General features: G+C 38.4%; 73 protein-coding genes and 1 tRNA gene (1 of these 74 running past the window's edge). 63 read left to right on the top strand and 11 right to left on the bottom strand.

Features of this window, described 5'->3' with window-relative positions:
* Nucleotides 1-326 precede the first annotated feature (326 nt).
* From E7303_RS02640 to E7303_RS02595, 10 genes are all read left to right on the top strand, one after another.
* The gene (locus tag E7303_RS02640) at nt 327-1,232 is read left to right on the top strand and encodes a chemotaxis protein (RefSeq protein ID WP_292143709.1); all 906 of its coding nucleotides are present in this window, start codon (nt 327-329) and stop codon (nt 1,230-1,232) included.
* A gap of 108 nt (nt 1,233-1,340) precedes the next feature.
* Nucleotides 1,341-2,159: a hypothetical protein gene (locus E7303_RS02635; RefSeq protein WP_292143708.1), complete on the top strand. Its 819-nt coding sequence runs from the start codon at nt 1,341-1,343 to the stop codon at nt 2,157-2,159.
* Nucleotides 2,156-4,549, top strand: coding sequence for a hypothetical protein (locus tag E7303_RS02630; protein ID WP_292143707.1), 2,394 nt, complete (start codon nt 2,156-2,158; stop codon nt 4,547-4,549). The genes E7303_RS02635 and E7303_RS02630 overlap by 4 nt, the downstream gene beginning before the upstream one ends.
* Before the next feature lie 44 nt (nt 4,550-4,593).
* Nucleotides 4,594-5,211: an imidazole glycerol phosphate synthase subunit HisH gene (gene hisH, locus E7303_RS02625; RefSeq protein WP_292143706.1), complete on the top strand. Its 618-nt coding sequence runs from the start codon at nt 4,594-4,596 to the stop codon at nt 5,209-5,211.
* 12 nt (nt 5,212-5,223) lie between these two features.
* Nucleotides 5,224-5,985 carry an imidazole glycerol phosphate synthase subunit HisF gene (hisF, locus tag E7303_RS02620; RefSeq protein ID WP_292143705.1) on the top strand — a complete coding sequence of 254 codons (762 nt, stop codon included), beginning with the start codon at nt 5,224-5,226 and terminating at the stop codon, nt 5,983-5,985.
* 17 nt (nt 5,986-6,002) lie between these two features.
* Nucleotides 6,003-6,680, top strand: a complete 678-nt coding sequence (locus tag E7303_RS02615; protein ID WP_292143704.1) for a uracil-DNA glycosylase — start codon at nt 6,003-6,005, stop codon at nt 6,678-6,680.
* 77 nt (nt 6,681-6,757) lie between these two features.
* The gene (locus E7303_RS02610; RefSeq protein ID WP_026663795.1) at nt 6,758-8,047 is read left to right on the top strand and encodes a diaminopimelate decarboxylase; all 1,290 of its coding nucleotides are present in this window, start codon (nt 6,758-6,760) and stop codon (nt 8,045-8,047) included.
* The gene (locus tag E7303_RS02605; RefSeq protein ID WP_292143703.1) at nt 8,048-9,766 is read left to right on the top strand and encodes a DUF6020 family protein; all 1,719 of its coding nucleotides are present in this window, start codon (nt 8,048-8,050) and stop codon (nt 9,764-9,766) included.
* 81 nt (nt 9,767-9,847) lie between these two features.
* Nucleotides 9,848-10,741, top strand: coding sequence for a tyrosine-type recombinase/integrase (locus tag E7303_RS02600; protein WP_292143702.1), 894 nt, complete (start codon nt 9,848-9,850; stop codon nt 10,739-10,741).
* Between the two features lie 18 nt (nt 10,742-10,759).
* Nucleotides 10,760-12,070 (top strand): aminotransferase, encoded by a 1,311-nt coding sequence (locus E7303_RS02595; protein ID WP_292143701.1) that lies wholly within the window; start codon nt 10,760-10,762, stop codon nt 12,068-12,070.
* Nucleotides 12,071-12,148: 78 nt separating this feature from the next.
* On the opposite strand, the gene E7303_RS02590 is transcribed toward E7303_RS02595, so the two are convergent.
* Nucleotides 12,149-13,177, bottom strand: coding sequence for a 3-deoxy-7-phosphoheptulonate synthase (locus tag E7303_RS02590; RefSeq protein WP_292143700.1), 1,029 nt, complete (start codon nt 13,175-13,177; stop codon nt 12,149-12,151).
* A gap of 55 nt (nt 13,178-13,232) precedes the next feature.
* Nucleotides 13,233-15,116, bottom strand: a complete 1,884-nt coding sequence (locus E7303_RS02585; RefSeq protein WP_292143699.1) for a TaqI-like C-terminal specificity domain-containing protein — start codon at nt 15,114-15,116, stop codon at nt 13,233-13,235.
* Between the two features lie 129 nt (nt 15,117-15,245).
* On the opposite strand from E7303_RS02585, the gene E7303_RS02580 reads away from it, so the two are divergent.
* Complete coding sequence (locus tag E7303_RS02580) at nt 15,246-16,352, top strand: cation diffusion facilitator family transporter (RefSeq protein WP_292143698.1); 1,107 nt, start codon at nt 15,246-15,248, stop codon at nt 16,350-16,352.
* A 40-nt stretch (nt 16,353-16,392) separates the two neighbouring features.
* On the opposite strand, the gene E7303_RS02575 is transcribed toward E7303_RS02580, so the two are convergent.
* Nucleotides 16,393-17,688 (bottom strand): putative bifunctional diguanylate cyclase/phosphodiesterase, encoded by a 1,296-nt coding sequence (locus tag E7303_RS02575; RefSeq protein WP_292143697.1) that lies wholly within the window; start codon nt 17,686-17,688, stop codon nt 16,393-16,395.
* 247 nt (nt 17,689-17,935) lie between these two features.
* Between E7303_RS02575 and E7303_RS02570 the strand changes: the two genes are divergently transcribed.
* The 8 genes from E7303_RS02570 (at nt 17,936) to E7303_RS02535 (ending at nt 28,705) form a co-directional block, all read left to right on the top strand.
* Nucleotides 17,936-18,568: a C39 family peptidase gene (locus tag E7303_RS02570; RefSeq protein ID WP_292143696.1), complete on the top strand. Its 633-nt coding sequence runs from the start codon at nt 17,936-17,938 to the stop codon at nt 18,566-18,568.
* A gap of 13 nt (nt 18,569-18,581) precedes the next feature.
* On the top strand, nt 18,582-20,384 hold the full coding sequence (locus E7303_RS02565; protein ID WP_292143695.1) for a C1 family peptidase: 1,803 nt from the start codon (nt 18,582-18,584) through the stop codon (nt 20,382-20,384).
* A 306-nt stretch (nt 20,385-20,690) separates the two neighbouring features.
* Complete coding sequence (locus tag E7303_RS02560; protein WP_292143694.1) at nt 20,691-21,002, top strand: hypothetical protein; 312 nt, start codon at nt 20,691-20,693, stop codon at nt 21,000-21,002.
* A 352-nt stretch (nt 21,003-21,354) separates the two neighbouring features.
* Nucleotides 21,355-22,449 carry a tryptophan--tRNA ligase gene (gene trpS / locus E7303_RS02555; protein WP_074890066.1) on the top strand — a complete coding sequence of 365 codons (1,095 nt, stop codon included), beginning with the start codon at nt 21,355-21,357 and terminating at the stop codon, nt 22,447-22,449.
* A complete protein-coding gene (glgA, locus tag E7303_RS02550) occupies nt 22,449-23,894 on the top strand; it encodes a glycogen synthase GlgA (protein ID WP_292143693.1) in 1,446 nt (481 codons plus the stop codon). Before trpS ends, glgA begins: the two co-directional genes overlap by 1 nt.
* Nucleotides 23,895-23,902: 8 nt before the next feature.
* On the top strand, nt 23,903-25,564 hold the full coding sequence (locus E7303_RS02545) for a putative polysaccharide biosynthesis protein (protein WP_292143692.1): 1,662 nt from the start codon (nt 23,903-23,905) through the stop codon (nt 25,562-25,564).
* Between the two features lie 55 nt (nt 25,565-25,619).
* The gene (locus tag E7303_RS02540; protein ID WP_292143691.1) at nt 25,620-26,666 is read left to right on the top strand and encodes a M42 family metallopeptidase; all 1,047 of its coding nucleotides are present in this window, start codon (nt 25,620-25,622) and stop codon (nt 26,664-26,666) included.
* A 350-nt stretch (nt 26,667-27,016) separates the two neighbouring features.
* Nucleotides 27,017-28,705, top strand: coding sequence for a hypothetical protein (locus E7303_RS02535; RefSeq protein WP_292143690.1), 1,689 nt, complete (start codon nt 27,017-27,019; stop codon nt 28,703-28,705).
* Nucleotides 28,706-28,794: 89 nt separating this feature from the next.
* Here E7303_RS02535 and E7303_RS02530 read toward each other — a convergent pair whose 3' ends face one another.
* Complete coding sequence (locus E7303_RS02530; RefSeq protein WP_292143689.1) at nt 28,795-30,579, bottom strand: Rqc2 family fibronectin-binding protein; 1,785 nt, start codon at nt 30,577-30,579, stop codon at nt 28,795-28,797.
* Between the two features lie 124 nt (nt 30,580-30,703).
* Nucleotides 30,704-31,507 (bottom strand): alpha/beta fold hydrolase, encoded by an 804-nt coding sequence (locus E7303_RS02525; protein ID WP_292143688.1) that lies wholly within the window; start codon nt 31,505-31,507, stop codon nt 30,704-30,706.
* A gap of 191 nt (nt 31,508-31,698) precedes the next feature.
* Here E7303_RS02525 and E7303_RS02520 point away from each other — a divergent pair, with 191 nt between their 5' ends.
* On the top strand, nt 31,699-33,198 hold the full coding sequence (locus E7303_RS02520) for a tagaturonate reductase (protein WP_292143687.1): 1,500 nt from the start codon (nt 31,699-31,701) through the stop codon (nt 33,196-33,198).
* A 49-nt stretch (nt 33,199-33,247) separates the two neighbouring features.
* Here E7303_RS02520 and E7303_RS02515 read toward each other — a convergent pair whose 3' ends face one another.
* Complete coding sequence (locus E7303_RS02515; protein WP_292143686.1) at nt 33,248-34,807, bottom strand: ABC-F family ATP-binding cassette domain-containing protein; 1,560 nt, start codon at nt 34,805-34,807, stop codon at nt 33,248-33,250.
* A 195-nt stretch (nt 34,808-35,002) separates the two neighbouring features.
* On the opposite strand from E7303_RS02515, the gene E7303_RS02510 reads away from it, so the two are divergent.
* The 23 genes from E7303_RS02510 to E7303_RS02400 all read left to right on the top strand — a co-directional run bounded on the left by E7303_RS02510 (nt 35,003) and on the right by E7303_RS02400 (nt 64,293).
* Nucleotides 35,003-36,427, top strand: a complete 1,425-nt coding sequence (locus tag E7303_RS02510; RefSeq protein ID WP_292143685.1) for an APC family permease — start codon at nt 35,003-35,005, stop codon at nt 36,425-36,427.
* Between the two features lie 121 nt (nt 36,428-36,548).
* The gene (locus E7303_RS02505) at nt 36,549-36,785 is read left to right on the top strand and encodes a hypothetical protein (RefSeq protein WP_292143684.1); all 237 of its coding nucleotides are present in this window, start codon (nt 36,549-36,551) and stop codon (nt 36,783-36,785) included.
* Nucleotides 36,786-37,028 carry a GIY-YIG nuclease family protein gene (locus tag E7303_RS02500; protein WP_292143683.1) on the top strand — a complete coding sequence of 81 codons (243 nt, stop codon included), beginning with the start codon at nt 36,786-36,788 and terminating at the stop codon, nt 37,026-37,028.
* Nucleotides 37,029-37,135: 107 nt separating this feature from the next.
* Complete coding sequence (locus E7303_RS02495) at nt 37,136-37,528, top strand: GntR family transcriptional regulator (protein WP_292143682.1); 393 nt, start codon at nt 37,136-37,138, stop codon at nt 37,526-37,528.
* Nucleotides 37,525-38,430, top strand: a complete 906-nt coding sequence (locus tag E7303_RS02490) for an ABC transporter ATP-binding protein (protein ID WP_292143681.1) — start codon at nt 37,525-37,527, stop codon at nt 38,428-38,430. The genes E7303_RS02495 and E7303_RS02490 overlap by 4 nt, the downstream gene beginning before the upstream one ends.
* The gene (locus tag E7303_RS02485; RefSeq protein WP_292143680.1) at nt 38,402-40,570 is read left to right on the top strand and encodes a DUF6449 domain-containing protein; all 2,169 of its coding nucleotides are present in this window, start codon (nt 38,402-38,404) and stop codon (nt 40,568-40,570) included. The genes E7303_RS02490 and E7303_RS02485 overlap by 29 nt, the downstream gene beginning before the upstream one ends.
* A gap of 127 nt (nt 40,571-40,697) precedes the next feature.
* A complete protein-coding gene (locus E7303_RS02480) occupies nt 40,698-41,498 on the top strand; it encodes a carbohydrate ABC transporter permease (RefSeq protein WP_292143679.1) in 801 nt (266 codons plus the stop codon).
* A gap of 6 nt (nt 41,499-41,504) precedes the next feature.
* Nucleotides 41,505-42,419, top strand: a complete 915-nt coding sequence (locus E7303_RS02475) for a carbohydrate ABC transporter permease (protein ID WP_292143678.1) — start codon at nt 41,505-41,507, stop codon at nt 42,417-42,419.
* Between the two features lie 26 nt (nt 42,420-42,445).
* Nucleotides 42,446-44,287: an HlyD family efflux transporter periplasmic adaptor subunit gene (locus E7303_RS02470; protein WP_292143677.1), complete on the top strand. Its 1,842-nt coding sequence runs from the start codon at nt 42,446-42,448 to the stop codon at nt 44,285-44,287.
* The gene (locus tag E7303_RS02465; RefSeq protein WP_292143676.1) at nt 44,287-45,525 is read left to right on the top strand and encodes an ABC transporter permease; all 1,239 of its coding nucleotides are present in this window, start codon (nt 44,287-44,289) and stop codon (nt 45,523-45,525) included. The genes E7303_RS02470 and E7303_RS02465 overlap by 1 nt, the downstream gene beginning before the upstream one ends.
* A gap of 13 nt (nt 45,526-45,538) precedes the next feature.
* Nucleotides 45,539-48,046 (top strand): ABC transporter substrate-binding protein, encoded by a 2,508-nt coding sequence (locus E7303_RS02460; protein WP_292143675.1) that lies wholly within the window; start codon nt 45,539-45,541, stop codon nt 48,044-48,046.
* 129 nt (nt 48,047-48,175) lie between these two features.
* A complete protein-coding gene (locus E7303_RS02455; protein WP_292143674.1) occupies nt 48,176-50,575 on the top strand; it encodes an ABC transporter permease in 2,400 nt (799 codons plus the stop codon).
* Between the two features lie 162 nt (nt 50,576-50,737).
* On the top strand, nt 50,738-50,947 hold the full coding sequence (locus E7303_RS02450) for a hypothetical protein (RefSeq protein WP_022766930.1): 210 nt from the start codon (nt 50,738-50,740) through the stop codon (nt 50,945-50,947).
* Nucleotides 50,948-50,964: 17 nt separating this feature from the next.
* The gene (locus E7303_RS02445) at nt 50,965-51,204 is read left to right on the top strand and encodes a hypothetical protein (protein WP_292143673.1); all 240 of its coding nucleotides are present in this window, start codon (nt 50,965-50,967) and stop codon (nt 51,202-51,204) included.
* 100 nt (nt 51,205-51,304) lie between these two features.
* Nucleotides 51,305-52,828 carry a radical SAM/SPASM domain-containing protein gene (locus tag E7303_RS02440; RefSeq protein ID WP_292143672.1) on the top strand — a complete coding sequence of 508 codons (1,524 nt, stop codon included), beginning with the start codon at nt 51,305-51,307 and terminating at the stop codon, nt 52,826-52,828.
* A 21-nt stretch (nt 52,829-52,849) separates the two neighbouring features.
* A complete protein-coding gene (locus E7303_RS02435) occupies nt 52,850-54,283 on the top strand; it encodes a radical SAM protein (RefSeq protein WP_292143671.1) in 1,434 nt (477 codons plus the stop codon).
* A 5-nt stretch (nt 54,284-54,288) separates the two neighbouring features.
* Complete coding sequence (locus tag E7303_RS02430; RefSeq protein WP_292143670.1) at nt 54,289-55,407, top strand: radical SAM/SPASM domain-containing protein; 1,119 nt, start codon at nt 54,289-54,291, stop codon at nt 55,405-55,407.
* 12 nt (nt 55,408-55,419) lie between these two features.
* Nucleotides 55,420-56,058 (top strand): diphthine--ammonia ligase, encoded by a 639-nt coding sequence (locus tag E7303_RS02425; RefSeq protein WP_292143669.1) that lies wholly within the window; start codon nt 55,420-55,422, stop codon nt 56,056-56,058.
* Nucleotides 56,058-57,596, top strand: coding sequence for a YcaO-like family protein (locus E7303_RS02420; protein ID WP_292143668.1), 1,539 nt, complete (start codon nt 56,058-56,060; stop codon nt 57,594-57,596). Before E7303_RS02425 ends, E7303_RS02420 begins: the two co-directional genes overlap by 1 nt.
* The gene (locus E7303_RS02415) at nt 57,593-59,356 is read left to right on the top strand and encodes a B12-binding domain-containing radical SAM protein (protein WP_292143667.1); all 1,764 of its coding nucleotides are present in this window, start codon (nt 57,593-57,595) and stop codon (nt 59,354-59,356) included. The genes E7303_RS02420 and E7303_RS02415 overlap by 4 nt, the downstream gene beginning before the upstream one ends.
* A gap of 10 nt (nt 59,357-59,366) precedes the next feature.
* Entirely contained in the window at nt 59,367-59,873 is a 507-nt protein-coding gene (locus E7303_RS02410; protein ID WP_292143666.1) for a hypothetical protein, read from the top strand.
* 2 nt (nt 59,874-59,875) lie between these two features.
* Nucleotides 59,876-62,056 (top strand): cysteine peptidase family C39 domain-containing protein, encoded by a 2,181-nt coding sequence (locus E7303_RS02405; protein WP_292143665.1) that lies wholly within the window; start codon nt 59,876-59,878, stop codon nt 62,054-62,056.
* Between the two features lie 26 nt (nt 62,057-62,082).
* Nucleotides 62,083-64,293: an ATP-binding cassette domain-containing protein gene (locus E7303_RS02400; RefSeq protein WP_292143664.1), complete on the top strand. Its 2,211-nt coding sequence runs from the start codon at nt 62,083-62,085 to the stop codon at nt 64,291-64,293.
* Nucleotides 64,294-64,323: 30 nt separating this feature from the next.
* Here the strand turns inward: E7303_RS02400 and E7303_RS02395 are convergent.
* Nucleotides 64,324-64,394, bottom strand: a tRNA-Gly gene (locus E7303_RS02395).
* Nucleotides 64,395-64,523: 129 nt separating this feature from the next.
* Here E7303_RS02395 and mscL point away from each other — a divergent pair.
* From mscL to E7303_RS02380, 3 genes are all read left to right on the top strand, one after another.
* The gene (gene mscL, locus E7303_RS02390) at nt 64,524-65,006 is read left to right on the top strand and encodes a large conductance mechanosensitive channel protein MscL (RefSeq protein WP_292143663.1); all 483 of its coding nucleotides are present in this window, start codon (nt 64,524-64,526) and stop codon (nt 65,004-65,006) included.
* Between the two features lie 122 nt (nt 65,007-65,128).
* Nucleotides 65,129-66,217: a tRNA 2-thiouridine(34) synthase MnmA gene (mnmA, locus tag E7303_RS02385; RefSeq protein ID WP_292143662.1), complete on the top strand. Its 1,089-nt coding sequence runs from the start codon at nt 65,129-65,131 to the stop codon at nt 66,215-66,217.
* A gap of 176 nt (nt 66,218-66,393) precedes the next feature.
* Nucleotides 66,394-66,888 carry a DUF2798 domain-containing protein gene (locus tag E7303_RS02380; protein WP_292143661.1) on the top strand — a complete coding sequence of 165 codons (495 nt, stop codon included), beginning with the start codon at nt 66,394-66,396 and terminating at the stop codon, nt 66,886-66,888.
* Nucleotides 66,889-66,944: 56 nt separating this feature from the next.
* On the opposite strand, the gene E7303_RS02375 is transcribed toward E7303_RS02380, so the two are convergent.
* The gene (locus tag E7303_RS02375; RefSeq protein ID WP_292143660.1) at nt 66,945-67,967 is read right to left on the bottom strand and encodes a LacI family DNA-binding transcriptional regulator; all 1,023 of its coding nucleotides are present in this window, start codon (nt 67,965-67,967) and stop codon (nt 66,945-66,947) included.
* A gap of 3 nt (nt 67,968-67,970) precedes the next feature.
* A complete protein-coding gene (gene uxaC / locus E7303_RS02370; protein WP_292143659.1) occupies nt 67,971-69,389 on the bottom strand; it encodes a glucuronate isomerase in 1,419 nt (472 codons plus the stop codon).
* A 243-nt stretch (nt 69,390-69,632) separates the two neighbouring features.
* Here uxaC and E7303_RS02365 point away from each other — a divergent pair, with 243 nt between their 5' ends.
* The 10 genes from E7303_RS02365 to E7303_RS02320 all read left to right on the top strand — a co-directional run bounded on the left by E7303_RS02365 (nt 69,633) and on the right by E7303_RS02320 (nt 81,792).
* Nucleotides 69,633-71,135: a UxaA family hydrolase gene (locus E7303_RS02365; RefSeq protein WP_292143658.1), complete on the top strand. Its 1,503-nt coding sequence runs from the start codon at nt 69,633-69,635 to the stop codon at nt 71,133-71,135.
* A 339-nt stretch (nt 71,136-71,474) separates the two neighbouring features.
* Nucleotides 71,475-73,160, top strand: a complete 1,686-nt coding sequence (locus E7303_RS02360; protein ID WP_292143657.1) for an ABC transporter substrate-binding protein — start codon at nt 71,475-71,477, stop codon at nt 73,158-73,160.
* 161 nt (nt 73,161-73,321) lie between these two features.
* Nucleotides 73,322-74,278, top strand: a complete 957-nt coding sequence (locus E7303_RS02355) for an ABC transporter permease (RefSeq protein ID WP_022773530.1) — start codon at nt 73,322-73,324, stop codon at nt 74,276-74,278.
* A 12-nt stretch (nt 74,279-74,290) separates the two neighbouring features.
* The gene (locus tag E7303_RS02350; protein ID WP_022773531.1) at nt 74,291-75,166 is read left to right on the top strand and encodes a carbohydrate ABC transporter permease; all 876 of its coding nucleotides are present in this window, start codon (nt 74,291-74,293) and stop codon (nt 75,164-75,166) included.
* A 124-nt stretch (nt 75,167-75,290) separates the two neighbouring features.
* The gene (locus tag E7303_RS02345; RefSeq protein WP_292143656.1) at nt 75,291-76,013 is read left to right on the top strand and encodes a rhamnogalacturonan acetylesterase; all 723 of its coding nucleotides are present in this window, start codon (nt 75,291-75,293) and stop codon (nt 76,011-76,013) included.
* Between the two features lie 21 nt (nt 76,014-76,034).
* Nucleotides 76,035-77,714, top strand: a complete 1,680-nt coding sequence (locus tag E7303_RS02340; protein WP_292143655.1) for a glycoside hydrolase family 43 protein — start codon at nt 76,035-76,037, stop codon at nt 77,712-77,714.
* A 78-nt stretch (nt 77,715-77,792) separates the two neighbouring features.
* Nucleotides 77,793-79,790 (top strand): family 43 glycosylhydrolase, encoded by a 1,998-nt coding sequence (locus E7303_RS02335; RefSeq protein ID WP_292143654.1) that lies wholly within the window; start codon nt 77,793-77,795, stop codon nt 79,788-79,790.
* Between the two features lie 71 nt (nt 79,791-79,861).
* Entirely contained in the window at nt 79,862-80,710 is an 849-nt protein-coding gene (locus tag E7303_RS02330) for a sugar phosphate isomerase/epimerase family protein (protein ID WP_330601604.1), read from the top strand.
* Between the two features lie 178 nt (nt 80,711-80,888).
* Complete coding sequence (locus E7303_RS02325) at nt 80,889-81,317, top strand: chemotaxis protein CheW (RefSeq protein WP_292143653.1); 429 nt, start codon at nt 80,889-80,891, stop codon at nt 81,315-81,317.
* Between the two features lie 10 nt (nt 81,318-81,327).
* On the top strand, nt 81,328-81,792 hold the full coding sequence (locus E7303_RS02320; protein WP_292143652.1) for a chemotaxis protein CheW: 465 nt from the start codon (nt 81,328-81,330) through the stop codon (nt 81,790-81,792).
* 42 nt (nt 81,793-81,834) lie between these two features.
* Here E7303_RS02320 and E7303_RS02315 read toward each other — a convergent pair whose 3' ends face one another.
* A complete protein-coding gene (locus E7303_RS02315; RefSeq protein ID WP_292143651.1) occupies nt 81,835-83,949 on the bottom strand; it encodes a hypothetical protein in 2,115 nt (704 codons plus the stop codon).
* An 86-nt stretch (nt 83,950-84,035) separates the two neighbouring features.
* Nucleotides 84,036-85,268: a nucleotidyltransferase gene (locus E7303_RS02310; RefSeq protein WP_292143650.1), complete on the bottom strand. Its 1,233-nt coding sequence runs from the start codon at nt 85,266-85,268 to the stop codon at nt 84,036-84,038.
* 194 nt (nt 85,269-85,462) lie between these two features.
* On the opposite strand from E7303_RS02310, the gene E7303_RS02305 reads away from it, so the two are divergent.
* From E7303_RS02305 to smc, 7 genes are all read left to right on the top strand, one after another.
* Complete coding sequence (locus E7303_RS02305; protein WP_292143649.1) at nt 85,463-86,656, top strand: acetate/propionate family kinase; 1,194 nt, start codon at nt 85,463-85,465, stop codon at nt 86,654-86,656.
* A 203-nt stretch (nt 86,657-86,859) separates the two neighbouring features.
* On the top strand, nt 86,860-87,720 hold the full coding sequence (locus tag E7303_RS02300) for an AraC family transcriptional regulator (RefSeq protein WP_292143648.1): 861 nt from the start codon (nt 86,860-86,862) through the stop codon (nt 87,718-87,720).
* 122 nt (nt 87,721-87,842) lie between these two features.
* Nucleotides 87,843-88,025: a 50S ribosomal protein L32 gene (gene rpmF / locus E7303_RS02295; RefSeq protein WP_022773549.1), complete on the top strand. Its 183-nt coding sequence runs from the start codon at nt 87,843-87,845 to the stop codon at nt 88,023-88,025.
* A gap of 156 nt (nt 88,026-88,181) precedes the next feature.
* Nucleotides 88,182-89,192, top strand: coding sequence for a phosphate acyltransferase PlsX (gene plsX / locus E7303_RS02290; protein ID WP_022773551.1), 1,011 nt, complete (start codon nt 88,182-88,184; stop codon nt 89,190-89,192).
* Nucleotides 89,193-89,244: 52 nt separating this feature from the next.
* Nucleotides 89,245-89,481: an acyl carrier protein gene (acpP, locus tag E7303_RS02285; RefSeq protein ID WP_022773552.1), complete on the top strand. Its 237-nt coding sequence runs from the start codon at nt 89,245-89,247 to the stop codon at nt 89,479-89,481.
* A gap of 76 nt (nt 89,482-89,557) precedes the next feature.
* Entirely contained in the window at nt 89,558-90,253 is a 696-nt protein-coding gene (gene rnc, locus E7303_RS02280; protein WP_022773553.1) for a ribonuclease III, read from the top strand.
* A protein-coding gene (smc, locus tag E7303_RS02275) for a chromosome segregation protein SMC (RefSeq protein WP_292143647.1) crosses the window boundary here: on the top strand, nt 90,253-91,420 show its 5' end (the start). It continues 2,390 nt past the right edge of the window; the window shows 1,168 of its 3,558 coding nt (coding positions 1-1,168); it begins with the start codon at nt 90,253-90,255; its stop codon lies off the right edge, out of view. The genes rnc and smc overlap by 1 nt, the downstream gene beginning before the upstream one ends.

Raw genomic sequence — 91,420 nt, 5'->3', positions numbered from 1 at the left:
AGGTGTAAGCATGGTAACGTGTTCAGCTGATGTGTACTAATAGGTCGAGGGCTTATCCATAAAGGTAAGTATAGAGATGGATTTAGATAAATCAGTGTTCGGTTTTGAAGGTACAAATTTTAAAGAAAAACTAAAATTATAAAATACTTATAAATGAATTCTAAAAAGACGGTCAAATAGCCGTCTTTTTTTGTTTTTTTATATTTACTTTCAAAAAACTATGCTATACTAAATGAGGATATTCAATTAATTAACAAACGGTTTAATGTTATTTTTTCTTTTTTTAACTTCACTTTTTTTACTATTTTATTACGAGAGGTGAGAGAATGGAATCAAAGATCCTGCTTGAAAGTGGTAACAATGAACTAGAAGTTCTTGAGTTTAAGATTGATGATCAAAGCTATGGCATCAACGTTGCAAAGATCAAAGAAATCATTGTGTATCAGGAAGTAACTCCTGTACCAAATGCTCATCCTAGTATCGAAGGTATTTTTATGCCTCGTGATACAATGATCACAGCCATTGACCTAAGGAACTGCTTACAACGCGGTGCTTCTAAAGCAGGTGGATTGTTCATCATCACAAACTTTAATAAATTGGATATTGCCTTCCATGTAGATTCTGTTATAGGTATTCACAGAGTATCATGGGCTGATATCATCAAACCAAATGCTACAATTTCAAAGGCAGAAGAGAGTATTTCAACCGGTATTATCAAGTTTGATAATCAGTTGATCATCATTCTGGACTTTGAGAAGATTGTATCTGATATTAACCCTAATACAGGTCTTAATATGGATGCTCTTGCAGAGATCGGACCTCGTCCTAGAAATGAAGTTCCGATTGTTCTTGCTGAAGATTCACAGCTTCTTAACAAGCTTATTGTAGATTCACTTAATAAAGCGGGCTATAATAATGTGAGACATTTTGAAAATGGTAAGCTTGCATATGACTACATCAAAGCTTGTAAGGAGAGAAATGAGCTTAATAATATCAAGTGCATTATCACTGATATTGAAATGCCGATCATGGACGGACATAGATTGACTAAGCTTGTAAAGAGTGATGATGCTACTAAGGATATACCACTTATTATTTTCTCATCACTTGTTAATGAAGAAATGAGGAGAAAAGGTGAATCTCTTGGAGCTGATAGGCAGCTGTCAAAACCTGAGATTGGTAATCTTGTAAGTGTAATAGATGAACTAGTTAACGCTTCCAGTGCAGGCTAATACTAACTGACTATAACTCCCTTTGCCTCTCAGTTATGAAACACGTTTTCAATGACTGTTCTGCAAAGGGAGTATTTTAATATTACAAACAATAGGCGGTATTACATCATGGAACAAAATTTAGCTGGTTTAGTAGAAAACTTTGATAATGTTGTTATAGGAATTGGCAACGAATGGAATTGGGTAGGCAGTGGACTTTCTAAGGATGAAAGGTATAGCAAATTATTAGAGTATTGTAAGAAGGAAGATAATAACTGGCTCTTGCCTATTGTAGAATACGAATATGCTTATTATCAGACAGATACAAAGATTGAAAAGGCATATAAAGCACTGAAGAACATTATTGGCGATAAGAAATACTTTTTAGTTGCTGATATTTTTTTACAGGATGCGCTCATGTATGGATTTGATCCTCAGAAGAGTGTTTATCCTTGTGGAACATATATGTACCTTCAGACATCTGATATAGATGATCCATTATTCTTATCAGATAAATCACCTGAATTTAATGAAATCGTAGAAAAGATCCATAAGATCATTATTGAAAATGATGGCGATTTTGATGAGGGTACAAATTTTGTAAAACCATTTGCTGATGGAAAAGTATTGTATCTAAATCAGAAGAGAAAAGAGTATAGGACCATTAAGTATAATGAGAGTGCCTATCAGGAACGTTGGGCCGATTATATGAAGTTTTTGACTAATACTCTTAATTCCAAGCTTCTTATTTTAGAACTGGGAGTTGGTCTTGATTATCCAACAGTAATCAGATGGCCATTTGAAAAGGTTGCCTTTATAAACAAACAGGCACATCTCATCAGAGTTCACGAGAAATTATATCAACATACCCCAGAAATACAGGATAAAACAGAATCAGTTCAAATGAATTCTGTTAACTATATTTTGCAGGAGAATAATGGGCGATGAATGCCAACAACGAAGAGTATCTCGATAGCTTGCTGAATTCAGCCAAGTCAAGTGATAACCCTCAATCTGCTCTTAGCAGAATGGCAACAAAGGGAGGCAAAAATTCCTCTACATCACAAAGAAACAGTGGTGCAGGGGATATTGGCGCGCTTGTAGATAACTCTAACGGTGAAAACGAGGCATTAAATGATATTGGTAGTCTTTTAGACAGACTTGACAGAGATGAAATAATTGATGACAGATTGTCATCTATGTTAGATGATATACAGAGACCTACAGATTCAGGAATTCCTACTTTTACTGTTGGTGCGACTCCAACAGTTGATGATGTCAGAGATCCTGAAGAAATTGCTTTGGATGAGGCAATAGCTGACGCTGAAAGGATGGATCAGGAGGCCCAGAGTGGTAAATTTTCTGATAGTTCGGATGATGAACAGGGACAACCTCAGGAAAGTAGTGAGGAGCCTGTAGCCAATGAGAAGCCGCCAATCATTGATGAGTCCGCGGAGGATGATTCTCTTTTGGAAATGGCTCCGGAGGTAATGCTTCCGGAGGATGCTGATATTTCGTTGGAAAATGATGTAGCAACTGATGCATCCGAAACTCCTGAAGAAATCTTAACAGATCTTTTGGATGAAGCTCCTAGCAGTAGTTTGACGGAACCTGATCAGGATTTAGAGGGAAGCCTTGTAGATGCTCTTGATAATATGCAGGACTCTGAAGGGAAAACTAGTGATGATGTGAACGTTGATGAACTTTCGCTAGACGACCTGGAAGCTGCCATGGATGAGGCTTTAAGTGAGGAGCCATCAGATGGCAAGTCTGTTAGTGATGATATTAGTGCGACTTTAAATAATATTGATGGTGCTTCTGAAGGTGAAACAGAGGCTCCTATAGAAGATTCTCAACCAGCAGATGTTGCTGATCTTCAAGCCAACGTAGCAGAAGAGCCTGCGCAGGAGATAGATGAATCAGCTGCTTTACCTCAAGAGGATAATGCAGTATCTGAGGATGTACCTTCAGATGAAACAAAGGGCGAATCAGATGATGTAGATCTTGCTGAGATGGAAGCTATGCTTGATATGTCAGGCCTTATGGACGAGGAGCCTTCAGAGGAAAATAAAGAAGAAAATTCTGAAGGTGCTCCAGATGAAGCCCCGGAAGAAATTGCTGGTGAGGTAGCTCAGGAGGCAGCTGAGGAAGAACTAAATTTAGATGACCTTGAAGCAAGCCTTGATGATCTTTTAAGTTCTGAAGAAGGGTCAGGCTCTGCTGATGGTGAGGTTGCAGAAGTTGAGAGTGCTGCAGGTGCTACTGATGGAGAAACGGCATCAGAAGAAGGTGATGTAGCTGTTCCTGATCTTGATGCTCTTATGAACAGCCTTGCTAATGATGAAGTTGAAGATATTGAGAACACGTCCCATCTTGATGAAGAGGCAGGAAGGTCTGAAGATTCTGAGATACCTAAGGAAGATATCTTAGATGCTTTAACTGAAGAAGGATTTAACGATGGTGGAGAGCCATCACTGGATGAACTTGCATCAATACCTGAAAGAGGTGGTGACGGCGAGGATTCTGATGACGCTTCCGACAAAAAAGGTAAGAAGAAAAAGAAAGAAGGTTTTTTTGCAAGATTATTAAAGGCCCTAACCAAAGAAGATGATGATTCAGCTGAAGGGCTTGCTAGTTTAACTGATGAGAATCAGCAGGTTCTTAATGAACTTGGAGAAGAAGGCAAGGGCAAGAAAGAAAAGAAGAAAAAGGAAAAGAAGCCTAAGAAAGAAAAGCCTAAAAAGGAAAAACCGCCAAAGAAGGAAAAACCACCAAAGCCAAAGAAGGAGAAAAAGCCAAAGCCTCCTAAGGATCCCGGTGTTCCAGAAAAGGCCATCGCGCCAAAAAAAGTTGCTATTTGTGCTATCTTTGCGGCGTCCCTTGGAATTCTTTTCGTAATCCCGTCAATGGTTATCCCTGACAGTGTCACATCTACAAGGGCAAGCAATGCATATAAACAGAGGGAATATACTACAGCTTATAAACTTCTATATGGAAAAGAAAGAACTGAAGAGCAGGATAATATCTACGAGCAGTCAAGAGTTTTGGCATGGGCAGAGCGATATCTGAACGGATATGAAAACTACATTGCCATGAACATGGAAGAGGAAGCCTTGGATATGCTTTTAATGGCTATGAGAAACCATGACGATCTGCTTGAAGAAGCTGCCAAATATGGCGTTGAGGTTCAGGTACAGAGCGTGTATGACAGTATCGAATCATTATTGTCAGCTAACTATGGTCTCGGCGCAGATGATATAGCAGAAATTAATTCCATAAAGAAGGAAAGGGATTACACTATCCGAATAATGGAGATTGTCGGAACTTTAGAATCATGATACACTTGAAAGCATCGGATATCTCGGAAGGAGTTTGATGCTTGATGGTAGCTATTATTGATTATGATGCTGGTAACATTAAAAGTGTAGAAAAAGCGTTTGATTATCTTGGTGCGAAGACATTAGTTACCAGAAATCCAAAAGAGATCTACAGGGCAGATCATGTTGTTTTACCCGGTGTAGGTGCTTTTGGCGATGCAATGAACAAAATAAATGAGTATGGTCTAAAAGAGACAATTTCAGAAGTTGTTTCTAAAGAGATACCATTCTTAGGAATATGCCTGGGTCTGCAACTTCTTTTTGAATCCAGTATGGAATCAGAAAATGTTAGCGGCCTGGGCATTTTGCGTGGAAAAATAAATAGAATTCCAGGTACAGATAAAGACGGAAATAAGTATAAAATTCCGCAGATTGGCTGGAATAGCCTTTCTTTTCCAAAAGAGGGAAGACTTTTTAAGGGGCTTGATGATAACCCTTATGTATATTTTGTGCATTCATATTATTTAAGGGCTGAGAACAGGGACGAAGTAACTGCAACAACGAATTACAGCGTGTCTATAGATGCATCTGTTGAGAGCGGGAATGTTTTTGCATGCCAGTTCCACCCTGAAAAGAGCGCTGATGTAGGAATGCAGATATTGAAGAATTTCCTTGAAGTTTAAGAGAGGTGACTTATGCTTACAAAAAGAATTATTCCATGCCTTGATGTAAATAATGGGCGTGTTGTAAAGGGAATCAATTTCGTTAATCTTAAGGATGCAGGTGATCCAGTATCAGTAGGAGAGGCCTATTCAAAAGCTGGTGCAGATGAGCTTGTTTTTTTGGATATTACAGCTTCTAATGAGAGAAGAGCAACTGTTGCTGATATGGTAAGAGAAGTAGCCAAAAAAGTATTTATTCCCTTCACAGTAGGTGGAGGAATCAGGACAGTAGATGATGTAAAGGCCATTCTTAGGGAGGGAGCAGACAAAGTTTCCATGAATTCTGCAGCAATTGACAAGCCTGAGCTTATTGCAGAATCCGCGGATAAATTTGGCAGTCAGTGCGTTGTGGTCGCCATAGATGCCAAAAAAAGAGCAGATGGCAGCGGATGGAATATATATAAACATGGCGGAAGGATTGATACTGGCCTTGATGCAGTGGAATGGGCAAAAAAGGTGGTTTCACTTGGCGCAGGAGAGATTCTTTTGACAAGTATGGACTGCGATGGAACAAAAGCTGGATATGACATTGAACTCACAAGACAGATTTCCCAGTCTGTTAATGTTCCTGTCATTGCGTCAGGCGGAGCAGGAACCTTAGAGCATTTTTACGATGCGCTCACTGAAGGCGGAGCTGATGCAGCTTTGGCGGCATCTCTTTTCCATTATAAAGAGCTTGAGATAAAGCAGGTAAAAGAGTACCTGAATAGAAGAGGAATTCCTGTAAGATTATAAATTTGGAGATTGTTTTTATGTCAATGATATCAAACGACTGGCTCCCGGCCTTATCAGGGGAGTTTTCAAAGGATTATTATAAAGAGCTGTTTTCTTTTGTAAAAAAAGAGTATGCGACCCATGTGGTATATCCACCTGCGGATGATATTTTTAACGCACTTCACCTTACTCCATTAAAGAATGTGAAGGTGCTTATACTTGGTCAGGACCCATATCATGAGCCCGGACAGGCCCATGGTTTGTCATTTTCAGTTTTACCAGGAAAGGCAGACACACCTCCTTCACTTGTAAACATCTACAAAGAACTGAATGATGATCTTGGCTGCAAGATTCCCAACAATGGATATTTGAAAAAATGGGCTGATCAGGGTGTGCTTCTTTTAAATACAGTTCTCACAGTCAGGGCCCACCAGGCTAACTCACATCAGGGAAAAGGATGGGAGAAATTTACAGATGCCATAATTAAGGCTGTTAATGAGAAGGATGACCCTGTAGTTTTCATGCTTTGGGGGAGACCAGCACAGACCAAAAAGGCAATGCTTAATAACCCAAAACATCTGATACTCGAGGCACCTCATCCAAGTCCACTTTCAGCCTACAGAGGATTCTTTGGATGCAAGCATTTTAGCAAGTGTAACGAATTCCTGGTTCAGAACGGACTTGAGCCCATTGATTGGCAAATAGAAGATATTTGAGCTAAATAATAATTCTTGCGTTTTTATACATTACCATGTTAAAGTGATGGAGAATTATTTTATAGCGGAGGATTACTATTATGAAAAAACCATTCGTAACTAAGGCCCAGGTAGAAGATATTGTAAAGAAATATCCTACCCCTTTTCATATCTATGATGAAAAAGGAATTATTGAAAATGCTAAAGCAGTATATGATGCTTTTTCCTGGAATAAAGGTTTTAAAGAATACTTTGCTGTAAAAGCTACACCTAATCCGGTATTGATGCAGATTCTTAAAGCACAGGGCTGCGGCTTTGACTGTTCTTCTCTTACTGAGCTTATGTTAAGCGAAGCTGTCGATGCCAAGGGAAGCGACATTATGTTTTCTTCTAATGATACTCCAGCTGAAGAGTTTGTTTATGCTGATAAGCTTGGTGCAATTATAAACCTTGATGATTTTACACATATTGATTTTTTGGAAAAGACTCTCGGTAAGATCCCAGAGACAATTTCCTGCAGATATAATCCCGGTGGAGTTTTCCAGATGAGTAACGGAATCATGGATAATCCTGGTGATTCCAAATATGGTATGACAAAAGACCAGATCATCGAAGCTTACAAGCTTTTAAAAGCTAAGGGAGCAAAGAGATTTGGTATTCATGCCTTCCTTGCAAGTAACACAGTTACAAATGAGTATTATCCGCTTCTTGCAGGCCAGCTCTTTGAACTTGCCGTTGAGATCAAGGAAAAGACAGGTGTTGCTCTTTCATTCATCAATCTCTCTGGCGGCGTAGGAATTCCCTACAAGCCTGACCAGGAAGGCAATGATATATACGCAATTGGTAAGGGCGTAAAAGAGCAGTTTGAAAAGATACTTGTTCCTGCCGGAATGGGAGATACTTCAATTTTCACAGAGATGGGCCGCTTCATGATGGCGCCTTACGGAGCTCTTGTTACCAAGGCAATTCATGAAAAGCATATCTATAAAGAGTACATTGGTGTTGACGCCTGTGCAGTTAACCTTATGAGACCTGCTATGTACGGCGCATATCATCATATTACAGTTCTGGGAAAAGAAAATGCGCCTTTAGATCATGTATATGATGTAACGGGATCTCTTTGTGAGAATAACGATAAGTTTGCTATTGAAAGAGCTCTTCCTGAGATTGAAAAAGGTGATTATCTTTTTATTCATGATACAGGTGCTCACGGCTATTCAATGGGTTATAATTATAATGGTAAGTTAAAGAGCGCAGAACTTCTTTTGAAAGAGGACGGAAGCGTACAGCTTATAAGAAGAGCTGAGACTCCAAGAGACTATTTTTCAACTCTTGACTGTCTTGGAGTTATGGAAAAGCTATATAAGATCATGGATGGGGGAAAATAATTGCTTTTAGCATTTTTTGCATGTTGGTCACTTCAGTTGATATTAGGAATTACCGTTAGAAATCCTCTAACGGTAGTTCTTTTTGTGTGTCTTTTATTTGCTGATAATAAGGCTAAAGAGTATAGGATAAAAAAGATACCCGGATTATGTATATCGGTGGGACTATCCGCTTTTATTTCATATCTTCTTAGAGCAAAGGTCACAGAAGGGTTTGACAGCTTACTTTTTAAGCTTTTATCGCTTCTTATTTTAACAGGTGGCCTTATCTGTTTATGCTATATCATTTATGAGGGTTTATATGCTTTTATAAAGAGAGACAAAAAAGCAGAAATTCCTGCAAAATATCAGACTGTTACAAGATTTCTTGATAAATACTATGATCTGATCAATACGCCCAAAAAGGTCTTTGTTATTTGCTTTTGTTTATGCCTTCTTTGCTGGCTTCCATATTTTCTATATGAATTCCCGGGAATAATGACTGCTGACTCACTGGTTCAGTATGAGCAGATCATGGGATTAAGGCCATATTCCAATCACCATCCCATGGTACACACGCTTTTGATAAAGCTTTTCTATAACATTGGATTCTTTTTTACAAAAGATGTTGTAAGTGCTATCAGTTTCTATACTGTCTTTCAGATGCTTTTGTTTGCAGCAGCCTTATCAAGGCTTGTTATGGAAATAAGAGTGATCTCCGAAAAGAGGAATCTACTGGTGGAACTAATCAGTATTGCCTTTTTTGCGCTGGTTCCGTTTAATGCTGTGTTTGCAGTGACTATTTGGAAGGATATTCCATTTGCTGCGATTACAGTTCTTTTCGTATGCCATATTATTGAGATGAAAAATAAAAGAGCTTCATATCCGGGCTTCATCGTGCTTGGAATTTTGTTTTCATTATTTAGATCCAACGCCTGGTACGCATTTATAGTATGGTCTTTAGTTTTTGTATATTCCTTCAGAAAAGAAATAAAAAAAGCGCTTCCATCAGTTATTGTTGTCCTTTTGTTTGTTGCAGTCATAAAGGGACCGGTTTTTGACAGCTTTGGGGTAGAAAAGCCTGATTTTGTTGAGTCTTTATCTGTCCCGATTTCACAGATAGCAAGAGTTTTAGTTAATGACAGAGAGCTTACAGCTTCAGAAGAAGAGCTGATCAATGCGGTGATAGATACAACTTATATTCATGAATTATATGCTCCGGATTATGCGGATAATATAAAAGAACTGGTAAGAGCCGGAAATGTTTCATACCTTGAAAGTCATAAAGCAGAATACTTTAAACTTTGGGCAGGTCTTTTACCAAGATATTTTGGCGACTATGTTTTGGCATGGTTTGATCTTCTTGGAGGGTATATTTATCCCGATTTTGCATATGCAGTAGGAGATATAGACGGCATAATGGGCAATGATTATGGCCTGATTTGGATGCCTAAGATAGGCGGTAAGTTTGTAGTTAAGACAAAAGAAATTCTTATTAAGCTGGGAGGTTTTGTTCCAATATATGGCATGCTATGGAGCATTGGAACATACTCATGGCTTTTGATAGCAGCTCTTTTCATAGGTATAAAGAGAAAAGTAAAGACACCTGAGATGTGGCTTTTATTTTTGATGCTTGGAACGCTTTTAATAGCAGCACCTAATCTTGAATTTAGATATGCATATTCTTTGGCTTTGGTCTGGCCACTTTTTATCAGTAGGGTAAATTCTTCAAAACAGGCTTGATTCATCGTATTTTGTGTAGTATCATAACTTAAGTGCATATTTGTATACAATTATCCAATTAAACACATTGAGATCAAAAATATGAATCAACAGATTAATGAGTTTGTAGAACATCTTCATAATGTTAAGAAAACCAGCGAGAATACCTGCCTTTCATATAAGCGTGATCTTGAGCGCATGGCGGCATTCATGCATGAGCGTGGAATAGATGAAGTCAGCGGTGTTACAGAGGATAAAATAACTGACTATGCCAACAGTTTGAGAAATGAGAATTTTGCTCCTGCGTCTATAACAAGGCATTATACATCTATGAAAGCGTTCTTCAGATACATGGTGGAGAATGGGAATATCACAGATAGTCCTGCAGAAATCTTGAAAAGTCCCCATGTAAAAAAGAATCCGCCCAGAGTTTTATCTGCGGTTGAGATTGAAGGTCTTTTATCACAAAAATTTTCAAATGATGCTAAGGGAAAAAGAGACAAGGCTATTTTGGAGCTTTTGTACGCTACAGGATTAAAAGCATCGGAGCTGGTGAATCTAAAGCTTTCCAATGTAGATCTGGGGCTTGGTTGCATTCGCCTTCCAAGGAGCAGTGGTGATACCAGAGAGAGACTTATTCCTTATGGAAAAAAAGCAAAAACAGCAATGCATGATTACCTGCTTAATGCCAGAAGAGAAATGATCGGAAACTGCGATGATGAAGAATTTGTTTTTGTAAATTGTAACGGCACTTCACTTAGCAGGCAGGGATTATGGAAACTTATAAAGACTTATGTCAGAAAAGCAGGAGTCGATTCTGACATTACTATCTTTACTTTAAGGCATTCTTTTGCAGCACATTTAGTTGAGAATGGAGCTGATGTCAGTTCTGTTCAGGAACTTATGGGATATGCAGACAGCAATACTATTTCACAGTATATTTCCAAAGATGAACAAGTTAGTGACCCATATGGATGGGCTAGAATAAGAAATTGATTTTTTAAGGAGATTAAAATGGCGAAGAGCGAAATCCAAACAAAGAAGTATTCTGAAATGACTAAGCAGGAGCTTATGCAGGAAAAAGAAGCGCTGAAGGCTCAGTATAAAAAGTATCAGGGTATGGGACTTAATCTTAATATGGCGAGAGGAAAGCCATGCAGAGAGCAGCTTGATCTTTCTATGGGTATGATGGATACGCTTAATTCTGATGCAGACCTTTCTTGTGAGGATGGAACAGATTGTCGTAACTACGGTGTACTTGATGGTATCCATGAGGCAAAGGTCCTGATCGGAGCCATGATGGAGAACAAGCCTGAGAACATCATTATCTATGGTAATTCTTCTCTTAACGTTATGTATGACACAGTATCAAGAGCATATACTCATGGTATTATGGGCAACACTCCTTGGTGCAAGCTTGATAAAGTTAAATTCCTTTGCCCTGTTCCGGGATATGACAGACATTTTGCAATAACAGAGTATTTTGGAATTGAGATGATCCCTGTACAGATGACTCCTACAGGTCCTGATATGGATGAAGTAGAAAGACTTGTAAAGGATGATGAGTCAATCAAGGGAATCTGGTGTGTTCCTAAGTATTCTAACCCTCAGGGATATTCATATTCAGATGAGACAGTAAGACGTTTTGCCCGTCTTCGTCCAGCAGCCAGAGACTTCCGTATCTTCTGGGATAATGCTTATGGTGTTCATCATCTCTATGATGGAAGCCAGGATTACCTTATTGAGATCCTTGAAGAGTGTAAAAAGGCAGGAAGTCCTGACCTTGTATATAAATTCTCATCAACTTCCAAGATTACTTTCCCTGGAAGCGGAATAGCAGCTATAGCAACATCTTTGAATAATCTTGAAGAGATCAAGGCTCAGCTTAACTACCAGACAATCGGTCATGATAAGGTTAACCAGCTTCGTCATGTACGTTTCTTTGGTGATCTGGCTGGAATCAAGGCACATATGAAAAAACATGCCGCTATAATAAGACCTAAGTTTGAGGCGGTTTTGGAAACACTTGAAAGAGATCTTGAGCCTGTAGGAATTGGATCATGGACAAATCCTAAGGGTGGCTACTTTATCAGTTTTGATGCCCCTGATGGATGCGCTAAGGCTATAGTAGATAAAGCCAAGAAAGCAGGAGTAACAATGACTAAAGCCGGAGCAACCTATCCATATGGAAAGGATCCTCACGACAGTAATATCCGTATTGCTCCTACATTCCCATCGCTTAATGATCTTAAGCTTGCAATGGATATCTTCACAGTATGTGTAAGACTTGTTGCAATTGATAAGCTTCTTGAGAAATGCGAGTAAGCTGAATAAATAAGCCTCTTCTATATAAGAATAGAAGAGGCTTTAATATTTTATGTTTTATTCGGAAAAAGGAGTAGCTTATGCAAGTTCTGCAATCTCGAGGATGAGGCGCTCTGTATCATTCCAGCCAAGACATGGATCTGTGATGGACTTTCCATAGATGCCGTCTCCAATCTTCTGATTTCCTTCTTCTATGTAACTCTCAATCATTACACCCTTAACAAGTCCCTTGATATCAGAGTTAAGGTTCCTTGAATGAAGGACTTCTTTTACAATTCTGATCTGTTCCTTGTACTGCTTGTTAGAGTTGTTATGATTAGCATCAATTATCGCAGCCGGATTTACAATTTCGCGCTGCTCATAGAGCTTTAATAGAAGGCTTAAATCTTCATAATGGTAGTTTGGAAGTGACTGACCATGCTTGTTGCTTGAACCGCGAAGTACGCAGTGAGCAAGAGGATTACCATTAGTTGTAACTTCATAGCCTCTGTAAACGAAAGAATGTGACTGCTGTGCAGCATATACTGAGTTGAGCATTACGCTGAATGTGCCACTAGTTGGATTCTTCATACCTGCAGGAACGTCAAATCCACTGGCTGTCATGCGGTGTTCCTGATCCTCAACGGAACGGGCGCCTATAGCCACGTAGGAGAGGATGTCAGCAACATATCCCCAATTTTCAGGGTAGAGCATCTCATCGGCAGCAGTAAGACCGGATTCTTCAATCGCCTTGATCTGCATATGTCTCATGGCGATAAGTCCTGCATGGAAATCTGTTTTTCCCTCTGGGTCAGGCTGAGATGTTATACCTTTGTAGCCTTCACCGGTTGTACGAGGCTTATTTGTATAAATTCTTGGGATAAGAATGAGCTTATCTTTAACTTTCTCATTAACTTTTCCAAGTCTTGAGACGTAATCGCAAACTGCGTCTTCGTTATCTGCTGAACAAGGACCAACAATTACGAGAAATTTGTTGCTTTTCCCTGTGAACACATCAGCGATTTCCTGATCTCTTTCTTTTTTTAATTTTGCAAGTTCTTTTGTAAGTGGAAATTCTTCTCTGATCTCATCAGGAGTGGGAAGCTTTTGTATATATTCAAAAGACATTTATTATTCCTCCAATGTAGCTTTATTTTAATCACGTAAGTCATACTATAGCACTTTAAACTGTAAAAGTAAACTTGTTTTTATCTAAAGAATATAAGTTGTCAATTAAGGCATTAAGCCTACTTATTTTTTCTGATGATGTTTTCTTCTCATCAGCAATGTCAAGTGCGAGAGTGCTTATAGTATTCATAGTATAATTATCGCACTTTGCAATAGGCAGCGATTCAATTGCTGAGCGCAGTACCTTCATATTCTTAAAGGTATGCCGGTAATAAAATGACATGAGGTCTGAATTGAGCACAGCCATAATGTAAAGAGCAGAGTACCCGGGAACTCTTGGAATCAGTATATTAGCACTGTTAAGAGAAATGGTACCCTTGCTATCATAGGCAAATACGGGCTCATTTGCAATAAATTTGTAAAAAAGTTTTTCTTTTGACCGGTACATGTGCTCAGGAGCAACCTGCTGGAAATTCTGAGGGACAAAATTTGTATAACTTTTTGGCTCATCGTAGAAAAACTTATGAATGTCGGATCCTTTTATAATTCCTTCCCATCCATCTAAAGGAGTTTTTGATAGAACTGATTTATTGGAGCCTGTAACAATTCCCAGGGCAAAATCAGCCTGTCCCTCTAAAGTGAAATGAGGAACAGAGAGGATTTTTTCAATGAGCTTGTACTGGTCGTTATCAGCAAGTATATGGAAACTTTTTTCGCTTATTCTGTGGGAGTTTACAACATATTCCTTTTCACAGTTTATTAGCTCTTTTTTTCCTTTTTTATAGTGACGAACGGTTATCCTGTCTGTCCTTTTGTTATCAAGTTTTAAAATGACGCAAGGGCACTGGACTTTATCAAAAATATCGCCAAGATAACTTATCTCTGAAACAAAAGCATTTTTTTCGATGAAGCTCCTTATGGATTCATGATAATCGGCGCCCAAAATGGTCTCGGGAAGAAGAAAGAGCATAGTACCATTTAAAGTAAGGCTCTTGACAGCTCTTTCTACAAAAAGATCAAAGGATTCAGGCTTTCCCTTACTTAAAATACTCTCAAAGTTCTTTTTTAGTTCAGAAACCTGCTCTTTTGAAAAAGAACTTCCCCAGGGCGGATTTCCAATCATGATGTCTACTTTTTGGAAATCTTCGTTACTTCCCAAAAAGTCTATGCATCGGATATTGCACTGGATAATATCAAGCTGTTTGTTAGTACTGATCCTATATTTTATGGCAAGATTGATCCTTGCAATCTTAATTGCAATCTCATCAATATCGTAGCCATGAATCATTTCAAGGGGATATTGATCAGGAAGACGCAAAAGGAAGTTGCCGGTCCCACATGCAGGATCGCAAATGTTCCTGGCGGTATCAGGTAAGTCATCTATCATAAGATCTACAGCATAAAAAGGAGTGTAGTAGGAACCTGTAGCTTTTTTATCCTGCAGGCGCCTTAAGGATATATAAATAAGTCCCAGGGTATCTTCAAAAGGCACGTAGACAAGTTTATATGAAGAAAAAAACTCTTTTACATTTGTATCTGAGAAATTGTCAGGCAACAGGCTTTGCCTTATTTCTTTTGGGATACCTCGAGTCGTCATTAGCATATCAGCGCAGAAGCTGATGACTTCAGTTATGTCCAGGGATTCTTCCTGAAATGTTCCTATCATGGAAAGTATAGTTTTATAGTTTGGAGATTTTTTGGAAATATATGACCTGGGAATATAGTTTGAGCCAAGTCGCGATTTATTCCTTCTGGATGTGAGCATTTTGGATGAACTGATTGACTCTGAAAGTTTTTGGACTTCACCCTTAAAAATGACAGTTTTTTTGTCTTGTTTTGTGGCAACAACCTTCCCAAGCTTTATCCAGTTCCTGACTGTAGCTTCGGAGATACCAAGGTATTCACTTAATTCCGTGATGGTCAAATATTCTTCGCTCATGAGGATATTATCAAAGAAATGAAAGTGATTTGCAAGATGTATTAGTGAGGAACCTGTTTGAATCGAGATATTTTTGGCTTATAATATGAATAGTGTGAGAAATATAAAGTGTTGTCTGAAGGAGGCCCTATGAACAGAACTAGAAAAATAGTACAGACAAGTATAATTGGAATAATTGCAAATGTTTTTTTGGCAGCATTTAAGGCATTTATAGGAATTATTTCCAATTCGGTTGCCATAACAATGGATGCAGTAAATAACTTAAGTGATGCTATGTCCTCCTTTATTACGATAGTAGGTGCAAGGCTTTCGGCAAAAGAGCCGGATAAAGAGCATCCATACGGCTATGGCAGGATAGAGTACCTTACTACTATGGTTATTGGCGTTATCATTTTGTACGCAGGAATCACATCTCTTATTGAGTCAGTTCAAAAGATCATAAATCCTGCAACTCCGGATTACAGTGCCGCGGCTCTTATTATTGTGACAGCGGCTATTATCGTAAAAATCCTTTTGGGACTATATACGAAGAAATCAGGAGAAAAACTTTCATCAGATTCTCTTGTTGCATCAGGGAAGGATGCGCTAAACGATTCTATCATTTCTGCGTCAACACTTCTTGCTGCGATCATCTTTATCACCACTGGTCTTAGTATAGAAGCTTTTGTAGGAATACTTATTGCCGTAATGATCATAAAGACAGGTTTTGAGACATTAAAAGAGACAATCGGTGAGATACTTGGAGCAAGAATCTCTACAGAGATATCAAGATCAGTCAAAAACTCCATCAATTCATTTCCCGAAGTTAATGGAGTATACGATCTTCTTATACATGATTATGGCAATCAGAAGCTTGTTGGATCAGCCCATATTGAGATTCCTGATGATATAACGGTTCCACAGATTGATAAGCTTGAAAGAAAAATTGCTACTAAAGTTTTAAAGGATACAGGAATAGTTATTTCGGGAATTTCCATTTATTCTATGAATACAAGTAATCAAAAGGCAACTGACTTACGAGTAAAAGTCAATGAGATAATAAAGGATTATCCAAATGCTCTTCAGATGCATGGATTATACATAGATGAGGAGGAAAAGAAGATTACTTTTGACCTTGTTATTTCTTTTAAAGAAAAGGATAAGAAGGGGGTTATTGATAAGGTAAAAGAGAGAGTTGAAAAGATTTATGAAGGCTATGATGTTCAGATAGCACTTGATTATGATTATTCAGATTGATATGAAAAGGCCGTCAAAGAAAACTTTGACGGCTTTTATATTATAATGCTTTTTGCTGAAGAAGTGATTCAAAAGCGCCTGAATCCAAAGGCTTTGAGAAATAGTAGCCCTGTATCTCATCACAGCCTGCATTTTTAAGAAGCAGATATTGTTTGGCACTTTCTACGCCCTCTGCTATAACTGTGAGGTTTAGGAGCTTGGCGATTTTTAAAATACAGCCAAGAAGGTTCATTTCTTTATTGTTCTCGGCGATGTCCTTTACAAAACCTATGTCGAGCTTTAATGCATCAAGTGGGAGAGTAGTGAGCATGTTAAAGGAAGAATATCCTTTTCCAAAATCATCCATCTCAACCATGAATCCCGCTTTCTGAAGTTCTTTTACAACAGCCACGATCTGATCAACATTGTCTGTGTAGGCTGTTTCTGTGATCTCAAGATGAAGGTCTTTGGGCTCAATTCCATTTTCCTTAACAATCTGTTTAAGATATGATAAAAAGTCCAGATCAAATATATCAACTCTTGATACGTTAACAGATACAGGAATAGTGTAGCCAAATTCATCTCTCCAGATACGGATCTGTTTAGCAGCTTCTTTCCAAACGTAGCGGTCCAGCTGTCTTATAAGCCCGTTTTCTTCAAAAAGAGGAATGAAAAAGTCAGGTCTTACATCTCCAAAATCAGGATGCTGCCATCTTATAAGAACTTCTGCACTGGAAAGCTTTGGCTTTTCTCCGTGAATGTCGTATTTAGGCTGGAACACAAGCTTAAACTGGTTCTCATTAAGAGCATCACCTATGCTGTCAATGAGCATAGCTTCGTAGAGCTCTCTTTTATGCATCTTTTCATCGTATATTTCATAAGTAGAGCTGCGGCCATTTTTGCTGACTGAATTACAGGCCTGAATAGCTCTGTCAAAGCGCTGCTGCAGTGAAGCTGCCATTGAGGCATCAGGATAGATACCAATCCTTATCCTTGTGTCAGGAGTATTCATAATAGAAGCAAGTTCAGACGAAACCTGAGAAATAAGGAAATCATAGTTATCCTGATGATTGATATACATATAAAAAATGTCTGCGTCATATCTACAGGCAATGCCGTTATGTTCTTTTGCTGTCTTATTTACGCAATCCCCTATTGCGCATAAAACCTTGTCCCCGTATCCTCGACCATACAATTCATTGATCAAGTGAAATTTATTATAATTGAGTACAATAGCATCAACCCCCTGTTGAGGATGCAACTTGTCGTATTCAGTAGCTCTTGAAAAAAATTGCTCTTTTGAATAGAGCCCTGTCAAAGGATCTAGGGCGGTGGGTCTTTTTACTCTTCCGATCATAAAAACACGTGTCCACTCCTTTGCGTATGCTTTTTTCTAAATTATACATACAAAAAAAACAAAAATCATAAAGTTCGCAAAAAAATCACAATTTGATGGTATGATTTAGGAATTTGACTAAAATTTTAACCCAAAGATTGTGATATTTTCTAAGAAAAATCAATAAATAGTACAGTATTATCTGATAATTAGAACACTTGGTTTTGGCATAAAAATAGGCTATATTGTAATTATCGAGGGTGAGTGTATGAAGAAGATACCATATGGCGGAATTACTAATATTTCTAAATATCTTTATGAAAAATACGGAGAAAAAGGTGTTTTTGTTAAGCGGGGCAGGGCTATTGTGATGAATAGCAGGTCAATGGCGCAGATAAGTGGCAGAGTTACCAGAAACTGTTCCGTGGTTGCAGTTACCAGAGTCCTTGATTACTATGGAAAAAAAGGCCTTATTCCGGGAATTTCCGATGATATTTCACAAACCTATAAAATTGTTGAAGAAATTGCAGAGAGTTATGGTTATACTGATAAAAGAGGCACCATTCCATTTTTTATTTCAGGAATAGCCAAGGAAGCTTTTGCAACCTACGGTGTCAAGGCAAAATGCAAGGGTGTGTATGTTTTTAGCTTTGAAAAGCAGGTAAAAGAGGAAATATCGAATGGCAGACCTGTTATCATGAATATAGCCAGAGGCTTTTACAAGGACCATACTATAGTTGTTGTGGGATACAGTATTTGGCGTGTTAAGGGGAAGGAATATCCCATGCTTAGGGTTATTGATGGTTGGAAAAGCGGATACCATTACATAGATTATGAGGCCTTTTCAAGAGATTTTTCACAGTCTGTGTTTGGATCATTTAATACGATAAAGGTTATATGATAGGGGATAAAAATTGAAAAAGAAAGTATTGATCATATCGGCAGCCGTTATAGTTTTAGTTGTTGTCCTTATGCTTATAAACCAGAGTATTCATAAAGAGTTCAATTCATCCAGAAGGGACGAATATGTGCCGAATGTGGATGAAGATCTGAGCGCTGTCGATGGAAGCATAACAATTTATGATGAGAGTGCTTCAAAAGAAAAATCCGATTCTGCAAGTCATGAAGCTGTTGTAGGAGAAAGTATTAACAGCCCTACATCATTAGACGTAGAAAATGTGCGGGAAATTGTAATCCCTGAGGCAGTGGTAATTGCTGATGGGAATTCGGGTGAGTTCTACAGCAATGAAGACTTTACAGATGTGATCCCGACAGATATTTCAACATTCTCAGAAAATGAGCTTCCTGCTAAGTATGATTCGAGAAATGTAGATGGAAAGCGTTTTGTTACTGCTCCGGAAGATCAGGGATATTCGTATCTTTGTTGGACCTATGCAGCACTTGGAGCAATTGAAAGCGATATATTAAAACATAATGAAGGTCTAAACTATACCGACATTGATCTGTCTGAAAAGCACCTGGCTTACTACAATGTTCATAAGGCAGATAAAGAGGACACAGGATATATTGATAATGATTACAGAGAACTTGTTAACGCTGACAACGAAGATGGAGCATGGATATTTGATTATGATTCCGGTTATGTTGCGGTTGGTGGTGTTACAGACTATTGCATAAGTCTGCTGACAGCATGGAAAGGTCCGGTTCCAGAAGAAGGTAACGACAAATTTAACAGTATGTATGGTCAGGATTTTCTATTTAAAGAAAATGGAGAAAAGCCGTCAGATACTTATGAGAGCAGCTACCATGTTCAGGATGTGAGTCAGATATGCGCATCTGTTCAGAACAGAGAATATGTAAAGCAGATGATATATGAGCATGGGGCTATAACAGCCGGAGTCAATGCGGATACTATTTTTTGGAAGAATCATAACAAAGATCTTTATTCATATTTTGATGGAAAAAAGGCTCCAACAGCTAATCATGAGATCCTTATTGTCGGGTGGGATGATGATTATCCTGCATCTGAGTTTGGAGGAAAGCCAGCAGGCGACGGAGCCTGGATATGTAAGAACAGTTGGGGCAGTAATAGTGGCGAAGGCGGATTTTTCTACCTTTCATACTATGATGAGACTACCTGTTCAAGTAATGTAGCTGCTTATAGCGTCGCGTTACCTGAATCTGAAGACTGGTATGACAATAATTACCAGGCAGCAGGCTTTATTACTAATCTGGTAGATACGCTTGATGATGATAATAACTATGTATATGCACTTACAGGCTCAAACAATCCATATGGAATAATGTATACGGCTTTGGGAGATGAAAAGCTTGAAGCTATTGGGCTTATGGCAATTGACAGTTACCAGCAGTATGAAGTTGAGATATATATAAATCCTGAATTTGATGAAACAGGTATTGATATTTCGAGTTTAAAAGAACCTTCATGTACTCAGAAAATCTCAGCGATCAGTGGTGGGTATCATACTTTTGAACTTGATAACAGCATTAACCTGGAAGCCGGAGATAATTTCTTTGTGTTCATAAGGCCTTATTCAAACGGCAGGCTTGTCTTTGAAAAAGCAGCTGATTATGTTAGTGAAGCCAATTATGATGAATGGAATAATCTCACAGGAAACATTCATAATCACTATGAAGCAAGCGGAGCATCATATTACATCTCTGATGATGGGAGACTGATGGAAAAACAAGGCGATAAGGATTTCTTTGTGAAAGCCTATACCATAAACAGATAATATGTCATAACAACAAAAGAGAGACGATGGGGAGTCGTCTCTTTTTGCTTCACAAGATTTTTTTTGGGAGGAGGGCTGTTAATTGGGGAGATTAACAGCCCAGGTATGAAAAAAGTTTTGTTGGGGGAGTGAGAATTTTTATTCTCAATAGATATATCGGTGGGTTAATAAAATACTTAACAGTTTTTTAGTATAAAATATCAACGAAAAAAAGCACATTATTTTGTGCAAAAGTGTTAGAACAAACGTTTGAAATAAAAGCAGAAATGTGTTATATTGTGTTTAGTAAAAAGTGAGGTACAAGATATGGCAAAGAATGAAAAAGAACTTGAAGAGATAAGTACAACAGACAAACTTAAGGCTTTTAAAACTCTAAAAGATTCGGGATTGCGTGTAGAATTTAATGGCAGTGGCGTTCCAACTGTTATTTGCGCCGGTGCTGATGAAATAGATAAAACATTAAAAAATGTCAGAAAGTTGCTGAAGGAGATCAGATATACAGGAAGCTTTGGTGTCAGAGCTCCCAGAAAGACCGATATGATAGGAACTGAGGAGACTTCAGAAGTAGCAGAAGAGCTTACAGAAAAGAACGAAGAGATCGAGACTCTTACAGCATAAAACCCAAAAGAAAAACCACCTTTACAGGTGGTCTGTTTTTGGGAGGAGGGGTCGACCAGTGGGGAGCCGATCGACCCGGTATGAAAAAAGTTTTGTTGGGGGAGTCAGAAGTTTTTCTTCTGATAGATTATATAATAAGTTCTAAATTTGGACAAAATATGTACGATTTATAAATTAAAAATAAAGTAAATCGAAATAATAAATAATATAGTAACGAAATATAGTTTATTTCTTTCTGGGGGATTATTATTAAAGAGACAATACAGATTGTATCTGAACATAAAATAATGTATTATAGAATTCATATTTGCTTTTAAATACAGATAAGTTTTGTGAGGAGATATTTTTTGAAATGAGTAAGATTATTTTAACGGGAGATCGTCCTACAGGTAAGCTTCATGTTGGACATTATGTAGGATCACTTCGCAGAAGGGTAGAGCTTCAGAACTCGGGGGAGTTTGACAAGATATTTATTATGATCGCTGATGCTCAGGCACTTACAGATAATGCTGATAATCCTGAGAAAGTTCGTCAGAATATTATAGAGGTTGCACTTGATTATCTTTCAGTGGGCCTTGATCCGGCTAAGTCAACACTGTTTATTCAGTCTCAGATTCCTGAGCTTACTGAATTGACATTTTATTATATGAATCTTGTTACAGTTTCCAGACTTCAGAGAAATCCTACAGTTAAGTCTGAGCTTCAGATGAGAAACTTTGGAACAAGTATTCCTGTCGGATTCTTTACATATCCTATAAGCCAGGCAGCTGATATTACAGCATTTAAGGCTACAACTGTTCCTGTTGGTGAGGATCAGGAGCCTATGCTTGAGCAGTGCAAGGAAATTGTTAGAAAGTTTAATTCAGTATATGGCGAGGCTTTAGTTGAGCCTGAAATTCTTTTACCTGATAATGCAGCATGTCTGCGTCTTCCTGGTATAGACGGTAAGGCCAAGATGAGTAAGTCTCTTGGCAACTGCATCTACCTTTCAGAAGAGCCTGATTCTATCAAGAAAAAGGTTATGAGCATGTTCACAGATCCTAATCATTTAAGAGTTGAGGATCCTGGTCAGGTAGAGGGTAACCCTGTATTTATCTATCTTGATGCTTTTGCAAAGGATGAACACTTTGCTGAGTTTGCTCCTGAGTACTCATGTCTTCAGGAGATGAAGGACCACTATCAGAGAGGCGGTCTTGGAGACGTTAAGGTTAAGAAATTCCTTAATAACGTTATCCAGGCTGAGCTTGAACCAATCAGGAACAGAAGAAAAGAGTTCCAAAAAGATATTCCATATGTGTATGATGTGCTTAAAAAGGGAAGCGAAGTAGCTAAAGAAGTTGCGGCTCAGACTCTTTCAGATGTCAAGGACGCAATGAGAATCAACTACTTTGACGATAAAGAACTAATAGCTATGCAATCTGCAAAATATGAGGAGACGGTTGACTAATGAAGAACATATTATTTGTAGCTTCTGAAGGTGTACCATTTATCAAGACTGGCGGTTTGGCTGATGTAGTAGGCTCACTGCCAAAAAACATTGATAAGAGATATTTTGATGTTCGTGTAGTATTACCATTATACAAATGTATAAACCAGCAGATGAAAGAGAAGATGGAGTATATCTCCAACTTCTATATGGACTTTCACTGGAAAAATGAGTACGTTGGTATCTTTAAGGCTGAGGTTGACGGAATAAAGTATTATTTCATCGACAACGAATTCTACTTTAATGGAATGAAACCTTATGGAGATGACGTAGTATTTGAAATCGAGAAGTTTGCTTTCTTTTCTAAAGCAGCTCTTTCTATTCTGCCTGTTATTGATTTCAGACCTGATATTATTCACTGTCATGACTGGCAGACAGGACTTGTTCCTGTTTATTTAAAAGAGAGATTCCAGGGTAGCGAGTTCTACAGAGGAATCAAGGCAATAATGACTATCCACAACCTGAAATTCCAGGGTAAATGGGATATTAAGACAGTTCAGGATATTACCGGATTACCTGATTATTTCTTTGCACCTGATAAACTTGGACTTTTCAAAGATGCTGACCTTCTAAAGGGTGGTATTGTTTACTCAGATGCGATCACAACTGTTAGTAAGGCATATGCAGAAGAGATCAAGACTCAGTTTTATGGTGAAGAGCTTGATGGACTTCTTCGTGCAAGAGCCGGAGATCTCAGAGGTATTGTAAACGGAATCGACTATGATGAGTTTAATCCATCAACAGATAAGTACATTCCTTACAAATACAATGCCATCAATTTCCGCAAGGAAAAGGTTAAGAATAAGCGCGCTTTGCAGAAAGAGCTTGGCCTTAAGGAAGATGATAAGTGCATGATGATCGGTATTGTTTCAAGACTTACTGATCAGAAGGGCTTTGATCTTATCAACTATGTTCTTGATGAATTGTGTCAGGATGCAATTCAGCTTGTTGTTCTTGGTACAGGTCAGGAACAGTACGAGAACTCTTTCAGACACTTTGACTGGAAATACAACGACAAAGTTTCTGCAAATATTTATTATTCAGAGCCTATGTCTCACAAGATATATGCGGCTTCAGATGTGTTCCTGATGCCATCTCTGTTTGAGCCCTGTGGACTTTCTCAGCTTATGGCGTTAAGATATGGTACAATACCGATTGTAAGACAGACAGGTGGCCTTATTGATACTGTTGAACCTTACAACAAGTATGAGAGTACAGGTACAGGATTTGGATTCCTGAACTACAATGCTCATGAGATGCTTGGTACCATCAGAGAAGCAGAGCATGTATTCTACGACCAGAAGCGTGAATGGAACAAGATGATAGATCGTGCGATGGCAGTTGACTTCTCTTGGAAAGTTTCCGCAGAAAAATATCAGGAGATGTACGATTGGCTACGCCCTTGACCTAATTTATGAAAAGTAGTATTAACGATAATAATTCAAAAAAGAATCTTTTAAAACAGGCTGGTATTCTTGCGATCGCAGGCATTATCTCAAGAATTATCGGCCTGTTATATGGTAGTCCGCTGGCAGCGATCATTGGCGATGAAGGAAATGGCTATTATGGAGCTGCTTATGCGGTGTATACCATAGTCCTTCTTGTATCTTCATATAGCATTCCATCTGCTATGTCCAAGATTATTTCAGGTAAACTTGCTGTAAAAGAATATAAAAATGCACATAAGATCTTTAAGTGCGCCATAATCTATGTTTTGATCGTTGGCGGCGTTGGAAGTCTTGTGCTGTTTTTTGCTGCAGATATTTTGGTTGCAGGAAGATCTGCTACAGTCCTTAGATTTTTTGCTCCTACAATATTCCTCTTCGGATTTTTGGGAGTTTTACGAGGCTATTTTCAGGCTCACAGAACTATGGTACCAACCTCTGTTTCCCAGCTTCTTGAGCAGATCTTTAATGCCATCGTCAGTGTTGGAGGGGCTATTATCCTTACAAACATTGCAGGAGCAGAGGACCCATCCAAAAGAGCTGTATATGGCGCTATAGGAAGTGCGCTTGGAACAGGAGCAGGAGTACTCATAGCTCTTTTGTTCATGCTATTTGTTTATAACGTTAATAGACCTGATATAAAGAAAAGAGTTCAAAAAGATACTCATGATGAAATGGGCAATTCAGAGATATACAAAATGATATTTCTGATCGTGACTCCTTTTATCTTAAGCACTTGCATTTACAACCTTTCAACATTCTTAAATTCAACGTTATTTAGCAGAATTCTTATGCATGTGAAAAATATGGATGAGAGTGCAGTTGCGTATATGTATGGCATATTCAACAGAAAAGCTATGGTTATCACAAACCTTCCAATTGCTCTTGCAAGTGCGGCAGCTTCAGCTATGATTCCTGAAGTATCAACAACATTTGCAAAAGGTGATACTGAAGGAGCGGGTAGTACTGTATCAAGGGTGACAAGAGTTATTCTGATGATTTCCATTCCTTGCGCAGTTGGGCTTTTTGCCCTGGCAAGACCTGTTATGATGATTCTTTTCCCTCAGAGGGCTTCGCTTGATGAAGCATCAATGCTTCTTAGATTTCTTGCTATAACTGTAGTATTTTATTCGCTCTCTACAGTTACAAATGCGGTTCTTCAGGGGATTGGACGTGTGAATGTTCCTGTGCTAAATGCCTTATTTGCGCTTATTTTGCAGACAGTGGTTCTTAGCATTCTTCTTATCTATACTGATCTGGGCGATATTGCTCTTTGTATTGTGACAATACTTTACTCATTTATGATGTGTGTATTAAACAATATATTTATGCATAAATATCTGCCTGTGTATTATGACCTTAAAAAGACTTACCTGTATCCATCTGTTTCGGCACTGGTAATGGGAGTAGCAGCTTTTGGCGTTTATGAGCTGTTCGAATTATTATTTGGCTTTATTATTTCAAGTAAGTATTTTGCCAATCTTTTTGCTACATTTGTGGCGGTATTTGTTGCAGCTTTTGTTTATTTCGCGGTTCTTATAAAGTCCGGCGGAGCAACAGAAGATGATATTAAGAGATTCCCTAAGGGGGCATCTATAGCCGGTATTTTGAAAAAGATAAAACTCTTGTAATGCGATATATATCATTTTGCATGCAAGTTTTAATGACATTATGGAGGTAGACGTAATGAAAAAAGCAAATTTAAAAAAGTATACGGATTTTATTGTAAAAGAGACATCAGATCTTTTGAACATTGATTCTCCAACAGGATATACAAAGGATGCTGCAGCCTGGGTAAAAAAAGAGTTTGAAAAGCTCGGTTTTAAGGCTGAACTTACTAATAAGGGCGGCGTAATAGTGGATCTTACAGGAAAGGATAAAAAGAATGGCCTTCTTTTAGAAGCTCATACTGATACACTTGGCGGAATGGTCGCTACTATTAAGTCAAATGGAAGACTTCAGCTTACAAATCTTGGCGGAATGAATCCTAATAATGCTGAAACTGAGAATGTTCGTATTGTCACTAAGTTTGACGGCATTTACGAAGGTACTTTCCAGCTAAATAACGCATCTATCCATGTAAATGGTGATTATGATGACACAAAGAGATCATGGGAGAGCTGCGAAGTTGTTCTTGATGAAGATGTAAAGTCAAAGGAAGATACAGAAAAGCTTGGTATTTCAGTTGGTGATTTTGTATGTTTTGATCCAAATGTCAGAGTTACTAAGACCGGATATATTAAATCAAGGTTCCTTGATGATAAGCTGAGTGTTGGAATTCTTTTTGGTCTTGCCAAGTATATAAAAGACAATAAGATAACTCCAAAGAGAGCTCTTTATGCTCATATTACAGTTTTTGAGGAAGTAGGACACGGCGGAAGCAGCAGCGTTCCTGAGGGCTGTACTGAGGCAATTTCAGTAGATATGGGATGCGTAGGCGATGGACTTACATGTACTGAGAAGCAGGTATCTATCTGTGCAAAGGACAGCGGCGGCCCTTATAGCTATGATATTGTTCAGGGACTTATCAAGGCTGCTATGGACAGCGGAGCAGATTATGCTGTAGACATTTACCCTCACTATGGTAGTGATGTAGAAGCAACCCTTCGTTCAGGTAATGATTTAAAGCACGGTCTTATTGGCGCCGGAGTGTATGCATCTCATGGATACGAAAGAAGCCATAGGGATGGAGCAGAGAATACATTAAGACTTCTTATTCAGTATTCTCTTTGATCGATTACTATAATTAGTTTCCAAAACTTCTTGTATTGGTTATTGAAAGAAAGATATCCATTGCAAGAAGTTTTTTTGTTAAATATTTATTTAACAAAATGCACAATCGAAAATTGCCTTATTTTTGCGGATTTTACGTAAACCTTTCGAAAAAATGACAATAGTTCACAAATTGAACAAAAAATATAGATTAATAATTAACAAAGATATCACAAAAAAGACACATAATTTGTAATTTAATTTACTAATTTGGGAAAATACGAGAAAAAATTTTGCCGATTTAGACATGGTGCGGCTTTGCGGGGTTTTATATAATTTCTCTTGTAATTTTTTTAATTGGAGGAGAAAAAATGTATAAAAAAGCATTAATCAATCTAACAGCCGTTACTATGGCAATGTCTGTAGTATTTGGCGCATCACTTACTGCATTCGCAGCGGATGGGGATCCGGCATCTGTTCCAGAGAGATTTGATGAAACCTGGAAGCAGACAACAGGTGAGGAAGAAGTAAAAGCTGATTACGAAGGGGATGTGGTAACTAACAGCGGTGAAGAAGCATGGTCTACCGTTTATGCTGACGGTAAGAACGTTGAAGTTAATGTAACCGGAAACGTAGAGAACCAGTCTGCTAAATGGAGAACTGTTGGTGCACTCAATGGTGGAGAAGCAACTGTAAATGGTGATGTATCATCTCCTAATTTAACAAATGACAATCGTGGCGCTGCTGAGGCTTATGCAAATTCTTCTGTCACAATTAATGGTAATGTAACATCCAATAGTAATGGAATTAAAGCAAATGGAGTAAATGCTACTATTACTGTTGGCGATCCTTCTGATGATAACAGCAAGGGAAATGTTACCGCAGAAAAAACTGCAATTATAGCAAGAGATCAATCTACTACTAAAGTTTACGGTGATGCCACTGGTGCTACCGGAATTGATATGAATAACTATTCAAAGGTTATTGTTGAGGGAGATGTTTCATATACTGATAATGGTATTGTTATTGATGAAAAATCACCCATTAGTGGTGAAAAGGTAGAAATCCTCGGTACCCTTAAAGATACTTCTGATTCCAATGAGAGTGCTGCTATCGTAGTCAAGCCTGGAAAAGATGATAATTCTCTTGAGATCATAAACAAACTTCCTCAGATCGTTGTATATGAAATCACAGATGATACTAATCTTGTAAGTGTAGTGACTGATGATGAAAATATCAGCAAGGATGTAGAGGAATATATCAGAAATAATATCCAGTATATCATCAAGCATGAGGAAGAAGATAACAGCATTATCAAGTCAATTTCAACTGACAGGTATACATCATATATGAGCTCTTCATTATCAGATAAGGAAGTGGTAGATAATGATTCAAGTATTCTTACTATGACTGTAAATTCAGCTATTAAAGTTGCAGTTCAGGAAGGTTATTCTGTTACTGCAGGTGATAACGTAACAGTTACTGATTTAGGAAATGGTGTATATGAAATTCGCCTTAACAACAACAAGGGTGGTGTATCAATCAAGGCACATCTTATTGGCGGAAGAGTAGTTGCTGAGAATACAGAAACTGTAAGTGACGATGAACCACGTACAGAGTCTGAAACTCCTTCAGTACCATTTATTTTTGCTAAATTTACAGTATCTCCAACTGGTGCAAATGCACTTCCTACAGTACTCGGCGCATACATCGGTGAAGAGGCTTCAAACGTTCCTGTACAGGCTACAAAGGTAGTAAAGGTTCCTGCTGGCAACCTTACAGCTATCGAGTACAAGAATGCTTTCATTAAGACAGTTACAGAGGCTCCAAAGGATGCTACAGTAATTCTTGAGACAGCTATGTGCTCATGCCTTGATAAGGCAATGGTAGATGCTCTTGCTACAAGACCTGACGTATCAGTTCAGATCGTATTCCCTAAGGATAAGACAGGCGCAGAGAACTATTCTGTAACAATTCCAGCTGGATACGATGTAAACAGCCTTGTAGATGCAAACGGATACTGTGGTTTCATGTATCTTAATTCTCTCTTTGGCTGCTGATAATTTAAGTATTCATATAAAGAATGAATTATAAAAAATTCCCATGCAAGTGGCATTTGCCTATTGCATGGGATTTTTTATTTTGACTATCATTCACTGATAAGCTTGAGATTTGAGATGTCAGGGGCAATTGCCATTGAATAGTTGGTATAATATACAACAAATCCGGGCTTTGCTCCGCCGGGTTTTTTGACATCCTTTCGCTTTAAATAATCTATTTCTACTTTTTCCTGGTTCTTTCCCTTTGAATAGAATGCAGCAAGAGCAGCTGCTTCTTCAAAGGCTCTGTCAGGAACTTCTTTTCCACCGGTGATAAGAACAACGTGTGAACCTGCAATTTTTTTGGCATGGAACCACCAGTCGCCGCCATTTGCAGTCTTAAAGGTAAGTTCATCATTCTGATAGTTGTTTTTTCCAACAAAAATATCAAATCCATCGCTGCTTACATAGTGGAAGGGCTTACTTGTTATCTTTTCCTTTCGGCCATTTTTGGATGTGGTGTGAGATTTTATATAACCACTGTCCACAAGCTCTTTTCTTATCTGGGCAAGGTCTGCTTCGTTTTGAGCTATTTCCAGAGCACTTTCTATTGATTCAAGCTGTTCAACCGCTTCTGAAACTTCTTTTATCTGCTCGTCCATGGCTTCAGCTGTGCGCTTTAACTTGGTATATTTATCAAAATATTTTTTTGCATTCTGACTTGGTGTAAGAGTAGGATCAAGGGTAATAGTTACGTCTTCTCCGGTGTTATAGTCGTTTACTGTGATGCTTTTAGCACCTGGCTCTGCGTTATAACCATAGACGGTCAAAAGCTCGCCGTAGATCCTGTATTTGTCCTTTTTCTCACTGTCTTTTAACTGCTTTGTCTGAAGGTCAAGTTTTTTTACATTTCTTTCAAGAGCAGTCTGTACTATTTTCCTGAGATCGACAGATTTTTGCCTGATCCTGGTGTAGACATTTTTCTCAGCATAATACTGTTCGATAAGTGCAGATATATCAGAAATAGGAGCAGTCCTAAATGAAGAATCTTCAGCTTCATATATGGTCAGTGGGATAGAAGCGTATTCCTTTGGTATATCGCCATTATAGATTATAGAAGGAGTAAATCTACCAGTTCTTACAAGCTCCATCACATCATCAAAAGCTCTGTAAACCTTGGCTCCTTCACCTGCATCAAGGACTATTGCAGATTTGTCGGCATCGATTCCTGCTCTGTAGCAGATTTCCTGAGAAACTATCGGTGAAAGACCTGTGTAGCTTGAGTAGATAGCCTTAAAAATAGGCATCCCTTTGCTTAAGACAGCACTGGAAAATTCATCAGCCGTAGTAGTAAGAGGATTTATTTTTTCCTGTGAAGGGACAAAATATTCTCTTCCCGGAAGAACTTCTCGTACTGAGCTTACAGATGCAGGAATGTGCTTGATTGAATCAATTATCACGTTGTTTTCATCGGTAAAAATAATATTTGAATATTTTCCCATGATCTCGATCAAAAGAACTTTATGCCTAAGATCCCCCATTTCATCCAGATGCTCGACTTCAAAGCGGATGACTCTCTCGAGGCCTCCAGGCTGAGTTACTGATACAATGCGGCCGTTCTGGATGTGCTTTCTAAGAAGCATGCAGAAATTCGGAGCTGTCATTGGAGAATTCTTATTGTCATCTGTCATGTAAGCAAGTGGAAGAGAAGCGTCGGATGACAATACCAGCCTTTTTTGCTTTATGCCATACTTGTCCGCATTTTCATAGGAAAGTTTTACAGTAATAAAAAGCTCGTCGCTTTCTGTCTGGGCAATCTTATATATACGACCACCAACCAGGTAATCGCTAAAATCTTTAGTTAAGTTTGCAATAGTTATTCCGTCAAATGCCATTTTGGTAAAACCTCGCTAATATATTTTGCTAAAAAATATCCAAGACTTTCTTTCTACAGATAAGCCTTGGATAAGATTTTACACTAATTTTTTTTGCCATACAAACAATATACAGATTTTTGTTTTAATTCATAAGGAATTTATACATTCTGTCTCTGTAATCAGGAGCTGTGTCATAGGCAGCATGTCCATAACCGATGTACATATAAAGTCTGAAATCCTGTCTGTAGTCCAGATTCTCGGCGATTTCCATTGTCGCATCGGAATCAAGTACCGCATCTTCATAAGAGCCGATTGCTAAAGTGGGGCACTGTATCTTTTTTAAATCATCAGAAATATCAAAGCCCAGGATTGATTTTGCAAGTATTATAAATCTATTTAGCTCTGCTGTAGTTACTGCATTACTCATGTCAGAAAAAAGGTCTTTATATTCATCGTAAATTCTTTCAGGATATATTTCTTTTGCGAAACTCTGATATAGAGCGTGAACATCGCCTTTTTCGGCCAGAGATATCCATTTTTCAATTACTTTGGCCTGTTCTGGCTTAACATGAGAAGAAGTCGAGCCTAGGACAAGCTTCTTTATAAGATCGGGACATTCAATGGCCATGACCATCGCGATCATTCCACCTTGAGAAGCACCGAACAGAGAAATGTCTTTTAACCCCAGCTCTTTGATTGCTTTTATCGTGTCATAGGCCATCTCGTGGATAGAATAGTTTTCAGGAATGGCTTCTCGTCTGTCGAATACATAAATAGTGAAGTTGTCTTTTATTCTTGAAGAATATTCGGCTTCAACTGCATTTGCTGCTCCCATTACGCTTTGAATACTAAGGCCCGGAATTATAACCAATGTGTTTTTTCCGGTGCCGAATTTGAAATAGTTCATTGAAAAATCAGATGTTATAACCTTGCTAATTTCTGCCATTTTTGTTCCCCTCATGTGATTATTATACCTTTTAATGATATCACAATTTATGTACTATCTATATTTCAAAAATAATTATAAAAAGAAAAAAAGGGTATTGTAAACGCTTACATTCCTGTGGTATAACAATAGGTGTAAAAATTCATTTTGAGAACAAATGTAAGAGCTTACATTTTAGGAGGATATGGGTAATGGAATTATTAAACTATGATGTACTTGAAAAATCGGGCTACACAGGTTACGTTCTTAAGGATGCGCCTGTAAAGGTGCTCCAGTTCGGTGAAGGAAACTTCCTCAGAGCATTCGTTGATTATTTCTTTGACATCAGCAATGAAAAGGCTGGCTTTAACGGCAAGGTAGCTCTTGTACAGCCAATTGCACAGGGACTTACAGAGCTTGTCAACAAGCAGGAAGGTCTTTATACACTTTACCTTCGTGGAAGCGAGAACGGACAGAAGGTAGACGCAAAGAGAGTTATCTCAGCTGTAGATTCATGCCTTAACCCATATGAAAAGGCTGATTTTGACAGAATGATGGAAATCGCAGCAAGTGATGACCTTGACATCATTGCATCTAACACAACAGAAGCAGGTATTGCATATGATCCTTCATGCAAATTTGAGGATGTTCCTGCAAACAGCTTCCCTGGAAAGCTTACACAGGTTCTTTACACAAGATTTAAGGCTGGTAAGAAGGGCGTAGTTGTTCTTTCATGCGAGCTTATCGACAACAATGGCAAAGAGCTCTTAAAGTGCGTTAACCAGTACATTGACCAGTGGAACCTTGGAGAAGAGTTCAAGACTTGGGTAAACAATGACAATATTTTCTGCTCAACACTTGTAGACAGAATCGTTCCAGGAAGAATCCGTGATCCTAAGGAAGTAGAAAAGCTTGAGGAAGAGAACGGATATCATGATGAGCTTATTGATGTAGGTGAGATCTTCGGTGTTTGGATCATTGAAGGACCAGAGGGACTTGAGGACAGACTTCCATTTAAGAAGGCTGGAGTAAATGTTCACGTTGTACCTGATGTTATGCCATACAAGCACAGAAAGGTTCGTATCCTGAACGGTGCTCACACGGGATTTGTTCTTGGTGCTTACCTTGCAGGATTTGATATCGTTCGTGACTGTATGCACAATGACAATATTGCAGGTTTCATGAACAAGATGTTAAGTGAAGAGGTTATCCCAACACTTGTCGACCATCTTGATGAGAATGATCTTAATCAGTTTGCAGCTGCAGTTAAGGATAGATTCAACAATCCATTCGTTAACCATGAGCTTATGTCTATTTCACTTAACTCAACAAGTAAGTGGAAGGCTAGAAATATGCCATCATTCCTTCAGTACATTGAGAAGAATGGCAAGCTTCCTGTTTGCCTTACAATGTCACTTGCAGCATACATCGCATTCTATTCAAACGATATACAGGAACTTACAGATGCAGGACTTGTATGTAAGAGACCAGCAGGCAATACATACACAGTAAGTGATGACAGATGGGCTCTTGAGTTCTTCTATGATCACAGAAATGATTCAGAAGAAGACCTTGTAAAGGCTGTTCTTTCTAATGAGAAAATGTGGGATCAGGACCTTAACAAGATTGATGGTCTTACAGATGCTGTTATTGCAGACCTTCACAAAATTCACACAGAAGGTGCAGAAAAAGCCTACGCTAGCTGCCTTTAATACATAATAAAAAACGCCTCGTTATGAGGCGTTTTTTTATGTAATAATATCAGACTCTTGTAGTCCATTTGGAGCAGTCAATTACTTCGGTAGCAAGGTCTGAATAGAAGTCAGGCTCGTGGCAGACCATAAGAACTGTGCCTTTATATTCTTTTAGTGCTCTGTGGAGCTCATCCTTTGCATCTACGTCAAGATGGTTAGTGGGCTCGTCCAGAACTAGAAGATTAGATTCTCTGTTCATAAGCTTGCAGAGGCGAACCTTGGCCTGCTCACCACCGGAAAGGACTTTGCACTTACTTTCGATATGCTTGGTGGTAAGACCGCATTTTGCAAGAGCGGAGCGGACTTCATACTGTGAAAAGCCGGGGAATTCGTTCCATATTTCTTCCATACAGGTTGTTTCGATGTTGGGAGACATTTCCTGTTCGAAATATCCTATAGCAACATTTTCGCCTCTTGTAACCTTTCCTGAAATTGGAGGAATGATGCCAAGGATGCTCTTTAGGAGAGTACTTTTTCCGATTCCGTTTGCGCCTGTAAGTACTACAAATGTATTTCTCTCAATAGCAAGAGTTAAAGGCTTTGAAAGAGGTGTATCGTAGCCGATTACAAGATCATTTAGTTCAAACAGGAACTTGCTTGGCGTCTTTGCGGTTTTAAAGAAGAACTCTGGCTTTGGTTTTTCCTGAATTTTCTCTATGATGTCCATGTTATCAAGTTTCTTTTGACGGGCCATGGCCATATTTCTTGTGGCTACGCGGGCTTTGTTTCTGGCAACAAAATCCTTGAGCTCTGCGATTTCCTGCTGCTGACGGTTGTAGGCTGCCTCTCTTTGAGCTTTTTTAGCTTCATAGACTTCCATGAACTTGTCGTAATCACCTACATATCTGTCGAGACTGTGTGTCTGACCATCCATGTGATAGATGATGTTGACAACGTTGTTGAGGAATGGAACATCATGAGATATGAGAATAAAGGCATTCTCGTATTCCTGAAGGTATCTTGTGAGCCATACGATATGCTCGGCATCAAGGTAGTTAGTGGGCTCGTCTAAAAGCAGAATATCAGGCTTTTCCAAAAGAAGTTTTCCCAAAAGGATCTTTGTACGCTGACCACCTGAAAGCTCTGTAACATCTCTGTCCAGACCAAGCTCAAGAAATCCGAGAGCTCTTGAAACCTCTTCAATCTTAGAATCGATGAGATAGAAGTCGTGATTGGTCAAAAGATCCTGGATTGTGCCAAGCTCTTCCATATATTCTTCAAGCTTTTTCTCATCTGCGTCCCCCATGGCGTCACAGATCTCGTTCATTCTTTTTTCCATGTCGTATAAAGGCTCGTAGGCAGAAGCAAGGACATCCCTTATGGTCATGCCTTCCTTAAGGACAGCGTGCTGATCGAGATAGCCGACTTTAACATTTTTTGCCCATTCAATTGTGCCTGCATCCGGCATGAGCTTACCAATTATTATGTTCATGAAAGTTGACTTTCCCTCGCCGTTGGCGCCAACAAGACCGATGTGTTCTCCTTTGAGAAGTCTGAAAGAAACATCATCAAAGATCGCTCTGTCGCCAAAGCCGTGGGTAAGATGTTCAACATTTAAAATACTCATAAAATATCCTCTCTATAATAAACTTTTACCTATTGTTATCTAAGCGCAATCTTTTACATTATAATTGAAAAACATGTTGTTGTCTTTTGCTTTTTTCTATTTATTAAATTTTCGTAAAAATTTATTAGTGACTTTTGGAATTTAATGTAGTAAAATATAAACCTTGCTGTAAAGATATTATGGAGGTTTTTCAAAATGGATTCAAAACGTATGAAATGGACCACGTTAGCGTTCATGGCATTTTCAACCGTATGGGGGTTTGGAAATGTATTAAATGGTTTTCTTTATTTTAACGGCACACAGGTAATGTTCAGTTGGTTGCTTATGTTTGCACTTTACTTTGTGCCATATGCACTTATGGTAGGTGAGCTTGGTTCTGCCTTCAAAACATCAGGCGGTGGCGTAAGCTCATGGGTACTTAGCACAACAGGCCCTAAGGTTGCTTACTATGCAGGCTGGACTTATTGGGCTTGCCATATTACTTATATTGCTTCTAAGTCTTCAGGTGGACTTAAGGCGCTTAGCTGGGCTGTTTACAGAAATGGTGAAAAATATGATTCATTCCCAACATTTGCTGTTCAGCTTGTTACATTGGCTATTCTCTTGATTTTCTGCTATGTTGCTTCAAGAGGACTTAACCCTCTTAAAAAGCTTGCAACTCTTGCAGGAACAAGTATGTTTGTAATGTCTATTCTTTACATCATAATGATGTTTGCTGCACCTGCAATCAATCCACAGGGCGGTTTTGTATCACTTGACCTTAGCATTAAGAGTCTTATTCCTCAGTTTAATGTCAAGTATTTTACATCACTTTCAATACTTGTATTTGCTGTAGGTGGTTGTGAGAAGATCTCTCCTTATGTTAATAAGATTGATAACCCAAGTAAGGGCTTCCCAAGAGCAATGATAACTCTTGCAGGAATGGTTGTTGTTTGTGCAATGCTTGGAACTGTAGCAATGGGTATGATGTTTGATCCTGCAGAGATCAACGCAAGCGCAGACAGCTTTAACGCATATAATTCAAACGGAAGCTACTGGGCATTCCAGAAACTTGGTAATTACTACCACATTGGTGATACACTTCTTATCATTTATGCTATTTGTAATGCAATAGGTCAGCTTTCAACTCTTGTTATCAGTATTGATGCACCTCTTCGTATGCTTCTTGACAATGAGGACGCAAGAGAGTTTATTCCTTCTAAACTTCTTAAGAAGAATGATGCCGGTGCTTATGTAAATGGTATTAAGCTTGTAGCTTTATTATCAGGAGCAATTATCCTTATTCAGTCATTTGTTCCTGGTGCAGCTGTAGTTCTTAAGCAGCTCACAAAGCTTAACTCAGTGTGCATGCCACTTCGTTACCTTTGGGTATTCTGGGCATATATCGCTCTTAGAAAGGCTGGAGATAAATTCAAGCCTGAATATAGATTCGTCAAGAATCAGGGTGTGGCTCTTTTCTTTGGAATATGGTGCTTTGGAGTAACAGCAGCAAGCTGTATTCTTGGAATGTATGATGCAGATCCGTTTACATTTGCACTTAACGTAATTACACCACTTGTTCTTACTGCTCTTGGCGTTATCCTTCCTATGATTGCTAAAAGAGAAAAGGATAATGCATAAAATATTTGTTCTATTAAAAATACTGCCGTTTTGGGCAGTATTTTTTTTGCCATTTTATTTTTTCGCTCGTATAAATAAGTGTATAATAAATTAGAACAATACATGTGAGGAGGAACCTATAATGGCTGATAAAAAGAATATGATAAATGATGAAAACCTTACAGAAGTGAATGGCGGTGCAGGTAAGAGCTCGGCAGAGTTCAGAGCCAGAAGAAAAGAATTTGATGATGCCTGGACAATGTTAAAGATGGATTCCAAGGGGTTCTCCGGCATGAAGATGGCTGAACTTTATGATGAATGGGAGCTTGCAGGATATTCACCGGACGCGTCAACATTTCTTGCAACAATGAAAGCATAAATGGAATATTACTCATATATGGTCAGGTGTGCAGATGGATCTTTTTACTGCGGATACACCAATGATCTGGAAAAAAGAATAAAGACTCACAATTCAGGTAAGGGGGCAAAATATACAAGGGCTCGCTTACCTGTTGTCTTGGTTTATTATGAAACCTTCAAGACTAAAGAAGAGGCCATGAGCAGAGAGTGGCATTTAAAGCGCCTTACGCACTCTCAAAAAGAAAAAATGGCAAATAAATAAGTGTTGCAATTACATATATATAGTTATAGAATACAAGTGTACTAGTAAACATAGTACACTTATTTTTTTGTAACTAAAACTATATTGTTAAACAATGGGTGAAGAAAATGAAGCTTATTGATTATCAAGATAGCAGACCAATCTATGAGCAGATAGTTGAGAATTTCAAGATGCAGATCTTTAAAGGGATATTGCAACCGGATGATCAGATGCCATCTGTCAGAAGTCTGTCTATGGAGCTTTCTACAAACCCTAACACTGTACAAAAGGCCTACGCCGAACTTGAGAGACAGGGATTTATCTATACTGTCAAGGGAAGAGGCAATTTTGTAAAAGACAGTACAGGGCTACTCAAAGACAATAAAAAAGAAGAGCTTATAAAAGCGGTTGTTGATCTGTTTGTAGAAGCTAAAGAAATCGGAATACCACTAGAGGAACTTGTAAAGGAAATAAAGCTAAGGCTTGGGGAGAATATGCAAAGCGGAGGAGAATTAACATGATTGAGTTACTAGACCTGGATAAATCCTATGACGACATCAAAGCTGTCAATCGTGTTTCACTGAGCATAATGGATGGCGAAGTGTTCGGGCTTGTAGGAACTAATGGGGCAGGTAAAAGTACGATACTTAGAATAATCGCAGGAGTCATACAGCCTGATCTTGGCATAGTATGTGTAGATAACAGACCTGTATATGACAACCCGGATGTAAAGAAAGATATTTTTTACATATCTGATGATCAGTATTTTTTGCCTAACAGTAGCCCTGAGGATATGGCGGAATACTATGAGGGAATTTATGAGAAGTTTGATAAACTAAGGTTTTATAAGATGTGTAATGGCTTTGGCCTGGATACGAAGCGCAAAATAAGCACTTTTTCAAAGGGAATGAAAAAGCAGATCTCAATACTGCTTGGAATATGCGCCGGAACCAAGTATCTTCTCTGTGATGAGACCTTTGATGGACTTGACCCGGTTGTAAGGCAGGGAGTTAAGAGTCTGTTCGCAGCAGAGATGGAAGACAGGGGACTTACACCGGTGATTGCATCTCATAACTTAAGGGAGCTTGAGGATATTTGTGATCACGTAGGACTTCTTCACAAGGGAGGAGTGATACTATCCGAGGATATCAGCGATATGAAGCTTAATATGCAGAAAGTTCAGTGTGTATTTGCTTCTGATGAGGATGAGAAAAATGCTCTTGAAGGAATAGATATACTTCTTCATGAAAAGAGAGGAAGACTTCACACCATAACCATGAGAGGTGAAAGAGAAGAGATTGAAGCGGCATTCAAACGCGGCAATCCGGTATTCTTTGAGGTGCTCGCTCTATCATTAGAGGAGATATTTATCAGTGAGACGGAGGTAGTTGGGTATGACATCAGGAAATTTATCCTTCAGTGAAAAGCTTAAGAATCAGAAAAAATATATTACAAGAACTCTTTGGACAGCTCTTGTTGCGCTTCCTTTTGTAGCTGGCTATTTTATTTTCGGAGTGATACTGCTTGTTTCAAGGTGCATAAACTATGCAGCTATGTACGGACAGTCAGATGTAGTCCTTAAGGTTGAAAAATGCAAGGCAGTTTCTTTGGTAATGGGAATAAACAGCGTGACCTTTGGGCTTGTGACACTAGTCGCGATCGCATTTGCATTTCAGGGTTTTTCCTATGTGTTTAACCAAAGCCAGATGGATTTCTATCTTAGCCAGCCAACTACGAGATTTCAGAGAATAAAAAAGAACTACGTCAATGCATTTGTTACCTTCCTTATAATCTTTGGCTCAGTTGAGCTCATAGCATTTTTGATCGCAGTAGGTATGGGAGCAGTAAATAATGCAGTCTTGTTCTCAGTACTCATTGAGTTTTTGAGGTCTGTTGTACTGTTTTTGACAGTATACAATGTGACTGTACTTGCTATCATGCTCAGTGGAACAATGCTTTCGGCATTTCTTTTGACAGGCTTTTTTGCAATAGTTTCTGTGGCGATTTCTGCTGAAATAAGAGGTTTGAAAGAGATATTCTTTAAAACATTCTCTTATTCTGAAAAATTTAGTGCCATTCTGTCTCCTTTATATGACAGATTTTATGCTTTGTATAACACGAATTTGAATTATGACGACGAATTTAATGCAAAAATGGTTTTTGAACTCGCAAAAGATAATTTGAGACTGGATATAGATACTTTTATTGTTGGAATTATTGCATTTATCTTTGTTATCATTTTCAGCAAGAAAAGAAAAGCTGAAATGGCGGGCAAAAGCTTTGTATTTAGACCTTTTAGATGGTGCATTAAAGTAATCGTAAGCATTATGGCGGGAGTAGCGGCAGGAATACTGGTCTACATGATGAATGACTATGTATGGAATGATAAGCTCTTCATAATGATGTGTGTTATCATGCTGCTTGCCACAGCTTTAACCGGATGTTTCATCGAGGTTATCCTTGATGCCAATATTAGGAGATTTACTAAGGGCAAGGCTTCAACAATCATTTCAGTTTGTATGGTTCTTTTGGTGTTTGTTGTGTTAAGAGGAGATCTTATCGGCTTTGATTCCTATGTTCCGGCACCTGAAAAGGTTGAGAGCTGTGCAATTCTTGAAGATGACTATAACTTCAATGTGTGGATCGGTCGAGGCATGTTTGGAGATGGGTACTGTGAAAAGCACATGTACATAACTGATGTTGACTCTTTTATCAAACTGGCATCTATCGGAATGGATGGAAGAAAAAACTATGATACGGACTCTTATTATTCAAAGGGCTATGAGTTATCAATCCTTTATAGGATGAAGGATGGAAGAAAGATATACAGATGCATTTTTGTTCCTTATGATACTGATGAGACTTTGATGGATAGCATTATTTCAAGTGAAGAGTATAAAAAGGGCCATTACATTTGCTTTGATGATGATGCAATTAGAGAAATGACAGGTTCCAACGTGGGTAATAATAGTGTTTCATATGTTTCTGCCGGTGGAAGGAAGTCTGACGATACCATTACATATGTTGAAATAAGTGATGCTTACAGAAAAGATATTTTAGAGGGGGCGAATTATTCATACCTGAAAAAAAATCAGCCAATTGGTAGTTTGGAATTTTCCAGCAATGGGACTCATTATGTAAACGTTTCTGTTCCTGTTTATGAGACCAGTACAAATCTGCTGAAACTTATCAAAGACCATAATATCTATGTTGAGCCCAAGCTTTCACCTGAGATGATAAGCAGCATAAGAGTTGATAATTATTATCCGGGTTATAACCTTGATGATTTTGATTCAGGCAAGTACCTGCGCGATGAAGAAGTGATGACTACCAGTGCTACTTATGATCCAGTAAAAAATAGCAAAGAAGTGTCAGAAATACTTCAAGATATCGTTACTTCAGATTATAATGGAAATTGGTATGATTATAGTCAGAAAGACAACAAGTACAGTGTTGTAATAACGAAAAAATCTGATGGCAGCGATTATTATGGGAGCGATGGATCATATTATTCATTCTTAAAGGGGAAAGTTCCAGAATTTGTAGTGAAGGATACTGAGTAAGGTTGTGTTTAAGTTTTGTGCTAGGGTGAGGAGAAAAATACATAGACTATTCAAAGGGGAGCTTTCTTCAAATGAGCGAAAGAGCCTAATATCATGGCTCTTTCTTGCTCCGTCTTTATTGGGAGTTATGCTATTTTTTGTAGCTCCCTTTGGAGTTGTTATCTATTATTCTTTGATCAATAATCCCATTCAAAAGAATTTTGTAGGTTTTGCTAATTATATAAATGTCTGGAACAATGGTGCGTTTAAAATGGCGGGGATAAATACCTTTAAGTTTTCGTTGGTTGCTGTTCCTCTTGCGGTTTTGCTGTCACTTTTTCTGGCTGCCGTAATGGAATCCAGAATTCCATTTAAGAGTTATTTCAGGTCATTTTTTTTAAGCCCATTGATGGTTCCAACAGCATCGGTTGTTCTTATTTGGCAGGTAATGTTTCATTACAACGGCATTATAAATAATTTCACGGCAGCTTTTGGAGCAGATAAGATTGACTGGCTTAAGTCTGACAAGGCACAGGTGGTTATAATAGCTCTTTTTCTCTGGAAAAACCTGGGGTACAACATGATTCTGTTTATGTCAGCTCTTGCAAGCATTCCCAAAGAACTACTTGAGGTGGCTGAACTTGAAAATGCATCAAAATACCAGATTTTTTGGTATATAAAGGTCAGATACATGTCATCGTCAATACTCTTTGTTACGATAATGTCTCTAATCAATTCATTTAAGGTATTTAGAGAAGTTTACCTGATGACGGGAGATTATCCTGTAGATTCGCTTTATATGCTGCAGCATTTTATGAACAATACATTTGCTTCTCTTGATTATCAAAAGCTTTCTGCTGCAGCAATAATTATGTTTATAGTAGTAACCGGTCTCGTCTACATCATGTATGCTGTTGAGAACTACTACGGAAAGGATGTAGAAGGGTAAAACAGCATGAATATGCTACAAAAAATGTACAAAAAGAAAAGGCGGATAGATAACATAAAAACCGGGATTGTAACAATTGCAGCTTTGGTTTTTGCAGTTGTTTTCCTGATGCCAATCATATTGACAATAACAAATTCGTTCATGTCAAGTTCTGAGATAAATGCCAATTATGGTTCGATATTTGCTACCACTGAAAAGGGAGGAAAAATTTTTATCTCAAAAACTGTGAATCTGAAATTCATCCCCGATATGGTGACGTTTGCTCAGTATTTTACAGTTCTTTTCAAAAGTCCGCAGTATCTGCTTAAGTTTTGGAATTCAATAATTTATGTGGCTCCGATTGTGGTGGTTCAACTGGGAATTGCAACCCTTGCGGCGTACGGCTTTTCAAGATATGACGGTAAATTAAAAAGAGCAATCTTTTTTGCCTATATTATTATGATGCTCATGCCTTATCAGGTTACGCTGGTGCCCAATTTCCTGGTTTCAAAGGCTTTGGGAATATATGGGACAAGGTGGTCCATATGGCTTCCCGGATTTTTTTCTCCTTTTGCAGTATATCTTTTGACTAAATTTATGAGAAGGATTCCGACGGAAGTACTGGAGGCAGCTTCAATAGACGGAGCAGATGAGTGGTACATTTTTTCAAGGATCAACATGCCATTATGTAAAGGAGGAATTGCTTCAATTGCTATACTTGTATTTTTTGATTATTGGAATATGGTTGAACAGCCTCTTATTCTTTTGGGTGATCCGGATCTTCATCCGCTTTCTGTCTTTCTTTCTAAGATAAATTCGGGAGAAATAAGTCTTGCTTTTGCTGTGGCTGTAATATATCTGGTTCCACCGCTTCTTATATTTTTATATGGTGAAGATTATCTGGTAGAAGGCATTTCCTACCAGGGAGGAATTAAGGGATAAAATTTTTATTTTAGGGGAGTTTTGTTATGTCAGAAAATTTTGACGAAAGAAAAGATTCAAACCTTGGAGAGATTATTGATTCTGAGGGAAAGGTAATTGGGAAAATCAGGGATTCAGGAAGTATATCTAATGTAAAAAACAGGAAAGACGTTGTAAAGAACGTGGCTATCGCCTTTCTTTCAGTAATGCTGGTTCTTACTTTTTTTTCTAATACTATTATGAACTACACGCTTCCACAGGTTGCAACGGTTCAGATAGAGAGCGGATCTATCAGCCCGCAGATAAGAGGAACCGGAACAGTTACTGCAGAGGATCCATACAATATTACGGTAAAAGAAACAAGAAAGATTTCAGGGGTAGCAGTTAAAGAGGGTGCGCATGTAGAAATCGGTGATGTTATCTATTATCTGGAGGATAAGGAATCAGAGGAGCTTACAGAAGCAAAAGATAAATTGGATGATCTGGAGCTTGCTTATGAACAGGCTTTATTTTCAGGTGCTGTTCCGAATGATGTTATAACCAGGGTAAGAAATGGTAAGACAGCTACATTTGATACGTATCAGGTTCAGCTTAAGGACGTCAATGACAGATATGATGCTGCAGTTCAGGCAGCAGCTGATGCGCAGGCTACTGTTACTTACCTGACAACTTCAAAAACAATTGATACCAATGAGGTTAATTATAATGCATTGACACCTGAATATTCCGGCGATCAGGCCAGTGCTGATAAAGAGAATATAGATGTCAAAAAAACTGCGGTTAGCACGGAACTTACTACTACCGGATCAAGGCTTGATGCAATCAACAACCTTATCGTCGAAAAGACAAGTCTTGACTCAATGGATAGCTCGACTTCAGAGTATACCATCGCTAAGACACAATATGAAAATAACAAGACTGTTTACGAGAGTCTTTATGGAAAAGTTGATGATCTTCAGGCAGAGCAGGATCATGTTTCAAAGAAATATATAGATCTGAAAAGTGAGTATAATGCCTATGACAGCAAAATTCAGGATCTGGATGTCTTTTTGAATAATGCTTCGAAAGATATTTCGCAGCTTGGAACATATGTTAAGCAGCTCGGTATCACATATGATCAGAAGCTTGCAAAAGCAAATCAGATTAAATCTGAGGCAGATGCGGCATTAAAGGTAATTACTGACGAGAGAGATAAGGCTTTAAAGAGTATTAACACAGAAATATCATTATGCAGCCAGAGAGACAGGATTACTGCCCAGAAAGAGAAAATCGCCAAACTTGAAGCAGAGTCTGTTGGAGCATCAGTAAAGAGCCCTGTTGCGGGAATTGTTTCTTCTGTAAATAAGGTTGCAGGTGAGTCAACTTCTGCAGATGAGACGATTGCAGTCATTCAGGTTGATGGAAAAGATATGACAACAAGCTTTTCTGTAAGCAATTCTCAGGCACAAAAGCTTAAAGTCGGTGATGCAGCTCAGCCACAGAATGCATGGCAGTTTAGTTCTGATTTTAAAGCAACGCTTACATCTATAAAAAATGATAAACAGGATCCTGCAGGAAAAAAGCTTCTTACATTTAAAATCGAGAGCACAGAAGTTACTCCGGGTCAGTCTCTTTCACTGGCTATAGGAGAGAGAAGTCAAAACTATGACATGATAGTTCCAAACAGTGCCATTAAGACAGATACAAATGGTAAGTTTGTCCTTATTGTAAAGAGCAAATCATCACCTCTTGGAAACAGATATACCGCTACAAGAGCGGATGTGACAGTTGTTGCATCTGATGACAAGAATTCAGCTATCACAGCAGCAATTGATGATTATGAATATGTCATCACAACTGCCAATAAACCTGTAAAAGCAGGAGAACAGGTAAGGCTTTCTAACGAGTAATGAAGACAAAGTTTAAAGAAATACAGAATAGTTTAATACAGCTTTTTAAGAACAAAGTCTTTATCCTTGTGATCATTCTTATTGCCGCTGACCTTCTTCTGGGAGCATACAGCAGAGCTCTTATCAGCAGACTTCCTGAACAGGCAGAAGGCCAGAGGTGGTCTGATGGGAGAAAAATGACTCAGGTCAGTGCTTTTTTTACAGAAGACCAGCTTATAGATTCGGATTACATAAGAAAGCTTGAGTATATCCTTCAGGCAAAAATGAATGATGTGGGCATTGTTGAAGATGAGGAAGATGATGATGCAAAAAGTACCACCCCTGTGATAATTGAAACACAGACACTGGATGAGACAAATGGAGATTCTGAAGATGCTTCACAGGAAGAAGTAGATGACTCAAGACTTTTTGCGAGCTGTTACAGTGCCCAGGGAATTATATCGATCACTTTTGAAAACAAAATGGCAGATAAAGTAACAGCAATAGGCACTGAGGGGGATTTCTTTCTTTTTCACCCTTTAGAGCTGGTATCAGGAAGTTACTACTCGCCTGATGCCATTATGAAAGATGGGATTGTTATAGATGAGGATCTTGCCTGGCAGCTCTTTGGTTCCAACGATGTAGTTGGGCAGATGGTAATGATTGGCGATGTGCCCCATTATGTTTCTGGAGTAGTCAAAAGAGAAGAGGGCAAAATGCGAAAGGCATCAGGCCAGAATGCCAGCATAGCCTATATTTCATATGATAGCTTGTGTAAGTATGGAACAATACTAAGCGGAAGAACAGAAAGTGCAGAGGTTGCAGAGGATGGTGCTACAGCTAGTAAAGGTGGTATAAATTGCTACGAAGTGGTAATGCCAGGACCTGTTGATGGAATAGTTGCTCAGATTGTAAAGGAAAGCGCAGCTATTGATGATGCATATATTTCAGTCATTGATAACACTGAAAGATTTTCGTTTTTTGCCCTCCTTAATGTGATAATGTCCTTTGGGACAAGGAGTATGTGGAACAAGGCTATATTTTTCCCTTATTGGGAAAATCTGGCCAGAGGGTATGAAGATATTTTAGCAACGCTTCTTTTGATCAGACTAATATGCAGAACTATAGTAGTTGTCATTATTGTTCTGTTTATCATTAGAGCATACAGAAACAAGAAATGGACTGTGAGAGGTATATTCAATTATCTCATGGAAAAGAAATATGATTATGAGGTAAAACGAGCTCAAAAGAGGTTATGAGAGGAGAGATGTTATGAAAAGAAAAGGTTTATTAAAAAGGGCCGGAGCTATAGCTTTATCAATGGTTATGGCTATTGGAATGCTCGCCGGCTGCGGAAAAGAAAAAAGCAGTTCAGACGACAGCATACTTAATGAAGCTTCCACAGGTTCCAAGGATTATGTTTTTAAGATTGAAGATATGGGCGTTGATATTGACGGCAACAATATTTCAACAGTAAAGATTGCAGGAGACAAGGTTTATGCTGTTGATTATTACGGAGAAGATGGAAAAGGCGTTGCGGTTAATTCTTTTGGCTACGATGGCTCAGGTTTAAATACAGTTTATCTTCCTAACAGTAACGGAGAGAGCTATAGCCGTTTTAATTTTGATAAGGACGGAAATATTTATGCGCTCTTAGAGATCTATCATTGGGAAGATGATGGCGAGATGCATACAATGGATGAAGAGGAGAGCTCTAATGAAGCATCTGAGGAGTCCTCCCTTGAAACTGAAGTATCTACAGAGAATATAAGTATCGAAGCATCGAGTGAGAATGCTTCTGCGGAGGGTGTTTCATCACAGGAAGCTTCAACCTATGGATCATCTGCAGATTCATCTTCAGACGATGATTTAGACAAAATGCAGGATTCATATGATTATTCCACAGAAATGTATGATTCTTCTCAGGAAGAAAGATACCTTGTGAAATATGATGCTCAGGGAAATATGCTCTATAAATACGACATCAATAAAGACCTTGCTGAAGGCGATTATCTCCAGATATATGGAATGGTTTATTCAGAAAAGTATGGTCTTTTGCTAAATGATGGCCGTGGTATTGAGAAGTTTGATGAAAATAACGGCTTTACTCTTGTTTATGATACAAGTAAGTCAACTGAATACAAAGACTCATATCTTGAGCTCTATCAGGGCTTTAATGGAAATATCTTCCTTGCAGGGTATGGAAATGATGGCTATTTAATTGCACCTATCGATGTAGAAAAAGGAGAAATAGGACAAAAATCAGCAGCTCTTGAGCGTTACAATAGCATGACAGTATTTGAAGGTAATGGATATGATCTGTATGTCAGTACAGAATCAGCAATCTATGGTTATGACTTTAAGGCAGATAAGATTACCAAATTGCTTGACTATGTTGATTCCGATCTTTCAGCAACCTATTCGATCAGCGCAGCAGCAGCCATCAGCGACACAGAGTTTTTAGCTGTACTTCCCGATTTTGAGTATAATTATTCTCTTGAAAGACTTGTTAAAGTTCCTGCTGATCAGGTAAAAGATAAGCAGGTGATCACTCTTGGGGGATCATTCATTGATTATACTGTAAGGCAGGCTGCTGTTAAGTTTAATCAGGAAAACCAGGATTATAAGATAAAGCTTGTAGATTATTCTGTATATAACACAGAAGATAACTGGAACGAGGGGACTAATAGATTTAATCTCGACATTGTTTCAGGTAATATTCCTGACATTATGACATTTGACAATGATTCACCAGTTGATAGCTTCATCAATAAGGGACTTTTCCTTGATCTTAATAGTTTTATAAAAAATGACCCGGATCTTTCAAATACTGAATTTATTGATTCTGTAATGGATGCATTTAAGACGGGAGATAAGATGTATCTTATGGTCCCTGGGTTCAGCATTGCAACTGTAGCTATGAAGACTTCGCTTACTCAGGGCAAAAATGTACTATCTGTTGATGATATAGAAAAAATGATAGCCGACATGGGAATCAGCTATGATCTTGTCTGTGGACCGCAGAACCGTCAGGAAATGATGAACTACGGAATTGCTTTTTCAGGAAATAAGTTTATTGATTGGGAAAATAAGAAATGCAATTTCACAGATGAGAGCTTCATAAAGCTTTTGGAATTCACCAAGAATTTCCCGGAACAATACAATGAGTCACTCTGGGATAGAAACCTTGACGATATTTACAGGTCAAATGAAGCAATTTTGAGTTTGACAGGTATTTATGGATTTGATCAGTATAAGAGATTGAAATATGGACAGTTTGGTGAGGATATTTCATTTGTTGGATTCCCTAATGAAAAAGGTGAGAACTATTCTACAATTGCCCCAAATACGACACTTGCAGTAAGTGCCAGAACAAAGAATTCAGAAGGAATATGGCAGTTCCTTAGGACATTTTACCTTGAGGAATATCAGGATAGCCTGGAATTTGATTTCCCTGTAAGGAAGTCCAGCTTTGATAAAAAAGCAAAAGAAGCAACAGAAGTTAAATATTATACAAATGATGATGGGACAAAGGAAGAAGAGGCAGAATACTATTGGATTGGTGATCAGGAAATCAAGCTTCCTCCGCTGACTCAGGAAGATGTTCAGTTTATTGAGAACTTTATCAATAGTTTGCATGAACCAATTACTTATAACGAGAGCGTTAATAACATCATTATGGAAGAAGCTTCTGCTTTCTTTAGCGGACAGAAGACTGCTGATGAGGTGGCAAATATCATACAGAGCAGATTGTCTATATATGTAAATGAGAATAGCTAAATAAATATACAATAAAATATTATAAATAATAGTCAATGAATGCCCATAGCTTATCAAGAGCTATGGGCATTTTATGTTTTTGTTGAATCCGTTTTTAAAAGTACGATATAATGATAATGGAGGTATATTATGGAGATAATTGCTGAGTACATTAAAAGTGCTATTAAGCAGCTTATTGGTAATAAGACACGTACATTGATGACCATGCTCGGAATAGTTATCGGTATTGCGTCAGTAATTATCGTTATAGCACTAGGCAACGGAATGAGTGATTATATAACTACTCAGCTTAATAATACATTGACCAGCTCCGGCAATATAGCCATAGATCCCTTGAAGACAACTGAAAGAATTACACAGGAAGATATGGATGATGTTAAAGAAAAGATATCTGAACTGAATGGAATCAGTCCGGTGTATTCAGAGTCTGAACGAACTGTTAAGATAACCACCTCAAGGGGAACATTTCTTTCAACATTGAGTGCCAGATCTGAAGGCGGTCTTTATGCCAAGGGAAGAGAAATGGCAGCCGGAACATATTTTTCCAGGCAACAGGTTGACACACTTGAAAGAGTTTGTGTAATGATGGACACGGATGCTGATAAAATATTTGGCACAAGAAATTGTATTGGTATGCCGATTGAATTAATGGTCGGAAGCAAAAGCGCAGAATATACTGTTATTGGCCTTAGGCAAAGTGATCATTCATTTTTGGATATGTTCAATGACGCTAACAGGGATTTCTATGCGTCTATTGAGATACCATATACGTCTTACGGAAACGATTTTGATGTTAATGTTGATTCCATGACTTTGGTGGAAGTATATGCCGATGTACAGGTATTGAATGATGTGACCAAAAAAGCATATCAAATAATAGCCAGAAATCATGATCTGGCAGGGAGTAACGCAATATCTTCAAGGATTACCGAAGGTCTTGCAGATATGTTTGGTAGTATTATCAGAAATGCCAGATATTTTATGATACTTGTTGCTATTGTATCTCTTGTAGTCGGCGGTATCGGTATTATGAACATTATGCTGGTCTCGGTTACGGAAAGGACCAGAGAAATCGGTATCCGTAAATCTATCGGAGCCAGAACCACAGCAGTTATGGCCCAGTTTTTGGCGGAATCTGCTTTTCTTTCTTTTATTGGCGGCGTTTTAGGAATTATTGTTGGAATTATCATTTCCGCAATCGGCTGCCGGATTCTCTCATTTGAACTTAGACTATCGCCTGCGGAAGTATTGCTTGCAGGATTTTTCTCTATCATTTTAGGCCTTTTTTTTGGGCTTTATCCAGCCAGAAAAGCTGCCGGAATGAAACCTATTGATGCGCTTAGGAACATTCTGACAGATGGGAAAAATACAAGAGTCAGAAATATTCTTACAATGTTGGGCATTATCATAGGAATAATGTCAGTTCTTTTAATCCTTGTCATTAGCGATGGATATGAGGAGCAAATGAAGCTTGATCTTAATAAAAAGGCTTCTTCCATCATAATAAAAGTTGATCCCACGAAAACTGAAAAGTTTATTACAAGAGATTTGCTGTCTCGTCTTTCAGAACACTACAACGGTCAAATATACGGAATAGATCTTGTTGATACTATTTCTGCGGATGGTCAGTCTGTAAGCTATAGGGGACAAGAGGTGACTGTTAATCTTTTTGGCGACGGCAATGCCATATTGCAGGAAAATGCCATGACTTTGCTAAAGGGGAGATTTTATGATTTTGATGAATTGATAAATGGCGATTATGTTTGCGTAATACCTGAAAATGTTGCAACTAAAATCTTTGGGTATAGCGATATTTTGGGAAAGCAGCTTACTATATCGGTGAAAAATAAAAGCCATGATTTTACTGTAATAGGTATTATTGCTACCTCTGATTGGGATATTTCGCAGGAAAACAAAAATATATACGAATGTTATATTCCTTTTATAACTGCCTGTGACGTACTGGAGATAGAACCTGACGAAAAACTGACAGAGGTTAAGCTTATTGTAGATCATGATCATGTGGAGAGTGCTCTTAGAGGACTTGCATCTTTAGTTGAAAACATGCTTGATATTAGAGGCCTGGGAGCTGTAAGAGTAAGTAGAGAAGATACTATGAGCGGATATGATCGCATAATGAGCATGATTAAATATGTCGGAGCTGTAATAGCAGCTATTTCTATTATTGTAGGTGGTATCGGCATAATGAATATCATGACTGTAACTGTGGAAGAGAGGACAAGAGAAATTGGAATCAGGAAATCTATTGGAGCAAGGACGAGCTATATAATGCTTCAGTTTCTGACTGAAACTGCAAGGCTTACTTTGGCGGGAGGATTTATCGGTGTTGTTTTGGGGCTCGCATTATCCTTTGTTGTATGCAGATTTATTGGTTTTCCGTTTGTGGTTAATCCTGTGGCAGTATTACTTGTAGCAGGACTGTCTGTGCTTGTAGGAGTATTTTTTGGAATTGCGCCTGCTTACAAAGCTTCTAAGCTAAAGCCTATAGATGCCCTTAGAACAGAATAATTATGCATTCTTTAATAATAATTTAAGAATGCACATTTATTAAAAAAAAGTAAAAATATTGACTATAAAAAATATGATATATTAAAATAAATTTGTAGTTATATATGCCTTAGTGAAGGTGTATAGAGTAGCAATTGGATGGTTATATCAGGAGGTATTGGAATGAACTTTACTAAAGAACAGATTGAAAAGGCTTCAAAGTGCAAAAGTGTTGATGAGCTTCTTGAGCTCGCAAAAGCTGAAGGAATTGATCTTGCAAGAGCTGAAGCAGAAAAGTATTTTGCTCAGTTATCAAGCGGTGAGCTTAACCTTGATGACATGACCAGCGTTGCCGGTGGTGCATGTGCCGGAAATGCATGCGCTCAGTGTTGAGAAAGTTGAGGTGAAATATGGCAGAAATAAAAGTGTCCAAAGAACTTTTTCAGAAATTGGCAGCTTGTAAAAGTGCGCAGGAAGTAATGGATATTTGCAAGGAAAATTCAGTAGACATTTCCCTTGAGGATGCTGAAAAATTTATTGCTCAGCTGTCAAACGAAGAACTCAGCCTTGAGAATGTTGAAAAGATTGCAGGTGGAGAACCTTGTGTTGGTGCAGTATCTTTCGGATGCGTTGGAGTAGGCATAGCTTAAATTTAATATTGTAAATTATAATTATTGAACTCACGTATATCTTTATTGTTAAGGTGTATGTGAGTTCTTTAAAAATAAGGTAATTGTGGGGGACTGTAAAATGGCTTCGGAACATTTAAGCGTGTACAGTATGATTGTGCCTCTTTCAGAAGAATCTGATGGAGAAATGCTTCTTTCAAACGGAGTATATGGTGCATATGACATTATAACGACTGATGAGTGGAAATTGATTAAAAGTGAAAATACAGAAGAATTACCGGTGGAGACAAGACAGCGGCTTAAAAGGCGTGGGCATTTGGTTTGCGAGGATGAAAAAGCTGAAGCAGAAAGCGCTGCCCTTTTATCCAGGTGTTATTTTCTTCTTCCTTATAGAACTCTTATGGATATAGTAATAATGCCTACCTACAACTGTAACTTCAGGTGTGATTATTGCTATGAGAGGAAACGTCTTGAGAAAGGCGGAGAATGGCTCGGACACACGATGAAAAAGGAGGTCATCGATGCTGTTTGGGGACAGATTGACGAGTATATCAGGCAGAATAGAGTTATAAGACATGTTTTTTTATATGGGGGAGAACCTCTTTTGGCAAGTAACAGACCGCAGGTTGAAGAAATCGTTAATGGTTGTAAAAAACGTGGGATAGAAATGGTCTGTGTCACCAATGGATATGATCTTGATAAATACATCGACTTGATAAAGGAGGTTAAATTTGATTTTATTCAGGTTACAGTAGACGGTCCCAAGCAGGTTCATGACAAGAGACGAATTCTTGCCGGTGGGCAGGGAAGCTATGACCGTATTATGAAAAATGTTGAACTTGCATTGAAAGCAGGTATAAGGATTCATCTTCGTACCAATATTAACAGGTCTAATCTGGAAAGTTCCATGGAACTTGTAAATGAGTATAAGGAACGCGGGTTCTTGGATTATCCGAATTTTTATTGGTACTTTAAAGCCACTATAGGGTGCTTTGAAGATGACCCTGGAAATGCCATAACTGATCTGGAAATGTTTGAAACCATGATAAACAGTGGTATGGACAGAACAGAAGCTATGCAGCACTGCATGGTTTACTCTCAGGTGCTGAACAGAGTGGGAAGAGCGCTTCAAAGAGAAAGTTACCCTCTGCTTCGCCCGGCAGCTTGTGGCGCTGAATCAGATATGCTGGTGGTAGATCCTGACGGACTATTGTACACCTGCTGGGACGTTGTATCCATGGAAGAATATGCAGTTGGATTTACTGACATTGAAGCTAAACGTTTCAGATTTGATTTTAGCTATCCAAAGTGGAGAAACAGAACTGCTGACAAAATTACCGACTGCGAGAAATGTCCTGTGATGTTCGTATGTGGCGGAGGTTGTGCTATTGAAGCAGATCACGAATACGGATCCATTAACAGAGGCTTTTGTGGATCGTTCAAGGAGGCATTTAAAGAGGCTGCAGCGTACATATGTGAGAAAAATTATCAAAAAAACAAAAATAGGGAATTAAGCGGAAGCTGGTATGATCTGATAAGCGGAATTTCTGAATCTGACAGGAAGTTACTCTTTGAAACAATGAATCAGAAAGAATCTCAGGACATCCTTAAGAAATACATGAAAGGATTTGACAGAATCTTCTAGAAGAATAACAGGAGGAGAAGGATGAAGCTTAAATTAAAAGAGCCATGGTGCTTAAGGGGATACAGGGGAGATCTGTTTGTACTTGAAAAGTCAGGGAGTATAGAAATTCCTTACAGACTAAAATATCCATTGTATGAACTTCTTTCAAAATGTGACGGAGTCACGGAAATAGACAAAGAGTATGAAGAAAAATTCAGGCCTTTCATAGAAAAATATATAGAAATGGGGGTGCTTGAAAAAACTACAGTTCCCTCTAAAATCAAAGACTGGCAAGAATATGCTTTTTTTGATAACAGGCGTGTTCCTCAGGGCTTTTTTTCCATTACGGGAAGATGCAACCTAAACTGTATCCATTGTTTTTCGGCAACGGAATATGGCAAGGAGATATTTGAGTTTAGTCCGGAACAAATCGAACATATATTAGACGAGTTTTTGTCCTGTGGAATAAGAAATCTGACTATATCGGGTGGAGAACCGCTTGTACGTGCCGACTTTGATAAAGTCGTAGAGGCAATGTACAAAAGGCAGATGAATATGTTGCAGCTATTCACTAACGGTTACAGGTTTAATGAAGAAGTTATAGCTCTTTTGAAAAAATATGATATGAATCCTCAAATAGTTATAAGTTTTGATGGAATTGGAACACACGATTGGATGAGAGGAAGGCAGGGAGCACAGCAGGAAGCGGAAAGAGCTATTAAACTGGCGGCAGACAATGGCTTTTGCGTTAAAGCTAATGTCAATGTCAACTTTAAGACCGCACCGACGATGCCGGAGACGTGCAAATATCTATATGATCTGGGAGTGCGTTCGATATTTTTCATAAGGACCAGTGAGGGCCCCAAATGGATCAGAAGCGGACTTCTTAGCTTAACAGCAAGAGAATATTGGGAAGTTATGCTAAAGGTTAGTGAAAGCCTTAGGCAGGAGAATAAAAAAGATTTGGAATTTATTTGGTTTAACGGACCAACAATTCGGGCAGGAGCGACTGCTGCCGATTTTCAAAGAGGAAATTCCTATCAATATGAATCCGGTGATATAAAGCATTCTGCGTGGTGTTTCAAAGCGATAAATGCTGTATACGTATCTTCTACCGGTAGGATAATGCCATGTGATGGTTGTGAGGGCGTTGCGCTTCAAAAGGACTGGGAGCCCGGGCGGTGTAATGTTTTAAATATGCCACTTAAGGATATATTAAATAATTCTTCCTATTCACAGCTTATGAAAATGTCCACAGAGGAACTTTTGGATGGATTAAAAGAGTGTAGAGAATGTGAATTTAGCGATAGATGTCACGGAGGAAATTGCAGAGTCTGCGGCGTGCTGTATCAGGCAGTGGAAAGCGGATTTTCTTTTGAAAATACAGACATTAATCTTATGCTAAAAGCTCCGCTTACATGTTCTTTCTACAAGGACGGGTATTATGCAAAATTACTCGATATTCTTAAGGACTAATGACTATGAGAAAAGTTAAGACTCTGCAATGGATGATCACGGAACGCTGCAATTACTCTTGCAGACACTGCTATCTGGGAGAAGATAAAAAAATCGAGCCGACTACGGATGAACTTATCTCATATATTCCACTTATTAAAGAGGCGGGAATAGAAAGTGTAGTGATTACCGGAGGGGAGCCACTTATTCGTAATGACTTTGAAATTCTGGTAAAAGAACTGTCTCGAAGTGGTATATCCATATCTGCAATAATAACCAATGGCTTTTATCTCAATGAAAGAATTCTTGGTTGTCTTAAGGATAATGGACATAATCCAACCTTTTGCATTAGTTATGACGGAGACGAAAGTCATGACTTTATAAGAAACAGAGCCGGAGCAAGAGCTGATGCCCTAAAAGCTTTTGATTTATGTAAGAGTGAGGGCTTTAGGACAAGCAGCGACATGATGTTTTGCAGAGCCAATATGGATGAACTCAGAAGCTCGGTAAAGACGCTTAATGATCATGGCTGTTCATCTTTAAAAGTTACGCCGCTTATCATGTCAGGAAGCGCAGGAAAATTCATCCCTGATTTAAAGCTTTCACCTTCACAGGTTCTTGATGCTTTTTGCAATTATATTCCGGATTATTATCGCGATCATATAAGTATGGAAATATATTTAAATGCTTATTTTTATGCTGCTTCATACGAAGGAATATGGGCAATTCCCGCGGATGATGCCTGTTCTTTTGTTGATAATTGTGAGATGGGGCTTTGTGCCAATGAGAAGCTTATACCATTTTTAAACGCACAAGGACGACTTCTTCCATGCGCAGGAGCCGCGTCAGCGAGAAAAGAGATTATAGACGACATGGCCTTTGTCAAGGAGGTTGGTTTTATTGAAGCATTAAATTCTCCCGGTATAAGTTGTTTTTATGGTTATACATTGAAACAGCAGATGGATAACAATACTGATTGCAAGAATTGTAAATATATTAATAAATGCATGGGGGGATGCAGGATAGTAGCTTCATTTGAAGATGGCAGCATATCAGGAAGAGACAAATATTTTTGCACGTATTTTAGAAATGATTACAGGGAAAAAATCTTAAAAGCTGTAAAACATGGAAAGGAGCTTGTGTAGATGAGATTTATTATGGCATACAGTGGAGGCAAGGATTGCACTCTTTGTCTTGACAGGATGATAAGACAGGGACATGAGCCTGTAGCTCTTTATACAACTGTAACAAAGCGAGGTTTTAACTATAATCACGGCATAAGAAAAGAAGTTTTTAAAAAATACGAAGAGCATCTTGGGATTCCTGTTGTGTTTTGCGAGACCGAAGAACTCCATAATGAAGATGACATGTATAAAACTCTTTCGGAGGCAATAAGCAAATATAAAGCTGAAGCTGTTTGTACGGGTGATATATACAGGGAAGATGTGGCTGCCTGGAACAGGCATCTGGCAGAGAGGCTGGGAATAGATCTTTTAACTCCGCTCTGGAATGAGAAATCCGAGGATATATTAAATGAGGTTCTTGAGAGAGGATATAAGTTTTTGATAAAAGCCGTCAAAACTGATTATCTGTCTGAAGACTACATAGGTAGAGAAATAAACAAAGATCTTATTGAGGAATTCAAAAAAAAGGGAATGGATATATGTGGTGAAGATGGGGAGTATCACTCAATTACTGTTGATGGTCCGATTTTCAAAACACCTATGAAAATTAAGTTTAAGACTCCGATTGTTGGCGGAGGAAGAGCTATGAGTGATGTCATTTTGGAGGATTGATGTTTGCAAAGGGAAAAGAAATAAAGCCGCAGGAAACAGTACAAAACATAAAGGAAATTCTGGAGAAACTTGATATTGAACTTAATGAGATAGGCTACGAATGCATGAACGGTCTTTCCAGTGTGCAACTTTATGATCCTATGTGTAATTGGAGAGTTTGGGGGAAGGGGACAGATCCTGAGTGGGCTCTTGCCAGCGCATATGGGGAAGCTGTGGAAAGATTATCCAATTTTGTTATATATAAGTCGCAGTGGGATTATTCTGATGGGCCTAAGTGGCCGTTTGAAAAAAGGCTTCCTATAAATGCACTTTGGAATTCCCGTGATGCCGCTGATGATTTTTCAAGACTTTGTATACATGAGAATGATACTGACAAAGAAGCATTTTTGGAAGAATACCTTGGGACAAAAGAATTGTCTTTTATCCCATATACGAGCTTAAAAACAGGAAAAGAGGTTTATCTTCCCGAAGATGTAATTAATTGTATGAGCGGAAGCAATGCCATGGCAGCCGGGAATACTCAAGAAGAAGCCTTGTGCCAGGCTCTATGTGAGACTGCAGAGAGATATTCCAAATTTCAGATAATATTAAACGGTTATACTCCGCCGGAAATAGACAGAAAAATATTGGAAGAACTTGCTCCGGAGGCTTTGGATATCATAAATGAAGCTGAAAAGAAGTTTGACTTGAAAATAGTTGTAAGGGATGCCTCACTTTTAAAAGATCTTCCTGTATTGAATGTGGTATTTTTCGATAAAAGTAAAGAGCTTTATGCATCCAGATTTGGGGCGCATCCTCTTTTTAACGTAGCACTTGAGAGGTGCCTGACGGAAATGGCTCAGGGAAAAAGTGACTTAAAAACAAAGGACTATATGCTTCCTGTTCATTCCGATGATGCCAATGTGCTTAGCTTTAGAAATCTTGCAGACAGTTTTAGAAACGATTTTGCAGATATGCCGAAGACTTTTTTTGAAGGGGGTACTACTTGGGAGTTTTCAAGATGGAAAAACTTTGGAGATTCTAACAGCGAGTGGAACAAAAGCCTTATTAACAGTCTTTTAAAACTTTCCGGGGATGTATATTACAGAAAGACCTCTTTTTTGGGGCTGTTTGTGGTCAGACTTTATGTCCCCAAAGTTTCTGTTCTTCCGTTTAAAATAGGTAAAAACAATCTTCAAAATGCTTATCTTCGAGAAATAATACACAGTCCGGAAAGGTTATCTCAAATAAAAACTGCCGCTGAAGCAAAAAGGCTTTTGAATGTTCTTACAGATTTAAATTCATCTGTCGGAAACAAGAGTGATAATTTGCTTTTGGAGTCGGATATAGGTATTTCAGCAGATAATCTAAAAAAGCTTTTGTTAAAGATTGTTGACGGAAGTGACAAGGACGCACTTGAGAATCATTTTGGAATTTCACCATTTATGAGAGAGATCAGGCTTTTGAGAAAACAGGAGCATGAAGAAAAAATCCTTTTATCCAGAAAAGAACAGGAGAAAAAACTCAGAAAAAGGCTTTTGGAAACAGAGGGGAAATGATGGATGTTTTATTGGTTAACGGAATGGATCTTTCAGGTACAGAGGCGGTTACTGCACATATAGGGCAGCATATCTTAAAGAGCATATTAGAGCCGGAGTTTGAAACAAAGATAATAAGTTTTGATGATCTTGTAAGGAAAAAAGAATTTGATATAGGAGACGATCCTGAGAAACTGATAGGAAAAATGGCGGACCTGATCCTTTCTCAAGGTACACCGGTTGTAGGCTTTTACACTATTTGCAATACTTTTCATCTGGTTGTAAGAGTTTCAGAGGTTGTAAAAAAAAGAGCACCGGAAACATTTATTTTTTATGGTGGGCCTCATGCAACGCTTACTTCGAAAAAATGCATGGAAACCTTTAATTTTCTTGACCTTATATGTCTTGGCGAATCAGAGAGAAGTATATTGCCGCTTATGAGAGAAATATTTGGAAAAAGGGAATTTGATGCTGTACCGGGAATTGTTTATCGAAATAATGGCACAATTAAAGAAAATCCATGTGCTGCCCTTTTATCAGATGATGAATTAACAAAATATACTCAGTATAGACTTGGGAACGTGGCAGAGTTTAAGAATATGAGGGTAACAATGGAAGGGGGAAGAGGATGCCCTTTCGAATGTTCATTTTGTTCTACTTCAAGATTCTGGAAACGTAAATTCAGAGTTAAACCGGCAGATGTGCTTGTGAAGGAAATGGATAAATACTTCGAACTTTATGGGCAGACGGATTTTGCTATACAGCACGATATGTTCACAGCAAACAGAAAGCATATCACAAGCTTTTGCAATTACCTCATAGAGAAAGGAAGTCCATATGTATGGAGATGCTCTTCCAGAACGGATGTACTTGACAAGGACCTGATTGAGTTGATGAAAAAGGCCGGTTGCTTGGAAATCTACACCGGGATAGAAACAGGGTCGGATAGAATGCAAAGGATTACCCACAAAAATCTTAAGCTGGAGAATGCTGTTGAAACAATAAGATGGATAACTGAGGCCGGAATAAAAAGTATTGTTTCATTTATTTATGGCTATCCGGATGAGACAGTGGATGACTTTTATCAGACACTTTCAATGATTAGAAAAATTTATCTTATCGGAAGTATTGACATTCAGCTTCATAAGTTTTTTCCTCTTCCGGCTACGGAAGAAGGTGACAAAGTCGTAGGACGGGCATATTTTGATGCGGACACTGTAGATTTGAGTATTTTTAACAGGAATGTTTGCAGTGAAAAAACTCTGGATTTGATAAAAAAAAATAAAGAGCTATTTCTCCAGTTTTATGATTTTAAGTCAGATGTTCGCACGGATTTTCCGTATATTGAAGCAATGATAATGTTTTTATCATCGCTTGAAGGAGCGTTCCCATTGACACTGCGAGAAATCATAGGAAGATGTGATCTTTTGGCATTTTATCGCCATAACGAAGAGATGTTCGGGGTTATTTTTAATTCTTACAGAAGTACGCAGTCCGTTATGAAACTTAGGGGAGAATTCATTGAAAACCTTGGCAAAATTGCACATGAGCAGGTGGAAAGAGGAATCAGTTTTCTTTATGATTTTGAGAAAACCGTTATGGAGTTCAAAAGAAGCTCTGACAGGGAACCTGTTATGCTTGATATGGAATTTGATATTTCACAATATATTAAGAGCAAATGCTTTGTGTGGGAAAATACAAGGGTATTGTTATCAATAGATAATGAAACAATGGACATAAAGATAAAAAAGATACCTTCATGGATTGTGTTTAAGAATTGAGGTGGGTGCAATGGCAAAAAACACAAAAATAAGAGAAGATGACGGAGGAGTGATATTAAAATCTCCTAAAAAGATTGGGGAGTATATGCATGCGACAAGACCGTCTGTTTGGATTGTTCTTTTGGCAATTGCTTTACTTCTGCTTGGCTTTTTACAGTGGGCGATATTTGGAACTGTAGAATTATCTTATAGCACCAAGGCATATACTGATGATGGTGTCACGGTTTGCTGGATAGATTATATGGATGCTATAGAGATTGAACCCGGGGCGAAGGTTTTGAGCAGTAACAATAGCGGAAAGGTTGTAAAAATTAATGATACTGCTGACGGTGCACAGGATGTTCTTGATATTGTCGGGACTTTATATATCAGAGAATTTGCTCTTTTGAGTGATACAAACTATTACAGGGTATATATTGAAATGGATAAAGATTTACCCGATGGCGTAATTGATGTGAAAATAATTGAAGGAACTATAACGCCCGGACAATATGTGTTTAACTTAAAAGGTGAATGATTATGGGAATTTACAAAAAAAGAATCCCCCTTTCAAAAGGAGTTGCAAAGGTTCCTGTAATAATGCAGATGGAAGCTGTTGAATGCGGAGCAGCTTGCCTTACTATGGTTTTTGCCTATTACGGAAGATTTCTTCCACTTGAAAAAGTCCGTGAAGAATGCGGAGTTTCGAGGGATGGATCAAATCTTAAAAATATGTATCTTGTAGCTGTTGATCAGGGGTTTGAAACAAAAGCGCTCAAACTTAATTTGGACAGACTTAAGGAGAGGGCTACTTTTCCTTGTATAGTTTTTGCTGACGGAGATCATTTTATTGTTTTGAATGGTATCAGAAACGGCAGATTTTATGTAAATGATCCGGCACGAGGAATAATCACTCTTGATGAGGATGCTTTTGCGCGCAGATATTCCGGTGTATGTCTTATTATGTCTCCGACCGAAAAGTTTTCACCTTGCGGGAGACCGGCTTCGATATTCGATTTTGTAAGCGAACAGCTTAAGGGAGCCGGGAATATGGTTGCCCTGGTACTTTTGACTGCACTTATCAGTACTATTGTAAAAATCCTTTTGCCTGCCATTGACAGATTCTTTGTTGATACCATTATGATAACTCCTGATATGAAACTGGGAATATTGTTCTATTTACTTGTTTTATCACTTGTAGGAATTCAAATCACTGCTTTATGGATACAGGCTGCTTATATGACAAAGCTTCAGGGCAAAATGTCTATTAAGGCTTGTACGGGATTTGTCTGGCACCTTATGAGTTTGCCGTGCAGGTTCTATGAACAGAGAATGAGCGGAGATTTGCTTGAAAGGTACAATGCAAATCAAAATCTTTCGACTACCATAATAACCAATATAACGCCTGTTGTTTTGGATGTAGCATCAATTATTTTCTACGCTGCTATTATGTTTACCTATAGTCCTCTTCTGGCGACGATCGGTATAATTTCAGTATTGTCCAACCTCTTTCTTAGCAGATTTATCTCTAACAAACGTATAAATATTGCAAGAGTAATGTCCAAACAGACAGCAAATCTTAATGTAGCGACCATAAGCGCCATAGAAATGATAGAAACGATAAAAGCATCCGGAGTTGAAAAAGGTTTTTTTCAAGAGTGGGCAAACTATTATGGAGATTACACCAAGCAGGACATGAATCTTGCAAAGCTTGAATATCGTGTAGGACAGATTCCGGATCTCATTACTTCTGTGACCACAACCCTTGTTATTATAATCGGCGCTATTTGGGTAATGAAGGGAAATTGGACAATTGGCATTTTAGTAGCTTTCAATGCATATCTGAATTCGTTTATAACACCTGCCAGATCAGCGGCCAACACATCCCAGCTGTTTATGGAAATGAGGACTGAAGCTGAAAGAGTGCAGGATGTTATGCAATATTCTCCTGAGATTGATTTAGAATATGAAGGGCTTAATAAAGATAAAGAATATCGTAAACTTGGCGATACTCTGGAAATGAAACATATTACTTTTGGATATAACAGACTTCTGCCACCGATACTTGAGGACTTTTCGTTTTCAATGAAGGCCGGTATGAGTGTAGCGATTGTTGGCGGATCAGGCAGTGGAAAAAGCACTGTGGCCAAACTTCTTGCCGGAATTCAAAAGCCTTGGAGCGGTGAGATACTTATAGATAATACTCCTATTAGTGAAATTCCAAGGGAGGTTTTGGCATCAAGTCTTTCTTTTGTGACACAGAGCACAACTTTTTTTGAAGAAAAAATCGTTGATAATCTTAAGATGTTTGATAATACAATAGAGAACTATGAAATCATCATGGCATCAAGAGATGTTCAGATTCATGATGATATAATTGCCAGAGAAGGTGGGTATCAGGCTGTTTTGCAAGAAGGAGGAAGAAATTTTTCCGGAGGTCAAAGACAGAGGATGTCTATTGCAAGAGCACTGGCAAATGATCCAAGAATTCTTGTTCTTGATGAAGCTACAGCTGCTCTTGACGCGGAGACTGAATTTAATGTCATGAAAGCAATACATGAAAGAGGAATTACAACTTTAGTTATTTCTCATAGGCTTTCCATCATCCGTGATTGTGATGAGATTATAGTACTAAAGGAAGGCAAAATTGAAAACAGGGGAAAGCATGAGTACCTTATGGAAAATTGTAAGTATTATTCTGATCTTATAACCAGCGAATAAGTGATAGATTTAGGAAAGGCGGAGCTTTGACTGATAGAAACATAAATTATGAAACTGAATTACTGTTTAAGAGAATGTCAGAAGATGAAGTGGAACTATCGGATGCGCTTATCAGCCTGACTGAGGTTGTTGAGGGAAAAAAGGCGCTGGGATGGTTAGGCAATAATTACGACAGATCTCTTATAGAAAATGCTTTTGAGCAGATTCTTGCCTATCTCGGCAAGCCTGAGAAAATCAGCATTGAATCTTTTGATAAGATGAGTGAGACTGAATGGGAAGACTATCTCTATACCTTTTTTGACAAAAGAGGTTTCTCAACTCATGAAATGGAGCTAAAAAAGGGTTGGTCAAAGGATAGTATTGGTCCTATTCTCGCTACCAGAAATAATGGTGATGTGGTAGCTCTTATTCCTGACAGGAATGGGAAATATCATTATCAGAATTATGAGTCGGGAAAAGTCATTCTTATAGACAAAAGTAAGGAATCAGAATTTGCGGATCGTGGAATTTGCTTTTTTAGACAGTTTCCAAAAAAAAGCATGAAAGGATATGATCTGCTGATTTTTATGAAAGAAGCTCTTAATAGAGCGGATTATATCAATGTGCTTGTATATGGTTTGCTTGCTACAAGTGTAGGAATGATAACTCCGGTCCTTATAAAAATTCTTTTCTCAAGTGTTCAGTTCTTTGACAATGTTTCATATATTGTGCCCTTTATGATATTTATGATTGCTTCAGCTGTTGCCGTAACCTTGTTCAGGGTTGTTCAAAATCAGGTTGTGAATAGGATGTCAGCAAAAGTGGACATGAATATAAGAGCTGCTACTATGGAAAGAATTCTTTCACTTCCGGTAGAATATTATAAAAGACATGCTACAGGTGAACTTGCAAAGAGAATACAAGTGTTGCAGCTTCTCAGTAAAGCACTTGTCGCAGGAGTATTTACCACAGGTCTGATGCTTGTGCTCAGTGTTATATACATTTGGCAGATATATCGTTTGGGAGGTAGCCTTGCGGTTCCGGTTACCATTATTACAATATTATATGTCTGGCTGTCTGTTTTGATTATTGACAAAAAAAGCGCAGTTAACGCCGAAACCATTGAGTATACGACTAAAGATAATGCACTTTTGGTTTCAATGATGAATGGTATACAGACGCTGAAGGTGTCAGCATCAGAAAAAAGAATATATACAAAGTGGCTCAAAATATTCAAGAAGGAATCCATGGCACAGTATCATCCCGGCTTTTTTGTCACATACGGGAATGTTCTCCTTACGGCTATTACTCTTATAGGAATGATGGCAATATATTTTGTTGCCAATGAGAACGATATGTTTGCTGAATCTTATATAGCTTTTACTTCTGTATACGCAATGCTCACGGCTGTACTTCTTAATGTTCAGGAAGTTATTCCCAATGCATCATTGGTTCGCCCAATCCTTGAAGAACTTGATGTTTTTCTGGAACAGGCACCTGAAGTAAAAGACGATGAGACACTTAAAGAGGTCGAGATTCGTAACGTTGAGTTTGATAATGTTTCATTCAGGTATGGAAAAGATCTTCCATTAATAATTAAGAATTTCAGTTTAAAAATACATGAGGGTGAATATGTTGCCATAGTTGGAAAGAGTGGATGCGGCAAGAGTACTCTGATGCGTCTTTTGCTTGGTTTTGAAGAATGTACTCTTGGAAATGTTTATATCAATGGAATAAATATTAATAGCATAAACAAGAAATCTCTTCGCAGGCAATTAGGTGTTGTAATGCAGGATTCAAAACTTTTTGCCGGATCTATTTTTAAAAACATATCAATATCCAATCCCGGAATGACTGAACAGGAAGCCTGGGAAGCTGCGGAAAAAGCAGGAATAGCAGATGATATAAGAAACATGCCAATGCAGATGAATACACTGGTGGATGAGAATGCTTCCTGTATATCGGGAGGACAAAAACAGAGAATTATTATTGCCAGAGCACTTGCGGGAAATCCCAAACTTGTACTCTTTGATGAAGCTACAAGTGCGTTGGATAACATTACACAAAAAATAGTATCGGAATCCCTTGAAAAAATAAAATGTACAAGAGTTGTTATTGCTCACAGGCTTTCAACAATAAAAAATTGTGACAGGATAATAATGCTTGAAAAAGGAGAGATTATTGAGAGCGGAACTTACGATGAACTGATAGATATGAATGGAAAATTTGCTGCAATGGTAAAACGGCAGCTGTTATAATAATTAAATGTATATCATAAAAAGATATAAAGCAGGATACGGGAATCGAACCCGCCTCCTTAGCTTGGGAAGCTAATATACTACCGATGTACTAATCCTGCATTGCTTGTCACACAACTATTATATTTTACTTTTATTGGCGCACAATTTCAAGTGGGCAAGGCAAATTTTTAGTGCTATAATTTCACTTAGGTAACTAAAATTATTAGTATTGTATGGGAGAAAACAAAATGACAGAGGATATTAAAAAAGTTGCAGGCAAGGGGAAGAGCCTTGCAGGGGAATTTCGTGAGTTTATAATGCGTGGTAATGTAATGGATATGGCTGTCGGTGTTATCATTGGTGGTGCTTTCCAGAAGATAATAACATCACTTGTAGATGATATTATCATGCCGATAATAAGTCTTTTGACGGGGGGAATAGACTTCAACAACATGTTTGTAAGTCTTGACGGATCACAGTATGCAACCCTTGAAGCTGCAAAGGAGGCAGGTGCGGCAACACTTAACTATGGAACATTCATTACTGTAGTTATCAATTTTGTATTGATGGCTTTTGTTATTTTCCTTCTTGTTAAATTTATGAATTCTGTAAGTAATAAGATCAAAAAGGAAGAGGAGGAAGCTGCTCCTACAACTAAGATCTGCCCTCGTTGTAAGAGTGAGATCAATATTGAGGCAAGCAGATGCCCTCACTGCACATCTGAGCTTTAAATTTAAATTGTCTTTTTGATAAAAATGTTGTATTGTAGCCCTTGTACATTGTTGTATAAGGGCTATTTCTTTATAATATAAGTGAGATTTCTGATTTTTAGATTTAGATAGGAAAAGTATTTATGACAAGCAGTAATTTAAGTAAAAAAGCATTGATTGCCATGAGTGGTGGTGTTGATTCTAGTGTAGCTGCCGCACTTATGGTAGATAAGGGATATGACTGTATGGGCTGCACTATGCGCCTGTATGAGAATGATATGGTAGGAAAAGACCTTTTTGATACATGCTGCAGTCTTGCAGATACCCAGGATGCAAGGGCTGTGTGTGACAGATTAGGGATTGATTACCAGATCTTTCATTATGAAGCAGAGTTTAGAGAGAACGTTATTGAACCCTTTGTATGCAGCTATGAGAGAGGGGAGACACCTAATCCCTGCATCAGATGCAACAAGTATCTTAAGTTCGATATCCTTTATCAAAAGGGAAGGGAAATGGGCTTTGACTACATTGTCACTGGTCATTACGCGAGAATAGAAGAGAAGGATGGTCATTTTTATCTTCTTAAGGCCAAGGATTTAAATAAAGATCAGAGCTATGTGCTCTATGATCTTACTGAAGAGCAGCTTTCACATACATTTTTCCCCCTTGGTGAGTACACCAAGACAGAGGCGAGAGGAATTGCTGAGGGAAAAGAGTTTGTTACATCTCATAAGAGTGAAAGCCAGGATATATGCTTTGTGCCAGACGGTGACTATGAAGCTATGATAAAGCGCTATAGAGGAAAAGAGTATCCAAAGGGCGATTTTGTTGATATAAACGGAAATGTTTTGGGCCAGCACAAAGGAATTATAGGATATACCATAGGACAGAGACGCGGCCTTGGAATTCCTGATAAAAAGAGATTATATGTAACAAAACTTGATGTTCAGAATAATCAGGTTGTTCTTGGTGACAATGAGGATCTGTTTAAAAGAGAAGTTCACATAAGAGATTTTCATTGGATAACAGGTGAGGCTCCTGAAAATGAGTTTAGATGCAGCGCCAAGATCAGGTACAGACACAAGGAACAGCCGGGAGTTTGCAGTATAAATAATGATGGCAGTGCCATATTTACTTTTGATGAGCCTCAAAGAGCTATAACTCCGGGACAATCTGCTGTTTTATATGATGGAGATTATGTTCTGGGCGGCGGAATTATTTCCAATGAATAATGAATAAATTTTATAACAAAAAGTACTTACATAATACCTTGGAATCTGTTATAATCGAAAATCGCTGAAAAAAGATTTGAAGATTTCAAGGTATTATTGGAAACGCACATCCTTTGCCGGGTGATAACGAACAACACAGAGGTCTTCCCTATTTAAGAAAGAGAGGAACTTATTTTATGTTACCACAGAGCAAATTACAGGATGTGTTTTTTACTGCCTTAATGGCATTCGTTATGGTATATGCCATGATAGTTTACAACATATCACTAAGTGTAGGCGGTCTTCAAAACTTTGTTTTCCTTGCTGCATTTGGAGAAATTATTATTATGTGGCCTATAGCTGTAGTACTTGAACTTTTATTTGTAGGAAAACTTGCTCAGATTCTTGCTTTTAGGTTTGTAACTCCGGGTAAAGATCCTATGATTATGATGATACTTGCAATTTCATCAATGTCTGTATGCCTTATGTGCCCACTTATGAGCCTTGCAGCAACAATTCTTTTCAAGAATGCAGGCAGTGAATTTATTAGCGTATGGCTTCAGACAACAGCTTTCAATTTCCCAATGGCACTTTGCTGGCAGATTTTCTTTGCAGGACCACTGGTAAGAAATGTATTTGGAGCTATTATGAAAACATTCTTTAAGGGTAATAAAGCAGAAATAGCTGCTTGATACTATTTGATAATAAAAAATAACCTCGGCATAGAAACTATGCTGAGGTTATTTTTTTATAGTTTTGTGGATCCTCGCTCAATAAGTTCACCGGAGAAAATAGTTTTCTGAGGCATTTCGTTTTGAGAAAGGGTTCCAATAAGGGTCTTAACAAGCTGTATGCACATATCTTCAAGACGATTATCAATAGAAGAAATAGGAGGCTCAGAGCAATGAGTAAGGATGGAATTGTTATATCCAATGATCTGAAGCTCTGTTGGAACCTTGATCTTATTTGCTCTTGCAAAATTCATTGCACCAACAGCTAAAAAGTCATCACTTGCTATAATTCCATCGAATTTCACACCCTTTAAATAGAGCTTTTCAATAAAGTTCTTAACTCCGTCTATATCTTCATTTGATCCCTTGAAACACTGAAGCAGCTCTTTTTTTACTGCTATATCATGAGACAACAGAGCGTTCTGATATCCGGCAAGCTTTTTTAATCCTGAATATGAATTGCTGTTGTAAAGGTAAAGGATGTTTTTGAGTCCTGCGCCTAGCATTTTCTCTGTGGCATCCTGCGTTGCCTTGTAATCATCACATAATGTGCAATACACATTATTGCAGTCATAGTCAGCATTAAGAAGCATTATCGGAACAGAAGCGGCAGCATCGTTGACATACATGTTGTCTTCGGGATTATTCATGATAAAGTTTGAACCGACCATTACGACACTGTCCACATGCTGTGAGAGCAGAAGATTAAGGGACTCTTTTCTGGAATCCATTTCATATCCTGTACAGCAAAGGACAGAATTATAACCATTTTCTCTCAGGTTTTGCTCAATATAGTATAAAGCCTTTGCCAGATAAAGGTCAGAAGCGTCAGCGCACAAAATGCCGATTGTTTTCATTGAGTTAAGGCCGAGACCTCTGGCGAAAGCATTTGGTTTATAGCCGTATTGTTCAATTATATCCATGACTTTTTTGCGTGTCTTGGGTTTAACGTTGGTGCTACCGTTTAAAACTCTTGAAACGGTAGCAATAGAAACGCCTGCCTTTTTGGATATGTCATAAATAGTCATTTGGTTGCTCATAAATTATCTCGTTTCTAAAGGAAATTTGAAGTATCTTACAGCATTATTGTATGAGATATCTGCAGCGATCTCTCCGAGAATATCAAGATCTGACTCTGGATACTCACCATTTTCAACAAGGCTTCCGAGATAATTGCAAAGGATTCTGCGGAAGTAATCATGTCTTGTGTAAGATGTAAAGCTTCTTGAATCTGTAAGCATTCCTACAAAACCTGAAAGGTTGCCGGATTCTGCAACTGATTCAAGCTGCTGTTCCATACCAAGCTTTGTATCATTGAACCACCAAGCGCTTCCCTGCTGGATCTTGGCAACTACAGGTCCTTCGTTGAATGCATTGAGAGTAGTGTTGATGATCTTGTTATCGCTTGGGTTTAGGCTGTAAAGAATAGTCTTTGGAAGAGAGTTCTTTACATGAAGAGCGTTGAGGAAATCAGCAAGCTCGCCCATTGGATAATATGCACCGATAGTATCAAATCCTGTATCAGGACCAAGCTTTTCATACATAGGAGTGTTGTTATCACGTTTGCAACCGAAGTGAAGCTGCATTACCCAATCTCTCTTTGCGATTTCTTCGCCTTCAAAGAGCATGAATGCTGTCTCAAATTTAAGGTCTTCTTCATATGAAATCTCTTCACCGCGAAGTCTCTTAGCAAAGATTTCCTCGATTTCTTCATCTGAAGCAGGTCTGTACATAACATACTCAAGAGCGTGGTCTGTTACGTTACATCCCTTTGATGCGAAGTAATCAAGTCTTACTCTGAGAGCTTCCTTAAGGGATTTGAAAGAATCAACCTTAACACCGCTTACTTCTGAAAGCTTAGCAATGTAATCTGTGAATTCAGGCTTTGTGATATTTTTAGCCTTGTCAGGTCTCCATGCTGGAAGAACCTTAACATCGAAAGAAGAGTCTTCTTTGATCTTGTCGTGCCACTCGAGTGTGTCGATAGGGTCATCTGTTGTGCAGATCAAAGTAACGTTAGACATTTTAATGAGCTTTCTAACGCTCATATCAGGAGACTGAAGAACCTTGTTGCAAAGATCATATACTTCCTCAGCTGTTTTTTCATTAAGAACACCGTCATAACCGAAATATTTTTTAAGCTCAAGGTGTGCCCAGTGATAGAGTGGGTTGCCTACGGCCTTACCAAGGCACTTTGCAAACATAAGGAACTTTTCCTTATCTGGAGCATCGCCTGTCATATATTTTTCATCTACGCCAAATGCACGCATAAGACGCCATTTATAATGATCTCCTCCAAGCCAAACCTGTGTGATTGTCTCAAAGTGACGATCCTCAGCGATTTCCTTTGGACTGATGTGACAATGATAATCAAGTATAGGCATGTTTTCAGCATAGTCATGATAAAGCTTTTTAGCTGGTTCAGACTGTAAAAGGAAATCCTCATCCATGAATTTCTTCATTTCATAACCCTCCTTATATAATAATTATTTTTTTGAAAAAAATATGTAAGCATTTACATAATCAAAAAATATTATACTAGAGGGCTTTTTTAAATACAATAGATAAAAAGGCATAAATTTTGATTTCTTTTATAGTCGAAAAAGCCAAAAAGCGGTTGACCAAATTGTTTATTACGGATATGATTTATGTAAGCGAAAATGAAAGAGCTTACATCTGCATGAATGCAGGGAAAGGGTAGGGTTATGAGTAACTTTTTAAAAATTCATCCACAGGATAATGTAGTTGTTTGTCTTGAACCTATGGCTAAGGGGCAGACACTGAATCTTTCAGATGATGAGAGCATAGTAATTGCACAGGATGTTCCGGCAGGACACAAGGTTGCGATCAAAGATATCAAAAATGGCGAAAATATTATTAAATACGGATACGCAATAGGACATTCCACAGAAGATATTACAAAGGGAATGTGGGTTCATACACATGATGTAAAGACAAATCTTGAGGGTATACTCGAGTACAAATATGAGCCTGATAAGGATTATCTTGAAAAAAGAAAATCGATGGTTGGTTCAAAAAAAGCTTCATTTAAAGGCTTTGTCAGAGCAAACGGCAAAGTTGGCATCAGAAATGAGGTTTGGATCATACCAACTGTTGGATGCGTAAACAATATAGCAACTAAGCTTGCTGAGAAAGCGGGCGCTTATGTAAAGGGCAGCGTTGATGAAGTTGTGGCATTTACACATAACTATGGCTGCTCACAGACAGGTGATGATCAGGAGCACACAAGAACAATCCTTTCTGATCTTATAAATCATCCAAATGCCGGTGGCGTGCTTGTTCTGGGCCTTGGATGTGAGAACAGCAACATTGATGTGCTTAAACCATATATTGGTGAAGTTGATGACAAGAGAGTTAAGTTCCTTGTATGTCAGGAATCCGATGATGAGATGCAGGATGGACTTAATCTGTTAAAAGAGATAATCGAAGAAGCAAGTTCCGATGTAAGAGAGGAAGTTGATGCTTCTAAACTCATCATAGGCCTTAAGTGCGGCGGAAGTGATGGCTTCTCAGGCATTACAGCCAATCCTTTGGTTGGAAGAATATCAGACAGGATAATTGAGTGCGGAGGAACATCAATCCTTACTGAAGTTCCTGAAATGTTCGGTGCAGAGACTATTCTTATGAACAGATGTGTTTCAGAAGAGAAATTCAATGACACAGTTAATATGATCAATGGCTTTAAGGATTACTTCACAAAGCAGGGCGAGCCTATTTATGAGAATCCATCTCCTGGAAACAAGGCAGGCGGAATCACAACTCTTGAAGATAAGTCTCTTGGTTGTACCCAGAAGTCAGGTGATTTCCCTGTTATGAACGTCCTTGAGTATGGAGAAAGAACTGATGTTACCGGACTTAATCTTCTTTGTGCTCCCGGTAATGACCTTTGCGCAGCAACTGCACTTGCATCTTCCGGTGCACAGATAGTTCTTTTTACAACAGGAAGAGGAACACCATTTGCATGCCCTGTTCCTACTATGAAGATAGCCAGCAACAACACTATTGCAGATAAAAAGAGTAATTGGATAGATTTTAGAGCAGGACAGATCCTTGAAGGACGCAGTTTTGAAGAGCTTACAGATGAGCTCTTTGAAAAGATATTAAGGACAGCATCAGGAGAGAAGCTTAAGAGTGAAGAAGCAGGCTTCCATGATATGGCAATTTGGAAGAGAGGCGTTACTCTTTAATACTATGGCACCGGTATCGAGCTTAGATTCAAGATGACTGATCAGTGATGATGAGTTTGAAAGAAGAAGCTTTGGGAGCGTGATTTCATTTGTGCAATTTTCACAAACGATTTCTGAAATAAAAATGAGTTAAACGTTTTTGTTAGGAATAATTGACATGTAAGCACTTACGCAAACACAGTAAAAATGGTACTTTAAAGAAAAAGTATACAATGATGTCCGAAATTCAGCATAATTCACGCTTGAAAAGGTTTCCAGTACATGATAAAGTACATATTAAGGTAAGTGAAAACGCTTACATTTAGTAAACACACAATCTATATGGGAGGAAACATTTAGATGAAAAAGAAAGTTTTATCATTACTTTTGTCAACAGCTATGGTAGCTTCTCTTGCAGCATGTGGCAGCACAAGCTCAGAGACAACAACTACTGAGTCTGGCGACACAACAGCATCACAGTCTGCTGATGCAACAGCATCTACAGACACTGCAGCTGCTACAGATGAAGAGTACACACTTGAGACTCTTAACATTGTAGTAGATGGTACACTTACAGCTACAGTTGAGAATGGTCAGGATGCATTTAAGGAGCAGTGGGAGAAGGCAGTTTCAGAGAAACTTGGTCATCCAATCACACTTAATATCAACCAGCTTGATCACTCAGACTATGCTGGAACAGTATCACGTCTCCTTACAACAGGAGCACCTGGTGATCCTGATTATCCAGATGCACTTATCATGAGTGCTACAATGTTCAGACAGTATTCACAGACTGGTCTTCTTTGGGATATGGCAGATGCGTATGCAAATGCAGAGTTCCAGTCACGTGTAACACTTCCTTTAGTTAATGAGAACATGAAGGATGACGAAGGACATCTTTACGGATTTGCTCCTACATATGGAAACGGATGCGTTACATATGTTAAGAAGTCATGGCTTGATGCAGTAGGAATGAAGGCAGAGGATATCAAGACTTTTGATGACTACTACAACATGCTTCTTGCATTTACAAACAACGATCCAGATGGTGATGGTTCTAAGGGAACATACGGTGTTATCGCTGCTGGTTATGGTAAGCTTGATGAGGCTCCATACATCAACTATATGCCAGAGTTCTGGCAGGGAGCTTATCCTTCATTCTATGAGAAGGATGGAGTTTGGGTTGATGGTTTCGCAGAGCAGGCTACAATCGATGCGCTTACAAGACTTGCAAAGGGTTATGCTGATGGCGTAATCGATCCAGATACAGAAGAAGCTGGAACAAAGCAGGCTCGTGAGAAGTGGTTCTCAGCTGAGCAGTCAACTTCAGAAGGTGTATTCACATACTGGGCTGGCACATGGCTTAGAACACTTACAGACAATATGTCTAAGCAGGGCGTAGATGATGAACTTGGTGATGACAGACTTGTACAGCTTGCTCCTATTCAGGAGATCAAGGATACATGGGGCGGATATATCAACAGAGAAGCTCCTGTTTGGGTAATCACAGATGATCAGGATGGCAGCAATGCTCGTGAGCAGGCTATCTTTGATGCACTTCTTGAGACAATGCTTGATGGTGATACAGTTCAGACACTTTGGACATATGGTGCTGAGGATGTTCACTGGTCAACACATGCTGAAAGCTTCACAACAAATGCTGATGATCCTGAGAAGAAGAAGGATTATGAGTATGCAGAGGGTGAGTTCCACCTTAAACAGTCTCCTAATGACCCTAACACAGTATGGAAGAAAAATCACCTTGATCCAGTACTTGTTATTGCTCCTCTTACAAACGGATTCGTTGATTCTGACGACCTTGTAACAGCTGGTAACAAGTTCTTCACAGAGAACTGTGTAGATGCTCCTCAGGCAGCTTCTTGTGAGACACTTACAGAAGTTAACGAAGAGCTTGTAACAGATAAGACAACTCTTATGAACCAGGTTGTAACTGGTGAAAAGACAGCAGAAGATGCTATCGCTGAGTACCTTGAGAAGTGGGGCGATGTATCAGCTCAGATCGTAGAAGAACTTAATGCACAGTAATAGTCTTTAATTTCTTCAACAGAAGTCTATTATTCCCATCCCTTTGGGGTATAAAAAATCTTCTTAGGGATGGGATTTTTTACGAAAAAATTTACGGAAATTTGCTATAATACAATTGTAACAAAACGTAAATTATGTATATTTGAAAGGAAGAGGATGCTATGAGTAAGAAGCAAACGGTTGCTATGACATCTACAGGAGCTCCAATCAATAAAAAGCCTCTTAGTACGCGCATCAAAAATAACTTTGGTTACTACTTGATGTTCCTGCCGGTTTTATTCTTTGTAATCATAATTTACTATTGGCCAATGCTTGGTGTAAGATATGCATTTTACACATATAAGCTTAGAAATATTGAGTTTGTTGGCCTTAAGAATTTCTATACCATGTTTGCAAAGAAAGAATTCTGGACTGCATTTACAAACACATTGGAGATTTCTATTACTAAATTATTAATCACGACTTTTGCATCAGTTCTTGTTTCAGTATTTCTTAATGAAATGCACAACCTGTTTGCAAAGAAGTCTCTTCAGACTATTATTTACTTGCCACACTTTATGTCCTGGGCAGTAGTTGCTGCTATATTCCAGCTGTTTTTATCAAAATCATCTACTGGTTTTGTAAACGAGACATTAAAGGCATGGGGAGTACTTAGTGAAAGCATTGACTTTTTGCATGTACAGTCAATGTGGAGACCAATATTCTATTTGATCAATATCTGGAAAGAAACAGGTTGGGGAACAGTTATCTTCCTTGCAACACTTTCTGGTATTAACCCTGAACTTTATGAGGCTGCTGATATTGATGGCGCTTCAAGACTTCAAAAAATTTGGTACGTAACTGTACCGGCACTTATGAATACGGTAATAATTGTATTGATTCTTAACCTTGCTAAGGTTCTTAACCTTTTTGAATCAGTATTTGTTTTATATAATAACCGTGTATTTGACGTATCTGATGTTATTTCAACATATGTGTACCGCCAGACTTTCCTTACAGCCATTCCAGACTATGGATACACTACTGCAGTTGGTTTGTTTAAGTCAATTGTAGGCTGCTTCCTTGTTCTTGTTTGTAACTGGGCTAGTAAGAAGATTCGTGGCCGCGGTATTATTTAAGGAGGTAACATTATGGCACAGGCAAAAGCACAGGCTATGCAAGTTAAGGCAAGAAAAAATAAAGTACATGTATTTGACGTTGTCAATTATGTAGTATTTATTTTGATTGCACTTATTGTTCTTATTCCTATTTGGAAAGTATTAGTTGATTCCTTTAATGCTGTAGGTGTTTACCAGTTCAAATTATGGCCAGAAGATTTTACAGTAAATGGATATCTTACTATTTTTACAACAGTCAGATTGTACAGACCATTCCTTAATTCAGTAATTACAACAGTTTTAGGAACACTTCTTGGTCTTGTACTTTCAACTCTTGGTGGATACGTACTCACACAGACAGAGATGCCAGGTAGAAATGCAATGTCATTCTTCCTTCTTTTCACAATGATCTTCTCTGGTGGTATGATTCCTGAATACCTTGTTATGAAACAGCTTCACCTTGTAGATTCAATGTGGATCCTTGTTATCAAGCATGGTATGAACGTTTACAACCTTGTATTGATGAAGAACTTCTTTGAAGGAATTCCCGGATCTCTCTTTGAAGCTGCTAAAATTGATGGTTGCAGTCCTATGGGAATTTTCTTCAAGATAGTACTTCCTCTTTCAAAGGCAGCTCTTGCTTCAATCGGTCTTATGTATGCAGTTACAGTATGGAACGATTACAGCACAGTACAGATTTACATTACAAATCCTGATCAGGTTAACTTCCAGTATAAGCTCCGTGTTATGATCATGGATGGTGATACGCCGACAACTGCGTATAAGGTATCTCAGAATACTCTTTATTATGCAGCTATTATCTGCGCTATCCTTCCTTTCATGGCGGCTTATCCATTCCTTCAGAAGTACTTCGTACAGGGTGTTAATGTCGGAGCTGTAAAAGAGTAATTATTTTCTTTCGACATTTAGAATAGAGGATATGCTTTATGCATATCCTCTTTTTAGTTAATCGGCGCAATAATGTCAAAAGCGACATTATATTAAATAGAAATAATATAAAGGAGAGTAAGGTATGAGACACATATTTTGGGCGGGGGACTCAACTGTAGCTTGCAATAAGTTTAATACATATCCTCAGACTGGCATTGCACAGGCTTTTGACAGATATGTGAAAGAAGATGTTGTTATTTACAATCATGCCGTAAATGGCAGAAGCACAAAGAGTTTTATAGATGAGAGCAGACTTGCTGTTATTTATGATGAAATAACAAAAGGAGATTATCTGTTTATACAGTTTGGTCATAATGATGAAAAGATAAATGATCCAACAAGATATACAAAGCCACACGATGATTTTATTGTAAATCTCGGAAAATTCGTTAATGTGGCAAGAAATAAAGGGGCTTATCCTGTATTCATCACATCAGTCGAAAGAAGACTTTTTGATGAGAATGGCAATTTAAAGCCATCTGAGCACACAGAGTATGTGAAAGGAATGAAAGAGGCAGGAGAGAAGTTTAATGTTCCTGTAGTTGATCTTTTTACAATGAGCCGCAATTTCCTTGAAAAGACAGGGGATGAAGCTTCCAAAAAGTACTATATGAATCTTGCAGCAGGTGAAGCTGATTGGGCACCTGAAGGAAAGATAGATAATTCACATCTGAAATATGAAGGTGCACTTTTGTATGCCGGAATGATAGCGAAGGGACTTTCTGAGCTTGATGAACCATATAGGTCACTTGTTATTGGTGATCTCGCACTTGCCAAATACTTAGATATTGAAACAAATGGCTAAACCGTCTTGTGGAGGAGAAAAATGTCTTATTCAGATTTAGGTTCAAAATTTAGAAATCCGATAATTTTTGCTGATTACAGTGATCCTGATGTCATCAGGGTGGGTGATACATATTACCTTACTGCATCAAGCTTTAACTATACACCAGGGCTTCCAATCCTTATTTCAAAGGATCTTGTTAACTGGAAGCTTGTAAACTATGCTCTTAATAATATTAAGGAAAAGCGATTTGATATTCCACGTCATTCGGAAGGAGTATGGGCTCCGGCCATAAGATACCATGAAGGAGTATTCTATATTTTTTATGGGATGCCTGATGAGGGATACTATGTTGTAAAAACTAAAGATCCTCTTGGAAAGTGGGATGAACCTGTGTGTCTTTTGGAAGGAAAAGGCCTTATTGACTGCTGCCCATTTTGGGATGATGACGGAAAGGCCTACATTATACATGGATATGCCAAGAGCAGGATTGGATTTAAGAGTATTCTTGGAATATTTGAAATGAGCCCCGATGGAACAAAGGCTCTTACTGAAGATCACTTTATCTTTAACGGAAATGATCCGGATCACCCTGCTGTCACTATTGAAGGACCTAAGGTTTATAAGAGGGATGGATATTATCATATCTGGGCTCCGGCAGGTGGCGTAACAGATGGATATCAGGTCGCTCTTAGAAGCAAGAATATCTATGGACCTTATGAGATAAAAGAAGTAATGCATACCGGAAATACTGTTATCAATGGACCTCATCAGGGTGCTCTTGTTGATACAGTAAATGGCGATGAATGGTTTATTCATTTTCAGGACAGAGGCCTATATGGAAGAATATGCCACCTTCAGCCTGTTACCTGGAAAGACGGATGGCCAATTATAGGTAGTAATCCGGATGAAAACGGATGTGGTGAGCCTGTTTATGAATATACTAAGCCAAATGTTTCAAACGACCTTGATCTAGAGGACACAGGGCTTTTTGCATCTGATGATTTTGAAAATGGAAAATATAATTTAGCATGGCAATGGCTTGGTAACCATTATGATTCTTTTTACAGCCAGATACCTGATAAAAAGAATGGTATAAGATTATATGCCCTTAACACAAGTTCTGAAAATGAGCCTGTTATCTGGAAAAGTGCCAATGTTCTTACACAAAAACTGATCTATCCAATGTTTGAAATGAAGATCAAGATGGATGCTTCCGGATTAAATATAGGTGACAGAGCAGGGGTATGTATGACAGGAGGCCAGTATATGGCCGCGTATATCGAGAGAGTATCTGATGAGAAGTATATAATAAAAACAATTCATTCAGAGGGGACAGATTCTGATAAAAAAGAAGTTGCAGATAAAGCTATCGATTTTTCAAAAATTTGCTATAATTATGAACTTGCCGCTTCAGATGCGTTAAAAGACATTACATGGACCATGACATTTTCCCACTCGGATAGTAGTTTGAAATCAGAAGATATGTATTTTCAAAATGTTCATAATCCTCTGGGAGATGAAAATCCTAGTCTTAAAATAAAACTTAATATTGGTGCATCAGATAATGAGAAACAGGGACTTGACCTTGGAGCCAACTATACTCCGTCAGATCATACGTGGGTTGGTGCAAAGATTGGAATTTTTGCTATTTCTAATAATATAGAGAATTCTCACCCTGGATATGCTGATTTTATTTCTGCAAATATGGAGATTCTGTGACCGTTATGAGTGATAGATATGATGAATAAATTGGATATTACTATTTTAGATATTTTGGTATAGGGGATAAAAATAATTATGGATGCTGGAAATATAACTATATATGATGCAGCAAAAAAAGGGGATTTTGGACTCGTAAAATGGATCGTTGAATATTCAAGGTCAAGCCTTAATGAATATGCAGAGGGACACAGAACTGCACTGCATTTTGCTGCAATGTCCGGAAATTTGCAGATGTTTAAGTATCTTACAGAAAGGTGTGGCCTTGATCCGCTAAAGGGTGATATAAATCTTGTAACACCCTGGGATATAGTACATGACATTGCAGAGAACGGCTCAAAAAGTGAGTATGCTGTTGTGGGTAGTATCTGCAATCAGGAGCATAAGGAAATAGAGCTTTATCTGGAAAAAAGATATGCTCATTCCTATGATGACTTTTACAGGAATCCGATAAGAGCCGGATTTTTTCCGGACCCATCAATTTGCAGAGTCGATGACGATTACTACATGGTCAATTCATCATTTATCTTTTTCCCATGTATACCCATATCTCATTCAAAAGACCTGATACATTGGGAGATAATAGGCCACGCTATTACAAATCCTGACTGGGCTTATCTTGACGAGCTCGAGGGTGGAAGGGGCTATTGGGCGCCTGATATTTCTTTCTACGAAGGCAGGTTCTATATAACAGCGACTTATAGACTTAATGATGTAGGACCGGTTTACCGCAGGCAGATTGTTGTATCTTCAGAAAAGCCGGAAGGACCATACTCTGAGCCTGTGTTCATTGATGAGGATGGAATTGATCCAAGCATCTTTAATGACGATGATGGCAGAAGGTACATGCTTCTTAACAGGGGAGCCAGGATTTTCGAACTTAGTAAAGATGGTACAAAGAAAATATCTGAGCCCCAGCTTCTTTTCTACGGAGATAATAAAAGAGCTCCTGAAGGACCACACTTATATAAAAAAGACGGATATTACTATCTTCTCGAAGCAGAAGGAGGAACAGGACCTGGACATATGGTGACTGTTTCAAGGAGTAGAGAACTCTTTGGAGTTTACGAACCATGCCCATATAACCCTATCATGAGACAAAAAGATCCTGATGCGCTTATTCAGCGCTGTGGACATGGTGATATGGTTGAAACTCCCGATGGCAGATGGTATATGGTCTATCTATGCGGTCGTAAAATAGGAGATGGCTACAGCATTCTTGGAAGAGAAACAGCAATTGATCCTGTTACGTGGACTGCAGACGGATGGCCGATCGTTAACGATCTCAAGGGACCATCAACCATGCAAATTAAGCCATTTCCTGATCTTACAGGGATTTTTGGCTCTGCTGATATACATAGTGAAATAGATAAAGAAAAATGCAGTACACTTCTTGAATCGGAAGAAGTAACTATTGTCAGGAATATATCGTCATGTGGACTTCCTTTGGATTATATGACGCCTCGACCATTTAAAAATGGTGATGTAAGGTATATCGAAGGAAATAATGAGAATGAGCCTTCTTTCATAATAAAGGGTAGCATAGCTCCTATTTCGAGCGTTGAAAGTAGAAATCTGGTACTTAAAAGGCAGACATCTTTTACATTTGAATATTCTGCAGACATGGAGATCCCAGAACTTTCTGAGGGCCAACATGCAGGCATTTCAGGCTACTATGATGAAAACACTTTTGTATTGTTCGGACTTATGAAAAAGGACGGTAAGGTATTTGTCTTTTCTCAGGAACATATTGGAGAAGAGGACAGGGTTCTGGTATCAGATGAGCCGGTTGAAAGCTCAGCTAAAGTGATCAGGTTTATAATGAATACTGATTACCTGAAAAGAACATTAAGCTATGAGGTTATTGCCGCTGATTCGCAGAGTTCAATAAACTTAAATGAAGAAGCTGTTGAGAGTGTGGTATTTGCTACACTTCCTAATGTATATTACCTGTGCGATGAAGGCTATAATAAAGGAAAACGCTTCACCGGAGCACTTGTTGGCATGTATGCTTATGGCGGTGAAAAAGCCCCTCTTACAGTTCGGTTCAGTAATTGCAATTATATTGACATATAAATAGTGGAATAATTGCATTTTTACGGCTAATATAGATATATGAGTTTTGCAATTATTGGAGGTTACTTAAAATGATGCAGATTGGTATTAGATTTCATGATACTGTAGAGCTCCCTTTTGAAGAGAGACTCACAGAAATAAAAAAGCAGGGGTTTTCGTGTGTTCATATTGCTCTTTCCAAGGTGCCGGGCTTTACTGCAGACCCAATGGCCCTTACACCGGGATATGCAATGTACTTGAGAGATGCTTTTAGAAGAGCTGACCTTGATGTGGCTGTTCTTGGGTGTTACCTCAACCTTGCCAATCCTGATTCTGTGCAGCTTTCTGCAATTCAGGAGAAATATATGGCGCATATCCGTTTTGCTTCACTTCTTGGCTGTGGAATGGTCGGAACTGAGACGGGAGCACCAAACGTAAATTATTCTTATGATAAAGAGGCCTGCCATTCAAAAGAGGCTTTGGAAACCTTTATCACTAATTTAAGACCGGTTGTAGAATATGCTGAAAAAATGGGCGTTATCGTTGCAATCGAGCCTGTTTACAGACATATAGTTTACAGCCCACAGAGAGCAAGAGAGGTTCTTGACAGAGTTGGATCTCCAAACCTTCAGATCATTTATGATCCTGTTAATCTTCTCTGGACAGATAATTACGACAGAAGATATGAAGTGTTTGAAGAAGCTCATGATCTTTTAGGAAAAGATATCTGCATGATTCATCTAAAGGACTGCGTTCTTACAGAAAATGGTGTAAAGAGCATGGGATGTGGCCTAGGAGAACTTGATTATTCAAGTATCGTGAAGTTTGCCCTTGATAATAAACCATTCATTCAGGCGACTCTTGAAGATACAACTCCGGATGTGGCTGTTTCATGTCGTGAATGTATTGAAAAAGTAGAAAATGAGTATCTGAAAAAGTGAAAAAACGGTGAACATTATTTGTTGTATCGATGAATAATCTTCTGAAACACAGATGATTCCTGGTGTAAGTAAATTGCACCGGGAATCATTTTTTATGAAAAAAAGTATACTATTGACTATAAATAATTATGCATTTAGTATATTGCTCTTGGAGTGAACTATTTAGGGAGGTAATCAAATGGAATTAAGTCAAATTGTAACTGAGAATATGAAGAATTCACAGGCTTTGATTGCAGGAGTCAGAGATGAAAAGATCGCGATTCCCCTTTCATCAGTTTTATCTATAGAAAATGTATCTGTTTCTGAGATCAGCACTGTTAATTTTGAGGATGTTATATATCTTAGAGGCCAGGTTATTCCTCTTGTTTACATGGACAAGCTTTTTAACCTTGAGGAAGCCAGGAAGGAATCATTAAATATTAACGTTGTTATTTGTATGTATAAAGATACATATCTTGGCCTTGTTGTCGATGAACTCTTTGGACAGGAGGACATTGATAAAAAGTCTATGGGAATTCTCGATAACGAAAACCGTTTTTTTAGTGGCGCAACAATATTGGATGACGCAGTAGCACTTGTCCTTGATGTTGAATCACTTATAGCATAAGGAGTACAAAATGTCTGAACTTGCCGTTTATAATGCAAATGAAAATGAGTCAAAATATATCATTTTCAAAATCAACAAAGAAGTATACGCCATTGATGTTAAGAGCGTGAATAATATCATACAGATGCCTAAAATAACACAGGTGCCAAGTTCTCCAAAGTATTACAGAGGAGTGATCAACCTTCGTGGAGAAATAATTCCTGTAATGAGTCTTCGCCGCAGAATGAACTATGACGATGACTGTTTTACAAATAGTTCACGTATTATCATCCTCAACATCGGAGAGGATAACCTTTTAGGAATTGTTGTTGATGAAGTTAATGAGGTACTTGATATATCTTCAAAAGATATTGAGCAGCCTTCACAGTTCATAAAGAACGATGCTTCTGTTGTCAGCGGAGTAGGAAAGATCGGAGATATGATCATTTCTATATTGTCAGTTGATTCAATGATCGGTGAAAGAAAAGCATCATAAGATTTAATTAAACCTATACTGCCTTTTGGACAGTATAGGTTTTTATTTTTTCAAATATTCTATCTGGTTCGTGAGTTCTTCAGGAATATCAATTCCCTCTTTTTTAAGCTTGGCAATTATGTTAAGTATTGGCTTGGCTGTGTTATTTATTCGTACTGAGTAGTGGCTAAACAGATCCTTATACTGCGGATTGTCTGCATTTTTTTCTCGCACAGCCTTTGCAAAAGGGCAGAAGGTAAAAAGAATTTCTCTTGTAACTTTATTAAGTCTTGGAGATCCGGCAGCTTCAAACTTTACATAGGAAAGGTAGTCGGCGATAAATACATTTTTATAATTGTTGCTGAATTTCTTTAGATCAGTTCTTAGTTTTTCTTTGTTTTCAGTAGAAAGAGCTGAATTCTTTTTATAGAACTGTAAATAATCGCAGTACATGGAGGTAAGAGAAGGGTCTGTTACATCGTTCCAGTGGACTCCCTGCTCAGTCTTGCACATTTCCCATCTGAACTCGCCAAAGAGCTTTATCATGGTCTCCTCAGTATTTTCAGTATTAAAGATTGAAACAAGCATTCTGGCCTTTGTGCGCCTGTTTTTGCCATCTATTTCCTGCCAGAGGCTGGCTCTGCTACCAACATTTGGCATAAGGATCATATACGGAGTTATGTCATCTGCAAAAAAGACTTGCGGAACACCAATCTCTGTGTTGGAGAAAAGAGCCTGTCTGCAGAATACGCCGTAGTCGATGCCACGGATCATATCAAAATAGCCGTTTACTTTGGCGGCAGTCTGATAGGCCATATCAAGCGGTCTAAGTACGTTTTGCTCATCAAAAACAGGAACGAAAGATGAGATTCGTCCAAATGTCATTCTATTACCAAGAGAGAAAAGATTATGAATCTCAAATTCAAGCCTCTTTTGAGGGTTATTTTGCATAGCTTCAAGCTGTGCCTGATTTATAGCCCCTGTAGACTTTTGTTCTCTAAGATAGGAGGGCCAGTCCTGATCAAATTCGTTTTTGGATGGATCAACCTCTAACATGTAGATTTTTTTAAGCCACTCATAAATGGTCAGAACATTTCCCTTTTCATCAGGAATATAGGCCTTTGCCATGTTGTAGAGAATAGTTGTGTTTTTGGCACCGGCCAACTCTTCATCAACAAAGCCGAACATGAAAAACATTTTAACTTCGATAGGAAGCTCTTCATCCGTAAGACTTCTTAAGAAAGCAGGAGTAAATACTTCGTAAAAAGATGTGCTTATATTTCTGCGAAGCGCCCTTGCTTCGTCAGAGGAATCATAGCGGTTATTGGTTGATTTAAAGGACGAGATTTGTTCTTCGAATTTACTGGCGATCTCGCTGCTTACTCCTGAATATACAAGAATGGTATTAAGAGCATTTACTATAGTTACGCTGCCTTCGCTGCCTTCAGTCTCGGCGCGCTCCATATCTGCAAGCTTTGCTTTTATCACCTTCATGGTAGAAGCAAAGGATGATGTTTTCTTTTTTAAGACCTTCCTGTATTCATTAAGAATAAGAACCTGGTCTGAAATGGTCTTATATATAGTGTAAGTTGTCATTATTATTCCTGTCGCGATTTCTATATTTAGGCCATAAAAAGACTTCTTTAGTACAGCTTCGTTTTCTTTTAAACTGTTGCTAAAGTCAATTACCCAGTTTGGTACTTTTTCAGATTTTTCGGGTGGGATTAGTTCATCAAGTTCAAGGAATGTTTTGGCTATTTCGCCGACTTTTATGCAAAGACTTGGGTAATCTGCGTAGTCAGCCATGATCTGTTCATATTCCTGAAGCGCATCATCGAATTGTTTTTCATAGGCAGCGCAGGATTTGGCTGCAATTTCAGATGACTGAGCTGCAAGAATAGGGGCGATTTTGGGATTGGACTTGATGATTTTGGGAAGATCATCAGGTGAATTGAAGGTATAGGAATAAACAGTGGTTTCTTCAAGGGCTTCATAATTGTAAGCGTAGGGTGTACCGGGATTTTCGACAATACCTATAAAACCACCTACATTGCATATGATGGAAGAGTAAGCATTTGAAATCTGTATACTTCCCTTTACCACGACTTCAACACTGCTTACAATGTCCTGGTCCGCTTTATGAAGAAACTGCCCTTTTTCAAGTTTTGTAATTCCCATGAGTCCTCCAAAGAACAATCAAAAAGTAAATCACGTATATAATTTAATGTTATCACGATAACCTTTTGACTTCAATTAAAAGAAAATTAAAGAATTACAGGTTTTAATCTATATTCAGATCCAGTATTGTTCCCAGCAATGCGGTTATAAACTGAGGTGCCTGAAAGAGTCTCATTAAAAAGAGAAAGCTCAAGAGGTGAGAGTGTCTTTTGCGCATCCTTTAATCTGTACAGCATTGGAAGAGTAGCATTTTCTCTGAGACTTGCCAAAAGAGCTGACGATTCTTTCCGGGATCCGAGAATCCTCCCATAGGCAGTGAAACCGTTTCTTTTATAGCTTTCCATGTTCTCTTTTGTTATGTTAAGGAGAATGTGGAAGAGACATCTGCTTATTCTGGTATATGTAAGGTTCTTGGTTTTTAAACAGTCACAAAATGAATCAATATCAGTGAAGCTTTCGAGATTTGCAAAAATGCGATTTGAAAGATCTTCATTTACATCAAGGTATTTTGTATAGCCGCTATTTTGTTCTGAGATCAGTTTGTAATACAAAAGATCGGAGAAGTCATTGGAATCAAGGAATCTTCCCTGATACTTAGTGAAATAAACAAGCGCAGCGTCCGGAATCTGATCCTTAAGGACAGAAGAGCTCTTGCCTCTATCTGAAAGAATGCTGTTCCTTATGCCCTGGGCACTTGATATTTTGGCTATTTCAACGCTGTGATAATCTGCACCTTCTCTTTTTATTGTGTAAGGAGCTATTTTGCTGTTTGATCGCTTTAAGGCTTTTAGATATTCTATAGCTAAAATGTTATTTGGATTATCTAAAATATCAAACGCAACAGGGAAATTTGCGTTATCCTGATTGAAATATTCTTTTAAGGCTTCCTTCCTTGAAACAGGGTAGGATGCGCCTTGCTTTAGGCGCTTTGCAAGAGCTTCTTTATAAGCATCCGGCTCTTTTGCCAAAACATCTGCTATCATGCTTAAGGAATCAAGATCCGGGTCTTCACTTCCAAAGCACAAATAGTCCACAATGCCAAGCTTATCTAACAGAGAGATAGCACCGGAAGCGAAAAATTCAGCACTTCCCAGGCTGTAATAGATTGGAAGTTCCAATACGACATCAGCTCCACAGCTAAGGGCCATTTTTGCTCTGTCAAATTTGCTGATGATAGAGGGAGCGCCTCTTTCTACAAAGTCTCCGCTCATGACTACTACGCAGTAGTCAGCATTTAATTTCTTTTTACACTGATTTATGAGATATTCATGACCCTTATGAAAAGGATTGAATTCTGCGATGATCCCGATTGTCTTCATTAACGATATCCTGATAATATAATTCTATAGGTAACAACTATATTCAAATTTTTGTACAATTTTTTCCTTGTACAAGAATTATAATATAAGTATCATATTCATGGAAGATTTTTTGATTCTGCTCAAAGAATAAAAAATGAACTGAAGTTACTATTATATGTAGATTTCAGAAATATTTTGAAAAGAGGTCAAATATGAAAATTTTAGTTATTAACTGCGGAAGTTCATCACTTAAATTCCAGCTTATTGATTCAGATTCAGAAGCTGTTATCTGCAAGGGACTTTGCGAAAGAATCGGAATTGACGGAAGCCAGATTGTTTATACTCCAGCTGGCAAGGACAAAATTACTAAGGTTACTCCAATGCCTGATCATAACAGAGCAATCGAGCTTGTTATCGAGGCACTTACAAATAGCGAAAATGGTGTAGTTTCTCTTGATGAGATAGGAGCTGTTGGACATCGTATTGTTCATGGCGGAGAGAAGTTCACTAAGTCTGTTGTTATCAATGATGAGGTTATCAAGGCAATTGAGGAAGTATCTGATCTTGCACCTCTTCACAATCCTGCAAACCTTATCGGTATCAGAGCATGTCAGAAGGCTATGCCTTCAGTACCTATGGTTGCAGTGTTCGACACAGCATTCCATCAGACAATGCCTGAGGAGGCTTATCTTTACGGCCTTCCATATTCTTACTATGAGAAATACGGAATCAGAAGATATGGTTTTCACGGCACAAGCCATTCATATGTAAGCAAAAGAGCTGCCAAGATCCTTGGAAAGGATGCAAAAGACCTTAAACTTATCGTTTGCCACCTTGGAAATGGCGCTTCAATTTCAGCCGTAGATGGCGGAAAATGTATAGATACATCTATGGGACTTACTCCACTTGAGGGACTTATCATGGGAACAAGAAGTGGTGATATAGATCCTTCAGTTGTAGAGTTCATCATGAAGAAAGAGAATTCTACAGTAGCAGATGTTACAAATCTTTTAAATAAAAAGTCAGGTGTATTCGGACTTTCAGACGAGCTTTCATCTGATTTCAGAGACCTTCAGAAGGGATATGAAGAGGGTCATGCAGGTGCTAAGAGAGCGGTTGATGCATTTGTATACAGAGTAGTTAAGTACATCGGTGCTTACACAGCTGCTTTGGGAAGAGTTGATGCTATTTGCTTCACAGCAGGTGTGGGCGAGAACAGCGGATTTGTTCGTAACCTTATCTGCAAGAGACTTTCATTCCTCGGCGCAACTATTGATGAGGAAGCAAACAAGGCTCACGGTGAGGACAAGATCTTCTCAGGTGCTGACAGCAAGGTTACACTTATGATCGTTCCTACAAATGAAGAACTTGCAATTGCTCGTGATACAGTAGCGCTCTGCAAATAATGAATTTATAAAAGATTGAAAAAAAGAAGTGGTGATATTTTCACCGCTTCTTTTTTTATTGCTTTTGATGTTAATCGTTAAACTATATTTTCTTGTTATTAAATAAACACAACAAAAAACTTGAAAATACTGAAGTGAAATTGTATGATATACTATGTCTTTTGCTTGGGATAATATAGAAAAAAGCTGATAATAGGGAAGAAATGAAAGAGTTAAATTCATGTAAAGAGGCCATGGCCTCCAGTATTGAAAACAAATACTTTAGCATTGCTCACTTGTATAAAGATGAGAAGGCAATGGAAATGCATATTCATGACTGCTATGAGGTGTATTTTTCCATTTCAGGAGGAAAACAGTTCCTTATTGATAATAAGGTCTATGATATTGCCCCGGGAGATCTTTTCCTGATAAATCAGTATGACTCTCACTATCTGACTCAGATCGAGAAGGAAAAGCATGAGAGGATCGTTATCATGATCGATCCTGATTATATGAAAGAGATATCTTCAAAGGAAACTAATCTTGATGCATGTTTCCAGGAGAGAAATGAAAAGTTTTCCCATAAGATAAGCCTTACAAGTGAACAGCAGAGCCGTTTTCTTTACTTTGTAAACAAAATACTTACAAGTAACGGATACGGACATGACCTGCTTGAGAGGGCGACTTTTACTGAACTGTTCGTCTTGATAAATCAGATAGTTAATGAGAAAAACAGCGACAAGGTAGAAGACAGGCCATCTACATATAATGAACAGGTAGATGCCATTCTTTCTTACCTTAACAATAATATCCAGTACCCGATAAGCATTGGAGATCTTTCTAAACAGTTTTATATTAGTGAGTCATATATATGCAGGATCTTTAAGTCTGCGACCGGGACAACTATAAATAAATATATGACAGCCAGACGTATTTCTATTGCCAAGTCTCTGCTTGCAGAGGGAATAGGTGTGAGCGACGTTTGCGAGAAATGCGGCTTTAGCGACTATAGCAATTTCCTTAAGGCATTTACCAAGTCTGTAGGAATATCCCCCAAGAAATACTCTCAGAATTGCAACAGATAAAAAAACTGTTGACAAATAACGCTGCGATGAGTACAATATTCAAGTATGCTAATGAATAAACGTAAACAATTGCCTTGTTAAGGCAGTTTCTTATACGGTTACTGTAAGGAGGTGTTACTCAAATGTCAATCTGCCCAAAGAATAAGTCATCAAAAGGCCACAGAGATCAGAGAAGAGCTAACTGGAAAATGACAGCTCCAACTCTTGTAAAGTGCAGCCACTGTGGAGCTCTTATGCAGCCACATTGCGCATGTAAGAAGTGCGGCTATTATAACAAGAAGAGCATTGTTGAAGTTGAGGCTTGATAATTAAGTGGAACCTCATATGTTCTGAAATTTAAGGCTTTCCAATTTATTTGGGAAGCCCTTTTTTTGCCCTAAAAATCAATGTTTTATTCTATTGATTTTTGATTAGTACTCTTGTATATTATAAGAAGTCAATTTTGATATGGGGGTAATTTTATGGCAGAACTTGTAAGGGTTGCTGTTGATGCAATGGGAGGAGATAACGCTCCGTTTGTTACAGTTAAGGGTGCTGTAGACGCTGTTAAAGAGTCACAGAATCTCAAGGTTTTTCTCGTTGGAAAAAAGGATATTGTAGAAAAAGAACTTTCTGCTTATGAATATGACAAAGATAAGATTGAAGTTGTAGATGCAACTGAAGTTATCGAAATGGCTGAACCTCCGGTAATGGCTATCAGAAAAAAGAAAGATTCTTCTATCGTAAAGGCTATGTATATGGTCAACCATGGCGAGGCTGATGCCTATGTTTCTGCAGGAAGTACTGGCGCCACACTCGTAGGCGGACAGGTCATTGTTGGAAGACTTAAGGGAGTTGACAGAGCACCACTTGCTCCTCTTATCCCTACAGAGAAGGGCAATTCTCTGTTGATAGATTGCGGTGCCAATGTAGATGCCAGATCTAATCATCTGGTTCAATTTGCAAAAATGGGAACTGTCTACATGGAAAATGTAATGGGAATTAAGAATCCAACAGTTGCCATTGTTAATATCGGCGCAGAAGAGGAGAAAGGCAATGCACTTGTAAAAGAGACATTCCCACTTCTTAAGAACTGTCCTGATATAAACTTTATTGGAAGTATCGAGGCAAGAGATATTCCTGCTGGATTTGCTGATATTATCGTTTGTGAGGCTTTCACAGGTAACGTTATCCTTAAGATGTATGAAGGCGTTGCCAAGTCCATGATGCATGTTATCAAAAAGAGTCTTATGAGCAATCTTAAAACAAAGATTGGTGCACTCCTTATAAAGGATGACCTTAAGAAGTCTCTTTCAGATTACAGCATGGATAAATACGGCGGAGCTCCAATGCTTGGTCTTAAGGGTCTTGTAGTTAAGACTCATGGAAGTGCCAATGATATTGAGGTCAAGAATTCAATCTTGCAGTGTGTAACATTCACAGAACAGAAAATAAGTGAAAAGATCAGTGCTAAGCTTTCAGATGAAGGTTAAAAGCGTTGACTAAATAAATTATTACTTTGACGGTTAAGGAAGGTCGAATATTATGGAATTTGAAAAAATGAAAGAAGTTATTGCAGGCGTTTTAAATGTTGATCCTGAGGAAATCAAGATGGATACAACTTTTACAGAGGATCTTGGTGCTGACTCACTTGATCTTTTCCAGATCATTATGGGTCTTGAGGATGAATTTGATGTTCAGATCGATCCTGAAAAGACAGAGAATATCACTACTGTTGGTGAGGCTGTAGAGCTTCTTAAAAGCGCACTTTCTACAAAATAAGCTGTAAATAAATAACAGACTATGGTGAGGCAGCTTTATGACTGCCTCATTTTAATTTAAGTAATCGAGGTTTTTTATGTTATCAGAGTCAGATATTTCAAAATTTGAAAATACTATTGGATATACTTTTAAGGATAAATCACTTTTGATCCAGGCTTTTACACACAGCTCTTTTGTCAATGAACAAAAGATCAATAAAAAGCCGGATTATGAGCGCCTTGAGTTTTTGGGAGATGCTGTTCTTGAAATGCTATCAAGTGAGTATCTTTTCAAAAAATATCCGGATAAAAAAGAGGGCGAAATGTCCAAGATCAGAGCTTCTCTTGTATGTGAACCGGCTCTGGCTTTTGACGCAGAAAAACTTGATATAAGACACTACATGCAGCTTGGAAAAGGTGAAGAAGCCACTGGGGGCAGAAATAAGGAATCAATCATTGCTGATATGGTTGAGGCAGTGATCGGTGCACTGTTTTTGGATGGTGGAATAGAAGAGTCCAAGAGATTTATTTACTCATATGTTCTTACAAATGAAGAGAGCATGCAGATGTTTAGCGATAGCAAATCTATTCTTCAGGAGATTGTGCAGGGACAGAATCTGGGACAAATTCGATATGAAATTTGTGGCGAAAGTGGCCCTGAACATGATAAAATATTTGATGTCCGCGTTTTTGTGGGAGATAAGAATTTTGGAGAGGGGTCAGGAAAAACCAAAAAAGCAGCTGAGCAGAAGGCTGCTTACAAGGCAATTCTTGAATTAAAGAAAAGCAAGTAATGTATTTAAAAAGTATTGAGATCCACGGCTTTAAGTCGTTTGCAAATAAGATAAAATTTGATTTTCATAATGGTATCACCGGAATTGTAGGACCTAACGGCTCAGGTAAAAGTAATGTAGCTGATGCTGTCAGGTGGGTTCTTGGTGAACAGCGTATTAAACAGCTGCGTGGTGGATCCATGCAGGATGTTATCTTTTCGGGAACTGAGCTTCGTAAGCCCTTGGGCTATGCTTATGTTGCCATCACACTTGATAATTCTGATCATTCCCTTGCTATAGACTACGATGAGGTCACTGTTTCAAGAAGACTTTATCGTTCGGGAGAAAGTGAATATATGATAAATGGCTCCGCGTGTCGTCTAAAGGACGTTAATGAGCTGTTTATGGATACAGGTATCGGTAAAGAGGGATACTCTATCATCGGACAGGGCCAGATCGATCAGATCCTTTCAAGTAAACCTGAGGACAGGCGTAATCTTTTTGATGAGGCCGCAGGTATTGTTAAGTTTAAGTCCCGTAAAGAGACCGCTATCAAAAAGCTTGAGGAAGAGAAGATAAATCTGACTCGTCTTTCTGATATCTTATCTGAGCTTGAAAAACAGATAGGACCTTTAGAGAAACAGTCTGAAGTAGCCAAGGAGTATTTAAAACTCAGAGAGCGCCTCAAAACCTTGGACGTAAATATGTTCCTTGTTGAGAATAAGAGCCAGAGACAGCAGCTTGAGGATGCAGAGAAAAATCTCGGCATTGCTACAGAATCTCTTGATAAGGCAAAAGAATCTTATGAAAAAGCCAAGGAAGAATACGAAGGCATTCAGAAAAAACTTGAAATTTTGGACCGTGAGATTGATGAAGCCAGAGCAAGGATTACAGATTCTTCTGTTAAAAAAGAAAAGCTTGAAGGCCAGATCGGTATCTTAAATGAAAAGATAAAATCTGCCACAACTAATGATGCTCATTTTAAATCCCGTATCAAGGATGAGCAGGCAAAAATTGAAGAAAAGAATAAAGAAAAAGAGACATATCTTTCTGAAAAAGAAAGCATTGATAAGGATGTAGAAGAACTTTCACAGAAGCGTGATGCTGCCAGAAAAGAGCTGGAAAGAGTTCTTACACAGATATCCAACATAAATGATGAAGTAGAGAGCTGCAAGAGCGATATCATCG

This window comes from Butyrivibrio sp. (genome assembly GCF_015056685.1).
Classification (GTDB): Bacteria; Bacillota; Clostridia; order Lachnospirales; family Lachnospiraceae; genus Butyrivibrio.
This window is presented reverse-complemented; position numbering and strand designations above follow the sequence as displayed.

Coding starts and splice junctions, on each gene's coding strand:
- E7303_RS02640 (WP_292143709.1), top strand. CDS start 327: ATGGAATCAAAGATCCTGCTTGAAAGTGGTAACAATGAACTAGAAGTT.
- E7303_RS02635 (WP_292143708.1), top strand. CDS start 1,341: ATGGAACAAAATTTAGCTGGTTTAGTAGAAAACTTTGATAATGTTGTT.
- E7303_RS02630 (WP_292143707.1), top strand. CDS start 2,156: ATGAATGCCAACAACGAAGAGTATCTCGATAGCTTGCTGAATTCAGCC.
- hisH (WP_292143706.1), top strand. CDS start 4,594: ATGGTAGCTATTATTGATTATGATGCTGGTAACATTAAAAGTGTAGAA.
- hisF (WP_292143705.1), top strand. CDS start 5,224: ATGCTTACAAAAAGAATTATTCCATGCCTTGATGTAAATAATGGGCGT.
- E7303_RS02615 (WP_292143704.1), top strand. CDS start 6,003: ATGTCAATGATATCAAACGACTGGCTCCCGGCCTTATCAGGGGAGTTT.
- E7303_RS02600 (WP_292143702.1), top strand. CDS start 9,848: ATGAATCAACAGATTAATGAGTTTGTAGAACATCTTCATAATGTTAAG.
- E7303_RS02595 (WP_292143701.1), top strand. CDS start 10,760: ATGGCGAAGAGCGAAATCCAAACAAAGAAGTATTCTGAAATGACTAAG.
- E7303_RS02590 (WP_292143700.1), bottom strand. CDS start 13,177: ATGTCTTTTGAATATATACAAAAGCTTCCCACTCCTGATGAGATCAGA.
- E7303_RS02585 (WP_292143699.1), bottom strand. CDS start 15,116: ATGAGCGAAGAATATTTGACCATCACGGAATTAAGTGAATACCTTGGT.
- E7303_RS02580 (WP_292143698.1), top strand. CDS start 15,246: ATGAACAGAACTAGAAAAATAGTACAGACAAGTATAATTGGAATAATT.
- E7303_RS02575 (WP_292143697.1), bottom strand. CDS start 17,688: ATGATCGGAAGAGTAAAAAGACCCACCGCCCTAGATCCTTTGACAGGG.
- E7303_RS02570 (WP_292143696.1), top strand. CDS start 17,936: ATGAAGAAGATACCATATGGCGGAATTACTAATATTTCTAAATATCTT.
- E7303_RS02560 (WP_292143694.1), top strand. CDS start 20,691: ATGGCAAAGAATGAAAAAGAACTTGAAGAGATAAGTACAACAGACAAA.
- trpS (WP_074890066.1), top strand. CDS start 21,355: ATGAGTAAGATTATTTTAACGGGAGATCGTCCTACAGGTAAGCTTCAT.
- glgA (WP_292143693.1), top strand. CDS start 22,449: ATGAAGAACATATTATTTGTAGCTTCTGAAGGTGTACCATTTATCAAG.
- E7303_RS02545 (WP_292143692.1), top strand. CDS start 23,903: ATGAAAAGTAGTATTAACGATAATAATTCAAAAAAGAATCTTTTAAAA.
- E7303_RS02540 (WP_292143691.1), top strand. CDS start 25,620: ATGAAAAAAGCAAATTTAAAAAAGTATACGGATTTTATTGTAAAAGAG.
- E7303_RS02535 (WP_292143690.1), top strand. CDS start 27,017: ATGTATAAAAAAGCATTAATCAATCTAACAGCCGTTACTATGGCAATG.
- E7303_RS02530 (WP_292143689.1), bottom strand. CDS start 30,579: ATGGCATTTGACGGAATAACTATTGCAAACTTAACTAAAGATTTTAGC.
- E7303_RS02525 (WP_292143688.1), bottom strand. CDS start 31,507: ATGGCAGAAATTAGCAAGGTTATAACATCTGATTTTTCAATGAACTAT.
- E7303_RS02520 (WP_292143687.1), top strand. CDS start 31,699: ATGGAATTATTAAACTATGATGTACTTGAAAAATCGGGCTACACAGGT.
- E7303_RS02515 (WP_292143686.1), bottom strand. CDS start 34,807: ATGAGTATTTTAAATGTTGAACATCTTACCCACGGCTTTGGCGACAGA.
- E7303_RS02510 (WP_292143685.1), top strand. CDS start 35,003: ATGGATTCAAAACGTATGAAATGGACCACGTTAGCGTTCATGGCATTT.
- E7303_RS02505 (WP_292143684.1), top strand. CDS start 36,549: ATGGCTGATAAAAAGAATATGATAAATGATGAAAACCTTACAGAAGTG.
- E7303_RS02500 (WP_292143683.1), top strand. CDS start 36,786: ATGGAATATTACTCATATATGGTCAGGTGTGCAGATGGATCTTTTTAC.
- E7303_RS02495 (WP_292143682.1), top strand. CDS start 37,136: ATGAAGCTTATTGATTATCAAGATAGCAGACCAATCTATGAGCAGATA.
- E7303_RS02490 (WP_292143681.1), top strand. CDS start 37,525: ATGATTGAGTTACTAGACCTGGATAAATCCTATGACGACATCAAAGCT.
- E7303_RS02485 (WP_292143680.1), top strand. CDS start 38,402: ATGACATCAGGAAATTTATCCTTCAGTGAAAAGCTTAAGAATCAGAAA.
- E7303_RS02480 (WP_292143679.1), top strand. CDS start 40,698: ATGCTATTTTTTGTAGCTCCCTTTGGAGTTGTTATCTATTATTCTTTG.
- E7303_RS02475 (WP_292143678.1), top strand. CDS start 41,505: ATGAATATGCTACAAAAAATGTACAAAAAGAAAAGGCGGATAGATAAC.
- E7303_RS02470 (WP_292143677.1), top strand. CDS start 42,446: ATGTCAGAAAATTTTGACGAAAGAAAAGATTCAAACCTTGGAGAGATT.
- E7303_RS02465 (WP_292143676.1), top strand. CDS start 44,287: ATGAAGACAAAGTTTAAAGAAATACAGAATAGTTTAATACAGCTTTTT.
- E7303_RS02460 (WP_292143675.1), top strand. CDS start 45,539: ATGAAAAGAAAAGGTTTATTAAAAAGGGCCGGAGCTATAGCTTTATCA.
- E7303_RS02455 (WP_292143674.1), top strand. CDS start 48,176: ATGGAGATAATTGCTGAGTACATTAAAAGTGCTATTAAGCAGCTTATT.
- E7303_RS02450 (WP_022766930.1), top strand. CDS start 50,738: ATGAACTTTACTAAAGAACAGATTGAAAAGGCTTCAAAGTGCAAAAGT.
- E7303_RS02445 (WP_292143673.1), top strand. CDS start 50,965: ATGGCAGAAATAAAAGTGTCCAAAGAACTTTTTCAGAAATTGGCAGCT.
- E7303_RS02440 (WP_292143672.1), top strand. CDS start 51,305: ATGGCTTCGGAACATTTAAGCGTGTACAGTATGATTGTGCCTCTTTCA.
- E7303_RS02435 (WP_292143671.1), top strand. CDS start 52,850: ATGAAGCTTAAATTAAAAGAGCCATGGTGCTTAAGGGGATACAGGGGA.
- E7303_RS02430 (WP_292143670.1), top strand. CDS start 54,289: ATGAGAAAAGTTAAGACTCTGCAATGGATGATCACGGAACGCTGCAAT.
- E7303_RS02425 (WP_292143669.1), top strand. CDS start 55,420: ATGGCATACAGTGGAGGCAAGGATTGCACTCTTTGTCTTGACAGGATG.
- E7303_RS02420 (WP_292143668.1), top strand. CDS start 56,058: ATGTTTGCAAAGGGAAAAGAAATAAAGCCGCAGGAAACAGTACAAAAC.
- E7303_RS02415 (WP_292143667.1), top strand. CDS start 57,593: ATGATGGATGTTTTATTGGTTAACGGAATGGATCTTTCAGGTACAGAG.
- E7303_RS02410 (WP_292143666.1), top strand. CDS start 59,367: ATGGCAAAAAACACAAAAATAAGAGAAGATGACGGAGGAGTGATATTA.
- E7303_RS02405 (WP_292143665.1), top strand. CDS start 59,876: ATGGGAATTTACAAAAAAAGAATCCCCCTTTCAAAAGGAGTTGCAAAG.
- mscL (WP_292143663.1), top strand. CDS start 64,524: ATGACAGAGGATATTAAAAAAGTTGCAGGCAAGGGGAAGAGCCTTGCA.
- mnmA (WP_292143662.1), top strand. CDS start 65,129: ATGACAAGCAGTAATTTAAGTAAAAAAGCATTGATTGCCATGAGTGGT.
- E7303_RS02380 (WP_292143661.1), top strand. CDS start 66,394: ATGTTACCACAGAGCAAATTACAGGATGTGTTTTTTACTGCCTTAATG.
- E7303_RS02375 (WP_292143660.1), bottom strand. CDS start 67,967: ATGAGCAACCAAATGACTATTTATGACATATCCAAAAAGGCAGGCGTT.
- uxaC (WP_292143659.1), bottom strand. CDS start 69,389: ATGAAGAAATTCATGGATGAGGATTTCCTTTTACAGTCTGAACCAGCT.
- E7303_RS02365 (WP_292143658.1), top strand. CDS start 69,633: ATGAGTAACTTTTTAAAAATTCATCCACAGGATAATGTAGTTGTTTGT.
- E7303_RS02360 (WP_292143657.1), top strand. CDS start 71,475: ATGAAAAAGAAAGTTTTATCATTACTTTTGTCAACAGCTATGGTAGCT.
- E7303_RS02355 (WP_022773530.1), top strand. CDS start 73,322: ATGAGTAAGAAGCAAACGGTTGCTATGACATCTACAGGAGCTCCAATC.
- E7303_RS02350 (WP_022773531.1), top strand. CDS start 74,291: ATGGCACAGGCAAAAGCACAGGCTATGCAAGTTAAGGCAAGAAAAAAT.
- E7303_RS02345 (WP_292143656.1), top strand. CDS start 75,291: ATGAGACACATATTTTGGGCGGGGGACTCAACTGTAGCTTGCAATAAG.
- E7303_RS02340 (WP_292143655.1), top strand. CDS start 76,035: ATGTCTTATTCAGATTTAGGTTCAAAATTTAGAAATCCGATAATTTTT.
- E7303_RS02335 (WP_292143654.1), top strand. CDS start 77,793: ATGGATGCTGGAAATATAACTATATATGATGCAGCAAAAAAAGGGGAT.
- E7303_RS02330 (WP_330601604.1), top strand. CDS start 79,862: ATGATGCAGATTGGTATTAGATTTCATGATACTGTAGAGCTCCCTTTT.
- E7303_RS02325 (WP_292143653.1), top strand. CDS start 80,889: ATGGAATTAAGTCAAATTGTAACTGAGAATATGAAGAATTCACAGGCT.
- E7303_RS02320 (WP_292143652.1), top strand. CDS start 81,328: ATGTCTGAACTTGCCGTTTATAATGCAAATGAAAATGAGTCAAAATAT.
- E7303_RS02315 (WP_292143651.1), bottom strand. CDS start 83,949: ATGGGAATTACAAAACTTGAAAAAGGGCAGTTTCTTCATAAAGCGGAC.
- E7303_RS02310 (WP_292143650.1), bottom strand. CDS start 85,268: ATGAAGACAATCGGGATCATCGCAGAATTCAATCCTTTTCATAAGGGT.
- E7303_RS02305 (WP_292143649.1), top strand. CDS start 85,463: ATGAAAATTTTAGTTATTAACTGCGGAAGTTCATCACTTAAATTCCAG.
- E7303_RS02300 (WP_292143648.1), top strand. CDS start 86,860: ATGAAAGAGTTAAATTCATGTAAAGAGGCCATGGCCTCCAGTATTGAA.
- rpmF (WP_022773549.1), top strand. CDS start 87,843: ATGTCAATCTGCCCAAAGAATAAGTCATCAAAAGGCCACAGAGATCAG.
- plsX (WP_022773551.1), top strand. CDS start 88,182: ATGGCAGAACTTGTAAGGGTTGCTGTTGATGCAATGGGAGGAGATAAC.
- acpP (WP_022773552.1), top strand. CDS start 89,245: ATGGAATTTGAAAAAATGAAAGAAGTTATTGCAGGCGTTTTAAATGTT.
- rnc (WP_022773553.1), top strand. CDS start 89,558: ATGTTATCAGAGTCAGATATTTCAAAATTTGAAAATACTATTGGATAT.